This is a genomic window from Kitasatospora sp. NPDC022785, assembly GCF_055561295.1.
The window spans coordinates 1-115343 of sequence record NZ_JBVHHB010000013.1; the positions used below are offsets into that span (position 1 = coordinate 1).

72 protein-coding genes and 4 pseudogenes (1 of these 76 running past the window's edge) are annotated in these 115343 nt (G+C 72.9%); 40 read left to right on the plus strand and 36 right to left on the minus strand.

From position 1 onward, the window contains the following. The first annotated feature begins 2310 nt into the window (after positions 1–2310). Positions 2311–9669 carry a LamG-like jellyroll fold domain-containing protein gene (locus tag ACZ3YO_RS21305; protein ID WP_465571443.1) on the plus strand — a complete coding sequence of 2453 codons (7359 nt, stop codon included), beginning with the start codon at positions 2311–2313 and terminating at the stop codon, positions 9667–9669. A 90-nt stretch (positions 9670–9759) separates the two neighbouring features. After that, a pseudogene (locus ACZ3YO_RS21310) lies at positions 9760–9945 on the plus strand (IS5/IS1182 family transposase); the annotation flags it as partial. Positions 9946–10265: 320 nt separating this feature from the next. On the opposite strand, the gene ACZ3YO_RS21315 reads toward ACZ3YO_RS21310, so the two are convergent. Next, positions 10266–11252 carry a TauD/TfdA family dioxygenase gene (locus tag ACZ3YO_RS21315; RefSeq protein WP_465547597.1) on the minus strand — a complete coding sequence of 329 codons (987 nt, stop codon included), beginning with the start codon at positions 11250–11252 and terminating at the stop codon, positions 10266–10268. Beyond that, positions 11252–18565: an amino acid adenylation domain-containing protein gene (locus tag ACZ3YO_RS21320; RefSeq protein ID WP_465571447.1), complete on the minus strand. Its 7314-nt coding sequence runs from the start codon at positions 18563–18565 to the stop codon at positions 11252–11254. The genes ACZ3YO_RS21315 and ACZ3YO_RS21320 overlap by 1 nt, the downstream gene beginning before the upstream one ends. Positions 18566–18747: 182 nt before the next feature. Between ACZ3YO_RS21320 and ACZ3YO_RS21325 the strand changes: the two genes are divergently transcribed. Then, entirely contained in the window at positions 18748–19998 is a 1251-nt protein-coding gene (locus ACZ3YO_RS21325) for an MFS transporter (RefSeq protein ID WP_465547599.1), read from the plus strand. A gap of 78 nt (positions 19999–20076) precedes the next feature. Here ACZ3YO_RS21325 and ACZ3YO_RS21330 read toward each other — a convergent pair whose 3' ends face one another. From ACZ3YO_RS21330 to ACZ3YO_RS21350, 5 genes are all read right to left on the minus strand, one after another. After that, positions 20077–26523, minus strand: a complete 6447-nt coding sequence (locus ACZ3YO_RS21330; protein ID WP_465571450.1) for an amino acid adenylation domain-containing protein — start codon at positions 26521–26523, stop codon at positions 20077–20079. Next, on the minus strand, positions 26510–27556 hold the full coding sequence (locus tag ACZ3YO_RS21335; RefSeq protein ID WP_465571453.1) for a TauD/TfdA family dioxygenase: 1047 nt from the start codon (positions 27554–27556) through the stop codon (positions 26510–26512). The genes ACZ3YO_RS21330 and ACZ3YO_RS21335 overlap by 14 nt, the downstream gene beginning before the upstream one ends. A gap of 228 nt (positions 27557–27784) precedes the next feature. Then, a complete protein-coding gene (locus ACZ3YO_RS21340) occupies positions 27785–31108 on the minus strand; it encodes an amino acid adenylation domain-containing protein (RefSeq protein ID WP_465571455.1) in 3324 nt (1107 codons plus the stop codon). After that, positions 31105–32958: an amino acid adenylation domain-containing protein gene (locus ACZ3YO_RS21345; protein WP_465571458.1), complete on the minus strand. Its 1854-nt coding sequence runs from the start codon at positions 32956–32958 to the stop codon at positions 31105–31107. Before ACZ3YO_RS21345 ends, ACZ3YO_RS21340 begins: the two co-directional genes overlap by 4 nt. Continuing rightward, on the minus strand, positions 32955–33176 hold the full coding sequence (locus ACZ3YO_RS21350) for an MbtH family protein (RefSeq protein WP_396320196.1): 222 nt from the start codon (positions 33174–33176) through the stop codon (positions 32955–32957). Before ACZ3YO_RS21350 ends, ACZ3YO_RS21345 begins: the two co-directional genes overlap by 4 nt. A gap of 490 nt (positions 33177–33666) precedes the next feature. Here ACZ3YO_RS21350 and ACZ3YO_RS21355 point away from each other — a divergent pair, with 490 nt between their 5' ends. The 3 genes from ACZ3YO_RS21355 (at position 33667) to ACZ3YO_RS21365 (ending at position 39881) form a co-directional block, all read left to right on the plus strand. Continuing rightward, positions 33667–36618, plus strand: a complete 2952-nt coding sequence (locus ACZ3YO_RS21355; protein WP_465571461.1) for a type 2 lanthipeptide synthetase LanM family protein — start codon at positions 33667–33669, stop codon at positions 36616–36618. Between the two features lie 42 nt (positions 36619–36660). Next, on the plus strand, positions 36661–36864 hold the full coding sequence (locus tag ACZ3YO_RS21360; protein WP_465571463.1) for a hypothetical protein: 204 nt from the start codon (positions 36661–36663) through the stop codon (positions 36862–36864). 110 nt (positions 36865–36974) lie between these two features. After that, positions 36975–39881, plus strand: coding sequence for a helix-turn-helix transcriptional regulator (locus ACZ3YO_RS21365; protein ID WP_465571465.1), 2907 nt, complete (start codon positions 36975–36977; stop codon positions 39879–39881). 73 nt (positions 39882–39954) lie between these two features. Here the strand turns inward: ACZ3YO_RS21365 and sbnB are convergent, their stop codons facing one another. Genes sbnB through ACZ3YO_RS21380 form a run of 3 tightly spaced genes read right to left on the minus strand, consistent with a single transcriptional unit; the run spans position 39955 to position 42123 of the window. Further along, on the minus strand, positions 39955–40968 hold the full coding sequence (gene sbnB, locus ACZ3YO_RS21370; RefSeq protein WP_465571467.1) for a 2,3-diaminopropionate biosynthesis protein SbnB: 1014 nt from the start codon (positions 40966–40968) through the stop codon (positions 39955–39957). Next, complete coding sequence (gene sbnA / locus ACZ3YO_RS21375; protein ID WP_465571468.1) at positions 40962–41975, minus strand: 2,3-diaminopropionate biosynthesis protein SbnA; 1014 nt, start codon at positions 41973–41975, stop codon at positions 40962–40964. Before sbnA ends, sbnB begins: the two co-directional genes overlap by 7 nt. Then, the gene (locus tag ACZ3YO_RS21380; protein ID WP_465571471.1) at positions 41968–42123 is read right to left on the minus strand and encodes a hypothetical protein; all 156 of its coding nucleotides are present in this window, start codon (positions 42121–42123) and stop codon (positions 41968–41970) included. Before ACZ3YO_RS21380 ends, sbnA begins: the two co-directional genes overlap by 8 nt. Positions 42124–42505: 382 nt before the next feature. Between ACZ3YO_RS21380 and ACZ3YO_RS21385 the strand changes: the two genes are divergently transcribed. After that, the gene (locus ACZ3YO_RS21385) at positions 42506–42673 is read left to right on the plus strand and encodes a hypothetical protein (protein ID WP_465571474.1); all 168 of its coding nucleotides are present in this window, start codon (positions 42506–42508) and stop codon (positions 42671–42673) included. Between the two features lie 122 nt (positions 42674–42795). Here ACZ3YO_RS21385 and ACZ3YO_RS21390 read toward each other — a convergent pair whose 3' ends face one another. The 4 genes from ACZ3YO_RS21390 to ACZ3YO_RS21405 all read right to left on the minus strand — a co-directional run bounded on the left by ACZ3YO_RS21390 (position 42796) and on the right by ACZ3YO_RS21405 (position 46549). Beyond that, complete coding sequence (locus ACZ3YO_RS21390; RefSeq protein WP_465571477.1) at positions 42796–43749, minus strand: ornithine carbamoyltransferase; 954 nt, start codon at positions 43747–43749, stop codon at positions 42796–42798. Between the two features lie 34 nt (positions 43750–43783). Beyond that, a complete protein-coding gene (gene ectB / locus ACZ3YO_RS21395) occupies positions 43784–45085 on the minus strand; it encodes a diaminobutyrate--2-oxoglutarate transaminase (RefSeq protein ID WP_465571480.1) in 1302 nt (433 codons plus the stop codon). 208 nt (positions 45086–45293) lie between these two features. Further along, entirely contained in the window at positions 45294–45884 is a 591-nt protein-coding gene (locus ACZ3YO_RS21400) for a helix-turn-helix transcriptional regulator (protein WP_465571483.1), read from the minus strand. 44 nt (positions 45885–45928) lie between these two features. Beyond that, on the minus strand, positions 45929–46549 hold the full coding sequence (locus ACZ3YO_RS21405) for a response regulator transcription factor (RefSeq protein WP_465571485.1): 621 nt from the start codon (positions 46547–46549) through the stop codon (positions 45929–45931). 740 nt (positions 46550–47289) lie between these two features. On the opposite strand from ACZ3YO_RS21405, the gene ACZ3YO_RS21410 reads away from it, so the two are divergent. Further along, a complete protein-coding gene (locus ACZ3YO_RS21410; RefSeq protein WP_465571488.1) occupies positions 47290–48615 on the plus strand; it encodes a DUF6271 family protein in 1326 nt (441 codons plus the stop codon). A 165-nt stretch (positions 48616–48780) separates the two neighbouring features. Here the strand turns inward: ACZ3YO_RS21410 and ACZ3YO_RS21415 are convergent, their stop codons facing one another. Further along, positions 48781–50268, minus strand: a complete 1488-nt coding sequence (locus ACZ3YO_RS21415; protein ID WP_465571491.1) for an alpha/beta hydrolase family protein — start codon at positions 50266–50268, stop codon at positions 48781–48783. A 454-nt stretch (positions 50269–50722) separates the two neighbouring features. Here ACZ3YO_RS21415 and ACZ3YO_RS21420 point away from each other — a divergent pair, with 454 nt between their 5' ends. From ACZ3YO_RS21420 to ACZ3YO_RS21450, 7 genes are all read left to right on the plus strand, one after another. Then, positions 50723–51883 carry a sensor histidine kinase gene (locus ACZ3YO_RS21420; RefSeq protein ID WP_465571494.1) on the plus strand — a complete coding sequence of 387 codons (1161 nt, stop codon included), beginning with the start codon at positions 50723–50725 and terminating at the stop codon, positions 51881–51883. Then, positions 51880–52542, plus strand: a complete 663-nt coding sequence (locus tag ACZ3YO_RS21425) for a response regulator (protein WP_465571497.1) — start codon at positions 51880–51882, stop codon at positions 52540–52542. The genes ACZ3YO_RS21420 and ACZ3YO_RS21425 overlap by 4 nt, the downstream gene beginning before the upstream one ends. Before the next feature lie 217 nt (positions 52543–52759). Next, positions 52760–53851 (plus strand): cytochrome P450, encoded by a 1092-nt coding sequence (locus ACZ3YO_RS21430; protein ID WP_465571500.1) that lies wholly within the window; start codon positions 52760–52762, stop codon positions 53849–53851. A 426-nt stretch (positions 53852–54277) separates the two neighbouring features. Next, on the plus strand, positions 54278–54685 hold the full coding sequence (locus tag ACZ3YO_RS21435; protein WP_465571503.1) for a hypothetical protein: 408 nt from the start codon (positions 54278–54280) through the stop codon (positions 54683–54685). 445 nt (positions 54686–55130) lie between these two features. After that, the gene (locus ACZ3YO_RS21440; RefSeq protein ID WP_465571506.1) at positions 55131–55457 is read left to right on the plus strand and encodes a MazG-like family protein; all 327 of its coding nucleotides are present in this window, start codon (positions 55131–55133) and stop codon (positions 55455–55457) included. A gap of 83 nt (positions 55458–55540) precedes the next feature. Beyond that, positions 55541–56632 carry an NUDIX domain-containing protein gene (locus ACZ3YO_RS21445; protein ID WP_465571509.1) on the plus strand — a complete coding sequence of 364 codons (1092 nt, stop codon included), beginning with the start codon at positions 55541–55543 and terminating at the stop codon, positions 56630–56632. 246 nt (positions 56633–56878) lie between these two features. Beyond that, the gene (locus ACZ3YO_RS21450) at positions 56879–58195 is read left to right on the plus strand and encodes a helix-turn-helix transcriptional regulator (RefSeq protein ID WP_465571511.1); all 1317 of its coding nucleotides are present in this window, start codon (positions 56879–56881) and stop codon (positions 58193–58195) included. 417 nt (positions 58196–58612) lie between these two features. Here the strand turns inward: ACZ3YO_RS21450 and ACZ3YO_RS21455 are convergent, their stop codons facing one another. Next, positions 58613–58768 (minus strand): hypothetical protein, encoded by a 156-nt coding sequence (locus ACZ3YO_RS21455; protein WP_465571514.1) that lies wholly within the window; start codon positions 58766–58768, stop codon positions 58613–58615. 369 nt (positions 58769–59137) lie between these two features. Here ACZ3YO_RS21455 and ACZ3YO_RS21460 point away from each other — a divergent pair, with 369 nt between their 5' ends. The 3 genes from ACZ3YO_RS21460 to ACZ3YO_RS21470 all read left to right on the plus strand — a co-directional run bounded on the left by ACZ3YO_RS21460 (position 59138) and on the right by ACZ3YO_RS21470 (position 67084). Further along, positions 59138–59533 (plus strand): hypothetical protein, encoded by a 396-nt coding sequence (locus ACZ3YO_RS21460; RefSeq protein WP_465571517.1) that lies wholly within the window; start codon positions 59138–59140, stop codon positions 59531–59533. Continuing rightward, positions 59530–64671, plus strand: coding sequence for a tetratricopeptide repeat protein (locus tag ACZ3YO_RS21465; protein ID WP_465571520.1), 5142 nt, complete (start codon positions 59530–59532; stop codon positions 64669–64671). The genes ACZ3YO_RS21460 and ACZ3YO_RS21465 overlap by 4 nt, the downstream gene beginning before the upstream one ends. A 277-nt stretch (positions 64672–64948) precedes the next feature. Further along, positions 64949–67084 (plus strand): SpoIIE family protein phosphatase, encoded by a 2136-nt coding sequence (locus tag ACZ3YO_RS21470; RefSeq protein WP_465571522.1) that lies wholly within the window; start codon positions 64949–64951, stop codon positions 67082–67084. A 15-nt stretch (positions 67085–67099) separates the two neighbouring features. Here the strand turns inward: ACZ3YO_RS21470 and ACZ3YO_RS21475 are convergent, their stop codons facing one another. The 4 genes and pseudogenes from ACZ3YO_RS21475 to ACZ3YO_RS21490 form a co-directional block, all read right to left on the minus strand. Then, positions 67100–67747 carry a beta-galactosidase gene (locus ACZ3YO_RS21475; RefSeq protein WP_465571525.1) on the minus strand — a complete coding sequence of 216 codons (648 nt, stop codon included), beginning with the start codon at positions 67745–67747 and terminating at the stop codon, positions 67100–67102. A 120-nt stretch (positions 67748–67867) separates the two neighbouring features. Further along, the gene (locus tag ACZ3YO_RS21480; RefSeq protein WP_465571528.1) at positions 67868–68506 is read right to left on the minus strand and encodes an Rv1733c family protein; all 639 of its coding nucleotides are present in this window, start codon (positions 68504–68506) and stop codon (positions 67868–67870) included. Between the two features lie 97 nt (positions 68507–68603). After that, positions 68604–69053, minus strand: coding sequence for a pyridoxamine 5'-phosphate oxidase family protein (locus ACZ3YO_RS21485; protein WP_465571743.1), 450 nt, complete (start codon positions 69051–69053; stop codon positions 68604–68606). 346 nt (positions 69054–69399) lie between these two features. Next, positions 69400–69606 (minus strand): annotated as a pseudogene (locus tag ACZ3YO_RS21490) (DUF1918 domain-containing protein); the annotation flags it as partial. A 358-nt stretch (positions 69607–69964) separates the two neighbouring features. Between ACZ3YO_RS21490 and ACZ3YO_RS21495 the strand changes: the two are divergent. Continuing rightward, positions 69965–70966 carry a zinc-dependent alcohol dehydrogenase family protein gene (locus ACZ3YO_RS21495; RefSeq protein WP_465571745.1) on the plus strand — a complete coding sequence of 334 codons (1002 nt, stop codon included), beginning with the start codon at positions 69965–69967 and terminating at the stop codon, positions 70964–70966. Between the two features lie 71 nt (positions 70967–71037). Here ACZ3YO_RS21495 and ACZ3YO_RS21500 read toward each other — a convergent pair whose 3' ends face one another. The 5 genes from ACZ3YO_RS21500 to ACZ3YO_RS21520 form a co-directional block, all read right to left on the minus strand. Next, positions 71038–72777 (minus strand): GAF domain-containing sensor histidine kinase, encoded by a 1740-nt coding sequence (locus ACZ3YO_RS21500; RefSeq protein ID WP_465571531.1) that lies wholly within the window; start codon positions 72775–72777, stop codon positions 71038–71040. Between the two features lie 255 nt (positions 72778–73032). Next, positions 73033–73704 carry a DUF4389 domain-containing protein gene (locus ACZ3YO_RS21505; protein ID WP_465571534.1) on the minus strand — a complete coding sequence of 224 codons (672 nt, stop codon included), beginning with the start codon at positions 73702–73704 and terminating at the stop codon, positions 73033–73035. Positions 73705–73886: 182 nt separating this feature from the next. Beyond that, the gene (locus tag ACZ3YO_RS21510; protein WP_465571537.1) at positions 73887–74888 is read right to left on the minus strand and encodes an Acg family FMN-binding oxidoreductase; all 1002 of its coding nucleotides are present in this window, start codon (positions 74886–74888) and stop codon (positions 73887–73889) included. A 24-nt stretch (positions 74889–74912) separates the two neighbouring features. Next, entirely contained in the window at positions 74913–75194 is a 282-nt protein-coding gene (locus ACZ3YO_RS21515) for an SHOCT domain-containing protein (protein WP_465571539.1), read from the minus strand. Positions 75195–75297: 103 nt separating this feature from the next. Continuing rightward, positions 75298–75996 (minus strand): response regulator, encoded by a 699-nt coding sequence (locus ACZ3YO_RS21520; protein WP_465571541.1) that lies wholly within the window; start codon positions 75994–75996, stop codon positions 75298–75300. A gap of 390 nt (positions 75997–76386) precedes the next feature. Here ACZ3YO_RS21520 and ACZ3YO_RS21525 point away from each other — a divergent pair, with 390 nt between their 5' ends. The 5 genes and pseudogenes from ACZ3YO_RS21525 (at position 76387) to ACZ3YO_RS21545 (ending at position 80105) form a co-directional block, all read left to right on the plus strand. After that, complete coding sequence (locus ACZ3YO_RS21525; RefSeq protein ID WP_465547655.1) at positions 76387–76668, plus strand: dsRBD fold-containing protein; 282 nt, start codon at positions 76387–76389, stop codon at positions 76666–76668. Between the two features lie 69 nt (positions 76669–76737). Then, positions 76738–77754 carry an Acg family FMN-binding oxidoreductase gene (locus ACZ3YO_RS21530; RefSeq protein ID WP_465571544.1) on the plus strand — a complete coding sequence of 339 codons (1017 nt, stop codon included), beginning with the start codon at positions 76738–76740 and terminating at the stop codon, positions 77752–77754. Positions 77755–77897: 143 nt separating this feature from the next. Then, positions 77898–78344 carry a universal stress protein gene (locus ACZ3YO_RS21535; protein WP_465571748.1) on the plus strand — a complete coding sequence of 149 codons (447 nt, stop codon included), beginning with the start codon at positions 77898–77900 and terminating at the stop codon, positions 78342–78344. 50 nt (positions 78345–78394) lie between these two features. After that, positions 78395–78551 (plus strand): annotated as a pseudogene (locus tag ACZ3YO_RS21540) (phosphoketolase family protein); the annotation flags it as partial. 219 nt (positions 78552–78770) lie between these two features. Beyond that, the gene (locus ACZ3YO_RS21545; RefSeq protein WP_465571546.1) at positions 78771–80105 is read left to right on the plus strand and encodes a PP2C family protein-serine/threonine phosphatase; all 1335 of its coding nucleotides are present in this window, start codon (positions 78771–78773) and stop codon (positions 80103–80105) included. A 118-nt stretch (positions 80106–80223) separates the two neighbouring features. Here ACZ3YO_RS21545 and ACZ3YO_RS21550 read toward each other — a convergent pair whose 3' ends face one another. Further along, entirely contained in the window at positions 80224–81195 is a 972-nt protein-coding gene (locus tag ACZ3YO_RS21550) for a LysR family transcriptional regulator (RefSeq protein ID WP_465571549.1), read from the minus strand. Positions 81196–81293: 98 nt separating this feature from the next. Here ACZ3YO_RS21550 and ACZ3YO_RS21555 point away from each other — a divergent pair, with 98 nt between their 5' ends. The 8 genes and pseudogenes from ACZ3YO_RS21555 to ACZ3YO_RS21590 all read left to right on the plus strand — a co-directional run bounded on the left by ACZ3YO_RS21555 (position 81294) and on the right by ACZ3YO_RS21590 (position 90415). Continuing rightward, positions 81294–82979 carry an ABC transporter substrate-binding protein gene (locus tag ACZ3YO_RS21555; RefSeq protein WP_465571552.1) on the plus strand — a complete coding sequence of 562 codons (1686 nt, stop codon included), beginning with the start codon at positions 81294–81296 and terminating at the stop codon, positions 82977–82979. Next, complete coding sequence (locus ACZ3YO_RS21560) at positions 82976–83857, plus strand: ABC transporter permease (RefSeq protein WP_465571555.1); 882 nt, start codon at positions 82976–82978, stop codon at positions 83855–83857. Before ACZ3YO_RS21555 ends, ACZ3YO_RS21560 begins: the two co-directional genes overlap by 4 nt. After that, on the plus strand, positions 83854–84846 hold the full coding sequence (locus ACZ3YO_RS21565; RefSeq protein WP_465547662.1) for an ABC transporter permease: 993 nt from the start codon (positions 83854–83856) through the stop codon (positions 84844–84846). Before ACZ3YO_RS21560 ends, ACZ3YO_RS21565 begins: the two co-directional genes overlap by 4 nt. Continuing rightward, positions 84843–85634 (plus strand): annotated as a pseudogene (locus tag ACZ3YO_RS21570) (ABC transporter ATP-binding protein); the annotation flags it as partial. The gene ACZ3YO_RS21565 and the pseudogene ACZ3YO_RS21570, both read left to right, overlap by 4 nt. Positions 85635–85654: 20 nt before the next feature. Beyond that, positions 85655–86623, plus strand: a complete 969-nt coding sequence (locus tag ACZ3YO_RS21575) for an ABC transporter ATP-binding protein (RefSeq protein WP_465571559.1) — start codon at positions 85655–85657, stop codon at positions 86621–86623. Then, the gene (locus tag ACZ3YO_RS21580; RefSeq protein WP_465571751.1) at positions 86623–87900 is read left to right on the plus strand and encodes an alpha/beta fold hydrolase; all 1278 of its coding nucleotides are present in this window, start codon (positions 86623–86625) and stop codon (positions 87898–87900) included. The genes ACZ3YO_RS21575 and ACZ3YO_RS21580 overlap by 1 nt, the downstream gene beginning before the upstream one ends. A 22-nt stretch (positions 87901–87922) precedes the next feature. Continuing rightward, complete coding sequence (locus ACZ3YO_RS21585) at positions 87923–89113, plus strand: M6 family metalloprotease domain-containing protein (protein WP_465571562.1); 1191 nt, start codon at positions 87923–87925, stop codon at positions 89111–89113. A 114-nt stretch (positions 89114–89227) separates the two neighbouring features. Next, entirely contained in the window at positions 89228–90415 is a 1188-nt protein-coding gene (locus ACZ3YO_RS21590; protein ID WP_465571564.1) for a M6 family metalloprotease domain-containing protein, read from the plus strand. Here the strand turns inward: ACZ3YO_RS21590 and ACZ3YO_RS21595 are convergent. The 8 genes from ACZ3YO_RS21595 to ACZ3YO_RS21630 all read right to left on the minus strand — a co-directional run bounded on the left by ACZ3YO_RS21595 (position 90382) and on the right by ACZ3YO_RS21630 (position 99768). Next, the gene (locus ACZ3YO_RS21595; protein ID WP_465571567.1) at positions 90382–91233 is read right to left on the minus strand and encodes an RNA polymerase sigma factor; all 852 of its coding nucleotides are present in this window, start codon (positions 91231–91233) and stop codon (positions 90382–90384) included. The genes ACZ3YO_RS21590 and ACZ3YO_RS21595 overlap by 34 nt on opposite strands. 758 nt (positions 91234–91991) lie before the next feature. Beyond that, on the minus strand, positions 91992–92519 hold the full coding sequence (locus ACZ3YO_RS21600; protein ID WP_465571569.1) for a hypothetical protein: 528 nt from the start codon (positions 92517–92519) through the stop codon (positions 91992–91994). Then, on the minus strand, positions 92516–93562 hold the full coding sequence (locus tag ACZ3YO_RS21605) for an SCO0930 family lipoprotein (RefSeq protein WP_465571571.1): 1047 nt from the start codon (positions 93560–93562) through the stop codon (positions 92516–92518). The genes ACZ3YO_RS21600 and ACZ3YO_RS21605 overlap by 4 nt, the downstream gene beginning before the upstream one ends. Before the next feature lie 217 nt (positions 93563–93779). Further along, the gene (locus ACZ3YO_RS21610; protein ID WP_465571574.1) at positions 93780–95222 is read right to left on the minus strand and encodes an NADH-ubiquinone oxidoreductase-F iron-sulfur binding region domain-containing protein; all 1443 of its coding nucleotides are present in this window, start codon (positions 95220–95222) and stop codon (positions 93780–93782) included. Further along, on the minus strand, positions 95219–96154 hold the full coding sequence (locus ACZ3YO_RS21615) for a hypothetical protein (RefSeq protein ID WP_465571577.1): 936 nt from the start codon (positions 96152–96154) through the stop codon (positions 95219–95221). Before ACZ3YO_RS21615 ends, ACZ3YO_RS21610 begins: the two co-directional genes overlap by 4 nt. Before the next feature lie 221 nt (positions 96155–96375). After that, complete coding sequence (locus ACZ3YO_RS21620) at positions 96376–97770, minus strand: DUF1996 domain-containing protein (RefSeq protein WP_465571580.1); 1395 nt, start codon at positions 97768–97770, stop codon at positions 96376–96378. 71 nt (positions 97771–97841) lie between these two features. Then, complete coding sequence (locus ACZ3YO_RS21625; protein ID WP_465571583.1) at positions 97842–98576, minus strand: DUF4142 domain-containing protein; 735 nt, start codon at positions 98574–98576, stop codon at positions 97842–97844. A 373-nt stretch (positions 98577–98949) separates the two neighbouring features. Further along, the gene (locus ACZ3YO_RS21630; RefSeq protein ID WP_465571585.1) at positions 98950–99768 is read right to left on the minus strand and encodes a helix-turn-helix domain-containing protein; all 819 of its coding nucleotides are present in this window, start codon (positions 99766–99768) and stop codon (positions 98950–98952) included. A gap of 836 nt (positions 99769–100604) precedes the next feature. Between ACZ3YO_RS21630 and ACZ3YO_RS21635 the strand changes: the two genes are divergently transcribed. The 7 genes from ACZ3YO_RS21635 (at position 100605) to ACZ3YO_RS21665 (ending at position 110646) form a co-directional block, all read left to right on the plus strand. Next, positions 100605–101534 (plus strand): LysR family transcriptional regulator, encoded by a 930-nt coding sequence (locus tag ACZ3YO_RS21635; protein ID WP_465571588.1) that lies wholly within the window; start codon positions 100605–100607, stop codon positions 101532–101534. Between the two features lie 459 nt (positions 101535–101993). Continuing rightward, a complete protein-coding gene (locus ACZ3YO_RS21640; RefSeq protein ID WP_465571591.1) occupies positions 101994–103511 on the plus strand; it encodes a DUF8189 domain-containing protein in 1518 nt (505 codons plus the stop codon). A gap of 11 nt (positions 103512–103522) precedes the next feature. Next, entirely contained in the window at positions 103523–104992 is a 1470-nt protein-coding gene (locus ACZ3YO_RS21645; protein WP_465571593.1) for a DUF8189 domain-containing protein, read from the plus strand. 30 nt (positions 104993–105022) lie between these two features. Next, positions 105023–107071 (plus strand): DUF8189 domain-containing protein, encoded by a 2049-nt coding sequence (locus ACZ3YO_RS21650; RefSeq protein ID WP_465571596.1) that lies wholly within the window; start codon positions 105023–105025, stop codon positions 107069–107071. A gap of 145 nt (positions 107072–107216) precedes the next feature. Next, positions 107217–107984 (plus strand): serine/threonine protein kinase, encoded by a 768-nt coding sequence (locus ACZ3YO_RS21655; RefSeq protein WP_405358860.1) that lies wholly within the window; start codon positions 107217–107219, stop codon positions 107982–107984. A 12-nt stretch (positions 107985–107996) separates the two neighbouring features. Further along, positions 107997–109379 (plus strand): serine/threonine-protein kinase, encoded by a 1383-nt coding sequence (locus ACZ3YO_RS21660; RefSeq protein WP_465571598.1) that lies wholly within the window; start codon positions 107997–107999, stop codon positions 109377–109379. A 196-nt stretch (positions 109380–109575) separates the two neighbouring features. Next, the gene (locus ACZ3YO_RS21665) at positions 109576–110646 is read left to right on the plus strand and encodes an AfsR/SARP family transcriptional regulator (RefSeq protein WP_465571601.1); all 1071 of its coding nucleotides are present in this window, start codon (positions 109576–109578) and stop codon (positions 110644–110646) included. Between the two features lie 213 nt (positions 110647–110859). Here the strand turns inward: ACZ3YO_RS21665 and ACZ3YO_RS21670 are convergent, their stop codons facing one another. Then, a complete protein-coding gene (locus ACZ3YO_RS21670) occupies positions 110860–111528 on the minus strand; it encodes a cutinase family protein (RefSeq protein WP_465571603.1) in 669 nt (222 codons plus the stop codon). Positions 111529–111758: 230 nt separating this feature from the next. Beyond that, positions 111759–112433, minus strand: coding sequence for a LuxR C-terminal-related transcriptional regulator (locus ACZ3YO_RS21675; protein ID WP_465571606.1), 675 nt, complete (start codon positions 112431–112433; stop codon positions 111759–111761). Positions 112434–112609: 176 nt separating this feature from the next. Between ACZ3YO_RS21675 and ACZ3YO_RS21680 the strand changes: the two genes are divergently transcribed. Continuing rightward, a protein-coding gene (locus ACZ3YO_RS21680) for a cytochrome P450 (RefSeq protein ID WP_465571609.1) crosses the window boundary here: on the plus strand, positions 112610–115343 show its 5' portion. It continues 398 nt past the right edge of the window; 2734 of the gene's 3132 nt are visible here — the first part of the coding sequence; its start codon is at positions 112610–112612; the stop codon falls past the right edge of the window.

The following is a 115343-nucleotide window of genomic DNA, read 5'->3' on the forward strand; positions in this document are numbered from 1 at the left end:
CAGACCATGACCATCGACCCCTGCAACCTCCAACTCCTCTACCAGGGCAAGTCCCCCAACGCCACCGGCCCCTACGACCAACTCCCCTGGCGCCCCGCCCTCCTCACCCTCCAACACTGACCGAGACAAGACCGCACCACCGGCCAGGCCGGGCCGACACGGCCACCGGGACGCCCGCGCGAAGGCGCGGGTGCCCCGGCGGCCGCACTCCGACCCGAGCCCGACCGTCAGACGGCGGCTGGGTGTCGTCCATCCACGTCGTGTCGGAGCTGCCCGCGTAGCTCAAGGTCACTTTCGTGTGGACATGGGCGTACTGCAGGGCGGCTGCCACCAGTCCGCGTGGCTGGCGGACGATGAAGTACGGATGACTTCGTGTGGTCATTGAGTACCCCATTGTCAGCGCCGTGTTCGCGACGCTGACAGCAGGGCGTGTTGCATTCCGGCGGCGCCGATGTGATGCAGTTCGCTGTCGCCGGTGTACGAGGTGAGGTGCAGAGCTACGTGGGTGAATGGCTCTGTCGCTGATCTTGTGACGGAGGGGGTCTGACTCGGGGAACATGCGGATCCGAAGCCGGAACGTAGCTGCCCGTCACCGCCGCATCAATGGCCCGCCCGCCACCCCTGTCCCCCACCAGGAATCGGGCATAACCTGGTTACATCCGGTGCGCACCGGCTCCCACGCACAGCGAGCCGACGAGAAGAACGGACCCCGGGCCCGACGCCCGGCCGGGTTTCTGGTGCCGTTGGGCGACAGGCCATACGCCGCTCCTCACGCGGGCCATGCACCGGATTCTTCAGACAAGTGGCCAGTCCGTCGACACGAGCAACGGTGATCGATTCCACCGCTCACGGCACCGTGTTCCCCGAGCACGCCCCCGCGGCATCGCCGAAGGAAACAGCATGTCCATGAAACGCAGAACCGCCGCCGCAGCAGCGGTGGCCGTAGCCGTACTCGGCATGGGAGGCACCGCAGCCGCCAGCCTCACCAGCGCCACCCACACCACCGTCGCCGCCCCGGGCCCGCATCCGCTCCCGCCGGCCTCACCTCCCCACTACCCTGACCAAGCACCGCAACCAGGCCCGACACCCGGTCCCATAAACCGGGGCCACAACGGTCAGGGATAGCGGCCCACACAGAACGAGGCAACAGCCCTCGGCTCTAGAGAGAGGCTGGGCCCGCATCCACATTCCGGGCCGAGGGGTTGTGCGACGCTTCCCCTGCATGCAGCTGTGCGTGGGCGCCGGCTCGGTTCCCGTACGTGGCTGGGCACGCGATTCATCCGTACCTGCCTCTGCATCTCGGGTTCGCCGGCAACAGCGGCTGACGTGCTGCGTGGGGTGCCTGGCCGCTTGTGTCGGTGTCAACTGCAGGATCCGATGGTGGTGCCGCGGGCTGTTGGGAGTCGGATGACGCGGGGCCGCTTCGGATCGTCGTCGGAGGCTCTCGGCCGCGGGTAGCCGGTGGACAGGCGTCCTTCCTCGGGTAGATGGGGGCCGTAGAGCCACAACGTGCGGACTGCGGCGAGCATGTCGATCTTCCGGCCCTCTTTGCGTGAAAGGCCGAGGACATGTGCGCGATAGGCGTCCAGGTCCTCCGCAGAAAGAAGGTCTTGAAGGGGCGTTGGGGGGTGTTCGGGTAGCGGGCCCAGATCAGCACGAGTCCTTCGTCCTCGCGCGCCCCGCCAGGATGGAATTGAGCGGCAGGCCAGGTGGCTACCGTGCCGAGGTTCTCCTGCGTCAACGCGGTCAGTAGCAGGGAGAACGCGGTCGCCTCCGCCCGCGTCAGGCAAAGACGCTGGGCCAGGACACGAAAGCCGCCTGCGCGTACTACCGCGCGGGTGTGGCAGCCCGAAAGCGCTCGAGGCAGCTCCCCGGTGCGGTCGAAGATGTCGAGGAGCGAGCCGACCTCCGTCTGGTGCAGGCTCAGGCTCGGGTCGTCGGCACGCCAGCGGGCCGGCAACGCACAGTGCCCGTCCGGGACAAGCTATGACGGAGAAACCGACGGTCAGGGCCATCGCCGCGCATGAGGCGGGGTCGCGGCACGGTCAACCCCTTTCGCCCGCCTCTCCAGCTCCCCGACCCGCGCCGGTCTGGAGGCGGCGCCCAGCCCCGACGACCGGAACGCGGTGTCCCGGCCACCAGCCGCACCGTTCAAGTCGGTTGTGAAGAGAGTAAGTTCAACCGGACCTCTCCGCCGAAGCTCCGATGCCAGACTTGCCGACGCCTCGTCAGGGGTGCGCGGCACATTCGTCGCCGCTCCGGGACGGGGGACGGGCCGGAGCAGGCGTCCATGCTCGTGGGAGGGGAACAGTGGCACCTCAGGAATCCCTGCTCAAAATCTACGGAGACCGGTCGTACCGGCACGTGACGATGGCCCGGCATCAGGGCACGACCATCGCGTTCGCGATGGACGCGGCGCGCCGGATCGTCTACTCCGTGCTCGACCTGTCCGGCCAGCAGACCAAGGGGGAGATCGACTCCGCATACTGGAGCGAGGACCCCGCCGAACTCGCCTTCCCCCGTGAGCTGGCCGAGGTGGGGTACGCCGTCGTCGGGGCGACGGCGATGCCCACGGTCAAGCGCGGCGGGGCCGAGGCGGGCCCCGATGACCGGCCGACGGCCGGTGAGACCGACTCCTTCCTTTCCAGCACCGCCCGGCTGACGGCGGACGCGCCGTTCCACGTGGTCTCCGACGGCACCTACCTGGTGGTGCTGCGGCAGTCGATCGGCGCGACGCACACCGACGCGGTGCACAAGCTGACCGGCGGCGGCTGCTCGGGGGACGCCACCCGCGGCGACTACGTGCTCAGCGGGGCGAAGAAGGTGCCGCTGGTGCGCGACACCCTGCTGGTCGACCGGTTCCTGCTGGTGGACGGCAAGCTCAAGCCGGTCCTGGAGGTGCGCTTCAAGCGCAGCCGGCACGCCACCCGCCCCGAGTCGGCCAAGGACAGCCTGGGCACCGAGGACATGGAGGGCCGCCCGTTCCACGAGCCGACCCAGGAGCTGTCCTTCGTCCGGAACCTGACCCGCGGCCGGTTCGCCGCCGTGCTGGTGCCCACCGCGGTCAGCAACGTGCAGCGCTGGCAGCTGTTCGCCCACAACGACGCCACCGGGCGGGTCGACTGCTTCAACGTCGAGCAGGGCGCCCAGGGCCTGTTCAACACCCTCGGCACCCGCTTCTACACCAGCCCGGATCCGCTCTACCGGGACTCGGTGTTCGAACGCAGCCCGGGCACCTGTCCGTTCACCGGGCGCGAGCTGGTCCCGGTCACGGGCAGCGAGGGGCACGCGGAGACGGCGCTGCGGCTGACCGGTACCGACCCCTGCGTCGACCTGGGCGATCCGGCGGCGCTGCGCTTCGGCGGCAAGGCGTACTCGATCGAGGCCTGGGTGAAGCCGAGCTCGAACGACGGCCCGGTGCTCGGCCGGGGCGGCGAGTACCAGCTGAGCGTGGACACCACCGGCGCGGTGAAGCTCACCCACACCGGGGCGCCCGCCCCGCTCACCTCCACCGAGACCGTCCCCGCGGACACGTACACCCACATCGCCGCCACCTTCGACGGCACCACCGCGCAGCTGTACGTCAACGGCCGGCCCGCCGGCAGCGGGGCGCTGCCATTCACCCCGGCCACCGGCGGGAACACCCTGGTCGGCAAGGCCGACGCCGGCGACCACTTCGACGGGGACCTCGACGAGCTGCGGATCTGGAACCGGGTGCGCTCCCGAACCGAGCTCACCGAGAACATGAACCACCGGCTGATCGGCAACGAGCCGGGCCTGGCGGCCTACTATCGCTTCGACGAGGGCAGCGGCACCACCGCCTACGACCAGACGGACAACGCCCTGCACGGCACGCTCAGTGCCGACGCGCAGTGGACCGGCTCGGACGCCCCGGTCGGCGACCACCCCGGGGTGCGGCGCGACAGCTTCACCCTCAAGGGGCGCACGGTCGAGTCCGGCATGTCGGCCGTGCTCTACCACCAGCAGGAGAACGTCGTCGCCGGCTACCGCCCCGACCCGAAGCCCGCCAAACGGCAGGCCCGGGTGCTGCTGGCCTTCGCTTCCAAGGACGGCCAGGACCCGTACATGGCGACCCTTGACTTCGCCGTGGGCCGCGACGGCCGGCTGGCCCAGGCGCCGGACGTGCTGGACCCGGCGGTGCTGAAACGGCCGGTGAAGGGCCAGGACTCCGAGCAGATCAGCGTCCTGCAGCAGACGGTCAAGCGGCTGGAGCCCGAGATCGCCGACCTTCAGCTGAAGATCACCCAGCTGGCCGGCGCGGCCGCCAAGGCGACCGAGTACCAGGCGGAGTACGACCGCGAGCGGCCGCGGTTCGAGGACCTGGAGCGGCGCTACCTCGCCGAGAAGGACCAGGTGAGCGCCTACGACTTCAACCTGGGACTCAAGACCGAGCGGGTGGCGGCGAGCGGCTACCGGTGGCGCTGGCTGTTCGCCAGCAGCAACCGGGGGAACAACGGCATCGTGGTCTTCGTCGAGGACAAGCCGAGCGACCCGTCCACGAGGAAGCCGGTCTGGCGACTGGAGCCCGTCGGCCAGAGCCAGGACGGCCGGCCCTGCTACTGGGTGGTCAGCGACAACACGGCCAGGCAGGACCTGCACGTCGCCGGCGACTCCACTGCGGAGCTCGCCCAGCTCGACGCGGCCAACCGCGACCCGGCGAACCAGGCCGCGCAGTTCATGCTGATCACCGGCAGCAACGACGTCACCGCCACCCGCGAGGTCCGCCTCGTCAACCGCAAGAGCCGGCTGGCGATCGGCTCGCCCTCCACGGTCCAGTTCGCGCACGGGTACCAGTCGAACGAGTGCCTCACCGCGGACTCGGGCCTGTTCCTCCTGGTGAACCTCGGCCTGCGGTCGGGGCTGGACAAGCAGTACGGCCCCGCCAAGACGGCGATGGACGAGCTGCGCCGCAAGCTCGCGGAGGCGCTCACCGCCCAGCAGCGCACCGCCGAGCTGCAGCTCAGGTTCACCGCCCGGCAGGCCGACCTCCAGGCCGCTCAGAGCCAGTTGGCCGCGCTGTCGAGCGCCCTGCAGGGCGACGACGACCTGACCCTGGCCATGCCGCTGATCTCGGTGGACGCCACCGGCCTGAGCCTGTCCGGCAGCCTGCTCGAGTTCGCCCGGGGCACCGACCGACCGGCCCTGCTGGACAGCGGCACCGGCAACCTCGTGCTGTACTTCCGCGGGATCGACGAGCAGTTCTTCGCCGTGTACTACGACACCGCCGTCCTCCGCGGCACCCGGACGCTGGTCGGCGACGGCGGCACGCTCGCCTTCCTCGCCCGCGACCCGGCCCTCGCCCTGGACCCGTGCACGATCGAGATCAGCGACGGCGACGCGCCCGGCCGCTGCGACCTGACCGTCACCGTCGGCACCGACACCGAGACCTGGAAGTCCCTGCCGCGCAAGGCCGAGCTGATGGCTGCCGCGCTGGCCGGGAGCCCCGGCCGCCCGGTGCCACTGGGCACGGTCGCCCGGGTGGCGGGCAGCACGGTGGAGTTCACCGCCACCACCACCGTCGCCGTCCCGGCCCGCGCCCACCTGCTCATCGGCAGTACCAACCACGCCACGTCCGCCGACGCCCCGATCGGCGCCAAGAGCCTCACCCTCACCCCGGCGACCACCGCGATCAAGCCCGGCGACAAGGTCAGCCTCGTCGCCTACGACTGGGGGCGGGCGCAGTCAAGCCGGCCCGGCGTCCTGCTGTCCGCCGGGTCCCGGCTGATCGGACTGACCACCGGCGGGGTCGACTCCGTGCCCAACGGCACGGCCAAGGCCTCCGTCACCGGCCGCGGCTGCCGCTGGCGGGCCGAAATGCCCGGCCGCGCCTTCCTCTTCGACGGCAAGGAGCAGTACCTGACGCTGCCCGCCGCCCAGCACCAGGCCCTCACCCCCAGCGGTGACCTGAGCCTGGAGGCGTGGGTCAACCCCGAGGCCGGGCAGGGCCGGCTCGTCCACGGCAGGACTGACGGGGCGTCCTACTCGCTGGCGCTCGGTGCCGCCGGGCTCCCGGTGTGGCAGTTCCTCGGCAACTCCAAGGTCGAACTGACCGGCTCGCTCGACCTGTCGAACCGCGACTTCACCATCGAACTGTGGGCCAAGCGGGACAACGCCCGCAGCGTCCGGGAGCCACTGCTGACCCACGGCCTCCAGGAGGGCGGCCAGCAGGACCGGACGCTGCACCTGCACTTCGAGCCGGACAACACCTTCGGTTTCGCTCTGTTCGGCGACGACCTGACCACCACTCAGGCCTACTCCGACCTGGAGTGGCACCACTGGGCCGCGGTGTACAAAAACGCCACCCGGGAGCAGATCCTGTACCGGGACGGCGTCGAGGTCGCCCGGCGCACCGCCACCGGAGCCTATGCCGGCAACGGCCCGCTGGTCCTGGGCCACCAGCAGTTCACCGGATCCCACCTCTACGGCCAGATCGACGAGGTCCGCGTCTTCGGGCGGGTCCGCACCCCGGAGGAGATCACCGCCCAGCGCTACCAGCGGCTGTCCGGCCTGGAGCCCGGCCTGCTGGGCCACTGGAACTTCGAGGGCTCCAACGACACGGCCTCCCCGATCAAGGGTTACCAGGTGGTCGCGCGGGTCGGCGGCCAGGTGGTGCGTTCGGCCGAGCGCTTCCCGTGCAACGAGTGGGGGCACGTCGCCGCGACCTTCGCCCAGTCCTGGGCGGTGCGCCTGGACGGCGGCGAGGGCCTGTCGGTGGCCTCGCAGGACTCGCTGAACATCCTGGAGGACCTCACCATCGAGGCGTTCGTCCAGGTAGAACAGCTGGGCAAGCCCGTGGTCCTGGTCGCCAAGGGAGCGGCGATCGACGGCGGCCGTGACGGCGTCCCGTACCAGCTGGGCATCCGGGCCGACGGCCGGGTGGAGTTCGCCTTCGCCGACGCCGACGGCAAGGCCAGCCGGTACACCACCGGCCAGGCCGTCAAGCCCGGCACCTTCCACCGGCTCACCGTGGTGCGCGAGCGCCTCAGCCCGGAGGTCCGCACCACCGCGACGCTGACCGAGAGCAGCCCGCCGGTGCAGCAGATCCGCCTCTACTTCGACGGCGTGTCGGCCGGCACCACTCTGTACAGCGGCCCCGGTCCGCAGTCCAACACCAGCCCGCTGGAGATGGGCCGGGGACTGCGCGGCGTCCTGTGCGAGGTGCGGCTGTGGAACACCGCGCGCGCCGCCCCCCAGCTCGGACTGCCGGTCGGGCCGCGCGACAAGGGCCTGCTGGCCTGCTGGCCCTTCAACGAGAACACCGGCAACGTCACCCACGACGTCGGCGGCTCCTTCCCGGCGAAGCTACGCGGCGCCCGCTGGACCCGCGACCCCGACCCCAGGGCCAGCGCCCTGCGGCTCTACCGCAACGGCGAGCCGCTGTCCGAGGGCCCGGTGACCGCCCGGGACAGCGACGCCTGGGGCGACGCCCAACTCACTCTGGGCGGGCGCCTGGTGGGCGGCAAGCCGACGGAGCTGCTGACCGGCACCCTGGAGGAGGTGCGGATCTGGCGCACCGTCCGCACCCGGGAGCAGATCTCCGACAACCTGTTCACCCGCCTGCGCGGCGACAAGCAGGACCTGCTCGGCTACTGGCCGTTCGACCGGGACTCCACCGCCGCCGGCGCCGCCTCGGTGCGCGACGAAGGCCTGCGCGGCAACAACCTGGACTTCTCCCCGAAGCGGCCGCGCATCCTGCTCTCCACCGCGCCCATCTCCGCCGACACGGCCCAGGTCCGCTCGGCCCTCGCCGACGTGCGCACCCCCTTCCACAGCACTGTCGCCGGCGCCCCCGGCGCCACCGAGTACGCCGACCTCCAGTACGACGCCCGGGGCCAGGCGCTCGGCGTGCTCAAGCGCTGCTACGGCTTCGTCCGCGACGGCCGCTGGCACCTGATCGCCGGCTACAAGGTGGGCGACCTGGTCACCGAGTGGGTCGGCCAGGCCCAGTTCGACCCGCAGCTCATGGGCTACATCGAGGGCGCCCCGCCGGTGCCCTCGGAGAACCTCACCGACAAGGCCGACGGCTACGCCGCCGCCTCCTCGGTGGAGTTCGGCGAGGCCGAGCAGGTGGTGCAGAGCCTGTCCTCCAGCCGGACCCGGAGCGTCAACACCGCCTTCAACTTCTCCTTCGGCGGCGAGACCGACGCCGGCACCATGACTGTCACCGCGCCACTCGGCGTCGGCACCGCGACCCCCGCGGCCAACTTCCAGCTGAAGCTCGCCGCGACGGGCAGCCTCGAGTACTCCAACACCTGGAGCGAGGACACCAAGATCAGCCAGGGCAGGAACACCGCCCGAAAGACGAAGCTCGCGCTGAGCGGCTACGTCGAGGACCCCGCCAAGGTGCTCAACTCCGCCGTCGGCCGCCGCTACGTGCCCACCAACACGGGCATGGCGCTGGTCCAGTCGCAGACCGCCGACGTCTTCGCGCTGCGCCTGGCGCACACCGGCGCCCTGGTCGCGTACCGGATGATGCCCAACCCCGACATCCCGCCGGACTGGAACGTCATCCATTTCCCGATCAACCCCCGCTACACCAAGCAGGGCACCCTGGACGGCACGGTCGGCTTCAACGACAACGGCAAGGTCCTCGACCCCGACTACCCGACGGCCAAGGACTACGGCGAGTACAGCTACTTCAAGCCGCGGGACGCCTACGCGCTCAAGCGCCGCATCACCCGCGACCAGCAGCGACTGCAGGCCTACTACGAGTCGATCTCCACCGAGGTCGGCCACGACACCAGCAACGACCAGGCCAAGGAACAGGCCAGGACGGCCCTGCGCTCGATGGGCGTATCCGTCGGCCCGGACGGCCGCCGCAGCACCGCCGGCAGCAAGACCGCCACCGGTTTCTCGCACCGGGACCTGGTCAACACCTACGTGTGGACGGCCCAGGGCGGCTTCTTCGCCGAGACCACCGAGGCCACCGACGCCGTCAGCGAGACCACCTCCGGCTCCTACACCCACAGCAGCAAGGTCGGCGGCTCCTTCGACTTCAGCTTCGGCGTCCTCGGCATCGGCTTCACCGCCCACCTGGACGCCTCCAGGGGCGGCGGCTTCAGCGTCACCCGGGCCAAGAGCAGGGACACCTCCCGCAGCTTCGGCCTCGACGTCCAGTGCGCGCCATCCGGGGACCTCCAGCGCCGGGACAAGGACGGCAAGCCCGTCTACGACGCGGCCGGCAAGCCCGTCCTGGTGCCGGGCAAGGTGGACGCCTACCGCTTCCTCAGCTTCTACCTCGGCGAGAACAGCGCCAACTTCGACGACTTCTACCACAAGGTCGTCGACCCGGTCTGGCTGTCGAACAGCGACGCCCCCGACGCCGCGGCCCTGCGGCAGACCCGCCAGAACTCCGCCAAGCCCCCGTGCTGGCGCGTCCTGCACCGGGTCACCTACGTCAGCCGGGTGCTCGCGCCCGTCCCGCCGCCCACCGCGCCGCCGCTGGAGAAGGCGATGCGCGCCGAGAACATCGACAGCAACTACGAGCTGATCAAGCGCCTCGAACCCTACGTCCGCCCCGCCGCCACCAGCAGCGCCGGCCTGGCCGCCGCCACCCGCGACGCGCTCGCCACCCAGCTGCCCGAACTCGTCCCCCACGCCCCCGAGATCATCGACTACCTCACCCGCTACTTCGGAATAGAGAACTGACACCCGCCCGGCCCTCCGGCAACACCGGAGGGCCGGGCACCCTCCCTGACGCAGGGCGAGGTGACCGACCGGAGTCGGCCCCCTCGGATCGGTGGCCGAGGTGGCCGGCCGACCGGGTCCGACACGACGGGCTACCGCCACCGCGACGAAGTCGAGCGGACCGGCAAGCGGGCCAAGGACGTCCAAGCCGTCGCCACGCGCCGCGACAAGAGGACGTACGTCTTCCATGGGACGGTCACCGTGGCCCCGATCCGCCTGCGGCTCCGCCCGGCGTGAAACGCCCCGCTCAGAGGTCGGTCACACCGGATAGTGGCGACGAACTTCGCTGAGTACGCGCTCGTCGACAGCCTTACGCCTCACCACGAGCACGCGTGCACGTCCGGTCAGGGGTCGGCCTTCTCAGAGGTAGGCCTTCTGGAAGTCGGCCTGCGCGAACGCCTCACCACGGCCGGCTCCGGACGCCGCGGCGCCCGGCGGGACGCCGCGGTCCGCGAAGCTCCGCAGGTCCCGCGCGGCGGGGACGGGCGCGCCCGTCGCCGCCGGTGGCCGTGAGCGAGGTGCGCACCCCGTACACGATCGCCTGCAGTTGTCGGCCGCTAACCGAGCAGCACATGGCCGTCGCCCGGCCGGTGGGAGAGCGAGCGGCGCAGGTCGCGTGCCGCGAACGAGCGCTGCAGCCAGCGGTCCCGCCCGTCGTAGCGCGGGGTGAACTCGGTCCGGCCGTGCGCGGTCACCGAGTTGTCGACGATGGCCAGGTCGCCGGGGACGAGGTGGTGGGTGAGCGCGTGGCGGCCGAACAGGGACTGCAACGCGCGCAGGGCGGCTGCGGCCCGTTCGGTCAGCGGCTCGGTCGCCGCGAAGTCGACCACCATGTCCGGGTCGTCCGGCGCGCCGCTGAGCACCGCGTGCGGCTGCGGCTGTGTCGTCCCCGCCCCGAAGGACGGTGGCGGGCTGGTGACGAACTCGGGTCTGAACAGCACCGCGCGGTGGTCCTCACCGAGCAGCCGGTGGACCTGGCGGATGCACACGGTCCGGAGCCCGGCCACCCGTTCGTGGTCGGCCCGCAGGCACAGCAGCAGCACGTAGTCCGGCCGGTACGGGTGGAAGGCGTTCTCGGTGTGGAAGTCCAGCAGCACCGAGCCCTCATTGCCCTGGAACTCCTCGTTGCCCGGCACCGGCACGACGTCCTGCACCATCGCGCCGGACTTCTCCGGGCGGAACGCGATGGGGTCGCCCAGCGCACTGGTGACGAGCATCAGCGCGCCGGCCGGGATGGTCGCCTCCCGCTGGACGGAGCCGCTGACCATCGGCGTGTCGGGCAGCAGCTCCTGGTCCACCGGCAGGCCGCGGACGAGCAGCGCCCCGGTGGGTCCGGAGTCGCGCCGGAAGGCCGAGAGGGACCTGCGCAGCGCCAACGGCAGTTCGTGCCACCGTCGACCGGCCTCGCGCAGCCACCGGACGTCGTCGACGCGCCCGTCGGCCACCGGCAGCAGAGCCGCGGCGACCGCCTCCAGGGCCGGTGCGACGCCCGGGTCCAGCGCCACCACGCCCAGCTGCGAGTCGGCCGTGAGTATGGTCGGCATCACTTCACATCCCTCTTGCTCGCCGTGGTGTCGCTCTCGAACAGGCTGGTCAGCAGCTCGGCCACGTCCGCGACGTGGGGCGCGCGCAGGACACCGAGGTGGTTGCCGCTCACCCGGTGGACCTCGATCCCCTCGGTGGCCAGTTCGGCCCACCGTGCGGTGAAGTCCGTGAAGCTCACCCCGACCGCGACCTCGTGCTCGCCGGCGGCCAGTTCGTCGCCGGCCAGCAGGTGCAGCCGGGCGGGGACGGGCGTGTGGCGGTAGTCGAGCCGGGTCTGCAGCAGTTCCCGCCAGACCCGGACCCGGGAGGGCCAGAACTGGTCCCCGGGCACCGGCGGGTCCACCTCACCCTCGTCGATGATCTTGGTGAGGACGGTCACCGCCTCCTGCTGGAGTTCGCCGATCCGCTCCCCGCTCGCCTCGGCGAGCTCGGCGAGCACCGCCTCGGCGTACTGGAACCTGCGCACGAAGTCGTGCATGTTCTCCCGCTCGTAGGTGTCCAGAGCGGGATCGAGCAGCATGAAGGTGACGTCCTCGCCGGCTGCCCGCAGCCGCCTGACCATCTCACTGGTGATCTGGCTTCCCCCGCACCAGCCGAGCAGCCGGTACGGCCCGGTCGGGGCGATCCGCCGCAGTTCGGCCAGGTTGAGCTCGGCGATCTGCTCGACGCTCTCCGGGGCGGGGCACGGCCGGGTCAGCCCGGGCCACTCGAACGCGGCCACCGGCTGGTCGGCCGGGAGGTGCTCGGCGAGTTCGGCGAACCAGTGCGCACTGCCCGGGTGGATGCAGAACAACGGCGGCTTGGTGCCTGCCCGGCGCAGCCACACGATCGAGTCCGCGGCCTGCGAGCCGGACGGGGTGTCGGCCCTCGCGTCCGTCACCGCGACGGCCAGTTCGGCCACCGTCCGGTGCCGGTAGAAGTCCTGGAAGGACAGCCGGTAGCCGTGCTCGGCACGGAGTTTGACGATCACCCGCATCACGGTCATGGAGTGGCCGCCGAGTTCGGCGAAGCTGTCGTCGATACCGACCTCGGCCACTCCCAGGGCCTCGGCCCAGGCCCTGGCCAGGATGTTCTCCACAGCCGTGCGCGGCGCCCGGTAGGGCCTGGTGGTCGTGGCCTCGTCGATCCGCGGCAGCGCGGCCAGGTCCACCTTGCCGCTCGGGGTCATCGGCAGGTTGTCGAGCACCAGGTACCTGGACGGCACCAGGTGGGCCGGCAGGATCCGGGCCAGCCGGTCGCGCAGCGCGACCGGGTCGAGCTCGGTCCCGTCGGCCGGCACCAGATAGGCGGCCAGCTCCCGCTCGTGGCTCGGCGTCGTGTGCACGCGCACGGCCACCTCGCGCAGGTCGGCCTCCCGGCGCAGCGCGGCCTCGACCTCGCCCGGCTCGATGCGGAAGCCGCGGATCTTCACCTGGTGGTCGACGCGGCCGGCGAACTCCAGCACTCCGTCGGCACGGTAGCGGGCCAGGTCCCCGGTGCGGTAGAGCCGCCCGCCGGGCACCTCGGCGTAGGGATCGGGCACGAAGCGCTCGGCGGTCAGGCCCGGCCGCTCCACGTAGCCGCGGGCCAGTTGCGCGCCACCGATGTACAACTCGCCCACCACGCCCACCGGTACCAGCTCCATCGTCCGGTCGAGCACCCGCATCGTGGTGTTGGAGAACGGCCGGCCGATCGGCAGCACGCCCGCTTCGAGGTCGGCCGCGGTGCCTTCGAGGTGGGAGCAGCCGACCGTGGTCTCGGTCGGACCGTACTCGTTGTCCACCACGGTGTCCGGCGCGAACTCGGCCCAGCGGGAGACCTTCTCCCGGGTCAGCTCCTCGCCGCCGGCGATCAGCCGGCCCGCCGCGGTGCGCAGGCCCTGGGGTGACAGCGACTGGTTGAGCAGGGCGAGGTGGGAGGGGGTCAGCTTGAGGATGCCGAACCCGCCCTGCTCCAGCGCCGCGACCAGGGCGTCGATCCCGGGCGTGCCGTCGTCCTCGACGAGCGTGACCGGTTGGCCGGACAGCAGGGCGGGGAACAGGGAGGTGACCGGCAGGTCGAAGGCCATCGAGGAGTACAGCGGTGCGCCCGTGCCGCCCAGCGGGGTGTAGCCGCCCAGGCACCAGCAGACGTAGTTGACCACGTTGCGGTGCTCGATCATCACGCCCTTCGGCGTGCCGGTCGAGCCCGAGGTGTAGATGACGTAGGCGAGCGTGTCCGGTGTGGCGGTCCGCTCGAGGTTCTCCGGCGACTGGTCGGCGACCGCCGTGTCGGCGTCGACCAGGTACCGCTCGGCCGGGCAGTCGGCGAGCAGGCCGGTCAGCTCGCTCTGGGTGACGACCACCCGGGCGTCGGTGTCGGCGACCAGGGTGGCCTGCCGCTGCGCCGGGTGGGCCGGATCGAGCGGGAGGTAGGCGGCGCCGGCCTTGAGCACGGCGAGCAGCGCGACCACCAGCTCCGGTCCCCGCCGCAGCAGCACGCCGACCCGGGACTCCTGGCCGATGCCGAGCGAACGCAGGCGCCTGGCCAGGCGGTTGGCCCTGGCGTTGAGTTCGGCGTAGCCGACGGTCGTGCCGTCGGCGCACCGCAGCGCGGTCGCCTGCGGGGTGCGGGAGACCTGCTGCTCGAACAGCTCGTGCAGGCACAGCTCGGGGTAGGCGGTGTCGGGGCCGGCGGCGAAGGAGAGCAGCAGGGACCTCTCGCGCTCGTCCACGGCACTGTGGCGGGAGTCGCCGGCCGGGTCGGCGGCCATGCTCTCCAGGACCGTGCGGTACAGCCCGGCCAGCCGTTGCCCGTTGGCGCGGCTGATCCGCTCGGGCCGACCGGAGACGTACAGCACGCCGGGGAAGGTCCACACGTCCAGCCCGAACTCGTTCGGGCTGACGTCCACGACCTTCGCGGACTCGATCGGCCGGGTGTCCAGGACGTGGAAGTCCAGGTAGGTGAAGGCGATGTCGACCAGCGGCGTGCCGCCGCCCCACTCGCGCTGCATCTCCGGCAGCGGGAACCGGCGGTGCGGCCAGGCCGCCACCTCGGCGGCGAAGACCTGGCCGACCAGCTCGGTCCAGTTCGACCCGGTCAGCTCGACCCCCAGCGGCAGGGTGTTCAGGTGCATGCCGCGGACCAGGTCGCCGCCGTCGGTCTCCAGCCGCCCGTTGCAGACCAGGCCGGTGTGGAAGCGGTCGCTGCCGCTGAGCACGCTGAGCACCTTCAGGTGCGCGGCGAACAGCACGCTCTTGAGCGGGGCCCCGGCGGCGGCCGCCAGCCGGCGCAGGCCGGGCTCCAGATCCTCGAACAGCACCGTTGTCTGGTACGGCGCCTCCCCGGCGTCCGGGGCGGCGGCCCAGGCGACCGGCAGCTCGACCCGGTCGAATCGGGAGACCTGGTCGCGCCAGAACGCGCGGTCCTCGGCGGACTCCAGCGAGCGCTTCTCCAGGGCGATGTGGTCGGCGAAGCGCACGGTGTGCGTTCCGGGAGCGGCCGCCTCGCGGCCGGCCCGCAGCGCCCGGTAGTCCGTCATCAGCTCATCGAGCAGCGAGTGGTGGCTCCAGCCGTCGAGGATGGCGTGGCACTCGATGAAGGAGAAGGTCCAGCGGTCCTCGGCCGTCTGGTGCACGTGGAAGCTGAGCATCGGCGCCCGGCCGAGGTCGAAGGGGCTGCGCCGGGTGTCCGCGGTGAACCGCCGCAGCGTCTGCTCGGCCTCCTCGGCGCCGAGCGTGCGGAGGTCGTCGTAGCCGACCTCGATGGTGCCCTCGGCGTGCACCAGCTGCAGCGGCTCGGAAAAGCCGGTGAGATCGAAGCTGGTGCGCAGGATCTCGTGCCGGCCGGCCAGCAGCCGCGCCGCCTCGCGCATCGCGGGCAGCGAGAACGGCGCGTCGTCGAGGAACGGGAACAGCGTGATGTTGTGGTACGGGCTGTCGTCCTGGTCCGAGACCATCTGGTAGGCCATGGCCGCCTGCACCATGGACATCGGGTAGGCGTCCGCCAGGCCGGCCGGCAGCTTCGCCCGGTCCTGCGGCCTCAGCAGGGCGAACGGCTCGACCCGCTGCTCCTCCACGCCGGCGGCGTCCGCTGCCGTCGCCTGCGCGCTCGCCGACTGCGCGAACCGGGCGAGGGCGGCGACGCTCTGGTACACCAGCAGGTTCTGCACGGTCAGTTCGACCCCTCGCCGGCGCAGCGCTCCGACCACGCGGATGGCGCGGATCGAGTCGCCGCCCAAGGCAAAGAAGTTGTCCTGCGCGCCGACCCGTTCGAGCCCGAGCACCTCGGCCCAGGTCTCCGCGACGGTCCGCTCGACCGGGGTCCGGGGCGCGACGTACTCCTCGTCGGCCTGGGCCCGGTGCGCGTCCGGATCGGGCAGCGCCCGGCGGTCGGTCTTTCCATTGGCCGTCACCGGCAGCGTGTCCAGCGGGACGAAGACCGCGGGGACCATGTAGGCCGGCAGGACCCGGCCGAGGTCCTCGCGCAGCCGGGCCACGTCGATCCGGCGGCCGGCCCCGGCCGTCAGGTAGGCGACCAGCCGCGCCTCGCGTTCGCCGCTGCGCCGGTGAGCGAGCACCACGCTCTTGTCGACGTCCGGGAGCCGGCCGAGGGCCGCCTCGATCTCGCCCGGCTCGATCCGGTGCCCGCGGATCTTGACCTGGTCGTCGGCCCGGCCGAGGAACTCGAGGTCGCCGCCCGGCCCGAAGCGCGCCACGTCGCCGGTGCGGTACATGCGCGCCCCCGGCTGCGTCGTGTACGGGTCCGGGCCGAATCGCTCCGCGGTCAGCGCCGGGCGGCCGAGGTAGCCGCGGGCCAGCCCGGGGCCGGAGACGAAGACCTGGCCGGGCATGCCGGCCGGCACCAGGTTGAGGTCGTCGTCCAGCAGGTAGACGCGCAGATCGCGCAGCGGCCGGCCGATCGGGCTCGGGCGCGTCCCGGCCGCCTCGGCCGCGTGCAGCGGGCGGTACGTCACGTGCACGGTGGTCTCGGTGATCCCGTACATGTTCACCAGGACCGGGCCGCTGTCGCCGAACCGGGCGAACCACGGCTCCAGCTCGGCCACGTCGAGGGCCTCGCCGCCGAAGACCACGGTCCGCAGCGCCAGGGCGTCCGGCCGCAGCCCGGCCTCGGCCACCGCCTCGCCCAGCACCCGGAAGGCCGAGGGCGTCTGGTTGAGGACGGTGACGCGTTCGGCGACCAGCAGCTCGAGGAAGTCCTGCGGGGAGCGGGAGACGGCGAACGGCACCACGACGGCCCGGCCGCCGTGCAGCAACGCCCCCCACAGCTCCCAGACCGAGAAGTCGAACGCGTAGGAGTGGAAGAGCGTCCACACGTCGGTGGGGCCGAAGCCGAAGTCGGCCTCGCAGGACCGTAGCAGCCGCAGCACGTTGGCGTGGGTCACCGGCACGCCCTTCGGCCTGCCGGTGGAGCCCGAGGTGTAGATGACGTAGGCCACGTTGTCCGCACCCGCACCCGCGGCGGGGGCGGGGGCGGTGTCCGGCCAGTCGCCCGCCGGGGCGTCGGGCGACACCGTGGCGACCGCGTCGCCGGCCGGCTCCCGGCTGACCACGACGGACACCTCGGAGTCGGCCAGGATGTAGGCCAGTCGCTCGGCCGGCTGTCCCGGGTCGAGCGGCAGGTAGCCGGCCCCGGACTTGAGCACGCCGAGCAGAGCCACCACCAGGTCGAGGCCGCGCTCCAGGCGGACGCCGACCAGCTGGTCCGTCCGCACGCCCAGCGAGCGCAGCCGGTGGGCCAGCCGGTTGCTCCTGGCGTCGAGCTCGGCGTAGGTCAGGTCGGCGCCGTCGCAGCTCACCGCGACCGCGTCGGGGGTGCGCTCGGCCCAGCTCCGGAACACCTCGGGGATGCTCTGCCGGACCGGCTCGGTGGAGCCGGTCCCGGCCCAGTCGGTGAGCAACTGCTCGCGCTCGGGAGCGGTCAGCAGCTCCAAGCGGCTCACCGCGTGCTCCGGCGCGGCCACGGCGCCCTCCAGCAGCCGCAGGTAGTGGCCGGCCATCCGCTGGATCGTCGCCGGGTCGAACAGCGCGGTGGCGTACTCCAGATGGCCCGCCATCGAGCCGTCCGGCCGCCGGACCAGGCCGAGACTGAGGTCGAACTTCGCGGTTTCCCAGTCGACCGGCCGCTGCTCGCCGCCCAGACCGGTGGGCGACCCGGCCGGCTCGGCGTCGACCAGTTGGAAGGTCACCTGCACCAGCGGGGTGCGGGAGGCGTCCCGTTCCGGCGCGAACTCCTGGACCAGCAGCTCGAACGGGGTGTCCTGGTGCTCGAAGCCGCTCAGCACGTCCTCGCGCACCCGGGCGAGCAGCTCCACGAAGGACGGGTCGCCGGACAGATCGGTGCGCTGGACCACCGTGTTGACGAACAGGCCGATCAACTCGTGCGTGTCGGGGTGGTTGCGCCCGGCCACCGGGGTGCCGACCGCCACGTCGCTCTGCCGGCAGTACCGGCCGAGCAGCAGCTGGAAGGCGGCCAGTGTGACCATGTACGGCGTCGCGCCGTGCTCCCGGCCCAGCCGGACCAGGGCCTCGGCGAGCGTCTTCGGCAGCTCGAAGGAGACCTCGGCGCCGGCGGCGTCGCGCACCGGCCCGCGCGGCCGGTCGGTCGGCAGGCGGAGCGGCTCCAGGCCGGACAACTTCGAGCGCCAGTAGCCGAGTTGCTCGGCGAGTCGGGGGCCGGAGAGCCGTTCGCGCTGCCAGGCGGCGAAGTCCGCGTACTGCACCCGCAGCGGGGGCAGCGGGGAGGGCAGACCGGCCGCGAAAGCCGAGTACAGCCGGTCCAGTTCGGACAGCAGGACCGACTCCGACCAACCGTCGGAGGCGATGTGGTGCAGGGTCAGCAGCAGAGCGCACTCGTCGTCGGCCAGGCGGACCAGCAGCGCCCGGATCGGCTGCTCGCCGGCCAGGTCGAACGGCCGCTCGCCGGCCTCGGCCACCAGCTCGGCGAACCGCTGCTCGGCGGCGTCCCGGTCGCTGCCGGACAGGTCGACCCGGGTGTAGGCGACGGCGCCGGGCGCGTCGATCACCTGCAGCGGCTCGTCGTCCACCGTCACGTACCGGGTGCGCAGCACCTCGTGCCTGGCGGCGATCTCGTCCAGCGCACGCCGCAGTGCCGCCTCGTCCAGTGGGCCGGGCAGTCTGAGCTGCAACGCCATCAGATATTCGGTGCCGCCCGGCTGGATCTGGTCGAGCACCCACAGGCGGCGCTGCGCGAACGACGGCGGCAACTCGCCGTCTCGGCACACCGTGGCGATCTCGTCGCTGTGCTTCGCCTTCGTCAGGCCGCGCAGGCGCCGCTGCAGCAACTCAGCGCGGGCAGTGGAGCTCGTGCTCATCTGGGCCTTCCTGTGTTTGCGGTGGTCAACCAGGAACTGGGGGGTGGGCTGGGCCTCAGCCTGCCGGGTCGGCGGTCGGCGTCGGCAGAGTCACTACGGCACACTTCGCACGGCTGTGACTGCGCGCGTGACTGCCGGTCCTTCTCTGCTCCCGGCCGTTCGCGCCCGCGCAGCATCGGCGCATGACAAAAAAGGTGCAACCGCTGCGGCACAACCGGGACTTCCTGCTGCTCTGGCAGGGCGCGGTGGTGTCCGAACTCGGTTCGAACGCGACGACGGTCGCCTATCCGCTGCTGGTCCTCTACCTCACCGGCTCGCCCGCCAGCGCCGGGTTTACCGGGTTCGTCGCGCTCCTGCCGCAGTTGCTGTTCCAGCTCCCGGCCGGCGCGCTGGTCGACCGGTGGAACCGGCGACGGGTGATGATCTGGTGCGACGTCCTGCGCGGCCTGGCCATCGGCAGCCTGGCCCTGGCCCTGGCCGCCGACCGGCTGGTGCTGGCGCACGTGCTGGTCGTCGGGTTCATCGAGGGCACGCTCACGGTGTGCTTCGGGATCGCCGAGGCGGCGGCCGTGACCACCCTGGTGGACCCCTCGCAGTACGCGCTCGCGCTCGCCCGCAACGAGGCGCGCACCCGGGGAGCCGTTGTGTTCGGCCAGCCGCTCGGCGGTCTGCTGTTCGGGCTCGGCAGGGCGATCCCGTTCCTCTTCGACGCGGTCAGCTACGCGGTGTCGCTGACCACGCTGCTGATGATCAGGAAGGACTTCCGGGCCGAGCCGGCCGACCGGCCGGGTCGGCTGACCACGGAGCTCGCCGCCGGGATCTCCTGGCTGTGGCGCCAGCCCTTCCTGCGCGTGACCACCCTGCTGGTCGCGGGCAGCAACCTGCTGTTCCAGGCGCTGTTCCTGACCGTCATCGTGATCGCCCGCGCCGACGGCGGCTCGTCGGGCGCGGTCGGTGTGATGTTCGGCGTGGCCGCGGTCGGCGGGGTGCTCGGTTCGCTGGCCGCGCCCGCGCTGGAGCGCCGGCTGTCGATGAGGACCGTGGTGATCGGGGCGAACTGGGCGTGGGCGCTGGTGGTCCCGGTGCTGCTGGTGGTGCACGACCCCTATCTGATCGGGGCGGTGTACGCGCTGATGTGCTTCGTCGGCCCGGTGTGGAACGTGGTGGTGGTGGCCTACCAGCTCGCAGTGACGCCGGATCGCATTCTGGGCCGGGTGCAGGGCGCGGCACGCATGATCGCCTTCGGAGCCATCCCGCTCGGCTCGCTGGTCGGCGGTCTGCTGCTGCGCTGGATCAGTGCCGGTGCCACGGTGGCGGTGCTGTCCTGCTGGATGCTCTTTCTCGCGGTCGCCGCGAGCGTCAGCCCCGCGATCCGCAAGGCACCGAGCCTGGCCGAGCTGCACGCGCCGGAGCCCGTGGCGGCGGCCGGCTGAACCACCGTGCGATGCCCCGCTCGTCATCGTTGACGAGCGGGGCTCAACGCGGTCCGGCGCGGGGTCAGGCGGTCCCGGTCATCGCGCACCCTCCTCGGAGAGCAGCCCGGCGACCTCGTCGTCGGTCAGCTCGGCGATGTCGTCCTCGACGGCCTTGGACACCGCCTGCGCGAGGGCGGCCACGGTGGTGGCCTCGAACAGGCGGCGCAGCGGGAGCTCGACCGCGAACGCCGTCCGGATCCCCGCCAGGACCCGGGTGGCCAGCAGCGAGTTGCCGCCGAGGGCGAAGAAGTCGTCCAGCACCCCGATCCGCTCCACCCCGAGCAGCTCGCTCCAGATGCCGGCCAGCGCCTCCTCGACGGGGTCGCCGGGCGCCTGGTACTCCCGCCCGCCGGCCGCCCCGGCCGACACCGGATCCGGCAGCGCCTTGCGGTCGACCTTGCCGCTCGGCGTCAGCGGCAGGTCCACCAGCGTCACCCACAGCGACGGGATCATGTACTCCGGCAGCAACTCCCGAAGGTGAGAGCGGAGTTCGCCGATGCTCGGTACGGTGTCGCCGGGTCGGGCCACCAGGTAGGCAGCCAGCCGGCGGTCCCCGGGCAGTGGTTCGGCGGCGATGACGACCGCCTCCTGCACCGCGGGGTGTGCGGCCAGCGCCGCCTCGATCTCACCGAGCTCGATCCGCAGCCCGCGCACCTTGACCTGACGGTCGATCCGCCCGAGGAACTCGATGGCGCCGTCCGGCCGTCGGCGGACCAGGTCACCGGTGCGGTAGAGCCGCTCCCCCGGTTCGACGGCCAGCGGGTCCGGCACGAAGCGATCGGCGGTCAGGGCGGCCCGGCGGTGGTAGCCACGGGCCAGCCGCGCCCCGCCCAGGCAGAGTTCGCCGGCGATCCCGACCGGCACCGGCCGCAGGTCGGCATCCAAGACGTGGGCCCGGGTGCCGGCGACCGGCCGTCCGATCGGCAGGGCGGCGGACTGCTGCCCGGGCGGCCGGGTGTCGCTCACCGGGTGCAGCAGGCAGGTGACGGTCGCCTCGGTCGGCCCGTAGTTGCACAGGAACCGTCCGGGCAGGCCGCTGTCCGCCCAGCGCTCGGCGTCGGCCACGGTGACCACGTCGCTGCCGACGTTCATCAGCTTCAGCGAGGTCAACCGGCCGAGCTCGGGTGACTCCAGCATCGCCCGGTAGTAGGCGGGGGTTATCTCGACGATCGTCACTTCGTGCTCGGCCAGTCGGGCCGGCAGTTCGGCGGGCGTCCAGAAGACCGGGTCGCCGACCACGACGGTCGCGCCGGCCACCAGGGTGGCCGCGATCTGGTCCATGGCGACGTCGAAGGTGAGGGCCGACAGCAGGACCACCCGCTCGCCCGGCGCGATGCCGTAGGCGTCCGCGATCACCCGGCAGTGCTGGGCGTAGGACCGGTGCTCGATCATCACCCCCTTGGGACGGCCGGTGGAGCCCGAGGTGTAGATGACATAGGCGAGGTTGCCGGGACCGGCCTGCGCGGGCAGGTCGGCCGAGGAGCCCTGCCCCGCGGCCGCCTCCTCCTTGTCCAGCACCAGCAGCCGCCCACCGCCGCCGCCGAGCCGGTCGGCGAACTCGGTGGAGGTGACCACGACCTCGGCGCCGGCGTCGGCGAGCATGAATTCCAGGCGCTGCGCCGGATGCCTCGGGTCGAAGGGGACGTAGACCCCGCCCGCCTTGAGCACCGCCAGCAGCACCACGACCGCCTCAGGGCTGCGCTCCAGGCACGAGCCGACGACGGTCTCCGGTCCGACCCCCAGCGCGCGCAGCCGGCGGGCGAACCGGTTCGCCCGCGCGTTCAGCTCCGCGTAGCTGATCCGCTGGTCCCCGAAGACCACCGCGATCGCGTCCGGCGTCTGCCGGACCTGGTGCTCGATCAGCTGGGGCACGCACAGCCCGTGCTGCTCGGCGGGGTCGAGCGCGGCCAGCCGGTCCCCGTCCGGGTCGGGCCAGACGGTGAGCAGGTCGTGCCGCTCGGGGGCGGTGAGCATCGCGAGGGCGCTCAGCCGTGCGTCCGGGGCATCCACGATGCTGCGCAGCAGGGTCAGGTAGTGTCCGGCCAGCCGCTCGACGGTGGCCCGGTCGAACAGCGCCGTGGCGTACTCGAACCAGCAGCGCAGCCGCCCGTCGCCGTGCTGGGTGACGCTCACCGTCAGGTCGAACTTGGCCACGGCCGGGCCGGTCTCGATGCTCTCCACAGCCGCCCCGCCGAGCGCGGTCAGGTCGCCCTCCTGGTGCTGGAGCTCGAACATGACCTGGAACAGCGGGTTGCGCGAGAGGTCGCGGTCCGGCTTCAGCGCGTCGACCAGGTGCTCGAACGGCACGTCCTGGTGGCTGAACGCCTCCGCGGACACCCGGTGCACCTGCTCGAGGAACTCGCCGAACACCGGGTCGCCCGCCAGATCGGTGCGGATCACCAGGCTGTTGGTGAAGAAGCCGACCAGCTCCTCGGTCTCCGGCCTGGTCCGCCCGGCCACCGGGGTGCCGACCGCGACGTCGTCGAGACCGGTGTAGCGGCCGAGCAGCACCTGGAACGCGGCCAGCATCAGCACGAACGGTGTCACACCGCGCCGGCGTGCCAGCTCCGCGACCTCCCGGCCCAGCGCCTGCGGCAGTTCGACGTCGAACAGGTCGCCGCGTGCGTCGCGGACGGCGGAGCGCAGCCGGTCGGTCGGCAGCGCCAGCGGCTCCAGTCCGGCCAGCCGCTCACGCCAGTAGTCGAGCTGCCCGGCCGTCTCGCCGGCGGACTGCTGACCCCGCTGCCAGGCGGCGAAGTCCGCGTACTGGACGGCTTGCGGGCGAAGCGGTGACGGCTCGCCGGCGGCGAGCGCGCGGTAGGCCTGGTCCAGGTCGCGCAGATAGGGGCCCATCGACCAGGCGTCGCAAGCGATGTGGTGCAGGGTCAGCACCACCAGGTGCTCCTCGGGCCCGGTCCGGACCACCGTGACCCGCAGCGGCCACTCGGCCGCCAGGTCGAAGGCCCGGCCGGCGGCCTGGGCCAGCAGTCGCAGCGCCCGCTCCTCGGGCTGCGGCGTACCGCTGAGGTCGACCAGCTCGAAGGGGACCGGTCCCGCAGGGTCGATCACCTGCCGCGGCTTGCCGTCGTCGGCGAGGTAGCGGGTCCGCAGCACCTCGTGCCGAGCGACGGTGGCGTCCACCGCCAGCCGCAGCGCCTCGGCGTCCAACGGGCCGCGCAGGCGCAGCGCCAGCGGGACGAGGTACTCGTCGCTCCCTGGCTCCAGCTGGTCGAGGAACCACATGCGCTGCTGGCCGAAGGAGAGCGGCAGCTCCCCGGTGCGCGGCACCGGCCGCACGCCCGGCCCGTCACCCTCGGAGCGGGCGGCGTCGATCCGGGCGGCCAGCGCGGCGACGGTGCGGGCGCTGAACAGCTCGCCGACCGTCAGCTTGATGCCGAAGTCCCGGCGCAGCCGCAGGACCAGCCGGATGGCCACCAGGGAGTGGCCGCCGAGCGCGAAGAAGTCGTCCTCGGCGCCGACTTGCCGCACTTCGAGGACCTCGGCCATCAGCGCGGCGACTGCGGCCTCCGCCGGGGTGCGCGGGGCGGTCCACCGCCCGCCCGCCGGTCGGTCCCGCTCCTCGGGTGAGGGCAGCCGCTGCCGGTCCACCTTGCCGCTGGGGGTCAGCGGCATCGTGTCCAGGAGCACCACGACCGAGGGCACCATCGCCTCCGGCAGCCGGGCCGCGAGGTGGGCGCGGATCTCGTCCGTTCCGGCCGGCTCGCCGTCCTCGTCGCCGTCCGCGAGTACGACGTAGGCGAGCAGTTCGAGGTCGCCCGCCGTCGAGCGGCGGGTGGTCACCGCGGCGGCGGTGACCGAGGGGTGCGCGGTCAGCACGGCCTCGATCTCACCCGGTTCGATCCGCACCCCGCGCACCTTGACCTGCTCGTCGACGCGGGCGACGAACTCCAGCGCGCCGTCCTCGCGGCGGCGCACCAGGTCGCCGGTGCGGTACCAACGTTCGCCGGGTCCGGCCGCGAACGGGTTGGGGGCGAACCGCTCGGCGGTCAGCGCGCCCTGGCCCAGGTATCCGCGCGCCAGGCCGATCCCGCCCACGCACAGCTCGCCGGGGACGCCGACCGGCACCAGGGCGTCGTCGCGGTCCACCACATAGGTCCGGACACCGGTCAGCGGGTGGCCGATCGGCACGATGCCGTCGCCCCCGCCGCCCTCGTAGCGCCAGGCGGTGGAGTCGATGGCGCACTCGGTGGGGCCGTAGGTGTTGAACACCTCGACGTCGACCACCGCGCGCAGCCGCTCGCAGAGTTCAGCCGGCAGCGGCTCGCCGGCCGAGCACACCAGCCGCAGCGAGGCGCAGCCGGCCAGTTCGGGCTCGGCCAGCAGCAGCCGCAGCACCGAGGGCACCAACTGCAGGACGGTGACGCCGTGTTCGGCGACCGCCCGGATCATCACGGTCGGGTCCCGGTGTGCCTCCTGGGGGGCCATCACCACCGTGGCGCCGCAGACCAGCGGCGAGAGGAACTCCCACATCGCCGCGTCGAAGCCGATCGTGGTCTTCTGCAGTAGCCGGTCGCCGGCGCCGAGCCCGTACCGTTCGACCGACCAGAGCACCCGGTTGCGGATCGCGGTATGCGGAATCAGCACCCCCTTGGGCCGGCCCGTCGAGCCGGAGGTGTACATCACGTAGGCCCCGTCGGTGTCCTGGACGGAGGGCAGTTCGGCGTCGGGGGCCGGGGCGTCGCCCGTCAGCCAGGCGTCGTCCGGCGTCACCACCCGCAGGTCGGCCGGCAGCCGCTCCCGCAGCGACTCCTCGGTCAGCACGACCTCGACGTCGGCGTCAGCGACCATGTACGCCAGCCGGTCGACGGGGTACTCGGGCGCCAGCGGGACGTACACGCCGCCCGCCGTCAGCACCGCGAGCAGCGCCGTGACCAGGTCCGTGCCGCGGTGCAGCGCCACCCCGACCGGCGTCTCACGGGTGACCCCCCGGGTGCGCAGGTGGAGCGCCAGGCGCCGTACTCGGTCCGCGAGTTCGGCGTAGCCGAGCTCCTGGTCCCCGGCCACCACCGCCACCGCGTCCGGGGTCGCCCGGGCCTGGGCGCGGAAGAGCTCGGGGAGCGAGAGTTCCGGCGACGCGGCGTCGGTGCGGTTCCACTCCTCGAACTGCCCCAGCTCGGCCTCGGCGAGGAGTTCCAGCCGGTGTACGGGGGCGTCCGGCCGGTCGGCGATGTCGCCCAGCAGCCGCAGCAGGTGCTCGGCCATCCGGGCGATCCGGGGGAGCTTGAACAGGGAGGTCGGGTAGATCAGCCGGCCGTTCACCGAGCCGTCGGGGCGCTCGGTGAGGTGCAGGGAGAGGTCGAAGGCGGAACTGGGAGTCGCCGTTTCGTCCGCGGTGACCTCGAGCCCCGTCAGCTGGAACGGTTGCGGCGCGACGGTGTGCAGGGCGAAGCCCACCTGGAACACCGGGTTGCGGGAGAGGTCCCGCTCCGGCGCGAGGTCGGCGACCACCCGCTCGAACGGCACGTCCAGGTGCTCGTGGGCGTCCAGGACCGTCTCGCGGACCTGCGCCAGCAGAGTGGTGAAGGACGGACCGCCGGACAGGTCCGCGCGCAGCACCACGGTGTTGAGGAACATGCCGATCAGCTGTTCGAGAGCGGCCGGCTCGCGCCGGGACACCGATACCCCGACGGCCACGTCCTGCTGCCCCGAGTGGCGGGCCAGCAGCACCTGGAAGGCGGCCAGGTAGACCATGAAGGGCGTCGCGCCGCGGTGCCGGCCGAGCTCGGCCAGGCGCAGGGCCAGCTCGCGCGGCACGGTGAAGGTCAGGTCGGCCCCGGTCGACACCCACTGGTCCGGTCGCCGGTGGTCGGTGGAGAGTTCCAGCGGTTCCAGTCCGGCCAGCCGCGCGCGCCAGTAGGAGCGCTGGCGCTCGATCACCTCGCCGGCCGCCTCCCAACGGTCGCGCTCCCACTGGGCGAAGTCCGCGTACTGCAGCGTCGACGGCTCCAGCCGGGACGGCCGGTCCGAGCAGAACGCCTCGTACAAGTCCTGCAGTTCGCGGGCGAGCACGGACCAGGACCAGCCGTCGAAGGCGATGTGGTGGACGGTGACCAGCAGGGCCGCGTCGTCCGGCCCGAGCTGCACCAGCGTCAGCCGCCAGGGTGCCTGTGTGCGCAGGTCGATCGGGGTCGTCAGTTCGGCGTGGCCCAGCTCGCGCAGGCGCGCGTCCCGGTCGGCGGCCGGCAGCTCGCGCAGGTCGACCGGGCGCGGCTCCACCGGCGCGTGTTCGTCGACGATCTGGACCCCGGCGCCGTCCACGGTGCCGTAGCGGGTGCGCAGAATCTCGTGCCGCGCGGAGATCTGCGAGAGCGCGGCCGACAGCGCGCGGGGGTCCAGCGGGCCGCGCAGCCGCAGCGTCTGGTTCGACAGGTACTCGGTCGAGGCGCCGGACCGGAGTTGGTCGACGAACCAGAGCTGCTCCTGGGCGAAGGACAGGGAGTATCCCGCCTCATCGGTTCCCATCGGAGGCCTCCCCGAGCGCGTCGGAGCGGTGGCCGCCCCCGGCCGCAGCCGACCAGGGCTCGGCCATGGCCACCGCGATCTTGCGTGGACCGGTGAACGGCTCACGTCCGTGGGCCGCCAGCATGTTGTCCACCACCAGCACGTCGCCGAGCTGCCAGTCGAAGCGGCGCTGCTCGGCGCGGTAGCACGCGCGCAGGTGCGCCACGACCTCGTCGGGGATGGGCGCGCCGTCGCCGTAGTAGGTGTTGGTCGGCAGATCCTCCTCGTCGTACATCTCCCGCAGCCCGGCGCACACGTCGGCGGCCAGCGTGCTCACGTGGAAGAAGGCGAGGTGGTTGAACCAGACGGTCTCGCCGGTGACCGGGTGCCGGTGCACTGCCTGGCGCCGGGCGAGGGTGCGCAGGCCGTTCTCGCCGGTCCACTGCGGCTCGATGCCGTTGCGGGCGCAGTACCGCTTCACCTCGGCACGGTCGTCGGTGTTGAACGCCTGCTGCCAGGGCACCCCGAAGCCGTCGGTGAAGTTGCGCACGACCATCCAGCCGCGGGCGGCGAACTCCTCGCGCACCGCGGGGTCGATCGACCGGTGGATGCGGCGGGTGTCGGCGAGCGGCGTCGCGCCGCGCGTGTCCGGCGGGCGCACGCAGGAAAAGAACAGCGTGAGCGGCCAGTCGGCCTGGTAGGAGTTCTCGTTGTGCAGGAAGATCTCCTCGGCGGGTGGGTAGTCCGTGGAGGTGTACACCTGCCCCTTGATCGTGCTGCGGGGCGAGGAGCGTTCGGCATAGGCCAGCGGTTCCCCGGACACCGCCCGGACCACGCCCGCGAACCCGTCCACCCCGCCGACCTCGAATCCGCGCAGCAGGACCGCCCCGTGCTCCAGGAGCCGTCGGCGGATCAGCGGACGGGCGGCGGGCAGGACGTCGGCCACCGGTGTGCCCGGCGCGTCCGCCGCCAGGACGAACGGGAGCGCGGACTGCGCGGTGGGCTCCCGTTGGTGATCCGCGGGGACGGACGGGGCGGATGGATGCGCGGTCATCGGATACCTCCATGGAGATCCCTGGCCTCGGCCGAGGGAGGAGACGGATCCCTGCGGAACGGGGCAGGGAGAGGTGGTCCACGGGCAGGTCGGGCCGCGTGGTGGCGGCGTCGACGAAGGCGGTGAACGCCGTGGTCGGCTCGCGTGGAGGACGACCGCGCAGACCGAACCGGCAGGCGGTTGCGCGCGGATGCCGTCCAGCGCGCTGACCACCGCCCGTCGGGTGTCCTACCGGCGCAGCCGGCGGGTGCCCGGCAGGGGGAGCGCGACCGTAGCGGACAGCTCGGGGTAGCCGGGCAGCGCGGCGGCCAGTTCGGCCACCGTCGAATGGTCGAAGAGCGCCCGTACCGGTACCTCCCGGCCGGTCGTCCCGCGCAGCCGCAGGGTGATCCGGCTGGCCAGCAGGGAGTGACCGCCGAGGTCGAAGAAGTTGTCGTGCGCGCCGACCCGTTCGACTCCGAGGACCTCACGCCAAGCGCTCGCCACCGTCCGCTCGCCTTCGCCGCGGGGCTCGACGAACTCCTGTGCCCCGCCGTCCGGTTCGACCAGCGGCAGCAGCCGCCGGTCGAGCTTGCCGTTCGGGGTCAGCGGGAGCCCCGCAAGGGTGGCCCAGGCGCTGGGGACCATGTGGTCGGGCAGCAGACGGCGCATCCAGGCTCGCAGGTCGGCGGGATCCGGGACGGCGTCGGGGTCGGCGGGCACGAGGTGGGCGGTGAGCCGCTCCTGGCCGGGATCGCCCTGGACGGCGGCCGCGGCGTCGGCGACCAGTGGGTGCTCCCGCAACGCGGTCTCGACCTCGCCGAGTTCGATCCGGTGCCCGTGCAGCTTGACCTGGTGGTCGCTGCGGCCCAGGTAGGTGACGGTGCCGTCGGGGTTGCGCCGGGCCAGGTCCCCGGTGAGGTAGAGCCGACGGCCGGGGTGGCGGGGGTCGGGGTCGGGAACGAAGCGCTCGGCGGTCAGCGCGGGGCGTCCCAGGTAACCGCGGGCCAGCTGGACGCCGGCCAGGGCGAGCTGACCCGGGACGTTCAGCGGTTGCGGCGCGAAGTCGCGGTCCAGCACGTGGACCCGGGTGTTGGCGACCGGGGTGCCGATGGTGACGTGCTCGCCGGGCGGGCACGCGGTGGCCGTGACGTCGATGGAGGCCTCGGTCGGGCCGTAGAGGTTGTGCAGCTGGACGCGGCCGGTGGCGGGGTGCCGGTGGAAGGCGGCGGCGAGGTCGTCGGGCAGCGCCTCGCCGCTGCACAGCACCAGGCGCAAGGGCTCCAGCGGGGTGCCGGGGGGCAGCGCGGTCAGGAACGCCCGGAGCATGGCGGGGACGAAGTGCAGGGCGGTGATCTCGTGACGGCTGATGGTCCGGGCGAGGTACTCGGGGTCGCCATGGCCGTCGGGCCGGGCGACGACCAGGGTCGCGCCGGTCGTCAGCGGCCAGAACAGCTCCCAGACGGAGACGTCGAAGCTGTACGGCGTCTTGTGCAGGACGCGGTCGGTGCCGGTGAGCCCGTAGGTGTCCTGCATCCAGCGCAGCCGGTTCACGATGCCCTGGTGGGGGGTGACCACGGCCTTGGGCCGGCCGGTCGAGCCCGAGGTGTAGATGACGTAGGCCGGGTGCAGCGGGTCCACCCGGGTAGTCGCCCCGGCCCCCGCGGGGGTCTCCGCGGTGGCGGCCTCCTCGTCGACCAGCAGGACCCGGGCCCGGTGCGGCGGCAGGGTCGCGGCGAGCTCGGCGGTACTCAGCACCACCGGGGCCGCGGAGTCGTCCAGCATGTAGCCCAGGCGCTGGGCGGGGTAGCCGGGATCCAGCGGCAGGTAGGCGCCACCCGCCTTGAGGACGGCCAGCAGCGCCACCGGCAGCTCCAGGCCGCGGTGCAGGCAGACGGCCACCACGGTCTCCGGCCCCACCCCGGCGGCCCGCAGCCGCCGCGCCAGCTGCTCGGCACGGGCATCCAACTCGCGGTATTCGAGCTGCTGTTCCTCGAACCGCACGGCCACGGCCGCCGGGGTGCGGGCGGCCTGCCGCGCGACCAGGGCGTGCAGCACGTCGCCCTGCGGGTACGCCACCGAGGTCTCGTTCCACCCCTCCAGCAGGCCGCGCTCGCGCGGCGAGAGCAGCGAAGTCCCCGTCACGACGGCCTTCGGATCGCGGGCGACCACGCCCAGCAGCGTGGTGAAGTGCTCGGCCAGCACCGCCATGCTCTCCCGCTCGAAGAGCTCCGTGGCGTACTCGACCACGCCTGACAGCGAACCGTCGGACTGCTGGGTGAGTTGCAGCATCAGGTCGAACTTGGCGCTGTGCCAGGGCGTCGTCAGCGCAGTGGCCCGCACCCCGGCCCCACTGAACTCCGCGGCGGTGTCCGAGTCGTGCAGAGAGAACATGGTCTGGAACAGCGGGTTGCGGGACAGGTCGCGCGCAGGCGCCAGCTCGTCCACCAGCCGCTCGAACGGCACGTCCTGGTGCGCGTACGCCCCCAGTGCCGTCTCCCGGACCCGGCCGACGACCTCCTCGAAGGTCGGCTCGCCGGACAGGTCGGTACGCAGCACCAGGGTGTTGACGAAGAAGCCCAGCAGGTCCCGTACTTCGGCCCGGGCGCGGCCGGCGACCGGGGTGCCCACGGTGACGTCGGTGCGGCCTGCGTGCTGGGACAGCAGCAGCTGGAACGCGGCCAGCAGCACCATGAACGGTGTCGCGCCCCGGGACCGCCCCCAGGCGATCAGCGGCTCGGCGATCTCGGCCGGCACGGTGAACGACAGGGTGGCGCCGGCCGGGTCGAAGGCCGCCGGTCGGGGCCGGTCGGTGGCCAGCTCCAGCGCAGTCGATCCAGCCAACTTCTCCCGCCAGTAATCCAGTTGGCCGGAGAGTGCGGTGCCGGAGTGCGCCTCGCGCTGCCATGCCGCGAAGTCCGCGTACTGCACCGGGAGTTCCGGCAGCGGATCGGCCCGGCCATCGGCGAACGCCGGGTAGAGCACGCCGAGTTCGGCGGCCAGAACGCCGATGGACCAGCCGTCGAAGGCGATGTGGTGCACCATCAGGACCAGCGCGTGGTGCTCCGCGGTGAACCGGACCAGCCGGACCCGCAGCGGGCCCCGGCCGCCGAGGTCGAACGGCGTGCGGGCCTGGCGCTCCACGAGTTCGTCCAGCCGGGTTGCCCGGGCGTCGGCGGGAAGCTCGCCGAGGTTCACCATCTCGAAGTCCAACTCGTCTTCGGGAAGCACGAGTTGACTCACCTCGTCGCCGACCGCCAGATAGCGGGTGCGCAGCACCTCGTGCCGCGCCACGACCTGCGCCAGCGCGGCGCGCAACGCCGCCACGTCCAGCGGTCCGCGCAGCTCCCACCCGACCGGCACCACGTACTCGGTGGTGCCTGGGCGCAGGCTCTCCACCAGCCAGATCCGCTGCTGGGCGGACGACAGCGGCAGCGGCCGGTCCCGCGGCACCCGGGGGATGGTGTCGGAGGTCCGGGCGCTGCGGCCGCCCGCGCGCAGCAGGCTCTCGAGCAGGGCCTGCCGCTGGTCGGTGGGGCTTGCCGAAGCGGGACCGGTCAGGGGTGTGCTCATCCCTCACGCTCCTGAGACAACATGGACTCCACCTCTGTGTCGGACAGCTGCGCGACATGCTCGGCGATCGCGCGATGGACCTCCTCGGTGAGCAACGCGACGGTGGGTGCGCTGAACACCACGTTCACGGGGAGGTCGACGGGGAACCGCTCCTGGAGCAGCACGGCGGCCTGGGTGGCCAGCAGGGAGTTTCCGCCCAGCCCGAAGAAGTCGTCGTGCACGCCGATCGCGGCCACCTTGAGCAGTTCGGTCCAGACCTCGGCGACGGCCTGCTCGAGGGGTGTGCGCGGGGCGAGCCCCGGGCCGTCACCGCCGGCCACCGGCGCCGGGAGCGCCGAGCGGTCCAGCTTGCCGTTGGGCGTCAGCGGGAACTCCGTCAGCCGCACCCAGGCGGTGGGGACCAGGAAGTCCGGCAACCGTTCGCGCAGATAGTCCTGCAGCTGCCCGTCGGCCGCCGGGCCGAGGGTGTCCGACAGCACGTAGCCGACCAGTTGCTTGTCCCCGTTCGGGGTCGTCCGGACGGCGGCCGCGGCCCCTCGCACTTCGGGGTGATTGCCCAACACGACCTCGATCTCGCCGAGTTCCACGCGGTGGCCGAGGATCTTGACCTGCTGGTCGCGCCGGCCGAGGTAGTGCAGCACGCCGTCGGCGTCCCGGCTGGCCAGGTCCCCGGTCCGGTACAGCCGGGCACCGGGCGCGGTGCCGAACGGGTCGGGGACGAAGCGCTCGGCGGTGAGGGCAGGCCGGCCGAGGTAGCCGCGGGCGACCCCCGGGCCGCCGATCAGCAGCTCCCCGGCCACCCCGGCCGGCGTCTCCTGGTACGCCTCGTCCACCACGTACGTGTCGGTGCGGACGATGCCGCCGCCGATGGGGATGTTCCCACGGGTCTCGGCGACGGTGACGCCGCGCCGGGCGCAGCTGAACGTCGTGCACTCGGTCGGCCCGTAGGCGTTGACGACCTCCACGCCCAACTCGAGCACCGTCCGCACCTCGGCGGGCGGTGGCGTGTCGCCGCCCACCAGCACCTGGCGCACCCCCGCCAGCGCACCGGGACGGGTGCGCACCACGTGCTGGAACAGCCCGGCGGCCATGAACAGCACGGTGACACCGTGGCGCCGCACCGCCTGCTCGATCGAGGCCGCGGTCGGCACGCCCTGCGGGAGCACGGCCACCCTGGCGCCGTTGCACAGCGCGCCCCACAGCTCGAAGGTCGAGGCGTCGAAGGACAGCGGGGCGAGCATCAGCATCACCTGCCCCGGGTCGAGGTCCGCGTAGTCGGCCTCGTGGACCAGCCGCATGATGTTGCGATGGGTGACCTCGACCCCCTTGGGGCGGCCCGTGGACCCGGAGGTGTACATCACGTACGCCAGGTCGTCGGGCCGGGCCCCGGCCGCCGGCGTACTGGTGGGCAGCTCGGACGCGGCCGACCAGTCCCGGTCCATCAGGACGGTGTCCAGGCCCGGGGCGCCGGCGAACCGGTCGGCGAACTCCGGCTGGACCAGCAGCAACCGGGTGCCGGAGTCGGCGAGCATGAACTCCAACCGCTCGGCCGGGTAGTCCGGGTCCAGCGGCAGGTAGTGGCCGCCCGCCTTGAGCACGCCCAGCAGCGCGACCAGCACCTCCAGGTCCCGTTGCGCGCACACTGCCACCGCGACGCCGGGCCGCACGCCGCGCCCGCGCAACAGGTGGGCCACCTGGCCGGCCCTGGCGTCCAGCTCGGCGTAGGTCAGCCGCCGGCCGCCGCACTCCAGGGCTACGGCCTCCGGCGCGTCGTTCGCCCGCTCCGCGAACCGATCGTGCGCGCACTGCCCGGGCAGCGGCGGCGCGGCGCGGCCAGCCTGGGTGCTCATGCGGGCCGGCTCTCCTGCTCCATGCGCCGGCGCAGGCTGAGCGGACGCATGTCCGTCCAGATCGAGTCGATGTGGTCCAGGCACGCCTGCCGGGTACCCTCGGTGCCCTCCCGGTGCCAACCCAGCGGGACCTCCCGGTCCGCGAGCCAGATCGAGTACTGCTCCTCGTCGTTCCGGACCACGAGATAGGTGCGCCCGTCGGTGTCCTCGTCAGCCATTCCGCTCTCCTCCCGCTCGGCCGGCGCCTGTCTTCCGGCGCCCTGGTGAAAGCCTGTCTCGCAGCGGTCCGGCCGCCATAGGGAAGAACCGGCCGAGGATCACGCAGTCGGGCTGCGGCAAGGACTGCCAGTCCTTCTCTACTACGCACCGTCACCGGCGCAGCATGCTGCCCGCATGCCGACTCGGCGACGGATGCCGTGCGGCCGGCCACTGAGCGCGGGTGGTCAACGGAAGTCAGGAGGCGCTCGGGCCGCGAAGGCGCAGAGGGCCGTGAGTGCCACCTGGACCTCCCGTCCGATCTTGGCGTAGTGCCCGGGCGGGCTGCCGTAGTCGGGGTGGAATCCGGACTCCTCCTCGTGCCCGGCACCGATGCCGGCGCCTCCGGGGACGAGGTGCGCCGGATACCCTCAACGCCGTCCCCCGGTAGGGTAATTCCGGCTGGTTCCCGTCTCTTGCGCCGCCACCGGGCGGACTGACAGGCTCTGCGCCGTGATCGGTGACAGTACGCTCGCAGCAGGGGAGGAGACCGCCTCGTCCCGATGGTCGCCGACCCTCGCGCCGGCGCAGTCCCCGGGCCCGCAGCAGCTCGACCCGGCCGAGTTCGTCGAGGCTGCTCTCGCCGCCGCACCCGGCGACGCGGTCCTGCCGTCCGGGCCGCTGCCCGGGACGGCCGGCTTCGCCGTCGTGCTCGCGCCGTTCGCCGGCCTGGCCGGGCGGCGGCTGCTCGCCGCGCTCGACCCGGCGGTCGGCCTGTCGGCCGAACTACCGCAGATTGTGGCGGAGTTCACCGCGAGGACGGCCGCCGCACTGGGCGGTCTGGCGGCCCGCGCGCTGGTGCTGGAGCTCCGGGTGGCCAGGGTGGAGGGGCGACTGGCGGGCGCGACCCCGCCGGCCAGGTTCCGCGACTTCGTCGCCACCACCGGCACCCGGGGCGGCCTGGCCCGGTTGTTCGCCGAGTACCCGGTGCTGGCCCTGCTGGTCGGCCGTTCCTGCGTGAACGCCGTCGCGGCCATGGCCGAACTGCTCACCCGGTACACCGCCGACCGCACCGAACTGGTCGCCCGGCTGCTGGCCGGACGCGACCCGGGGCCCTTGGCCGCCGTGGACCGGACCACCGGTGACGCGCACCGGGGCGGCCGACGGGTCGCCGTACTGGGCTTCGCCGACGGCAGCCGGCTCGTCTACAAGCCCCGCCCGCTCGCGGCCGACCACCACTTCGGCGAACTGGTCGACTGGTTCAACTCCCGCCCCGGGACGCCCGGGTTGCGCACGCCCGCCCTGCTGACCCGTCCGGGATACGGCTGGTCGGAGTTCATCGAGGCCGGACCCTGCGCCTCCCCGGCCGAACTGGACCGGTTCTACCGGCGCCAGGGCGCGCTACTCGCCATCGCCCACGTCCTCGACCTCACCGACCTGCACCACGAGAACCTGATCGCCTGCGGCGACCACCCGGTGCCGGTGGACGTCGAGACGCTCTTCCACCCGCCCTCGCCCGAGGACCCCGCCGCCGCCGACCCGGCGGGCCGTGCGCTGGACGAGTCCGTCCAGCGGACCGGCCTGTTGCCCCAACTGATGCTCGGGGACGAGGCCGCGCTCGACCTCTCCGGCCTCGGAGGCGGCACCGACCACCGCTCGCCGCTGGAGGCGATCGGCTGGGAGGCCGCCGGCACCGACGAGATGCGGCTGGTGCGCCGGCCCGGCTCGGTCCCCGCCGGCGACAACCGCCCCCGGCTGGACGGCGCCGAAGCCGAGCCCGCCGCCCACGCCGAGGCACTGGTGGCCGGCTTCCGCGCCGGCTACCACGCGATCCTGACGGACCGGCAGAAGCTGGCCGGCCTGCTGCGCCGCTTCGCCGACGACGAGGTCCGCGTGGTCACCCGGGCGACCCAGGTCTACGCGACGGTCCTCGTCGAGGCCACCCACCCCGACGTGCTGCGGGAGCCGGCCGACCGGGAGGCGCTGCTGCGGCTGCTCGGTACGGACGCGGTGGACGACCGGGGCTGGCCGGGACTGCTCGGCCACGAGGTCGCCGAACTGGGGGAAGGCGACGTGCCGGTGTTCACGGCGCGGCCGGGCCGCGTCGACCTGTGGAGCGGTACCGGCGCCCGCATCCCCGGCGCCCTCGACCGGCCCGGACTGGCCCGGGTGACGGACCGCCTCGCCGCGATGGACGAGGCCGACCTCGCCGGACAGGAGCGGATCATCCGGGCGTCGCTGGCCTGCCGTGCCGCGAAAGCGGCCCATCCCGCCGCCGTGCCCGGCCCGCGCGCCGCCGAGCCGGGCGAACCGCCCGCTCCGGGGCGGCTGCTCGGCGCCGCCCGGGAGCTCGGCGACCTGCTGGTCGGGCGGGCCCACCGGGGGCGGGGGCGGGCGAACTGGCTGGGCGTGGAACCGCTCGGCGATCGGTACCGCAGGCTGGGGCCCTGCGGTGCCGACCTGGGGCACGGGTACACGGGCGTCGCGCTGTTCCTCGCCCAACTGGCCGCGGTCACCGGCGCGGACCGCTACGCCGGGACGGCGCTGGCCGCTCTGCAGCCGGTGCCGGAGCTGCTCGAACGGCTCGCCGCGCTCCCGGACGAGGACCTCGCCGCGGTCGGCTCGGGCGGCTTCACCGGGCTCGGCGGCATCCTGTACGCACTCACCGGCGTGGCAGCCGCCCTGGACGACGCCGGGGTGCGCGCCCTGATCGATCCGGCGGCCGCCCTGACCGTCCGGGCCGCCGGGGTCGAGCAGCCGACCGGTGTGCTCGACGGCACGGCGGGCGGCCTGGTCGCGCTGCTGGCCGCGCACCGCGTGAGTCCGTCGGCCGAGCTCCGGCGCGGCGCGGATGCCTGCGCCGACCGGCTCGCCGCCGCGCCCGTCCCGGCGGCGCCGGGCTTCGCCACCGGCGCCGCCGGGGTGGGCTGGGCGCTGCTCGGCTTCGCCGCCGCCGGGGGCGGCGAGCGGTACCGCCGGACGGGACTGGCCGCGCTGCGTTCGGCCGTGGCCGCGCTGCCGTCCGCCGGGGTGGACCTCTCCTGGTGCACGGGCTCGGCCGGGGTGGCGCTGGCGGTCGCCGACCGGGCCGAGGCGGTGGCGGACCCCGGGCTCGCCGAGACCGTCGCCGAGGTGGTCGGACGTCTCGCCGGCACCGGACCGTTGCCTGATCACAGCCTGTGTCACGGCGACTGGGGCGCACTGGAGTTGCTGCACCGGACGCCTGACCGTTCGGCACTGCGGGACCGGGCCGCCGCTGCGGCCCGGCGCGGCCCCCGCCGCGCCGCCCGGGCCGGGACCGCGTCGCCCGGACTGCTCACCGGCCTGGCCGGCCGCGGCCACGGCCTGCTGCGGCTCGGCTTCGCCGACCGCGTCCCGTCGGCCCTGCTGCTGCGGGAGCCGACCCCTGAACCGCCGTCGGCCCGACTCGTGTCCCGGGCCGCGGTCACCTCCGAGACCATCTGACGCCGACCTCCGAGATCGTCTGCAGTGGAAAGGAAACCGTTCATGAACACCACCGACCTCCTACCGCGCCGGAAGCAGCCCACCAGCGGATTCGGCGCCACCGGCGACCACCCGGCGGGTGAGATCCGGCTGCGGAGCGGCGGCGGACTCGGCCGTCGGTCCCGGCTGCTGCGCGAGGCCTCGGCGTTCCGCAGCACCAGTCAGTGGACCACCATCAGCCAGCCGGTCACCGACGAGCACAACTGACCGTTTCGAGGTGGTTCCGGCCGGTCGCCCGGCGGGCGCGTGCAAGGAGCGTGGTTATCTTCCTTTAGAGATCACTATTCATCACAAGTCCTGCACAGTAGCCTGCGAACGTGCGCAACACTTCCCCGACGACCATCGGCCGTGAGATCGAACTCGGCCTGCTCCGGAGCGCCCTGGCCGATCTTCAGCACAACGCGGGCCACGCGGTCTTCCTCTCGGGGGAGGCGGGGATCGGCAAGTCCCGGCTGGCGGGGGACTGTGCCGGGCGGGCCGAGTCGCTGGGCCTGCCCGTGCTGCGCGGCCGCGGCAGCCCGACCAGTGCCGGGATCCCCTACCGCCCGCTCATCGAGGCGTTGAACTCTCGCTTCCGGGTCGTCGGTGTCCCCGACGACCCGGAGCTGGAGCCCTACCGTCCGGCCCTGGGCCGGGTGATCCCGGAGTGGCGGCACACCGCCGTGCCCGGCTACCCCGAGAGCGCGGTCGAGCTGGCCGAGGCGATGCTGCGGCTGCTGGTCGTCATCGGCCGGGACGGCGGCTGCCTGCTCGTCCTGGAGGACCTGCACGAGGCCGACTCGGACACCATCGCCGTGGTGGACTACCTGGTCGACAACCTGGCGGGACTGCCGGTCCTCCTGGTGGCCACGCTGCGGCCCGAACCGGGGACCGCCCTGGAGCTGGCCCGGGGCGGCGAGCGCCGCCGGGTCGCCTCGGTGGCCGTCCTGGAGCCGCTCGGCATGTCCCAGATCGGCGCGCTCGCCGCCGGCTGCCTGGAGCTGCGGGCCGAGCAGGTGCCCGCCGCCGTGGTCGACCGGCTGAACACCTTCAGCAACGGGATCCCCTACCTCGTCGAGGAGTTGCTCGCCGAGATGGTCACCTCCGGGGCGCTGCGCCAGGACGGCGGCGACTGGCGGGTCACCGGTGACCTGGCGGCCGCCGTTCCGGCCAACGTGGTCAGCGGCCTGCGCCACCGGCTGGAGCAGCTCGATCCACAGGTGCGCGACCTGCTGCTGCTGGCCGCCACCCTCGGCACCGGCTTCTCGCTCGGCACGCTCAAGCTGATCACCGGCCACGGCACGCGGCTGCTGCTCGACCACCTGGCCGCGGCGGCCGCCTCGGGCTTCGTCGTCCCCGATCCCACCGCCGTCGACCAGTACGCCTTCCGGCACGCGCTCACGGCGGAGGCCCTGCTCGCCGGGCTGCCTCCGGCCGAGCGGGCCGTGATCGCCCTCCGGGCGGCCGAGGCGATCCTGGCGGCCGACCCGGCACTCTCCGACGAGCACTGCCAGCTGGTCGCGCACCTGCGGCAGTTGGGCGGCGACGGGCCGGGAGCGGCGCTGCTCTACGCCGAGGCGGGCCGCCGCACGCTCGCCGCGGGAGCCTCGACCACCGCCGTGCAACTGCTGGAGCGGGCCCATGAGCTGGCTGCGGCGACCGACCGCACCGACGTCGTCGAGTCGCTGGTCTACGCGCTGGCCGAGGCCGGGCAGCTGGACCGGGTGTTCACCCTGGCCGAGTCGTTACCGGATGCCGGGGCCGACGCGCTGGACATCGAGCGTCGCGTCGCCCTGCACACCAGGCTCGCCTGGGTGGCCGTGATCGCCGAGCGCGCCGCCGACACCCTGGCGCAGATCGCCGCGGCCCGTGCGCAGCTCGACGGCTCCGGGGATCCCCGCCAGACCGCCGCCCTCGACGTGGTCGAGGGCCACCTGGCGCTGCTGCCCGGCCACGGCGGGGCGACGGCGCAGACCGAGCGGCTGGCCCGCGAGGCGGCCGAGGTCGCCGAGCGCGAGAAGCTCCCCGTGGTGGCCTGCCAGGCGTGGCAGTTGCTGGCCCTGTTGGCCCGCGAACGCGGCTTCGACGAGGCGGACGCGTGCCTGGAGCGGATGCTCGCCGTCGCGGAGGCGCACACCCTGCCGGTCTGGCGGGTGGAGGCACTGCTGCGGCTCGGCGGGAACGCCTTCATGCGCACCGGTGACGCGCGTCGGATCCGGGAGGCCAGGGACGCCGCCCGCGACCTGGGGGCCCTCATCCTCGCCCAGCACGCGGAAGGCCTGCTGGCCATGGACGCCCTGCAGCGCGCCGACTTCCCGGCCGCCCGGGAGATCATCGACCGCTGCCTGGAGCCGAGTGCCAGGATGCGCAACCTCGGCATCCACCGCTACCTGCTGCTGGTGGCGGCAGCCCTCGCCGCCCACCAGGGCCGGCGGCGCCAGATGGAGCGGGAACTGCTCCGCTTCGAGCGCGCCGACGACTCCGCTTCCTTCCTCACGCCGGTCGTGCACGGCCTGTGCCGGGCCTTCTGCGCTCTCCTGGAGGAGAACCGCGCCCAGGCACTGGCCGAACTGGCCGCCGCGGCCGCCTGGGAGGACCGGCACCCCAACGTGTTCTACCTCAGCGGACGACACGGCCTCGGTCCGTTGCTCGCCGTCCTGGAGGGCACCGCCGACCGCGCGGCGTACGCGACGGTCCTGGCGGCACCGGCCTCCGCGCTGGCGTGGAACCGGCAGTTCCTCCTGCTCGCCGACGCCGTCCTGCTCGGACGCGAGGGCCGCGGCGGCGAGGCCGTCGCACGGGTGGAGGTGGCGGTGCAGGCGGCCCGGGGGTTCCCGACTGCCCGGCACCTCGGGCTGCGCCTGGTCGCCGAGGCGGCCCTCGCCGACGGCTGGGGAGATCCCGTCGGCTGGCTGCGCACTGCCGAGGAGCACTTCCACGAGGCCGGCGTCCGTTCCGTCGCCGGTGCCTGCCGATCGCTGATCCGGCAGGCGGGCGTGTCGGTCGCACAGCGGCGCACCGGGCGGGAGTTGATCCCCGAGGCGCTGCGGGCGAGCGGGGTGACGCCACGTCAGTACGACGTGTTCGTCATGCTCGTGGAGCGCCTCGGGAACCAGGACATCGCCCAGCGGCTGTCGATATCGCCCCGCACGGTGGAGAAGCACATCGCCGGCCTGCTCCACAAGACCGGCAGTGCGGGCCGCGCGGAGCTGTGCCGCCTCGCCAGGGAGCTGTGCGGGGACTGACCGGCCCGCGGTGCCCGGTCTCCGGAGGTTCCGCGGGGGCGGGGTCTCCCTCGCCCCCGCGGACCTGCCGCTCCTACGCCCCGGGGGCGAGGAAGTCCGGGACATGGGTGCCGAGGCCCTGCTCCTGTGCCCGGTGGTGGACCAGGTCGGCGACGGCCAGGTCGAGGACGCCCAGGCCGAAGGGCGAGAAGACCGTGAGCGCCTTGGGGTCGCGGTGGCAGCGGCCGGCGGTGAGGACGGCACCGATGGAGTCGGCGATGAAGTCGCGGTGACCGGCCTGCTGTTCGGCCAGGTGCAACGAGGTGGCCTCGCGGCACACGTGGTCGCCGTCGTCGACGACGTTGACGCTGGACAGGATGGTCTCCGGGGTGAGGTCGCGCAGGGACAGGTGGAGCAGCAGTGTCCCGGGCCGGCAGGGGGAGGGGTCCAGGTGCGGGGTGGACGCGGTGGTGGCGAGGGAGACCAGCGGGTGGGCCGCCAGGGCGTCCTCGATCCGCTCGGCGGTGGCGGTCTTGAGCCCGGGCAGCCGGGCCGCGCACCGCTCGGCGAAGGCCTTCGCGCGGGCCGGGTCGAGATCGAACAGGGTGACCTCGGCCAGGTCGGGCAGCAGGGCGCGCAGGAAGGTGAGCACCTCGAAGTTGATCACGCCGCAGCCGATCAGCGTGACGCCGGTCTGCGGCTCCCGCGGCGCGAGCGTCACGGCAGCGAGCGCGGCGGAGGCCGCGGTGCGCCGGGCGGAGATCACCGAGCCCTCCAGCAGCACCTCGGGGTGGCCGGTGCGCATCGAGTTGAGGATGACGGCCGCCGAGGCGCGTTCCAGCCCGGAGGCCGGGTTGCCCGGGAAGGACGAGATCCACTTGATACCGGCGACCGGCTTCCGGTCCCCGGTGTCCCCGGTGTCCCCGAGGTAGGCGGGCAGGGCGATGATCCGGTTGCGGGCCTCCTCGGGGAACCGCAGGAAGAGCGAGTGCGGAACGGCGGTCCGGCCGGCCGTGTGCAGCCGGTAGGCCCGGCTCACCGCCTCGACCACCTGGTGCTCCGCACCGTCCAGGACCTGCCGTACGTCTCGGGCTGTCAGGATCAGCATGCTGTCACCTCGGCCACCGGACTGTTCTCCCTCCACAGGTGGGAGACGTCGCCGAAGTGCGACGTCACCCAGTCGTCGTTGTAGATCGTGTCGAGGTAGCGTTCGCCCCGGTCGGGGAGGATCACGGCGCAGGTCGCGCCGGGCCGGATCCGCTCGCTCATCCGCCGGACCGCGGCGAGCACCGCACCCGACGAGCCGCCGGCGAGGATCGCCTCACGGTTCGCCAGCCGCCGGCAGCTGACCACGCAGTCCAGATCGCTGACGTGCACCACTTCGTCCGCGAGGCCGTCCTGGTGGAGCGCCGGCCGGACGGCGGCGCCGTGACCGGGGATGAGCCGGGGTGCCGGCCTTCGCCCGAAGATGACGCTGCCCTCGGCGTCGACGGCCACGAGCGTGACCGGGAGCTGCTGCTCCCGCGCGTACTCGGCGCAGCCGCGCAGTGTTCCGCACGAACTGGTCGCGCAGAACAGGTAGTCCAGGCTGCCGGGAACGGCCTCGCAGATCTCCCGCATCGTCGCGTGGTGCGAGCGCGGGTTGAGCGGGTTCGAGTACTGGTCCGGCCAGTAGGCGTGCTCGGTCCCGGCGAGGATCTCGCGCACCCGCCGGATCCGCACCGGCAGGTACTCGCCGGTGACCGGGTCGGTCCGGGTGACCACCTCGACCTCGGCGCCCAGCGCCCGCATGACGGCGATGTTCTGGCGGTTGGCGCGGGGGTCCACCACGCAGATGAAGCGGATCCCGAAGTATCCGCAGACCTGGGCGAGCCCGATGCCCAGGTTGCCCGAGCTGGACTCGACGACGACCGACCGTCCGGGAAGCAGCCGGCCGGACCGGATGCCCTCGCGCAACAGCTCCAGCGCGGAGCGGTCCTTGATGGAGCCGCCCGGGTTGTGCGCCTCCAGCTTGGCGAAGAGGCGGAAGCGGCCGGCCGGGTCGATCCTGGTCAGCTCGACCAGCGGCGTCCGGCCCACGGTCTGGAGCACGCCGGCCGGAACGGTGTCAGACATGCGCATGGGCCCCGCCGGTGAGACCGGCACCACGGGTGCCATCGGTCCGCCGGTCGAGTGGCGGTTCGCGGTCGGGGAGCCGGATCGCATGCTGCTCCTCGTCGTCGACGACCTGGTACGTGCAGGTGTCGGTGGCTTCCTCGTCCACAACGGCCCTCCTGGCTCCGGGTTTGACACTGCGACGGGGCGAGCCTGCCGGGCGCCGGGGAACGGCGGCAAGAGACAAACGGGCAGCAGGAACAGCATGCGCGCCCTGCCGCCGTGTCCTTGGCGGCCGGTGGATGTCACCGGCGAGGGCGTTCGGGCGTTCGGGCGTCAGGCGTTCGGGGCGGACTCGGCGGCGCGGCGAGGGAGCGGGCGGAGCGCGCCGAGGAGGACCGTCCAGGCGGTCAGGACCCACCCCTTCCGGGCGGGCCGGCTCAAGGTGTGGCGCGAGCCCGCCCCGGCCACCCTCGGCCACCGGCACCGGCCCCACTCCGGGGCGGCTGCACCGGCCGGCCGGCGACGAACTCGCGGGCGGCGGGCACGACGTGGCCTCCGGGCAGCCCTTCCAGGACCACCTGGCGCGCCGGACCGAGCCGACCGCCGGCGGTCCGGAGGTCCACCGGGTCGGCGGCGACCACCTCGGGGTGCTGCAGCCGCCGCACGTCGCGGGGCTCGCCGAGGTCCTCGACCGGCTGACGGCGCAGACGGACTGATGGCCGGACCGAGAGGTCGGCTCCCCGCGGCCCGGTCCGCCGGTGGTCGTACCGCGCCGTCCGCGGACAGGCCGAACCGGCCGCCCTCCCGGGGCTTCGGGAGACGGCCCGTTCGGCCGGGCTCACTCCTGGCCGGCTCCGGCCGGGTCGGTGCCGACGCACCACTCCAGCACCGCGCGGGCGCTGTGGTACTTGTTCTCGGCCTGCTCGAAGGCGATCGAGGCGGGCCCGTCGAGCACCTCGGCGGTCACCTCGTCGCCGCGGTGCGCGGGCAGGTCGTGCATGAACAGCGCATCGGGAGTGGCGTCCATGACGGCCTTGTCCACCCGGAACGGCTCGAAGGCGATCCGCCAGTCGGGGTCGGGCTTCGTCGTGCCGGTGGTCTGCCATCGGGTGGTGTAGACCACGTCGACCTGGGGCAGGTCGGCCATGTCGTGCCGCTGCTCCACCAGCGCGCCGCTGCCCGCCGCGTACTCGGCGGCCCGGTCGAGGTAGCGCTGTTCGACCCCGTACCCGCCCGGAGTTCGCAGGTGCAGCTCCGTCCCGGGGTAACGGGACAGCGCCAACGTCAGCGCCGATGCGGTGTTGTTGCCCTCGCCGACATAGAGCACCCGCAGACCCTCGATCCGCCCGAACCGGCCGAGCAGCGTGGTGAGGTCGGTGAGCGCCTGGGTGGGGTGCTCGGCGGCGCTCATCGCGTTGATGACGGCCATCCGCCGTTGGGCGGCGAAGGCCCGCAGCTCGGCCTCGCTGCCAACGGTCCTGGCCACCAGGACGTCGAGCATCCGGGACAGCACCGCGGCGGTGTCCTCGACGGTTTCCCCGGTGTTCTCCTGCAGGTCGTCGGGGCCGTAAGAAATCAACCGGCCGCCCAGACGCAGCGTTCCGGCCGCGAAGGCGGTGCGGGTGCGGGTGGAGGTCTTGCGGAACAGGACGCCCACGACAGCGTCGTGCAGCGGGCGGGCGTCCTCGCAGCGACCGGCCGCGAAGTCGGCGCCCCGCTGCACGATGCGGTGCATCTCCTCGAAGCCGAGGTCGTCGATCGAGATCAGGTGGCGGTGTTGCGGACGGGACATTCCGTCCTCCTTTCTTGGCGGTACGTCAGGTCCGTCAGATCGTTCGCAGGCCCTGCAGCAGCACGTCGAGGCCGCGGTCGAGGAGCGCGAGGTCGACGGTCAGCGGTGGCAGCAGCTTGACCACCTCGTCGTCGCGGCCGCAGAGTTCGACGATCAGCCCCTGCTCGAAGGCGTGGCGCTGCAGCCGGTCGGCGCGCAGCGGGCCACCGGAGGCGCCGAGGTCGATGCCGAGCGCCATCCCGCATCCGCGCGTCACCAGGTCCTGCCCCAGCTCGTCCAGTTCGCCGCAGAACCGGTCCAGGCGTTCGATCGCGGCGGCGAGGTGGGTGTGGAAGGAGTCCTGTCGCCACAGCTCGCAGGCCGCGGTGGCGGCGACGAAGGCCAGTTGGTTGCCGCGGAAGGTCCCGGTGTGCTCACCGGGCTCCCAGGCGTCCAGCTCCCGCTTGAAGAGCACCATCGACAGCGGAAGCCCGTAGCCGCTGAGCGACTTGGACAGCGTCACCACGTCCGGGACGATCCCGGCGTGTTCGAAGCAGAAGAACCGGCCGGAGCGGCCGCAGCCCGACTGGATCTCGTCGAGGATCAGCAGGATCCCGTGCCGCTCTGTGAGTTCGCGCAGATCCCGCAGCCACGCGCTGCTCGCCGGGTAGACACCGCCCTCCATCTGCATCGGCTCGAGGATCACCGCGGCCGGCAGGTCGACGCCCGAGGACCGGTCGGCGAGCATCCGCTCCAGGTATCCGATCGAGTCGAACGGGCCCTGCGGACCGTCCTCGTAGGGGATGAACGTGACGTCCTGCCCGCTGACCCCGCCCGCCCGGCGGGCCCGGCGGCTGCCGGTCACCGCGAGCGAGCCGCGCGACATGCCGTGGTACGCGCCGGTGAACGCGACCACGCCGGTGCGGCCGGTGTGCTTGCGGGCGAGCTTGAGCGCGGCCTCCACGGCGTCGGTCCCGGTCGGGCCGGTGAACTGCGCCTTGTAGTCCAGCCCGCGGGGCCGCAGCACGGTGTCGGCGAAGGCGGTCAGGAACTCCCGCTTGGCCACGGTGTACATGTCCAGGCCGTGCGCGATGCCGTCGGCGGCGAGGTACCCGGCGACCCGGGCCTTGATGAAGTCGTTGTTGTGCCCGTAGTTGAGTGTCCCCGCGCCGCAGAAGAAGTCGGTGAACGTCCGGCCGTCCTCGGCGTGCAGCTCGACACCCTTGGCCCGCTCGAAGACGGCCGGGAACTTGCGGCAGTACAGCCGGACCTCCGACTCCAGCTCCTCGAAGATCTTGAACTCGTGCTCCGGCAAAGACTCCTGGCCGGTGTTCGGGGTGTCCTCGGCGATGTCCATCGGGTCCTCTCGGCAGGGATCGAACCCGCGGGGGACCGCTCGGGGCGGGCGTCCGCGGGTGGAGGGAGGGCGGCCATGCCCGCCGGACGGACATGGGCAGGAGCAGCGTGCCGCCGGACCGCGGCACGGCGCCAGGGAACGAGTGGCAGGCTCGGCGCCGCGGCGCTGCGCGTTTGTCCCGGTCCGGCGTCCCGGGGCGGCCGGCCGGTCAGATCAACCCGGTCCGCACGGCGTGGGCCACCGCGTGGGACCTGTTGTGCACCTGCAGCTGGCCCATCAGCTCGTAGATCACGTTCTTGACGGTGTGCTTGGAGCAGGACAGCGTCCGGGCGATCGCCTCGTTGCCGTGCCCGTCCGCCATCAGCCGCAACACCTCGATCTGGCGGTCCGTCAGCGGCGGGGTGCCCGCGCGCCGGCCGGTGCCGGCCGGCTCCGGCGACCCGTTGAGCAGGCAGGCCAGCACCGGGTGGGAGAGCCGGCCCTCGCCGCGGTGGGCCGAGTGGACGGCCGCCGCCAGTCGCGTCGGCGTCGCCTCGGCGGAGAGCAGCATGGCCCGCGCGCCCGCCTTCAGCGCCCGCAGCACACCGTGCCGGGACAGCACGTCGGCCACCACCACCAACAGCCGCTCGCCGCTGCCCGGAAGGGCGGGCCGGCAGGCTTCGATCGCGCCCTCCACGGTGTCGCCGACGGCCACCAGCACGTCCCGCGACGACGGCTCCGGCGCACGGACCGGACGGAGCCCCGCGACCGTCAGCTTGGCCTCCACCGCCGCTCGCGCCACCGCGTCGCTCGACCGCACCCGCACCCTGGGTCCCGCGGCGGGGAGGGCCGCCGTCGCCGCGGTCACAGCAGACCCGCCCGCAGTGCGAACGCCACCGCGTGTGCGCGGTTGCGCAGTCGGAACCGCCGGGTCACGTCGTACACGACGGTGGTCACGGTGCGGGACGAGTAGCACAGTTCACGCGCGATCTCCTCGGTCTCCCGGCCGTCGGCGACCAGCCGCAGGACCGCCTGCTCCCGCTCCGACAGCTCCCACCCGGCCGGCGCCGCCACCCCGCCCGAGCGGCGGGTGCCGCCCCCGTGCTCGAGGAGCCCGTCCAGCAGGTCCGGCGGGAGCGTGCAGTCGCCCGCGGCGGCCGCCACGACGGTCCACGCCAGCCGCTCCACGGTGGCCTCGGAGCGGCGCAGCAGTCCTCGGGTGCCGGCCGCGAACGCCTGGACCGCGTCGCCGGCCGCGAGCTCCGTCGCGACCAGCACGATCTCCCGGCGCTGGTCCGCCTCCCGGGACGCCCGCACCGTGTCCATCACCTGCGGGGTCACCCGGTCCACCATGATGACCGTGACCTGTGCCGGCTCCCCGGGCGGCGCCACCGCGATGTCGCCGTGGTGCTGCAGACTGGTCCGCGCACCGGCCTCCAGCACCGGGTCCTGCGCGACGATGCTGACTCTCACCGGTTCGCCCATCGGCTCCTCCTGGGGATCTGGCCCGTACCCGACAGGAAGAGATCATCGACCGGTGAGCGCCCGGCGGGCATCGGGTGAGGGCCCCCAGATTTCCCGACCCGGCCGCGGGCCGGACCGGCACCGACCTGCGCGGCCGCTCGCACACGACCCTCGCCGCCCGCCCGGCGCCGCCCACCGTGCGTACCGTCCCGCGCCGCACAGCCGTGGAGCGAACCGCCGTGCGCCCGTCGGGGCGCGCCGGGAGACATGCGGGAAACATGGGGGCGATGCCCCCATGACGGGACGGGGCCGTCCGTCGACGGTCCCGGCCCGTGTCCGGGTACCGGCCCGGCCGGATCGGCGGTGTCCGGTATCGGAGCCCGAAGGTCCGGATACCGGTCCGGCGCGGACCTCGTGGACGCGGGAAGCGCGGACCGCATCCTCGGAACCCGCCCGGCGAGCCCGCCGAAGTCCGTGCGAGGGCAGGCGCGCCTGCCCGATCGGGCAGTGTCGGCATGCGCCGCCCGATCCCCGAAAGCATCCCGTTGACACCGAAGTTGGTCTAGTCCACCGTGGTGAAACGAGGTCGTCCACATGAGTCCTGCGGAGCCCCGCGATCCGGTACTGACACCGCTCGGGACTCACCGACGCCCTCAACTCGACTACTTCACCGCGGTTTTGAGCGAGTCCATGCGGCATTGCCATGGCTTGATCCTCGGACGGGCACATGGATCTGACGATCAGACGGAGAATCCCACACCATGCAACGAGTCTGCCTCGCCCTGCCCACCATGCGTCCCTGCCCGGGCACTATCGTGGACCTCGCCGAGGAGGCGGCCTACGCCGTCGCGAACTTCGGGGTCGAGGTGCACCTCCTCGTCCTCGACACCACCGACGCCGCCGAATTCGCGCAGAACGCGGATGCCGTGGCCTCACTGGCCCCCACTCCCGGCGTGTTCGTCCATCACCTCGGCGAGGCGCAGCAGCGGGAGTTCCTGCGCCGGGTGGCCGAGCGCTCCGGCGCCCCCGACCCCGAGCTGCTGCTCGACCTGATGCTCCCGCGGGCCGTCGCGTACGGTTCCTGCGTCAACCGGCTCTTCCTGGGCGCGGCCGCCCTGGGCTGCACCTCGGCGCACCTGCGCAACGACGACGCCGACTTCCAGGTCATCGACGGTCGGAAGGTCTTCCCGATCCACCAGGAGCTGCTCTCGATCGGCCGGCCGGCCGGCGAAGCGGTGGCCGGCGTGTCCCGCTCCGAGCTCGACCCGGCCGACGCGGACAAGCCGGTGATGCTGGTCAGTGGCTCCTTCATCGGCGAACTCAACGTGGACATCGGCGAGATCCACGAGATGGACCCGGCCGTCTACCGCGACCTGGTGCGTCTGTGGACCCCGCCGGTGTGGTCGGAGGAGGACAGGGACGCGATGGTGGACGTCTCCTTCAAGGGCGCCGGCTCCGAGCCGTTCACCACCGACCACTCCGTCGTCGGCGTGCCCGACATCTGGGACGTCTACATGTGCAACATCGCCCTGGACCACCGGGCCTACGAGGTGCTGCCGCTGCTGCCCTCGATCGAGACCATCGGCAGCGACTACGCCCTGCTGCACGCCATGGTCCACGCCCGGCTGCCCGGCGTCGTCCACAACCGCCACATCGTCAACTACTACACGCCCGAACGTCGCATCGGCGCCGGCTTCCTCTCCTACCAGATGCGGTTCGTCAAGTTCCTGCTCTCGATGCTGTACCTGTACCCGGTCTACGGCGGGATGATCGACCTCGGCCGCGGGATGCTGGACGAGCGGCACGGGCTGAAGGTCGAGCCGATCCTCGACCTGGTTCGGGGCAGCGTCGACTGGGACCGGGCCGGGAACGAGCACTGCCTGGACGTCCTGGACCGCTCCTACCGCAAGCTGGGCGGCAAGTACGCCGAACTCGCGGACGTGGTGGCCGGGAAGCGGCAGCAGCTCCTGGACGAGGCGCAGGAGGACGCAGGGCGCTGGGCGGTCCTGGTGGAGGCCTGGGCGGGGATGGTGGCCGCCGCCCGCGCAGAGGGCCTCCGCCCCGGCGTGGACGGGGCGGCCGGGTGAGCGAGGACTTCCTGATGCGGCGGCTGGCCGACGACGACCGGGACGCCGGGTCGCGCCGGAACACGACGCCTACGCGGCCGACGGCCTGTCGGATGGCCGGGAGACACTGCGGTCCCGTGCTCTCGGCTCGCCGGAGACCTGTCGTGCCGGAGCAGCGCGGCACGGTCAGCTGTTGTCCGGGTGGTAGACGCTGAGGTCGCCGTAGGCGGCCAGGACGCCGGCCAGGTCGCCGGGTTTGCCTTGGAGAACGGCGTCCAGGAAGGCGAGAGTGGCTGCGGCGACGACGCGCGGGCTCTCGGTGCGGCCCAGGGAGCCGACGATCGAGGGCACGGGCGGCAGGTACAGGGGGCCGTCCATGAAAGTGAGATGTGCGGCGCCGGGGATGGTGAGCCGGTAGCTCGTCGCGGCGCCGGACTCGAGCACCTCGGTGAGGCGGGGTATGTAGCGCGGGTCCGTTCCCGGGGTGATGGCCTGGGTGAGCGCGAGCGTCGGCTGGCCGAGGGAGGGCGAGGTGGGGCCGTGGGGGTAGCCGTCCAGATCGATGACGGCGTCGAACCGGCGGTCCTGCCGGGCTGCCTGCAGGGCGGCAGCGCCACCCATGGAGTGGCCGGCCACCGCGACCCGGCCGGTGTCCAGGCGTCCGGTCAGCGGGCCGGCGATCTCACCTCGGTCCAGGCTTTCCAGCCGGGTGAGGACGAAGCCGAGGTCGGCGGCTCGAACCGCTGTCCAGCCGGCCGCCAGCTCGTCGTCCTTGTCCGGGTCGCCGGTGGAGGCGGTCTCGGTGTCGATGGTCCGGCCGTCGGCGAGGACGACGGCGGCGGAGTCGTACGGGTGGTCGAGGGCGGCGACCACGTAGCCGTGGCTGGCCAGTTCCTCCGCCCAGGCGGTGTTCTGGGTGCGCACTCCGCCCGACCCGGGAGAGAACAGCACGACGGGGAACCGTCCCCCCTTGCTGTCCACCGGGGCGTCGACGACCGCATGGGTGCGGGCACGCGGAACACCGTCGACCAGGAAGCCGGGCAGGCCGACTCCGCGGGCGAGGGCGTCGGAGACGGTGCGCGCCTCCTGCTCCGTGCGTCCGAGGTACTGGGCCCGCTGCGCGCCTGCGGGGCTCTTCTGGGCGGGGTACCAGAGCTGGACCACGACGGTGCGCCGGTCGTCCGGATCGGCGGTGAAGGTCTCGGGGCGGCGTGGGTCGGTCCACTGCACCACGCGGGTGCCGACCGCGAAGTCGCCCGACGGTTCGGGGAACACGGGCACGGGAAAGGCCCAGGCGGCCACCGGGCCCGTGGCGATCATGCCGATGCAGGCCACCGATCCCGGCAACGCCAGCCACCAGCGGGCCCGCCACGCCGGCCGGCCGGCACGGCGTCGCAGCAGGGGGGCCAAGGCGAACGGCAACGCGAAGGCGGCGCCTGCCAGTACCGGCAGCATCTGCCAGCGGATCCCCGCCACACTCAGCGCGATCGCGGACAGCAGGAGAACCGCCCCGGCCGCAGTCGTGACGCGTGGGCGGGCGGCGGGGGGAAGCCAGCGCGCCACCACCAGCGCGACGGCAGCCGGCACGGCAAGAAATTCCAGAGGGGACATGGACAGTCCCGCGATGATCTCGGTCACCCGGCCATACTCGGCGCCGGGGATGCGCTGCCACATCGATCCCGGGTCGCCATCGTGTGCAACCGGGGTCGCAATCCGTGGCAGGTCCCTGTGCAACCGGGGTCGCAATCGAGCACGCCGGATCAGCGGCCGCCCTACGACCACGGGAGGTAGCGGGACTCCTCCTGCGGTCGTATCGCGGCACGGTGCCATCAGCCGGTGGACTCATGTGCTTCGCGGGCCCGCGGCCTACCGTGACAGGGCTGCGGTACGTGCCGGGCAGCGCGGAGGCGTACGTGCCCCGTAAGCGACCGGGGCGCGGCTGTACGCGGTGGTGGCCCCGGCCGGGGCCGCCATGACGCTGAACCGACAGGGACGTGCGATGACCGAGGCGGCCGCGGAACCCGGCAGTGCCCACCGGGCACGCCACCGGGACCGGGACCGGTGGGCGAGGACGGCCTTACGGCTGACGAGGTACGCCGGCCTGGCCTCCGCGCGAGCGGCGCGACCGGTGAGGGCCGCCCGGCGCTGGGGCCTCCGGCTGCCGCCCACGGTGTGGGACTCGCTGTTGCCGGCGCTGCTCCTCCTCAACGTCGTGACCACACGCGCGCCGCAAGAGCTGCCGGCGGCCGTGGCCCTCACCGCCGCCCTTGCGCTGCCCCTGGTGTGGCGGCGCCGGGCCCCGCTCACGGTGTTCGGCGCCGTGGCAGCCGCGGCCTTCGGCCAGTGGCTGATGGACGTCCAACTGCCGGCGGACATCGCCTTGCTGGTGGCTCTCTACACGGCGGCCGCGAACTCGGGCCGGCGCGGCACGCTCGTCGCCGGTGCCGTCGTGGAGGCAGGGGTCCTGCTGGCCTGTCTGCGCTGGACGACGGAAGGAGCATTCCTGACCCCGTTCGTCGCGGTCACCGCGATGGTCGTCGCCGCCGCCGTCCTGGGTGTGAATGTGCGGACCACGCGCGCCTACCTCGGGGCCCTGGAGGAACGGGCCGCCCGCCTGGAGCAACAGCAGGACCAGCAGGCGCGACTGGCCGCCGCCGAGGAAAGGACGCGCATCACCCGGGAGATGCACGACATCGTCACCCACAACCTGTCCGTCATGGTCGCGCTCACCGACGCCGCCGTCTACGCGCAGCACCGGTCACCCGACAAGGCCACCACCGCGATGCTCCAGGTCGCCGAGACGGGCCGGCAGGCCCTGACCGACATGCGGCGCTCGTTGGGCATCCTGCGGACCGACGAACCGGACGCGGAGCGCCACCCGTTGCCCGGCATCGCACAACTGGAGACCCTCGCCGACCAGATGTGCGCTGCCGGGCTGCCGACCCGCCTCGAGGTCCACGGCGGCCACACCCACATACCCGCCACCGCACAACTCACCGTCTACCGCCTGGTACAGGAAGCCTTGACCAACGCCCTCAAACACACACCCACCGGCACCCGCGCGAAGGTCCGGATACGGTGCTCAACCGAGTCCGTCACCGTGGACGTCACCGACGGCGGCCCCTGCCCACCACTTCCCGGCGCCACACCATCCGGCCACGGCATCCCCGGCATGCGCGAGCGCTCGGCCGCCTACGGGGGGAAGTTGCAGGCCGGCCCCCTTCCGGGCGGCGGCTGGAGAGTCCGTACCCGCCTCTCCCTCGGCGGCGGCGGAGCGGGGTCCGCATGACGATCCGCATCCTGATCGCCGACGACGAAGCGCTGCTCCGCATGGCCTTCAGCACGGTCCTGGAGGCCCAGCCCGACATGGCACCGGTCGGCGAAGCCGCGGACGGCATCCAGGCCGTACGCCTCGCCCGGGAGCTGCGCCCCGATGTCGTCCTCATGGACGTCCGGATGCCCGGGACCGACGGGATCGAGGCGACCCGACAGGTCATCGGGGTCTCCCCGCAGAGCAGGGTGCTGATCCTCACCACCTTCGACCTGGACGAATACGCCTTCGCCGGACTCAACGCCGGAGCCTCGGGCTTCCTGCTGAAGAACACCAGGCCCGAGGAGCTGCTCACCGCGATACGCAGCGTCGCCGCGGGCGACGCGGTGGTCTCCCCGCGGATCACCCGCCGCCTGCTGGAGCACCTGCGCCCGCACATCCCCGACGGCAGCAGCGCCGACCGCGACGACCGGCTGAGCCGGCTCAGCGCCCGTGAACGCGAGGTGCTCGTCCAGGTGGGCTGCGGCCTGTCCAACACCGAGATCGCGGCCACCCTGTATCTCGCGGAGGCGACCGTGAAGTCCCATCTGGGGCGAATCCTGCAAAAGCTCGAACTCCGCGACCGGATACAGGCCGTGGTCTTCGCCTACGAAAGCCGCCTCATCCACCCGGCCTGACCCCGCCGGAGACCTCGCGGCTCTCCTCCGCCCGGTGCGCCACATCCGCGCCGACCCGGCAGCAGGCGACCGGCGAGTCCGCCCGCGCGGGGGGCCTCCGCGCCGAGGCGCGCTGTGGCTACGCTCGGTCTCTCAGCACTACACGACCGATGACATCGTCCGCACCGCCGTGGCCGCCCAGCGGCAGACGGCATGTGTAGCGGCATAGGGACCGACCATGACCTCCTCCCCCTTCGCCGACCCGGCGTTCCACTCCGACCGCTACCCCACCTACGCCGCCCTGCGCGCGGCCTCTCCCGTCCTGCAAGTGTCGTTGGACGGCGGTGCCACCACCGCGACGGTCGTCACCGGCTACGACGAGGCCCGGCAGGCATTCACCGCCCCGCTGTCGAAGGACACCGGCGCGTACTTCGCCGACCGACCGCCCCTCCGGTCCCTGCATCCAGCCGTCGCACGCACCATGCTCGCAACCGATCCACCAGAGCACACCCGGCTCCGGCAGCTGGTGACCAAGGCGTTCACGCCGGCCCGGGTCGACGGTCTGCGCCCCTACATCCGTTCGCTCGCCGAGCAGCTCGTGGGGATGTGGGAGCCCGGCACCGAGGTCGACCTCGTCGAGGAGCTGGCCGGCCCCCTGCCGGTCACCGTCATCTGCCAGCTCCTGGGAGTTCCCCCGGTCGACCGTCCCTCGATCCGCTCCTGGTCGACCGACTTGTTCGCCACCGGCGACCACCAGCGGATCGACGCTGCGTCCCACGCCGTGGCCGGCTACATGTCGGAGCTGATCAGCATCAAGCGCACGCGCCCGGACCGCTCGCTGCTCTCCGACCTGATCGCAGTCCACGACGAGGACGCCGACCGGCTCAGCGAGGACGAGCTGCTCTCCCTCGCCGTGCTGCTACTGGTCGCCGGCCACGAGACCACCACCGCGGCGATCGGCAACGCCGTGCTGGCGCTGCTCCGGCACCCGGCCGAGCTGGAGCACCTGCACGCCAACCCGCACTGCATCCGGACCGCCGTCGACGAGCTGCTCCGGTACGACTCCGCGGTCAGCATCGCCACGTGGCGGTGGGCACCCGACGAGGTGGATCTCAGCGGCACCGCGGTGCCCGCCGGCAGTCCGGTCTTCGGCCACGGGATCCACCGCTGCCTCGGCGCACCGCTGGCCCACGCGGAGGTCGAGATCGTGCTCGGCGTCCTCCTGGAGCGCTTCCCCCGTCTGCAACTGACGTCCCCTGCCGACCGGCTCGTCTGGCGGCAGTCCCGGCTGGTCCGCGGCCTCGTCGCCCTGCCGGTGAGCCTCTGCTGACTCCGCGTGGCGGTCCGGGTGGCGCTTGCGGCCAGCTCACCGGAACCGGGGCGGCAAACGGGCGGGCACGCCCGGCACAGCAGATCTGGATCAAGCGCGCCCTGAGCCGCGACGTCCTCCGGACGGCGGCCGTGGGCCATCTCGTCGACAATGGCCGGCCGATTCCCGCAACTTTCCCTCCCCTTTTTCCGGCGGACGGATTTTGCACGGCGAACCATATACGGATGCGATTGACGTCCGATATACACGGCGTTCACGCGACACCTGGAACACGAGATCAGGGCGAGTCCACGCCACATCACCGCGTCATTTTGGACGTCTGCCAACTCTCCTGACACCCTGCCCGGAAAAGGACCGCACTATGGGGTGCGGGAACTCCCCGCAATCACCTCACCCTGTCCGATGCGACCACTGGAGAAAGCCGTCATGCGATCAGCCGTCCGCACGAAATTCACCCGATTCCTGGCCGTCCCCGCCCTTGCCACGGCTGGTGCGATCCTCGCGACCGCGCCCGCGCACGCCGCGACCATCTCGATAGGCGTCAACGGCGCGACCGTCGCGGATGCCGGCCGGACGCTGAACGTCTCCGTGACCTACCGGTGCCTCACGGACTTCCAGTGGGCCGCCATCACCGTGCAGGCCGCACAATCCACCGTGTCCGGTCGGGGCTCGGTCCACGTCCCCTGCACCGGCGCTCTGGCGACCGCGACCGTTCCGGTGAGCAGCACCGCACCCGATGGCGCGTGGACCAGGTCCGCGGTGAACCTTTCGGTGTACATCGCCGACGGCGAGCTCAATCGCACCAGGACCACGGCCACGGTCGTCGCCAACTGACCGTGAACCAATGACCCGGCCAGCCCGACACCGTACCGGGTTGACCGGCTCGGGTTCGAGGGCCTGCAGTCCCGCGCCGCAGCAGGCGGCGCGCGAGCTGCCGGCCCACGCCGAGGTGTGAACTGCCCCCGTTCGCATGTCCCGGGAGACAGCGCGGGCTCCGCACCGGCGCCGAAGACCGGATCCGCGCTGCGCTCACCCGCAGCAGGCACGTCGTCATCTGCAACGTCCGCACGCAGGACACCCGATCGACGCCGGCCGGGCCTCGCCGACGCGGTGACCGTGGCCGTGCTCGAAAACACCTGGCCGGCGCCCGGCGACAGCGCGGCGACCGGGGCCCGCGAACTCCCGGCATCCGGCATCCGGCGGAAATCGAAAAGACCCGGGCTCGCCGGGAACCGCCCGGCTTGATCGACCCATTCGAACAGGGGCAGGATCCTCACTCATGGAAGAGACCTGGAAGATCGTCAACTCCCTTGCAACAAAGCTTGATTCACACTTCGACCGCAGCGACGAGCAGCGGTGGACCGTGCAGGCGCTGAAGCTCCAGGAGGAAGCCGGAGAGGTCGCCGAGGCCGTCATCGGGGCACTCGGCGCCAACCCCCGCAAGGGTCACTCGCACGACTGGGACGACGTGCGCAAGGAGACCTGCGACGTGGCCCTGTCCGCCCTGGTGATGCTCACCCGGATGGGCGGCGACGCCCGCAGGTTCTTCGAAGAGCACATCCGCTCGGTCGCCGCCCGCGACACGAAGGACGGCACCGCGGCCTGAGCGCCCAAGTGCAGGTCGTCGGCACGGGTTCGCGCTGCCGACGGCCGCCCAGGGACCGACGAGCCGCCCGAGGACCGAGCCGGGTGAGCCGCCGGAGGCCGACCTGCGGCGGCCGGCCTCCGGCGGACCCGGTCGTCCTGTCGCCGGACCACGACGGCCACCAGTGGGCCGACGCGGACCGGCTTCCGCCGACCGGCGAGGGCCGGCGCACGGTGATCGAGTGGCTCACCGGCCGGCTGACCCTCTCCGGCTGGAGGCCGGTCGGCGGCTACCTCACCACCATCGCCCGCCCCAGCGCCTACGGCTGCTTCCTGGTCACCGACCCGTACGGGCGCGTCCTCGGGATGCGGTCCACCATCGACCCGGGCGTGTGGAACTTCCCCGGCGGCAACGTCGAGCACGGCGAGACACCGTTCACCACCGCCCTGCGCGAGGCGCAGGAGGAACTGGGCCTCGGCCTCGCCGCGGAGAACCCCGAGGTCATCGCCCGACAGCGCCTGGTCGCCGTCATCCACGAGCAGGCCGGCACCGAGTACCCCGTCCCCGTCTGCGGCTACGTCTTCGACGGCGGCGTCCTCACCGAGGAGCAGCAGGCCCGGATCCGCCTCGATCCCACCGAGCACACGTGGCGGTTCGAGACCGCCCACGACTGGCGCGCCCACATGAACCCGGACCGCTACCGGCGACTCCTGCAGATCCTGCGCGCCCACCGCTCCGGCCAGGCGCTCTACCTCGAACGACCCGGTCCGGTGGACGACTTCGAGGGCGTCATGGTCCTCGTCACCGACCCGGCGGGGCGACTGCTGCTGCACCACCGCGACGACAAGCCCGGTATCGCCTGGCCAGGCTACTGGACCCCGATCGGCGGATGGCGGGAGGCCGACGAGACACCCGAGGAGACCGCGGCCCGGGAGGTCCGCGCGGAAGCCGGGGTCGAGATCAGCCGGATCCGGCTGGTGCCGGGCCCGCAGCACGACCTCGTCTCCCCGCTCACCCGCGTCCTGCACGCCGTCTGGGACGGCCCCGAGGACGACCTGCGGCTCGGTGACGAGGTCCTGGCCGTACGCATGGTCCCCTTCGCCCAGGTGCTCGGCCTCAAGGTCCCGCCCTACATGCACCACTACCTGCCGCTGCTCTCCGCAGCGGCCGACCAGCCCACCGGGAGGACCTCGTGACCCGTTCCGAGCTGGTAGGTGTGCAGGTCCGTCCAGGTGGTCTTCGCGTGCCTGGTGTCCGAGGCCGATGACCGCCGCGCGTCGTTTCATGGGCTGACTCCTTCCGCTTCGCGAGGGAACTTGTCGATGCGTGTCGAGTACAGCGCCAACTCCGCTTTCCTGGAAAGGCATTGTCTGTAGTCCCGGGGTTGTCCCGCGCTCGCGCGCAGTAGGCTGCCTGTCACTGTCGATGATGGAATTGGCCCCGTGGACGACCCGATCCGGCACCCCCTCGCCTACGCCCGCGAACTGCGCGGGTGGTCACAGAGCGACCTCGTCGTGTTCCTCGACCGGGCCGCCCGCAAGCACGGGCTCCGCTCCGGCGCGGACAAGACGGCCGTCAGCCGGTGGGAGAACTGGCGTAAGCAGCCGAACCTGGACTCCCAGATCCTGATCGCGGAAGCCTTCGACGTTCCGATCGCCGGCATGGAGCTGTTCGGGTGGCCCGATTGGCTGCCCGGTCGCGAGGTTCCGCTGCCACTGGGATCGGCGTACACCGTCCAAGCACTTCGAGATGCACAGAGAGCCGCCATGGACCGCCGCAGCTTCATGACCTTCAGCGCCGTCTCGCTGGCCGGCCTCGCCGCCCAGTGGGCCACGATCGAGCCCGATCGCCTGACTTCCGCCCTCGACGGCAGGACGGCCGTGGACCCCGGGCTCGTGGACTGGCTGGAGGAAACCAGCGCGAAGCTGACGACGCTGCCCACCGAACAGCGCCAGCACACGATCAAGCTGATGGACGCTCATCTCGCCACCGTCACCGACCTGATCGAGGGCGGCGGCCACGCCGAGCCCGTCGCCAAGCGGCTGCACCTCCTGGCCGCGTCACTGGCCACCACCTGCGGCTGGCACCGCTTCGACCAGGGCAAGCACTTCGCTGCGGGAAAGCTCTGGGCGGGGGCCTTGCAAGCCGCCAACGCCGCAGGCGACCGCGACTTCGGCGCCGGTGTGCTCTCCGACTTCGCCTACCAGTCGAACTGGATCGGCCAACCGAACGTCTCGGTGGACCAGCTCGGCCACGCACTGTCCGGTACCAAGCACCCCACCGCCCGGTCGCTGCTGTTCCTCCGGCGGGCCAGGGCCTACGCCGCGCTCGGCGAACGCTCCGCGTGCTACCGCGACCTGTCCGACGCCGAGACTGCACTGTCGACGCGGGCCAGCGACCCCGCGCCAGGCTGGTGCGCGTGGATGAGCCCCGCGGACCTCGCGGTCGACTCCGGCCAGTGCCTGCTCGATCTCGGCCGGGCCGACGAGGCGCACGTCAGGATCGCCGAGGGCCTGGCCCTCCTGCCCACGGCCCGGGACAAGACGCGTGGCATCTTCCTGACCTACCAGGCCAAGGGCTTCCTGCAATCCAACGACGTCGAGCAGGCTCTCGCCGTCACCACCGAATCCCTCGATCTGGCCACCCGCATCGGCGCCGAGCGGTGCGTCAGCCTGGTCCGCGAACTTGCGCCGGCGTTCAAGCCGTACCGCCAGGTTGACGGCGTCGCCGATCTCATCGAGCGCGTCCGGGCTGCGTGACGGATACTCAGATCAGAGTCGCGGTAACCAGCGACCGCAGAGGATCCGAGCTGCCGTCGCCAGGAGGCTGCCAAGCGCCAGTCTGCGAAGCCCGGCCCCATGCGGGTCGCGGGGACCGGGCTTCGCGCCGCTATCAGCGAGAAGTGCTGGATGTGCTCGCAGGAGCGCACGTCTTGGGGGTGGCGTCGTGGTGGTGTCCGGCGAGCCAGAGCCCGGCGAGGAGTCCTGCGATCGCCAGGACCTTGTGCCGGTTCTGCTTCCACCATGACGGTGATCCGGCTGCCATGAAGCGCAGTTGCGTGTACTCAGGATGCTCGCGGGGCGGTGTGTCCTTGAACAATCCCATCTCTGGTGAACCTCCTCTCCCCCTTGGGAGGTTCATGACCATACGGCGCCCTCTGCCTTGATCGCAGACATTTAATCCCGCCTCACCGTCCCCGACTGGCCGGTCCGGACGGGTAGCCGGGCCACACCGGCGGCGGCGCCGGGTTCCGCCTTGGCCTGCTCCAGTTCGAGCGACAGGCCGGCGATGATCCGGCGCATCACCTCGGACCTCGACCGGCTGGCCGGCATGACCGCGCCCGCTCCGACCCGACGACGCCCGACCGGCCGCTGCGCAGCGCGGCGGGCCTCTACGAGCTGTCGGCGTGTTGAGTCCTGCCTGGGCGATCCAACGTCGGCGGACGCCATCCGGGGGGCCAGGTGGATGCCGCCGACATCCGAAGCCATTCCCGCCACAGCTGTCCCGACGGACAGTCAGAATCCCTTCGCCGAAAGGCCATCGTCGAGGCATGATGGACGGGAACGCGATGCTGGCGGCGGTCCGGATCGGGGCGCCGTGGAGGAACGAGCCGGAGGCTTCTGGTGTCCGACCCAGTGACGGCCCTTGCGATGACCGGTGCGACGACCCTTGTCGCGGCGATGGCCACCAGTACTTGGCAGATGGCCAGAACCAGGGCCGTCGCGTTGTTCCGGCGCCGGGGTGACTCCGAGCAGAACGTCGAGGCGCAGCTGGAGCGCAGCCTGGCCCGTGTGGAGAGGGCGGAAGCGGCAGAGGCCGTCCGCGAGGCGGAGGTCGCCCGGTGGCGGGACGACCTTGTCGACCTGCTGCGCGACCGTCCTGACACCGAGAGCGGTCTCAGGGATTTGATCCAAGAGGTCCAGCCGTTACTCCCGGCGGTCCGGCACCAGTGGGTGCAGCACGTCGTCGCGCGCGACGGCGGCTCGGCGTACGGTGCGCTCGGCCCCGGCAGCACCGTCAACGTCCACTACCACCCCGGGGTTGTGAGTCCGCCGCCCGCACCGCCTCAGGGAACGGCGGTGGACCACAGCCGATGAAGCCTTCGCCCCCGGGATCCGGGCATCCGGGGGAACCCGCGGACGCGCGGCAGACGGTGCGGGCGGACAACGGTTTCGCCTACGGTGCGATCGGTGCGGACATCCATGTCTTCGGCGACGGTGTTCCGTTGTACCTCCTGGAGAACTGGCATCCGCCGGAACCGGTGGACCCGGAATTCCTGCGGGAGCTGCCCAGCCGTATGCTCAATGCCCGCTTCGCCGTCGTCGGCTTCACCGGGCGCGAAGCGGAACTCGCCGACCTGTGCCGGTGGCGTGAGACAGGGCCGCGAATGGCTGTGCGGTGGCTGCATGCTCCCGGAGGCCAAGGCAAGACCCGCTTGGCGTCCGAGTTCGCGCGGGACTCGCTCGACCATGGCTGGAAGGTCGTCACGGCCACGCACGGTCCGGGCACCGTCTATCCGCCTCCGGGAAGCCAGGATCTGGGTCTTGACGGCATGTGCGGTCTACTGCTGCTCGTGGACTACGCCGACCGGTGGCCGCTGACGCATCTGACCTGGCTGTTGAGCAACGCCGTGCTCCATCGGCCGACGGTGCGCACACGTGTCCTGATGCTGGCCCGCAGTGCCGATCTGTGGCCCGCCTTACGGGGCGCGCTCGCCAACTATCAGACGGCCGTCTCGGCCCACGTCCTGCCCTCTCTGCCGGACGGCGGTGGCGAGTCGGACCGACGTGCCGAGATGTTCGCCGCGGCCCGCGACAGCTTCGCCGCCCGATACGCCATCCCGGCTTCCGGCATCTCCTTACCGGGCTTTCTGGACCAGCCGGAGTTCGGACTGACCTTGGCGGTGCACATGGCCGCCCTTGTTGCGGTCGACGCCCGGGACAGCGGTCATCGCCCGCCCAGCGATGCCGCGGGACTGACGGTCTACCTCCTGGACCGCGAACACCTGCACTGGCAGCGGTTGTACGGCGACGCCACCCATGAACTCGATCCCACAGGGCGGACGTTCCGCACTCCTCCCGAGGTGATGAATCGAACGGTGTTCGCCGCTGCCCTCACAGGCCCGCTGGACCGGCCCACCGGCACCGCAGTGCTCCAGGAGCCGCCGCTCCGGACGGCCTCCCAGGGCATCACCGCCGAGCAGATCATCACCGATCATGCCGCCTGTTACCCACCGGCCCGGCCTCTCTCACAGACGGTGTTGGAACCTCTCTACCCCGACCGCCTCGCGGAGGACTTCCTCGCGCTGACCTTCCCCGGTCATCCGGTGGATTATCCGGCGCAGGGGTGGGCCGGACCGGTCGCCACCGTGCTGCTGAACCGCGAAGGGAACGCCGCTCCCGCTCCGTGGGTGCCCCGCGCGGTCACGTTCCTCACCGCTGCGGCGGAGCGTTGGCCCCACCTCGGTCCCGGGTATCTGTATCCCCTGCTGGAGGAGGATCCGGGGCTCGCCGTCGCCGCCGGCGGCGCGGCTCTCACGGCACTCGCCGCTCTCGACGGCATCAGGCCCGAACTGCTGGAAGCCGTCGAAGAGCACTTCCCCGGACATCGGCATGTCGACCTCGACACGGGAATCGCCGCGGTCGCCAGGCGCCTTGCGCAGCACCGTCTCGCAGGATCCCAGGACCCGGCGAGCCGGGTCGACGTCCTGATCGGTCTCAGCCTGCGCCTGTCCAACGCGGGGTGGCGAGAGGAAGCCCTGTCCGCGGCAGAGGAAGCGACCGCCCTGTCCCGGCACCTTGCCGAGACCCAAGGCCGCTCCACCCCCGATCCCGGCTACCTCAGGACGTCCGCCGTTCATGCGGCGAGACTGGCAAGCGCACTGCGGAACCTCGGTACGAGCTTGTCACGGCTCGGGCGGCGTGAGGAAGCACTGACCGCGACCCAGGAGGCCGTGGAACTCCTCCGGGTTTTGGCGCCGCTGGACCCCGACGACTTCGAGCCGGCTCTGGCCGAGGTCCTGAGCAACCTCAACGCGCATCTGGCGTGGGCCGGACGGCCTGAGGAGGGACTGGCCGCGGCCGAGGAGGCCGTCACGGTGCACAGACTCCTGGTGGACGGCAATCCCGACGCGGACGGCAAGGGTCTGGCTGGTGCTCTGGGCAACCTCGCCGCCGGGCTGGCCGACGTCGCCCGGCATGAGGACGCCCTGACCGCCACCCGGGAGGCGGTTGCCCTGTGGCGCCGCCTGGCGTCCGGCAACGCGCCGGCCTACGAACCGGATCTCGCGGCTTCTCTGAACAACCTCGCGATCGGTCTGGAGGAGACGGGGCGCCCGGCGGAAGCCCTCGCGGTGGCGCGGGAGGCCACGGCACTGCAACGCCGGCTGGCCGAAGTCAACCCGACGGCCCACCGTCGGAACCTTCCTTCAGCGCTTGTCACGCTCGGGTTCGCTCTGGTGGCGACCGGTTGCAGCCATGAGGCAGTGTCCGTGGCAGAGGAGGCCGTGGCCCTCGCGCGGCGCCTCGTCGAGGAAGAGCCCGACGCCCTCACAGAGGCCCTCGTCAACTCGATGAGCTTCATGAGCCTGGCGTTGAACGCGGCGAATCGTTTCCAGGAGGCCGTGACAGCGGCCGAGGAGGCCGTGGCGGTGCGCCGGCGAATGGTTGCGGAACGTCCCGCGGCCAATGCCGCGCCACTCGCCGATGTGTTGGTCCGTCTCGCCGAGTGGCTAGGGACGGTGCATCGCCACCGGGAGGCGGTACGAGCGGCCGAGGAGGCCGTGACTGTCGGACGGCGCCTGGCCGCCACCAATCCGCCGGCTCATGCGGCGAGGCTCGCCAACGCACTGGTCACCCTCAGCAGCAGTCTGCTCAACGCCGGGGACCAGCCGCAGGACGTCACCGCCGCAGCAGAGGAGGCGGTAGCGCTGCTACGGCCTTCGCTCTCCACCGACCCGATGTCCATCGGGAAACTCGCCGCCGCGCTGCTCACTTCCGCGAATGCCCTCACATTCGCCGGAAACCCGCGAGAGGCCATCGCACGGGCCGAGGAAGCGGTCGGCATCCTGAGTCGACTGGCCGCATCCGATCCGGCCGTCTACGCCACCACCCTGGCGGGAGCACTGCGCGACCTGGCGACCTGTGCGGCCCAGGCACACGAGTGGGAGAAGGCACTCTGCTCCGCCGAGGAAGCCGTTTCCTTGTACCGACAGCACGCCCCGGCGGCACCAGGTCATGAACTGGACCTGGCAGCCGCCCTGCGCGAGCTGAGCACCGCCTGTCTGAACGTCGGGTCCCAAGGCCGGGCACTCGTCTTGGTCGAGGAAGCCGTCGCCCTGCTGCGGCGCCTCGCCGAGCCGGAGCCGGCGGCGGTTGCCCCCCGTCTCGCCGGAGTGCTGATCAGCCAGCTGGGCTCCGCATTGACCGCTATGGGCCGACATGAGGAGGCCCTCGCGGCGACCGAGGAGGGCGTCACGATCCTTCGTTGGCTGTCGGAGGCCGATGAGGAGGCGCACCGTCCGGCTCTTGGCATCGCCTTGTACAACCTGAGCAACGACCTGGCGGCGACGGGACGGCTGCAGGAGTCCCTGGCGGCATGCGAGGACAGCGTGCTGCTTCTCTCGCAATTGGTCGAAACCAATCCGGTCATCCATGAGCCCGACCTGGCCAACGCGCTGAACAACCTCAGCAACAGGCTGGCGGAGCAAGGCCGGGACCGGGACGCCCTGTCCGCGGCCGAAGGAGCGGTACTGCTCTACCGAAAGGTCGCCGAGAGGGGCTCGCCGTATCACCAGCAGCGCCTCGCGATCACCCTGTACAACTTCGGCCTGCGCCTGTCCCACGCGGGGCAGCAGGAGAAATCCCTGACCACGTCCATGGAGAGTCTGGCGCTGCTCAGGCGGCTGGCTGAGGACGCCCCGGAGACGAACGAACCCCATCTGGCCATGGTGCTGCTGCGGCTCGGCACACTCTTGTCAGAGCTCGGACAATCCGAGGCATCGCTGCGCCTGACGCAGGAATCAGTGCTGATATACCGCCATCTGGCCCAGCAGGATCCCGCCACGCATCTCGAATCCCTCGCCATCGCGCTCAACAACCTCGGCGCCGACCTCCTCGAATTGGGAAACGCGCAGGACGCCGTCACGGAGACACAACTGGCCGCGCAGATCTTCCGCCGGCTGGCGGGCAGCGACCCGGCCGGTTTCGGTCCCGTGCTCAGTGCCACGCTGCACGGCCTAGCCGCACGGTTGTGGGCGGCGGGACGGCCTGCGGACGCGCTGAGCGTGACCGTCGAGGCGAGCGCATTGAGGCGGCGGCTGGTGGCAGGCGACCCGGCCGGCGAGGCGGACCTCGCCGACAACCTGCAGATTCTCGCCACGAAGCTGGCTGAGCTCAAACGCCGCGACGAAGCCTCGGCGATCGCCGAAGAGGCCGCGGACCTGCTGGAGAAGCTGGCCCGCTACGATCCCGTCACCTACGAACCGGACCTGGCCGGGGCTCTGCACCTGCTCGGCGACTGTCGTCGCAAAGCAGGCGAACGGGGTGCGGCCCGCGACGCCTTCGGGCAGGCGGTGGCAATCCGTCGACGTCTCGCGCGGTCCGATCCGGCGAAGTACCAGCCTGTGCTGGCCTTCTCGCTGCATGACCTGGGAGCGATATCGGCCGTCGTCGGGGACCTGGAGAGGGCCCGGGCCGATCTGGGGGAGGCGGTGGCAATCCGCCGGGGACTCGCCAACTTCCATCCAGCGGGCCATGAACCTGACCTCGCCTTTTCGCTGGCCGCCCTGGGAGGTGTCCTGGGGACGCTGGAGAGGTTCGACGAAGCCTTGGCAGTCGCGGACGAAGCGGTGGCCGTGCGGCAACGGCTCGCCGAGGAGGACGCGGCGTACTTCGAGGACGCGCTTGCCGGGCTCTTGTCCGCTCTCGGTTTCAATCTGGCCAGGGCGCGTCCGGGGCAGTGTGCGCGCGCCCTCGCGATCACAGAGGAGGCGGTGTCCGCGTACAGGCGCCTGGCGGAACAACACCCTTCGGCCTATCTGCCCGACCTGGCCCAGACGCTGCACGACCTCGGCAATCTCTTCTGGCAGATGCGGCAACCCGACAAGGCCGCAGTGGTGACAGGGGAAGCGGTCGCCATCTGGCGCCGCCTGAATGACTCGGGGCAGAAGTCCGAGCGCCGGCTTGCCGCGGCACTCCGCGACCTCGCAACCTTCCGTGACCGGATGAAAGGCTAGTACTGCAGCGGTGGGAAACACAGGCAGTCGATAACAGCCCGGCTGTGCTCCCGGTCCGTCCGGTCAAGGAGGCCTGAACCACGGCTCGCGCGTCGATGCCGAGCCGGCGGCTCGTGGATAGACTGACCAGGCGTTCCAGGAACGGACCCGGCGCGGGCAGCGGAGCATTCGGCGCCCCGTTGTCGCACGTGCACGCCACTCCCCGTGACCGTACGGCGGCGGCGAGCCTGTCGCGGATGATCCGGCAGCGGGCCATCGATCGGACGGGAGCCCTGCCATGGCGAACACGTCCAGGTCTCCGGGCGGCTACGACCCCGAGATCACCCGCCCCGTGTCCGCCCGTGCTGCCTCGCCTTCGTCGGGCTCCCCCGGTGACGCCGAGCCGACCGCGGCCAACGACCGGCTGGCGCTCAACGGCATGGGCAGCTTCGACTGGGACCTCGACCGGGGCACCTACCACCTCGACGACGTGGGCCTGGAAGTGTTCGACCTACGGGCCGACGAGTTCGACGGAGTGCCCGCGTCACTCTCCGCCAGGGTGCTGCCGACGGACAGCGAGCGGCTCGACGAGGCCGTGTCGCTCGCGCTACGGGAGGGACACCTGACCTTCGCGTCCTACTTCCGCCTGGTCTGCCGCGACGGAACGCTGCGCTGGGCCCACACGCAGGGGCGCATCCTGCGAGACCCGCAGGCGCACCCATACCGCATCGTCGGCATCGTCCGCAACGCCGAGGAGGAGCTGGCCCACGCCGAGGGGATGCGGACGCTCGCCGCCGACCGGCGCCGCCAGACCGACTCCGTGCGCGCCACCACCGAAGCCCTCGCCCGCGCCGTCACCGTCCGCGACGTGACCAATGTGCTGACCGACAGCGAAGGGCTGCGACGCTTCGGGGCGGACGGGCTCGCCCTCGGGCTGGTGGACGGGGGCGTCATGCGCCTCGTCGCCGTGACCGAGCAGCCGTCGGCGGAGCTCAGGGCCCAGGACGACCTGTCGCTGACCCACCTGGGGGACGGGCTGCCGCTGTCCGAGGCCGTGCTCACCCGGCGCGCGCGCTTCGTCAGCACCAGGGAGGAGCTCACCACCCGCTACCCCCGCCTTCTGCCCTACGCCGAGGAGATGGGGATCGAGGCGGCGGCCTTCCTGCCCCTGGCCGCCCAGGCCCGCGCCCTCGGCGCGCTGGGCCTGTTCTACCGGGACAGGCACCACTTCAGCACCGAGGACCGGAACATCTGCATCGCGCTCAGCAGCGCCGTCGCGCAGTCCCTGCAACGCGCCATGCTCTTCGACCAGGAACGCGAATTCGCGACCACGCTCCAGACCACCATGCTGCCGCGCCGCATCCCCGAGATCAGCGGCGGCGCGGTGGCCGTCCGCTACCGCGCCGGCCGCAGCGGACGCGAGGTGGGCGGGGACTGGTACGACGTCATCCCTCTGCCGGGCCGGCGGGTGGGTCTCGTGGTCGGCGACGTGGAGGGGCATGACAGCCACGCCGCCGCCATCATGGGCCAGTTGAGGATCGCCCTGCGGGCCTACGCCACCGAGGGGCACACTCCCGCCACGGTCATGGCCCGCGCGTCCAGGTTCCTCGCCGATCTCGACACCGAGCGGTCCGCGACCTGCATCTACGTCGACGCCGACCTGGAGACCGGAACACTGCGCCTCGTTCGGGCCGGCCACCTCGAACCACTCGTGCGGCACAGCACCGGCCGTACCAGCTGGGCCAGCGTCCGCGGTGGCCTGCCGCTCGGCGTGGCGACGGTGTTCGGCCAGGACGGCTACCCCGAGACCCGTCTCGACCTCAACCCCGCGGACACCCTGCTTCTGTGCACCGACGGCATGGTCGAACACCCCGGCCAGGACATCGCGGACGGCATCGAAGCCCTCGCCGCCGCCATGCGCGCCGGCCCGCTCGACACCGAGGCGCTCGCCGAGCACCTCTGCGCCGGCCACCCTAACCGCCTCGACAGCAGCGACGACATGGCGCTCCTGCTGCTGCACCGCGCGGCCGTGTCCGGCACCCACGCCACCCGGCAGATGACCCAGCACGTCCACCAGGCCGATCCGGAAGGGCTGGCGGAGACCCGGGCCATGCTCCGGCAGGCTCTGGCCGCGTGGGGTGCGGCCGACCTCCAGTCCGACATCGAGCTCACCGCGGACGAACTGATCACCAACGCCCTGGTCCACACCGACGGGGGCGCACTGCTCACCATAGAACTACGGGCTGGGACCGCCCCCTGCATCCGCCTGGAGATCCGGGACCGCTCCAGCGTCCTGCCGCGCCGCCGGACCCCCGGCGAGACCGCCACCTCCGGCCGCGGCCTGCTGCTGGTGGAGGCCCTCACGGGGAGCTGGGGCGTGGAGCCACTCGGCAGCGGCAAGAACGTCTGGTGCGAATTCCCGCTGGCGTGTTGACGATCCGACGGCAGTTCACGTGTCCGGCCCCTCCTCGATGCACGGGGCTGCTCCGGGAATGCCCCTCGACCTGCGGAAGCTCCCGTGTGCGCACGGCCCGGGCGGCGGCTCGATGCCCCGTGTGCGCAGGCCGTCCTTCAGGTGCGCCAGGTAGGCGGCGTCGTTGCCGTAGCTGCCGTACTCGTTCTCGACCTGGACGGCGACGACCGGGCCGCCGCGCGAGGCCTGGAGCTCGGCGAGGACGGGGATCAGTTGGTCGAACCGCTGGTCCACGGCGGCCAGGTAGGCGGGGTCGGCGGTGCGCAGCCGCATCGACTCGTCGGCGAGCGGCCAGGCAGGGAGCCCACCGAGGTCCCATTCCGCGCAGATGTAGGGGCCGGGGCGGGCGATCACGTCCAGGCCGAGCGCGTCGGCCTCGCGGATGAAGGCGGCGACGTCGTGCCAGCCGTCGAAGCGGGCCGGGCCGGGGGCCGGCTGGTGGAAGTTCCAGGCGATGTACAGCTCGACGGTGTTGCAGCCCGTGGCCTGCAGGCGTTGCAGCCGGTCGCGCCAGAGCTCGGGGTGGATGCGGAAGTAGTGCACGGCGGCGGAGATGACGCGGTGTTCCCGGCCGTCGCGCAGGAAGCGAGGGCCGTCGACGGGCAGCGCTGGTCGCTCGTTCATGGGTGTGGTTGCTTTCGGTCGTCGTCGGTGTGCGGCGCCGGGCACCGCCTGGGGTGGCCGCGCCCGGCGCCGTCCGGTCACTGGGGTGTGACGGAAGGTCTCAGCGGAAGGTCAGGGTCGTCACGGGCGACCGCGAGGGTGGCCGGACCACTCGGGTTCGACGCCCTCCCACTCCGTTTCCCAAGCTGCGGTCGCCTTCCTGTCGATCCTGCGGCACCCGAGCGCGTAGCCCGCGAGGGCGGCGCCCGACAGCCCGGCCATGGCACCGGTCCCGATCAGGACGGCTGTCGTGGCGATCTCCGTTCCCGGCCGGGTCGGGGATGCCGGCCGCCCCTGGTCATCGACCCAGACGGCGACCGCTGTTCCCACGCCGGCGTCCGCACCGACCTCAACCGGCCCACTGCCGCGCACCGCTGCCGGGAACTGCCAGACCGCCTGCGCGTGGTATCCCCCCGCCCCGGTGAGTGCACCGGGCTCGTCCGGTACCGCCGCTGCGACGGTGGTCGCGGTGGTCCGGTGGCGGTGCAGTCCCTCGTCCCGTGCCTGACGCTGGTCGGCCCGCAGAACGAGGAGGGCCGTCAGCAGCGCGCAGGCGAGGGAGACCACCAAGGCGACCATGAGGGCCAGGAAGAGGCGGCTGCGTTGAACGTCGTCGTGACGGCTCAGCGGGTTCGAATCGCGGCCTGCTGCTCTCCGGACGTGTCGTCGGAGGGTGGTCCTGGTGGCGTGCCCTGCGGCTCTGGGATGTCCGGGTGCCATGGTGGCTCCTCCTCGCCGGGGACTGTCAGGGGACGACGGGCCTGCCCCCGCCTCCTGGTGGCCGGGGCGAGCGTGTGCCCCGGTGGTGCCGGTCGGGTCAGGGTCCGAACCTTTGGCCGGTCACGAGTTCCGGGTGGATGGTCAAGTAGCCCCTGGCCGGTTGGTGTCCCCACCGGCGGGGGCCCCGGTGGTGCAGGTCCGCGACCATGACCGGGTCGGTCACCAGGTGGGAGCGGCCGACGATGAGCACGGTCCACCCTCGAAGCGTCTGCTCGTCGAAGTGGTCGGCCTGGAATCCGACCACCTCTCCGTCCATCACGTCTGCCCGCCAGCTCGCGGGTACGGGGATGACCAGCTCGCCAAGCCCGTCCAGGGTGAAACAGGACGGAGTGACGGCGGGCATCGCATCATCGGTGTGGATGAGACGCCCGATCGCGGTCTGCCGGAGCAGGTCCAGGCTCTGTGCCCGCGTGCACTCGCCGGCTCCGTCGCCATCCGCCGATCGGGTCTCCGGGATACCGCCATGCGGGCTGTCAGAGTGAACCATCGGGTCCACCTCCGAGGGCCTCAGCCGCGGGTCCACGGGCAGAAGCCTCGCTGTCACCGGGGAGCTCAAGCCCCTCGGACCGACCTCTCCAGCCGGCCGGGAAGTGACCTGTCGCGAGTGCACCGGATCCTGTCGGCCCCGGGGGCAGGCCACCGAGGGAGTTCCTGCACATGGCGCCGACCTCCTCCGGTGAGTTCATGGCGGGTGTTCCCGCCCACTGGCCAGCGTGCGCGTCTCCGTCGCCTCGCCACGGGGGCCACTCGGGCCGCAGGGTGTGCCGAACGGCCCCATTGCACCGTCAGCCGGTGCCGCCTCGACCGGACGGACCGGTGGCATCGGCCGGCCCCGGCCGGGGGCGCCGAGGGTGCTCGAAGTGGTGGACATGGGCGCCGGGCCCCGGAAACACCAGGGTGACCTGGCCGGTGTCCGACCAGCGGACGTCGTAGGGCGGGGTCCCGTCCTCGTGGTGCAGGGCGACCACCTCACCGTCACGGCGGGGGGCGCCCGCAGTCCGGGCGTCGATGATCAGCCGATCCCCCACTGCCGCTTTCATGCTGGCCTCCTGTCTGCCCGTGTCTGCCCGGGCGCCCGGCAACACAGGCCCGGAGTGCGGCCTCCGGGCGAACCGGGTCCGGCCGGATCCGCAGGGCATCCACGAAGCCCCGGCCGCCCGACTTGCCGGACACGGCCCGGCTGCCTCCACCGTCCTCCGCGGCGTGCCGCCGGGCCTTGGGGCTTTCAGACCCGATCGAGGGCCGTTCGGCCCTGATCCGCCGGGGCCCGGTGCGGCGGACGATGGGATGAGTGGTGAGTCTCGCGCCGTGCCGGCCGTCATGGTGGGTTCACCCGACCCGGCGGAGGGCGCGGGGAAGGAGCCGAAGATGCCATCGTCCGACGGCGGCCCGATCCGCATGGTGGCCTGGGTGGTGGACCGTCCGGGCCCGATGGCTTCGGGTCCGCTGAGACGGGTGGAGCGGACGGCTCCGGAGCCGGGGCCGTGGGAGCTGCTGATCGAGGTGTCCGCCTGCGGTGTGTGCCGGACGGACCTCCACCTCGCCGAGGGCGACCTCCGGCCTCGTACGCCGCGGTGCACGCCGGGCCACGAAATCGTCGGCCGTGTCGTTCGCGGCGGCCCCGAAGTGCAGGGCTTCTCGCCCGGTGACCGGGTGGGCGTGGCCTGGCTGGCGCGGGCCTGCGGCGAGTGCCGCTACTGCCGGGCCGGCCGGGAGAACCTCTGCCCCCGCTCCCGCTACACGGGATGGGACATCCACGGCGGCTACGCCCGGTACACGGTGGTCGACGCCCGCTTCGCCTACCGGCTGCCGGAGGGGCCGCCCGACGAGGAACTGGCGCCACTGCTGTGTGCCGGGATCATCGGCTATCGAGCTCTGGCGCGGGCCGAGCTGCCGTCCGGAGGCCGGCTGGGGATCTACGGGTTCGGGGCGTCCGCCCATCTGACCGCGCAGCTCGCCCTCGCCAGGGGCGCCGTGGTACACGTCCTGACACGGGCCGAGGAGGCCCGGCGGCTGGCGTCGGAGCTGGGCGCGGCCTCCGTCGGCGGCGCGTACGAGTCCCCGCCGGAACCGCTGGATGCGGCGATCCTCTTCGCGCCGGTCGGCGACCTGGTGCCGGTGGCGCTGTCCGCCCTGGACCGCGGTGGAACGCTGGCGGTGGCCGGAATCCACCTCACCGACATCCCGGCGCTCGACTACCAGCGGCATCTCTTCCAGGAACGGACCCTTCGCAGTGTCACCGCCAACACCCGCGAGGACGGCCAGGCCTATCTGACGGAGGCCGCGCTCCACCGTCCGGTCGTCCACGTGCAGCGGTACGCCATGGACCGTGCCGATCAGGCACTGGCGGACCTGGCAGCCGATCGGGTCACCGGCGCCGCCGTCCTGCTCGCGGACTGACAGTGGGTGAGAGCCCAGGTCTGGCATCGTGTGGGGCTCGACGCCGCCGACCGCACCGAACACTGGGCGGATCAGCTCGATGGCGTCCGGCTTTCCGGCGACGGAAGCGGCACCCGCCACACCAGCCGGGTCCCGCCGTCGGGGCCCGCACCGGCCAGGAAGCTCCCGCCGAGGCGCTGCGCCCGCTCCGCGAGGTTGGCGAGCCCGCTGCGCGGTCCGCCCGACGCGAGGCCGACACCGTCGTCGGTGACCGTCAGGTTCAGCTCGCCGTCCGCTCTCAGGTCCACCTCGACCCTGTGGGCGCCCGAGTGACGGACGGTGTTCGACAGGGCCTCCTCCAGGACGGCGACCAGCTCGTCGGCGACCGGTGGGGGCACCCGGAGATCCAGCAGGCCGTCCATCCTCAATCCGGGAGCGAAGCCGAGGCCGGCGGCGGCCCGGTCGACCGCGGCGAGCACCCTGCCGCGCAGCCCGCGGGCGGCGGGCCCCCGCTCCCTCGCCCGCAGTCCGAAAATGCTGGAGCGGATCGTCCGCACCGTTTCGTCGAGGTCGTCGATGGCGCGCAGCACCCGCTCCGACGCCTCGGGGTGCTCGATGAAGCGGATCGCGCCCTGCAGGGTCATCCCGGTGGCGAAGAGTCTCTGGATCGCCAGGTCGTGCAGGTCCCGGGCGATCCGGTCGCGCTCCTCCAGCAGCGCGACCTGTTCGGAGTCCCGGCGGCGCTCGGCCAACTCCATCGCCACGGCGGCCTGCCCCGCGAAACCCGCCAGCGGGGTGGACTCCTCCGCCTCGAAGGCGGGTTTGCCCGTGGCCCGGGCCAGCATCAGCACACCGCGGACACCTCCTGCCGTCGTGCCGATGGGTACGGCCACCGCCGGCCCGAGCCCGGCCCATCGGGGCGGCCCGGCCGTGATCCTCGGGTCGTTCTGCACGTCGGGGGTGGTGACCAGCCCGCCGGTCTCGACGGCGGCGCCCACGAAGGACCCCTTTCTCGGCAGGACGAGTCCCCGGTGCGCGTCGGCGTCCAGTCCGACGGCGACCCGCACCTCGAGGCTGCGGTCGTCAGGAAGGGGCAGCGCCACGACGGTCAGGTCCGCGCCGGCGATGTCGGCCGCCCGCGCGATCAGCAGGTCGAGCACCTCCTGCTGCGAGCCGCCCGCCAGCAGGCTGTTGGTGACCTCCGCGTTCGCCGCCAGCCAGCGCTCGCGCAGCCTCGCGCGCGTGTACAGCTGGGCGTTGTCGATCGCCACACCGGCCGCCACCGCCAGGGTCGCGAGGACGGATTCGTCCTCGGCGTCGAACTGCGCTCCGCCGCGTTTTTCGGTCAGGTAGAGGTTGCCGTAGACCTTGTCGCGGACTCGGATCGGCACCCCCAGAAAGCTGTGCATCGGCGGATGGTGCTCCGGCACACCGTACGAGGTCGGATGCTCGGAGATCTCTGCCAGGCGCAGCGGCTCGGGATGACGGATCAGCTCGCCCAGGAGGCCGTGCCCGCGCGGGAACGGTCCGATGCGCTCGATCTGCTCCCGGTCGATGCCGACGGGGATGAACTGCGACAGCCGCTGGTCCTCACCGATGACGCCCAGCGCCCCGTACTGCGCGTCCACGAGAGTGACCGCGGCCTCCACGATGTGCCGGAGCACCTGGCTGAGGTCGAGGCCACGGCCGACGACGAGGACCGCTTCCAGGAGACTGTGGATCCGGTTCCTGGTGCCGTACGCGGTGTCCAGACGCGACTGCAAGGCACTCAGGAGCTCGTCGAGTCTCGGCTGCGCGGAGCCGGTGGGGCCCGGCTCCGGGGATGAGCCCACCGCATCGCTCCGTTCGCAGGTGTCACGGCTTCCGCTGCCCCCGGGTCCAAGGCTAGAGCGGGCGCTCCGGGCTGTCCCTCCGACCTGATGCCCCCGGGTGGTGACCCCCGGGGCATGCCGAACCAGGTGGAACGACTCAGCCGGCGGGTGTGGCCTGCGCGGCGCTTCGATCGCGTGCTCGGGCGGGCTGCCGCGGATCCGACCGGAGACGCGGTCACGAGGGTGTCCGATCCCGGCCGGTACGGTGGCCGACCGTCACCGTGGCCCCGCCGTGTCGGGAATGCCGGGTTCGGAGCCGCCCTGGTCGAGGCGGAACGGCGGGTAGTCGTCGGTCATCAGTGCGGCGTAGGCGGCCACCCTCAGCACCCAGCGGTCCAGGCCGACGACGAGATCGAAGATCCCGAGCGGGTAGCGGCCGGTCACGGCCAGGGCGACCCCGGCGAACAACACCAGCAGACCCACGAGCCCCCCGCCGACCCAGCTCTCCCGGCTTCCGCCTCCCCCGACGAAGATCGCCACGAGCGCGTACTGCGGCAGTGCCAGCAGCCACCACTTGACCAGCACCAGGCCGCGCGACAACTGGTCGGGGTAGGCGATGTCCAGGCGCGCGGGGTAGTCCGGCTCCTCGGCCAGGCTGAACGGCGGGTACCGGTCGGTGCCCAGTGCCCCGTACGCGTAGTAGGACACGCGCCACGACCACCGCAGCACGCCGAGGTTGAAGTCGAAGACCGGGCGCGGGTAGCGGCCGGTGAAGAGGATCGCGAAGAAGGCGACCACGCTGAGGAGGACGAAGACGATCCAGAGGAAGAACAGGACGATCCAGTGCGGGATCGCCAGGATCCACTTCACCAGCCACAACCAGCGTGACAGTGGCAGGTCGAGCCGCGCATCGACGCGCACCGGCCGGCCGGTTGCCGAGAGGGTCATGCGGATCATCTCCTTCGGATGCCGCCGGAATCATGGCTGTCATGACGGTCCTGCGACTCGCAGCGCCCTCCGGCGGCGCAGGGCCCGGCGGTGCGGGGCGTTTCGCCCACCGGATCCGGACCGGTGAGCTCGTGGAGCGCGGAGGAGTCGCCCTCCGCCGGGTGGCTCGTCCGCAGACCCGCTCACGGCCGGCCGGGGCCACGGTCTTCGGGGTCCAGGACGTCGGAAACGGCAAGGCGGGGAGTTGGCGCGCCTTCCGGCCCGTAGCCGAGGCGGATCAGCACCTGCGCGTGGCCCGGGCCCTCCTGCGGGTCGCGGGCGACCCAGCGCAGCTCCGGCCATTCCATGGCCTGGTGCAGCAGTGACGACCGGACCTGGTGCAGGGTCGCGACCAGCAGCACGTGCTCCAGCGCGATGCCGGCGCGGAGCCAGTCCACCGGCGCGTCGCCTCGGGTGGCGAGTACGGCGATGCACGGCTCCGTCTCGAACGGAGCCGGCGGCAGGGGTTCAACGGGGTGGATGGCGGAGAAGTCCCGCATCGGCATCCGCCCGGCACTGTCCTGTGGACCGAGCGCGGCGAAGGGAATCCCGTACGCGGGAGCATCGGACCCCTGGATCCAGCTCCGGCTCTCCGCACTGCGGTCGGGATCCGTGGTGTTGCGGCGCTCGGCCTCAGCGGTCAGCTGGAGCAGCCGGCTCCGCTCCTCACCGGCCGGGAAGCGCAGCAGTGCTTCCTCCGCCAGCGCCGTCTCGGCGAGTTGACCGAGCACCGCAGCAGGGATCGGCGGCCCGGTGAACGGGGTCCGGACCGTGTGCCGTCGCCAGATCGCGCCGTAGAGTTCCGTCGTACTGGCGAGATGGGCGCGGGAGAGCTCGTTCAGCTCGATCGCGGCCAGGAGGCCGGGTTCGGCGGAGTCGGGCAACAGCCGGACCAGCGGCGCCCAGCCCATCCGGCGGGCGGCGATGCGGAGGTTGAGGATCGCGGCTCCCACGGAGATGTGCAGTGCACGCTCGTCCGGGTCCGTGACCGGGAGCGAGCGTTCCCGGAGCGCGCGTACCTGGAGCGTCGAGGTGTCCGGGTCCAGCCGGAAGTGCCAGGGCTGGGTGTTGTGGATGGACGGTGCGGCGACCGCGGCGGAGAGCAGGTTCTCCAGCGCGGCGGCGTCGAGGGCCAACGTGTCCATGGCGTTCTCCCTGGTTCGGCGGGTTCAGCCGGATACCGGCCCGCCGGGGCCTGATCTCAGGGTGTCGAGGCGGTGGCGGTACTCGTCGGCGTCGATCTCGCCCCTGGCGAAGCGCTCGGCGAGCAGTTGTTCCGGCGACATCGGCGCGGCCGCTTGCCCGTCGGGCGGGCCTTGCCGGGGCAGGTGGCCGAGGTGACGGGTCAGGGCGACCGCGACGACGACCAGCAGTCCCAGGAAAAGCAGGACGCCGATGGCCATGAAGCCGAAGCCCCAACCACCCATGTCATGGTCGTTCCAGTACCTCATCGCAGGCTCCCGGTCGTGAGGGCGAGGCTGTTGCCTCACTCCCCACGGTGCGCCCGAACACGGGAACCTGGCTTGGGCCGACCGGCTCAACATGCCCGACCGATCAGGGTCGGTGCGGCCGGGTCGGGTGCTGCCCGTTGTCGGCGTGGGCGGCGATCACGGCTGCCTGGAGCCGGCGTTCGACGCCGAGTTTGGCGAGCAGCCGCGACACGTGGTTCTTCACGGTCTTCTCGGCGAGGTAGAGCTCCTGGCCGATCTCCCGGTTGGTCTTCCCCTCCCCCACCAGTGCCAGGATCTCCCGCTCGCGCGGGGTCAACTGGGACAGAGCGGCCTCGGAGTCGGACTCGTCGGGGTGGCGCAGGCTCTCCATCAGCTTGCGGGTGGTGGCCGGATCCAGCATCGACTGCCCCGACGCCACCGTACGCACCGCGGCGACCAGGTCGGCGCCCTTGACCTGCTTGAGCACGTATCCGGCGGCACCGGCCATGATCGCGTCCAGCAGGGCCTCGTCGTCGTCGAAGGAGGTCAGCATCAGGCACACCAGCTCGGGCATCCGGTCGCGCAGCTCCCGGCAGACGGTCACCCCGTCGCCGTCCGGCAGCCGCACGTCCAGCACCGCGACGTGGGGCCTCAGGGCGGGCACCCGGGCCAGCGCCTGCGCGCAGGTACCGCCCTCACCGACGACCTCGATGTCGGGTTCGGCCTCCAGCAGGTCCCGCACCCCGCGCCGCACCACCTCGTGGTCGTCCAGCAGGAACACCCGCAGGGGCTGCCCGGGCTCGCGGGCCTCGGTCTCGTCCATCGATCGTCTCCTGAACCGGACGGCGGACACCTGCCTCGATTGTCCCCGCGGCCCGGTCCTGCCGCAGAGGACACCGGGGACGTACGCATCCGAGTGCTCGCCGAGGTGGCCCGATGGGCCCGTCCGCCGGTGAAGTCCTCCGGACGCTCAGCGGGGGCGGGGATCACCGGACCGGGGCACTCGGCCGCCGCCCCGGGGCCGCTCGGCCCTGCCACCCCCGTGTGAAACCCGATGAAAGCGTCGGCACGTACGCGTCCGGGCCGTACGGCGGGTGTTCGGGGCCGGTGGGCCCAAGCCTCGGGCACCTCGCTCGGAGCAGGATGGAAGCGAGATCCGGAACCAGCAGGCGGGTGCCGTGGCCCGGAGTGCGACCGAAGGGACGTGGTGGTCATGACCACCAGCAGCAGCACCGAGCAGCACCGGACGAAGCAGTGGACGCTGCATCTGCAACTGTTCGAGGAGGGCGACGTCACCCGGGTGCACGCCGTTCTCGACACCGGCGACAACACGCTCCGCAGCAGCGCCACCGCACGGCGCAGCCCGGGCGACCCACTCGTCCCCGAGGTCGGTGACGAGTTCGCCGCCGGGCGCGCCTTGGTCGATCTCGGCCACCAGTTGCTGCGCGCGGGAACGGCCGACGCCGCAGCGTTCGACCCGGCCCTTCGCCCGTGACACCTCGTCTGACACCGCGTCGGCCCTCCACGAGTGACGTGTGAGAGCCGGAACAGGGAGCTGTTCACCATGACCGAGCAAGCCATGACCCCGGATCAGCTGCGTTTTCTGGTCTCCGCGGCAGGCGCAGCGCCGTCTCTGCACAACAGCCAGCCGTGGCGCTTCGCGCCCATGCCCGACTCACTCGGTCTGCAGGTGTACACCGACCCGGATCGCAGGGTGCCGCTCACCGACCCGGACGGCCGGGCCCTGCACATCTCGGTCGGCGCGGCCCTGTTCAATCTGCGGGTCGCCGCGCTCCGGCTGGGCCGCGCCCCGGAGGTGCGGCTGCTCCCCGAAGGCGCCGAGCCGAACCTGGTGGCCACGGTCCGCCTCGCCCGGCCCGCCCCCTCATCGCCCCCGTACGGAACGGACCTCTTCGAGGCCATCGGGCTGCGCCACTCCAGCCGCCAACCGTTCGCCAACCGCGACGTGCCCGAGGCGGTCCTCGGAGAGCTGACCGCGGCGGCTCTCGACGAAGGAGCGGTGCTGTCCCCCCTGGAGGAGGCCGCCGTACGCCGGGTCCTCGCCCTGACCGGCGACGCCGAACGCCGCACCGGCACCGACCTGGCACGGATGGCGGAGACCCGCAGCTGGCTGCGGTTGGAGGCACCTGCCGCGGACGGGATCCCTGCCGCGGCACTGGGCCCGCAGGATCACGACGCCCGCGTGCCCATGCGCGGCTTCACCGGACGCACGCAGCCCGGGGAGCCGTCTCAGCGCTTCGAGGCACTGCCCCAGCTGGCCACCCTCACCACCCACGGCGACCAGCCGGCCGACTGGCTCCGCGCAGGGCAGGCCCTGCAACGTGTCTGGCTGCTGGCGACCAGCCACGGCCTGCGCGCCTCGGTCCTGCACCAGGCCGTCGAGTGGCCCGACACCCGCTGGGGTCTGCGCGACCCCGCCGAAGGCATCGGCCATGTCCAGCTCGTCCTGCGCCTCGGCTACGGCCCGCCCGGACCCGCGACCCCGCGTCGGCCGGTCGACGAGATCCTCGACCTGACGGGCTACGGTGCCGCCGTTGCGCGAGACGAGTCGTCATGCTGACACACCACACGGTCCGGGACGTGATGAGCCGAGATGTGGTCCGCATCGCGCCGGCGTGCGGATTCCGCGACATCATCGAACTGCTCCCGGCGAGTTCGACATCACCGCCGGCCCGGCGGAAGTCTCGAACCAGGAGGCCCCTCATGGGACCCACGTCTGAAAGAGCACACCACATCATCGTCGGCGTCGACGGCTCGCCCTCGTCTCGCGCTGCTCTTCGTTGGGCCCTCGGACAGGCTCGGTTGGAAGGTGTTTCGATCGAGGCGTTCTCGGCCTGGGACTACCCGCCGCTGAGCGGTTGGGGCCTGACGATCCCGGGGCCGGAGATCGAAGAAGCGGCGCGCCTGGCGCTGGCCGAGACCGTGAAGGCGGAGCAGGACGCGGTACAGCCTGCGGTCGAGGTCCGGCAGCGCACCGAGTACGGACACCCCGCGGATGTGCTGGTGCAGGCCGCCCACGGAGCGCACCTTCTGGTCGTGGGGAGCAGGGGCCTGGGCGGTTTCACCGGCACCCTGCTCGGCTCCGTGAGCCGGCACTGTGTCGAGCACGCGCCCTGCCCCGTGGTGGTCGTGCGCAGCACCGACGCCTGAACGCCGCGCAGCAGTGAGTTCACGGCCCTCGCGACGACCGGATCCGTGGACTCCGCGAGCACCTGCCGGAACTGGCCGTCCGGGTCGTCAACGTGGTCGACATCGCGTGCCTGATGCCCGCCGAGGAACACCCGCACGGGATGCCCGACCGGGATGCCCGACCGGGATTTCGACGCGCTCTTCACCCGCGAAAAGCCGGTGATCTTCACCGACCAATGAGGACCGGCGGCGCTGGTCGCAGTCGCGGTCGGCGACGGGTCTGCCTACGGTTGGAGACAGGACGCGCCGGTGCGTCCGGCTTCCGGTTGCGCAACGCGTCGAAGGTACGGTCGTCCAGCAGGGGAATCGAAGGTGGGCCGGGTGTATCCGGAGGATGGTTCCGGGCGGGCGGACGTTCCCGACCGCAGCCACCGAATCGATGACGAGATGGACCGGATCGTCGGACGGCTACGGGACCTCGCCCATACCCAGCGCCGTTTCCAGGACCTGCTGGACGCCGTGATGGCGGTCGGCCGGGAACTGGACCTGCCGGTCGTGCTCCGGCGGGTGATCACCACCGCGATGGGCCTGGTCGACGCGCGTTACGGCGCACTCGGCGTGCTCAGCGAGGACGGCGAGCACCTGGAGGAGTTCATCCCCGTGGGGCTGAGCGAGCGGCAGGTCGCAGCGCTGGCCGGCGTCGCCCTTCCACACGGGCGCGGGCTCCTCGGGCACCTCATCGACCACCCCGAACCACTGCGTGTCGCGGACATCGGCGCCCACCCGGACGCGGTGGGCTTCCCGCCGGGCCACCCGCCGATGCGGACACTGCTCGGGGTGGCGGTCACCGGCCGTGGACGGGTCTACGGCAACCTCTACCTCTGCGAGCGGCGCGACGGACAGCCCTTCGACGGCCACGACCAGGACATCGTGGTGGCGCTCGCCGGCGCGGCCGGCCTCGCCATCGAGAACGCCCGCCTCTACCGGCAGGTCCGCGCCAACGCCGAGTACTTCCAGCGTCTCCTGCTTCCCCGCCTCGCCGATGTGGCGCCGTTCTCGGTGTCCGCGATCTATCGCCCCGCCACGGCCCCGGACCACGTCGGCGGCGACTGGTACGACGCCCTCATGCTCCCCGACGGCGCCTGCGCCCTGGTCATCGGCGACGTCGTCGGACACGACCTGAAGGCCGCCGCCACCATGGCCCAGACCCGCAACATGCTGCGGGCCCTCCTCTACGACCGCCGCACCCCGCCCAGCGCCGTCCTGGCACAGCTCGACCGCACCCTCCAGGCGATCACCGACAACCCGATCACCACCGTCTGCCTCGCCCGCATCGAACCCGCCGAGGACGGCTGGACGCTCCACTGGAGCAGCGCCGGACACCTGCCGCCACTCCTGATCGGCCCCGACGGCACCGCCCGCTACCTGCACGCCGACCCCGGCCTGCCCCTCGGCGTCGACCCGGACGTGCCCCGGCCCGACCACAAGCGCCCCCTGCCCGGCGACTCCACCCTCGTGCTCTTCACGGACGGCCTGGTCGAGCACCCCCACCGCCCCCTGGAGGCCGGCCTCACCGCCCTTGCCCAGGTCGCCGCCGCCCACGCCGGCCTGCCCCTCGCGGACCTGTGCCGGACCCTGGCCGACGCCCACCTCGGCGACGGCCGCGACGACCTCGCCGTCCTCACCCTGCGCACCCCGCCCGACCCACGCCCACCGGGAAGACCCCCGGGACACGTCCCTCGGGCCGGCGACACACTCCCGGCCCCGGGAACGGCAGTCTGACCTGACCGGCACGGAGGGAGTTCCGTCGCGTTGCCGGTGCCGACGGGCCTGTCCGTGCCACCACGAGCACCACCACCACGCAGCGCCCGTCACCCGCGGTGTCCGGCCTCGGCCGAGGTCAGCCCGTGGCCGCCGGCGTGCACCGGTCCCCCGCGGCGCGGAGCCACCGCTGGTAGGCCGAGCTGCGCCCGGCCGCGACCCGGTGGGCCGCGCGCGCGTGCTCGACGAGCACCGCGTCCAGGGCGGCCGGCCGACCCTCCTGGTGCCAGGCGATCAGGTGCCGGTACCAGAGCGGGTCGCCGACGATGGGCCGCACGGCGATGCCCGGCACCTCCTCGAAGGTGGCCTGGCACAGGCTCACCGCGTGCCCGGTGCGGACCAGTTCGAGCAGCAGCCGCCCCTCCGCCTCGTGGACGGTGCGCATCCGGTGGCCGGTCGCGTGGAAGGTGGTGGACCAGTACTCACGGACCCGGTCGTCGTCCGGGCGCGGTGCGACCCAGTCCTCGTCCTCCAGTTCGCCCAGGTGGACCTCCGGCCGGGCGGCGAGGCGGTGGCCGGCCGGCAGGGCGACGAACACGGGCTCGGTGACCACCGGCCGCAGGACCACACCCGGCGGCGCGGGCAGCTCGTAGCCGGGGCAGTCGCCGACCACGGCGGCGTCGAGGCGCCCGTGCGCGAGGTCGTCGATCAGGGGAACGGACGAGCCCTGGGCGCGGGAGGCGATCCGCGCCTCGGGGTGGTGGGTGCGCAGCGCGGTGATCAGTCCGCCGAGCAGCGGGGCGTTGACGGACCCGAGCCGGAAGCGGGGTGTCGGGCTGCCGGTGCGGGCGGCCAGGGTGGAGGCGTTCAGCAGTTCGTCGACGGTGGGGAGGACGGCGCGGGCGCGGGTGAGCACGGTCTCGCCGAAGGCGGTCGGGACGACGCCGGTGGGTCGGCGGTCGAACAGTGTGCCGCCCAACATGCTCTCGATCCGGCGTAGTTGGGCGCTGAGGCCCGGCTGGGTGAGCCGGAGCGAGGCGGCGGCCCGGGTGAGGCTGCCGCTCTCGGCGATGGCGCAGATCATCCGTAGATGCCGTATCTCGAGCTCCATAAGCGGATGTTATGGGCAGCTGAGAGCTCCCGGAAGGGGCCGGGGAGGCTCAATCTTGTCCCACATGTGAAATGTCATATCGCATAGAAGAGGGACAAATGAGGATACGAAGAGCCGCATGCGCCCTGACCGCGGCCCTCGGACTGCTGTCGGCGGCCGCCTGTGGCGGGCCGGACGCCAGCGGCCCGGCCGCGGACGCCGTCCCGGCGCCGGGCGGGACCCTGCACGTCCTGTCCAGCATCGACCTGGAGCACCTGGACCCGGCCCGCGCCTACGTCACCTCCACCCAGGACGTGGGCCGGCTGCTCTACCGGACGCTCACCACGTTCGCCCCCGCCCCCGGGCAGGCCGGCGGGCAGATCGTCCCGGACCTGGCCACCGACACCGGTCACCCCACCGACGGCGCGCGGACCTGGACGTTCACCCTCAAGGAGGGCGTGAAGTTCGAGGACGGCCGGCCCGTCACCAGCAAGGACGTCAAGTACGGCGTGGAGCGTACCTTCGCCGCCGAGCTGCCCGAGGGCCCGCCGTACGCGCGGCTCTGGCTGGCGGGCGGCGAGACGTACAAGGGGCCGTACAAGGACCCGGCCGGGCTCGCGTCGATCGAGACCCCGGACGAGCGGACCATCGTCTTCCGGCTCAACCGTCCGGTGGCCGACTTCGGTTCCGCCGTGTCACTGCCGATGTTCGCCCCGGTGCCGCAGGACAAGGACACCGGCGTGGCCTACGACAACCGCCCGTTCTCCTCCGGCCCCTACCGGATCGACGGCTTCGAGCCCAAGAAGCGGCTCACCCTGGTCCGCAACCCCGCGTGGGACCGGGCCACCGACAGCGTCCGCAAGGGACTGCCGGACAAGGTCGTCGTCGACCTCAACCTCGACCCGGCCGTGGTCGACCAGCGGCTGATCGCCGGTCAGGGCGAGGACGCCGACGCCGTCGCCATGGAGCCGATCGGTCCGGCCTCGGTCGGACGGGTGATGAACGACCCGCAGCTGAAGAAGCGCCTGGTCACCGGCGAGTCCATCAACACCCGCTTCCTCGGCATCAACACCAGGCACCGGCCGCTGGACGACGTCCGGGTGCGGCAGGCCATCGCCTACGCGCTCGACAAGGACGCCCTGCGCACCACCCGCGGCGGCCCGATCGCGGGCGACCTCGCCACCACCCTGCTGCCCCCCACCCTGCCCGACGCGGCCCCCGAGGACCCGTACCCGAGCAAGGACGGCAAGGGCGACCCGGAGAAGGCCAAGGCCCTGCTCGCCGAGGCCGGTCACGCCTCCGGCCTTGAGCTCACCCTCGACACCCCGGCCACCACCGGCGGCAAGGCACAGGGCGAGGCGGTGCAGGCCTCGCTCGCCCGGGCCGGCATCACCGTGAAGATCAACGAGATCAGCTCCTCGGCCTTCTACAGCACGGTCGGCAGCCCCGCCCGGCAGCACGACCTGGTGATCGACGGCTGGACGCCGGACTGGCCGGGCGCCTCCACCTACCTGCCGATCCTGTTCGACGGCCGGCTGATCACCCCCGAGGGCAACAACAACCGCGCCCAGTACGACTCCCCCGACGTCGACGCCCGGCTGGACGAGATCGCGGCCGCGGGCGACCCGGCCGCCGCGCGGAGCGCGTACGGCGAGCTCGCCAAACGCATCATGCGGGACGCCCCCGTCGTGCCGTTCCTCTGGGACCGGGCCGCCGTGCTGGTCGGGCCGAACGTGACCGGCGCGTACGGGCACACCGCCTTCGTCGGCCGGCTCGACCTCGTCTCGCTGGGGTTGCGGAAGTGACCGTCCTGCGAAAGCTGTTGGCCCAGCGCTCGGCGGCGCTCGCGCTGACCGCGGTTGCCCTGCTGGTGCTCACCGCACTCGCCGCCCCGCTGATCACCTGGCTGGCCGGCAGCTCCCCGACGGCCTTCCACGGCGAGGCGGTGGACCCGGCGCTCGGCGGACTGCCACGCGGGGCCGCGGGCGGGATCAGCGCCGAGCACTGGCTCGGCGTGGAGCCCGTCAACGGCCGGGACGTGCTCGCCCGGGTGGTGTACGGCGCGCGGGTCTCCCTGCTGATCGCCGTCCTGGCCACCACCGTGTCCCTGCTCCTCGGCACCGCGCTCGGCCTGCTCGCCGGCTTCCTCGGCGGTTGGACCGACACCGTCATCGGCCGGCTGATGGACCTGCTGATGTCCTTCCCCAGCCTGATCTTCATGATCGCGCTGATCTCCGCCGCGCCCGGCGCCGACCGCCGGCTGCTGCTGGTCGTGGTGCTCGGGTTCTTCGGCTGGCCGTACGTCGGGCGGATCGTGCGCGGGCAGGCGATGGTGCTCGCCCGTGGCGAGTTCGTGGCGGCGGCCCGGGTGCTCGGCGCGTCCCGGCGGACCCTGCTGCTGCGCGAGGTGCTGCCCAACCTGACCGGACCGGTGCTGGTGGTGGCGACGATGTCGATCCCGGCCTGCGTCGCCACCGAGGCCGGCCTGTCCTTCCTCGGCGTGGGCGTACAACCGCCGACGCCCTCGTGGGGGCAGATGATCGCCACCGCCGTGCCCTGGTACGCCGCCGACCCGGCCTACTTCCTCATCCCCGGCGTCCTCCTGTTCGTCACCGTGCTCGCGTTCAACGTGCTGGGCGACGCCGTGCGCGACACGCTCGACCCCCGGAGCAAACCACGATGATCCTCTACCTGCTGCGAAGACTGGCCGTCACCGCACTCGTCCTGCTGGTGATCTGTGCCGTCACCTTCGCGATCTTCTACCTGATGCCCGCCGATCCGGCCCAGGGCGCCTGCGGCAAGGCCTGCAGCCCGGAACGGCTCGCCGGGATCCGCGCCACCCTCGGCCTGGACCGCTCCCCGCTCGCCCAGTTCGGGGACTACCTCGCCGGCATCGTCTCCGGCCGCACGTACGGCACCGGCGCGCAGGCCGCCCAGTGCCCGTTCCCCTGTCTGGGCTTCAGCTTCCAGACGAACCAGCCGGTGTGGGAGATGCTGACCGGCCGGCTGCCCGTCAGCATCTCGATCGCCGTCGGCGCGGCCCTGCTGTGGCTGGCCGTCGGCGTGACGGCGGGCGTGGTGTCCGCGCTGCGGCGCGGCAGCCTCTGGGACCGCGCCGCGATGACGGCCGCCCTCGGCGGGGTCTCGCTGCCGGTCTACTTCACCGCGCTGGTGCTCCAGTACCTGCTGGTGGTCCGGCTGAACGTGCTGCCCTACCCGACGGCCATCCCCCTCACCGAGGACCCGGCCGGCTGGGCTCAGTCGATGGTGATGCCCTGGATCACCCTGGCCATGCTCTACGCCGGCGTGTACGCCCGGGTCACCCGCAGCGAGATGCTGGAGAGCCTCGGCCAGAACTACGTCCGCACCGCACGCGCCAAGGGCCTGGCCGAGGTCACCGTGGTACGCCGGCACGCGCTGCGGCCCGCGCTGATGCCGATCGTGACGATCTTCGGCATGGACCTCGGCGCCCTGCTCGGCGGTGCGCTCATCACCGAGTCGGTGTTCGGCCTGCCCGGCGTCGGCAAGCTCGCCGCCGACGCCATCGCGGGCGCCGACCAGCCGGTGATCCTCGGTGTGACGCTGTTCGCCGCCGGATTCGTGGTGCTCGCCAACCTGATGGTGGACCTCGTCTACGCCGTGCTCGACCCGAGAGTGAGGGCCGTCGGATGACTCTCCTCACCGTACGAGACCTGACGGTCGACTTCGCCTCCGGCGTCCGGGCCGTCGACGGACTCGACCTCGACCTCGCGGCCGGGCAGGTGCTGGGTGTGGTCGGGGAGTCCGGCAGCGGCAAGTCCGTCACCAGCCTCGCCATGCTGGGGCTGCTGCCCCGCGATGCCCGGGTCGGCGGCGAGATCCGCTTCGACGGGCACGAGTTGACGGGCATGGACCAGCGTTCCCTGCGCCGCCTGCGCGGCAACCGGATCGCCATGGTCTTCCAGGACCCGCTGTCCTGCCTCAACCCGTACTACCCGGTGGCCTTCCAGATCGCCGAGGCCTACCGGGCCCACCACCGGGCCGGACGGAAGGCTGCCCACCGGGTCGCCGTCCGGATGCTGGAGCGGGTCGGCATCCCCGAGCCCGAACGGCGCGCCCGCTCCTATCCGCACGAGTTCTCCGGCGGGATGCGCCAGCGGGTGATGATCGCGATGGCGCTGTGCCTGGAGCCGGACCTGCTGATCGCCGACGAGCCGACCACCGCGCTCGACGTCACCGTCCAGGCCCAGATCCTCGACCTGCTGCGCGAGCTCCGGCAGGAGGCCGGTACCGCCATCATGCTGATCACCCACGACATGGGCGTGGTCGCCGGGCTCGCCGACCGGGTCGTCGTGATGCACGACGGCCGCGCGGTCGAGCGCGGCACCGTCCACGACGTCTTCCACCGCCCGCAGCAGCCCTACACCCGCGGCCTGCTCGCCTGCGTGCCCCGCATCGACGGGCCGCTGCCCCACCGGCTGCCCACCCTTTCGGAGACGGCATGACAGCGCTGCTCGAAACCCGCGACCTCGTCAAGCGCTTCCCGGTCCGCCACGGACTCACCCGGCGCCTGGCCGGACACGTCACCGCCGTGGACGGCGTCTCGCTGCGGGTGGATCCGGGCGAGACCCTCGGCCTGGTCGGCGAGTCCGGCTGCGGCAAGTCCACCGTGGCCCGCCTGCTCACCCGCCTGGAGGAGCCGACCTCCGGAACCGTCCGCTTCGCCGGCCGGGACCTCGCCGACCTGGACGAGGCCGGCCTGCGCCCCGTCCGCCGTGAGCTCCAGATGGTCTTCCAGGACCCGTTCTCCTCGCTCAACCCCCGGCAGACCGTCCGCCGGATCCTCGCCTCGCCCTTCGCCTACCAGGGACTGGAGCCCGACGAGCCGGTGGAACGGCTGCTGGAGCGGGTCGGCCTCAAGCCCGAGCACGCCGACCGGCACCCGCACGAGTTCTCCGGCGGCCAGGCCCAACGCATCGGCATCGCCCGTGCGTTGGCGCTTCGGCCGAAGCTGGTGGTGTGCGACGAGCCGGTCTCCGCCCTCGACGTCTCGGTGCAGGCCCAGATCCTCAACCTGCTCAAGGACCTCCAGGACGAGTTCGGCCTCGCCTACCTCTTCATCGCCCACGACCTCGGCGCCGTACGGCAGATCAGCACCCGCATCGCCGTGATGTACCTCGCCGCCGTCGTCGAGACCACCGACCGCGACACCCTGTTCGCCGCCCCGGCGCACCCCTACACCCGCGCCCTGCTCTCCGCCGTGCCCCTGCCCGACCCGGACGCCGAACGCGGCCGCGAGCGGATCACGCTGCGCGGCGACCTGCCCAGCCCGCTGAACCCGCCCAGCGGATGCCGCTTCCGCACCCGCTGCCCGAAGGCCGACGACCGCTGCACCGCCGAGCGACCCGCCCTGCGGGAGATCGCACCCGGCCACGAAGTCGCCTGTCACCACCCGGAGTTGCCACAGTGATCCTGACCAGACACCGCCTGCCCGGGCTAGCGGTGACCGACCACGTCTTCGCCGTCCCGCTCGACCACGCCGACCCCGGCGGCGCAACCATCGAGATCTTCGCCCGGGAGCTCGCCGACCCGGTCCGCGCCCCGGACCAACTGCCCTGGCTGCTCTACCTCCAGGGCGGTCCGGGAGGGAAGTCACCGCGCCCGGTGAACACCGGCGGGTGGCTCGACCACGCCCTCAAGACCCACCGGGTACTGCTGCTCGACCAGCGTGGCACCGGCCGCTCGACCCCCGTCACCGCCCGCGCGGCGGCCGGCCTCGGCCCGGCCCGGCGCCTGGCCGACCACCTGGCGCTACACCGGGCCGACTCGATCGTCGCCGACGCGGAACTGATCAGACGTCAACTCTGCGGCGACGAACCGTGGGAGACGCTCGGTCAGAGCTACGGCGGCTTCGTCACCCTCAGCTACCTCTCCCTCGCGCCGGCGGGCCTGCGCGCCTGCTACATCACGGGCGGCCTGCCGGGCCTCAACAGCACCGCCGACGACGTGTACGCCGCCACCTATCCCCGGGTCCGCGAGCGGGTCACCTCCCACTACCTCCGCCACCCCGGCGACCGCGCGCTGCTCCGGCACCTCGCCGACCTGCTCGACCGCCACCCGGTCCACCTCCCGGACGGCGACCGGCTCACCGTGCGCCGCCTGCGCACCCTCGGCCTCATGCTCGGCATGGGCGACGGCTCCGCCCGCCTGCACTGGCTGCTCGACGAGGCCCTCGGCGCCGACGGCGCACCCACCGCGACCTTCCTCCAGCAGGTCATGCAGCTGACCTCCTTCACCGACAACCCGCTCTTCGCCGTCCTCCAGGAGTCCATCTACGGCCGCGGCGGTACCGCCACAGGCTGGGCCGCCGAACGCGCCCTGGCCGCCCACCCCGCGTTCGCCGAGGATGCCGACCCGCTCATGCTCACCGGCGAGATGATCTACCCCTGGATGTTCCGGGAGATCTCCGGCCTGCGCCCGTTCGCCGAGGCCGCCGACCTGCTCGCCGCACGCACCGACTGGCCCGAGCTGTACGACCCGGCCCGGCTCGCCGGCAACCCGGTCCCGGTGGCCGCCGCCGTCTACCACGACGACATGTACGTGGATGCCGGCCTGTCCCTGCGGACCGCCCGCGCGGTCGGCGGCCTGCGCGTCTGGGTCACCAACGAGTGGGAGCACGACGGTGTCACCGCCTCCGGAGGGCGGGTCCTCGCCCGTCTGATGGACCTGGCCTCCGGCCGGGCCTGAGCAAACCCCCGATGGGAGAACCGTGTTGAACCCCCGCCTTCTCGCCGGTGCCCTGGCGCTGGCCCTCCCGCTGGTCGCCGCCGCGTCCCCCTCCGCCGGCGCGTCCGGCGCCGGCGCGTCCGGCCCCCCCGCTCCCGCCGCCGCCTGCGCGCTGCCCGGCCGGACCGGCTGGACGGACGAGGGCCACGGCACCGACGCCACCCAGTTCCTGCAGCCGCTGGGCACCAAACGCGTCCTGATGCTCTTCGTCGACTTCCCCGACGCCCCGGCCACCGGCGAACTCGCCGACTACTACCACCGACTCGCCCCGGCCGCCGACTGGATGCGGCAGGACTCCGACGGCCGCACCCGGCTCGCCATCACCCCGCTCAACCGCTGGCTCCACCTGCCGCAGGACTCCGGCTCCTACGGCTTCCAGCGCGGCATCAGCTTCGAACAGCACGAGGCGTACGTGCGCCAGGCCGTCGAGGCCGCCGGCCCGGACGTCGACTTCTCCCGGTACGACCTGCTCTACATCGTCCCGACCAGATCGGCCTCCGCCATCACCTTCTCGCCCACCTACCTGTACGACCCGGCCACCCCCGGCATCGTGGCGGGCGGCACGCGGATCAAATGGGCGGTCACCCTCGGCCAGGACATGTACCGCTGGGGCCCCAAGGTCGCCGCCCACGAGACCTCGCACACCTTCGGCCTGCCCGACCTGTACGCCTTCGACGGCACCGACGCCCACCGCTACGTCGGCGGCTGGGACGTGATGGGGCTCATCTCGGGCCCGGCGCCGCAGCATCTCGGCTGGGAACGTTGGAAGTTGGGGTGGATCGACGACCGTCAGGTCGCCTGCCTGCCCACCACCGGCAGCCGTACGGTCCAGCTGCGGGCGATCGAACGCCCCGGCGGCACCAAGATCGCGGTGATCCGCACCGGCGAGACCACCGCGTACGTCGCCGAGTCGCGCCGCGCCGTCGGCGGCGACGCGTCCGCGTGCTCGTCCGGCGTGCTGGTCTACCAGGTCGACACCTCCGTCCAGACCGGCTACGGCCCGATCCGTGTGGTCAACGGCAACCCCGCCGCCACCCCGCCCGAGGGCTGCACACCGCTCGACATGGCCGCCTTCCAACCCGGCCAGTCCTTCACCGACCCCGCCACCGGCGTCCGGATCGAGGTCCGGCACCGGGGCCCGCAGACCGACACCATCACGGTCGGCAAGGCGTAGGCGCCCCGGCACCACCCCACGAACTCGCGCCGGTGGCCGCCGGGCAACCCCCACGGCCGGGCGGCCACCGGCGCGACCCCACCCCCACCGACCTCTCCCCCAGGAGGCATCCCCGTGCACGCCACCCGACTCGCCCGGCCGCTCGCCGCCGTGCTGACCGCACTCGGCGCGCTGGTCCTGCTCGTCGCCCCCACCGGTCGCGCCGCCGCCGCGGCCGTCGCACCGGCCTCGTCCTGCGCACTGGCCGGAACCACCGGCTGGACCGACGAGGGCCACGGCACCGACCGCGTCCGCTTCCAGCAGCCGCTCGGCACCAAGCGCGTGCTCACCCTCTTCGTCGACTTCCCCGACGCCCCCGCCGACGGCCCCACACAGCCCTACACCGCCCAGCTCACCCCCGCCGCCGACTGGATGTGGCAGGCCTCCTACGGCCGCACCTGGCTGGCCATCAGCCCGCTGGACCGCTGGCTGCGCATGCCGCAGCCCTCCACCTCGTACGGCTTCCAGCGCGGCATCAGCTTCAAGCAGCACGAGGCGTACGTGCGGGACGCGGTCCGGGCCGCCGCGCCGTACACCGACTTCTCACGGTACGACCTGGTGTACGTCGTCCCGCCGAAGTCCGCCACGGCGATCAGCTTCACGCCCACCTACGTCTACGACCCCACCACCGCGGGTGTGACCGCGGGTGGCACCCGCATCAAGTGGGCGGTGACCTTCGGTCAGGACATGTGGTACTGGGGACCGAAGATCGCCGACCACGAGACCGGCCACACCTTCGGCCTGCCCGACCTCTACGCCTTCACCGGCACCGACCAGCACGCCTACGTCGGCGGCTGGGACCTGATGGGCAAGATCGGCGGCCGGGCACCGCAGTACCTGGGCTGGGAGCTGTGGAAGCTGGGCTGGATCGACGACAGCCAGATCGCCTGCCTCCCCGGCACCGGCTGGACCACCGTCGATCTCACCGCGGTGGAGTACGTCGGCGGCACCAAGATCGGGGTGATCCGCACCAGTGCCACCACCGCGTACGTCGTCGAGTCCCGCCGGGCCGCCTACACCGACCCGGACCCCTGCTCGACCGGCGTGCTGGTCTACCGCGTCGACACCTCCGTCCGGACCGGCGACGGCCCGGTCCGGGTGATCAACGGCAACCCGGGCGCCACGCCGCCGCCGGGGTGCAGCCCGCTCGACATGGCGGCCCACCGCCCGGGCCAGAGCTTCACCGACTGGTCCGCCCGCGTCCAGATCTCCGTCCGCCAGGGCGGCGACTACGGGGACACCGTCCAGATCAGCAGTTGGTGATCCCCCGCGCGGCCGGCAGGGCCCGGGACCGTCGACACCGCCGCCCCCGCGCGGTGGTCGGCGCGCACGGCCTCCCCCGCCCCCCGGACGCAGCCCTCGCAGTTCTCCAGGCGCCGGGCCGGTTCGGGGCCGCGCCGACGGCGGGGGCGCCGGATGGCCTCGGCCAACCGGGCGGTGAAGTGGCGGCACGCCGGCTCGACCGCCTCGTCCACGTCCTCGCGCAGGTAGGCCTCGCGCAGTCCCTCGCGGGCCCGCGCGGCGAGCGAGCGCACGCCGCTCGGTGTCATCCCCATCCGTTCCGCGACGGCGGCCGCCGACTCCCCCTCCACGACGGTGAGCCACAGGAGCGCCTGCCACCGCTCGGGAAGGGAGCGGTAGGCCTTGGCGACCAGGGCGTTCTCCTCGGTGGCGAGCAGCGCGGCCTCGGTCTCCGCGTCCCCGGCGAGGTGTTCGGCCCAGGTCTCGAAGTCCTCCGGCAGCAGCACGCGACGGGTGAATTGCCGGCTCCACTCCATCGCGGTGCGGCGGACGCAGGCCATCAGGTACGGGCGCCAGGCGTGGCGCGGTCCGTGACCACGGGCCACCGACATGTACGTACGGGCGTAGGCCTCGGCGGCGAGGTCCTGTGCGGTCTGCGGGTCACGGCAATAGCCGCGCGCGTAGGCCAGCACCGCGCCGTGGTGGCGGGTGAAGACCTCGGCCATCACTTCTCCGACACGGGAGGCGTCGGTGGCGGTCGCGGCGGGAAGGACCGCGGAGAGCTCGACGTCGCTCAAGGTGCTCAGACCCGGTCCGTAGTCCTCGGAACGCACGGTCACTGTGGCCTCCTCAGGTCTGGTTGCCCCGTGACGGGCAGGTCGCGCGAACCAGGGGTACGGCGGCTGCACGGGGCCGGGGGAATCGGGCGTTGCTCGGTTGTCTGCGAGGCGGGGCAGGCGCGGCGCTGCACCTGGCGGCTCTTGGGTGGACGGGTGCGGGGGCGCCCGGTCGCGGGGGGCGTGACGTCTGTTGTTGCCCTCGGCCTGCCCGGGCTGGACGACACCGGTGACGCACGGCTGCCGTGCCGTCGGGAGGCGGTGGAGGGTGGTCCACAGCACACCAGCCGGACGGCGGTTCGGGCAATCGTCTCCGTGCCCGCCACCCGCCCGCCCATTCCCAAACCGAATAGCGGGCGGCGCCGGTCGGGCCGTACGCGCGGGCGCCGGTTCGCTCGGCGGCCCGCGTCTGCGCAGACCCCGCTGTCCCGTCGGTCCCGGGCTCACCTCCGGCGCCGCGGGCGTAACAGAAATGCCGATTCGGGTTTGGTATGTTCCGAATCGGTAGCGCGGCACAACCGATGACACCGTGGCGGACGAGCGGCACCCGCCCGCGGTACCCGTCACACCACCAGGAGGCCCTCCAGGAGGGCGTGTTCGGCTCGCCGTCGTCAACGCGACGGGTGCGGACACGCACGCTGTCGGACAGCCCCCTGTCGAACTGCCACGGCGGTGGCGACGCCACGGAGACTCCCGCGGGCATGGGCCCGCAGGAGTCTCCGTGGCGTCGCCACCGCCGGATCGGTCAAACGCTCACCGGGTCAGCCGGCCCCGGACGGATCGTGGCCGGTGCCATCGGCCTGGTCGGCAGGGTCGGCAGGGTTGCCGTGATCGCCGTGCCCGGTGTGGTCGGCGCCGCCCGTGATCACCCCGCCGAGCTTCGCGTGCACGAGGTCCGCCGTGGTGTCGGACAGGACGACCACCCACCGGTCACCCACCAGGTACGACCCTCCGTACGCCTCGGCCTCCGACGTCCAGGCCGTCTGGGCCCCGGAGGTCGGGAAGGTGGCGATCCAGACCTCGTCGTCGCCGAGGGTGCACAGCCCCTGGCGGAGGTCGGTGGTGTCGGCCGTGATGTCGGCCGCACAGCCGATCCGCCGGGCCAGGTCCTCCACCGAGGCCCGCGCGGCGTCGGCCGACGCCCGCGGAGGGGCGAGCAACCCTCCTGGACCGCCGACCAGTTCGACGACACCCAGGACGAGCAGGACGGTCAGCGCGAGCCACTGGAAGGTACGACGGACGGTCCTCCGCGGCCGGACGGCCGCCACGGTGGAGTCCCCCGCGGTCACTTGCCGGTCACCGGCTTCCCGGCGGGGTTGATGGCCGACCACAGGTTGTCCTTGCCGTTCCCGTTGGCATCACCGGGGGCGTTGTCGCCCGCGTAGGTGTAGACGGGCTTGCAGTTGACGGACAGCTGCCACGTCCCGTCGGCGCGCTGCATCTTGCCGATCAGCTTCGGGTCGACGCCCTTGACCTGGCTCGGGTCGACGGCGGGCGCCGGCTTCCAGGTCATCGCGCACTGGCCCTCGCAGAGCGAACGCATCGGCCAGGACGGGTCCTTGGCGTACTGGTACAGCGTCATGCCGTTCGCGTCCACCACGATCGAACCGAGCTGCGGGTTGGAGGTCACCGAGACCTGGGCCCCGCCCGGGGCGGGCTGCGCCGGCTGGGGCTTCGGCGCCGCGCCGGTCGGCGTCTCCGACGGATAGGCCGACGCACCGGCGGCCGCGGCGGCCGCCTTCTTGCCGTCGGGCGCCACGGCGAACCAGGTGCCGCCGACGCCCTGCCCCTTGGTGTCGCCGGGCGCGGTGTCCTGCGCGTAGCGGTAGACCGGCCAGCCGCCCAGCGTCAGCTGCTTCGACCCGTCGGCCCGCGTGACCTCGCCGACCGCGCCTGCCTCGATCCCGCTCCCCGTGGTCGTGCCCTCCTTGGCGACCGGCGGCCAGGTCTTGGCACAGCCGTCGTTGCAGTTGGACATCGGGGGCTTGGCCATGTCCTTGTCGAACCGGTAGAGGGTGAAGCCCTGGCCGTCGGTGACCACCGTGCCGAGCGCGGCGTCGTTGCGCACGGTCAGGGCGCCCCCGGTCTGGCCCCCGCCCGCCGACGCCCCGCTGGGCCGGCCGCCGGCGGACGGCGATGCGCCGCCACTGCCGTAGGAGTCGTACGAGCCGTAGGATCCGCCGCCGGCCGGCGCGGCGTCCTGCGCGCCCACCAGCTGGCCCGACCCGGACGGCGTCTTGGCGCTGCTGCTCATGTTGCCCCACAGGGCCATCACCACGAGCCCGACCAGCAGCAGGCAGAGCCCGGCCAGTCCGTATCGCTTCGTCAACATGTTTCTTGCCTTTCCATCGGTGGAATCTGGCCTTCCGTGGATGTGCGCGTCCCCGGTGGTCCGGTCCGGCGTCGAACGCCGGTCCGCGGACACGGGACGTGGGTTTCAGGGTCGATGGCCCTCCGGAATCTCTCGATCGGCCCGCCGCCGCGACGAGCGCCCCGGGCCGCACGGGCGGCGCTCGGGAGGGGGCGGCAGTGCCGGAGTCGCGCCGGCCTCACTGGATCCGCAGCGCGAGGGCGGGACAACGGTCGACGGCCCGTGCCGCCTGGGAGAGCAGCCTCGCGGGTACGGGCATCACGCCCGCGGCGGGGAACCCGTCCGCCCCCAGCCGGATGACGTCGGGCAGGACGCCGGTGCACAGGCCGTGGGCCTCGCAGAGCGTCCAGTCGACCACGATGGTGCCGGCGCTCTCCACCTCCGGCAGGGGCAGGACTCCCTGCGACGGCCGCCCGCACCCTCCCTGGTAGGAGTGCGCGGCCAGGTCGTCGTCGAACACGGCCAGGGACGAAGCCACGAAACGGGCGGCGGCGTCGGGGTGGCTGCACGCGCCCCGCCCGGTGACCGCGCGCATCCCGGCCTGTACCCGGTCCAGTGCGCGCCGGCCACCGCCGCGCACCAGGTCCTCGAGGGCCGCGGTCAGGTCGGGGAGCCCCAGGTAGCAGGGCCCGCACTGGCCGGCCGTCTCGTCCGCCATCCAGCGGGAGATCCTGACGACCTCCCACAGCGGACAGGTCGTCTCCGGCAGCGGCAGGACGGCCCCGGCGCCCAGCGCTCCGCCGAGGCGCTGGAAGGACTGGCGGGACACCACGGCCGCGCGGGCGGCCTCGGGGGTGAGCCACTTCCCGTGGTAGCCGCCGACCAGGACCCCCTGTCCGACGTCCAGGCCGCACGCCGCCAGGACGGCCTCCAGCGGCACTCCGGTGGGGGTCTCCACCACGGTCGAGCCGGCGATCGTGAGCAGCACCGTGCCGGGTTCCTCCGGGGTGCCGATCTCCCGGTAGGGCAGCGCACCCCACCGGGCCGCCACGGCGAGCTGGGCGTACGTCTCGGCGTTGGACAGCAGCGTGGGGGCTCCCCCGACACCGCTGTCGCTGGTGCGCACGCCGCCTCCCCGGGGCAGGGCGATCCCGTTGGTGATGCCACGGGCGAGGGCGCTCCCCTCGCCTGTGACGAACCGTTCGGGCAGCCGCACCACCGTCACCGGCGGCTTCACCGACCGTCGTTCGGCCAGCGCTCGGCGCAGCGACTCCTCGGTGTCGGTCCGCGTGACGCCGATCGCGACCTGTTCCGCGCCGATCGCGGCGGCCGCGATCAGCGCACCGTCCACCACGAGGTGCGGGGTACGCAGGAGCAGCGTGGTGTCCTTCAGGCAACTCGGTTCTCCTTCCGTTCCGTTGACGACCACGACCGGCCTGGTGCGGCGCCGGGCGACCGCCTTGCCGACCGCCCTGAGCTTCCGGGCGAAGGGGAATCCGGCGCCTCCCCGGCCGCGTAGGTCCACGTTCTCGGCCAGCTCGGCCAACTCCTCGGCACGCAGCGCCGGCAGCTGGCCGTGGACCACGAGGTGGGATCGGTAGTCGACCCGCTCCAGGCTCTCCAGGCCGGCGAACAGGACCGGCCGTCCGAACCAGATGACGGGTGGGGGGAAGCCGCTCACCCGTCCTGCCGCCGACGTCCGAGTCCGATGCCGGCCAGCCCCGGTCCGGCAGCCACGCCCCGGCCCACGGTCAGGCCCGGTCCGGCAGCCACGGCCTGCCCCACGGCCGGCCCCGGCCCGGCAGCCATGGTCTGCCCCGCGGCCACCGGAACGCGCGGGACGGCGGACTCGGGGGCCGTGGCCACCGACACGCGCGGGACGGTGACGCCGGGGTCGCCGGCCTCCGGCGGAAGGGGCCGGACGGGGGCCTGGCGCGGGCCGGAACGGTCCTGGAGGCCCAGCCTGAGCGTGAGCGCGACGATCACACCCACGACGGCCACGCCGTACAGCAGCACCACCCAGGAGGGCGCGAGCCGACCCGATTGCAGCCCGTGGACCAGGCCCGCGCCCCACGCCGGGTACGAGCAGAGGTGGATGACCCTCCACCGGCGCGCGTCGCCCGAGCGGGCGAGCCTCCCGCGGGCCGCCCCGGCGAGCGCCACCGCGGGGAAGAGGTAGCCGGCGACGGTCCCCAGTCCGAGGACCAGCGGTCGGGCCGGGTCGGCGAACGGCACGAGGGCCGCGAGCCCGCCGATCTGTCCCACGATCAGCTTCATCCAGACGTGCAGGGCCAGGAAGACGACGCCGGCGACGCCCATCGCACGGTGGACGGTCTGCGCGACCAGCCGGTGGACCGGCCTCAGGATCAGCCGGTCGGTCGCCGCCAGCCCCCACAGGACCGCGGAGGTGAACGAGACGAGCGCGAGCACCCCGACGGCGTACGTCAGGTACGACTGCAGTCTGGGGTCGACCACGATGGCCGTCACGCCCAGGCCCGCCGCCAGCGGCGGCAGGAGCGACCACGGGCTCGGCCGCCTGCGACCGCCCTCCGCGGGCTGGTCGCCCTCGGCCGCCGCGCGCGCCCGGCCGGCCCGCTCGGCGCCCCGTGGCACCGGGCCGAACCGCCGTGACCGCCGCCTCTGCCCTCTCACCATTGCTGAGCCCTCCGGCCTCGTCCTGAACCTGCTGTCGAATCCGATGTCGGGATCCCGGCGCCGGCGGCGCGGGGATCGCGTCCGCTCCCCCGCCCCGGGCCGGGCCCGCCCGTTGCTCTCCGGGAGCCGGCCCCACGAGGTCCGGGCCCGCAGGGCGGTGCGGCCCCGGAGGGGGCGGGTCACCCGCAGCGACGCCCCTGGTTGATGCAGCCGACCATCTGGTCCAGCAGGCCCTTGTTCATGTTGTTGATGAAGTCACCGTGGTCGGTGATCGGGTTGTGCAGCTGCTCGGGGAAGCTGTCGACGGCGTACCGGACCCCGGCCGGCACGTCGTAGGCGACGCGCTCGACCAGTCGGGGAATCGCCTTGAAGTTCTTCGGGCACGCGCCCGAGGCGTTGGAGAAGGCGGTGTGGGTCCGGTGGTTGGCACTGTCGATGTTCCTGCCGTCCCAGCAGTCCGGGAACTTCAGCGTCCGGACGACCCTGCTCCCCTGCGGGCAGATCGGGTACTTGTCGACGACCTGGCGGTTCTCGAACCCGGTGCAGCTCCACGACGCCCGGACGTTCGCCGGCCCGTTGGTGAAGGCCTTGGCGTCACCGGTGATGATGCGCAGGAACCGGGCCATCGGCTGGACGGGGTTCCCGGTGCCGGAGGTGTACGTGATGTCCGCCTCGGCCGGGATGAGGATCCGTCCCACGTTCCGGTCCCGGCCGCCGCCGGGGGCCTTGGCGTCCTTCTCATTGGTGCCGTCGAAGACCCGCAGGACGGGCCAGTAGTACGCCGACTGGTCCCCGTTCGAGCAGGTGGTTCCCGCGGCGGCGAGCTTGGCGTTGGACGAGAACGCGTCCGTGGCCACGTTCCCCACGTAGTCGTGCATGTGGTGCGCCCCGTTGCTCACGCCGGGGGCGACGATCACGTTGTCGGGGTTGAGATGGCGGTTCTCGTTGCGCCCGCACCGGGACGTGAAGGAGCCGGTGGCCGGCCCCTTCCGGGCGGGCGCCGGGACGTTCGGGGAGACGCTGCGGATGTCGACGAACCCGCGTCTGGGGAGGGACTTCGCCTGCGCGGCCGCCCTGGTCTGGGCGACGGTCCCGCCCTCACCGTCCGCGCTGTACCCCTTGGCCGAGTCCTCGACCACCAGATCGTGCCTGATCACGCACCGCGCCATCCCCGAGAGGTCCTGGGGCAGGCCGGCGTCCGGGCCCGCGCTGCCCGACAGCTTCTTCAGGGTCTCCGCGCGCTTGTCGGCGAGGTCGCCCAGCACGCGGTCCTCGGTGTCGCCCGAGCCGGGCGCGGACAGCCGGTTGTACGCGTCCGCCACCTGGACGTCGAGCTCGGCGAGGTTCTTGTCCACCGCGTCCTGGGACGCCTCCGGCACGTCGTTCAGGGCCACCCCGGCGTCGGCGCAGGCGACGGTACCGACCTGCGGGGACGCCGCCGACGGCTCGCTCCAGGGGCGCTGGCCGGCGAAGGCCACCGCCGCGACCGTCCCCACCGCGCCGGTACCCAGGATCCCCGCCAACAGCAGGGCACCGGCCCTTCTCCTCGACGCACCACGTTTACGGGACTTCATGTTCGTCACACTCCTCGGACGTGATCAGGCCTGCCGGGCAGGCCGCGGACAGCCTTCCTCCGGGTGGTCGTCTAGCGGGTCGGTCCGGCGGGCGCCGGAGGGCGGCTCGCGGACGGCGCGCCCGAACCGGTCGGCAGCGGGGTGAGCTTGTCGAAATCGACGAGCCGGGTGTCCTCCAGGACGTTCATGTGGTCGAGCACCGTGTTGTTGGCCGTGTTCGCCAGGTCCCGGATCGTGGAGTTCTGGGTACCGGCGCGCACCTGGGCCACGACCGCGAACACCTGCCCGTGGGCGCTGCGCAGGATGTTCGCGAAGAGTTCCTCGAACTCCCCGCCCTGCGCGGCGTCCAGCTGCTTGAGCCAGCCCTGCTGCTGTGCCGACGGCTCGCTGGGGACGTTCAGGTTCAGGGTCCGGGCGGCGGTCAACACCGCCTGGTCGAGGTCGGTGTGACCCTGGACCAGGTGCTGGCCGGCCACCTTGACCTCGGGGCTGGTGCTCTTCGCGAGGGCCATCCGGCCCGCCGGGATCTCCCACAGCCCGGCCAGCCGCACCCGCTTGACGAAGTCACGGTCGACGGCGGTGAGCGGCCCGGTGGGTGTCTGCACGACTCCTTGGTCGTCGCTCACCGGGGCGCTGCGATAGGCACCGGCCGACTTCGCCACCGGGTACACCAGCGCCGCCGCGGTGAGGATCATCGCGACGATGATCAGCACGGTGGCGAACGACCTCGGAAGGCGGCTCACCAGGGGGAGTCCGTAGGCGGCCGCGGCCGTTCCCGCTGGGCGCTTCTTCCTCAACGATGACATGGGGCTCTTCCTCCCTTGCACCCGGAGGATCAGGGCCGCGCGGAACCCACGGGAACCGGTCCGGGTGGGCCTCGGTGGTCCGCGCGGTGATGACCCACGCGCAGCGGTCCACGGACGGCGCGGCCGACGAGGGGATGACGCGGCAGCACGGGGACGGCTGCCACGAGGGGACGGCCCGGCTCCGAACGCGCGGCGCCGCCCTGAGAGGGACCGGGAGCGGGACCACCGACGGGACGGGACCACGGACGGCATCGCCGGCCGCATCACCGGCAGGTGCGGTCCGCCCCCGTGAGGGCGAGGACGGTCCCGGTGGCGGGCGCCCCGGGTGTCGTGCGTTGCCGGCGCGGGATCGGACGGCGCCGGCGGGCGGGCTTCAGCGTCCCTTCGTCCGGACGTCCCGCTGGGGTCCGGACGTCTGCAGCAGGGACAGCATCCCGGCTCTTCGGCGCAGCCGCGCGTACTCGGACGCCATGACCTGGATCTTCAACGCGAGCAGGAGCTCGAACCTGGCCCGGGGGTCGCGCAGACCGCTGCCGAAGACCTTCTCCAGGTTGCGCAGCCGGTTCCGGACGGCCTGCGGGTGGATGCGGAGCAGGCGGGCGGCCGGGAGCGTGCCGCCGCCCTCCAGCCAGGCGAGCAGCGTCTCCTCCGTCCACTCCCGCTGCTGCGGTGTCATGCCGGCCAGGCGTCCGAGCCACTTGGCCGAGAGGTGGCCCGCCAGCAGCGGGTCCTGGAACAGCATGAGCGTCGCCAGGTTGTCCTCGACGAAGTGGATCCCGCCGGAGGCTCCCTGCGGCACCATCGTCAGCAGCTTGCGGGCCCAGCCGAGCGACACCACCGCGTCCTCGACCGGCACCACCGGGCCCACCACCGCGGTCCGGCCCTCCAGCCAGAGGGCGAGCACCCGGGGCATGCCCGGCAGCGGGTCGGGAATCAGCAGGTGGGACAGGGTTCCCTTGGTGCCGGCGGCGACCTCCGTTCCGGAGAGGCCCGGCGGCGGCGCCCCCGGCAACGAGTACAGCGCCACCGCCTGGACCGTGGTCGGCTCGCCGCGCCGCACCCGGCCGCTGTGGGGGCCCTGGCCGGTGCCGGGCCGTCCCGCCGTGCCGTCGCGGGCCGTCGCGCCGTTGCGGCCCTTCCCGCCGTTCCGACCCGCCGTGCCGTCGCGGCCGGCGGCGCCTCCACGGTTCACCGCATCCCCGTGGCTCACCGTGTCGCCGTGACCGGCGCGCCGGTGTTGCACCGGTTCCCGGCGGCCGACGGCCCCCGGCAGGGCGAGATCACTCACCGCGCCCCCTTTCCCACGACGCCGAGACTCCCGCCGCCGGAACCTCCCGGGAGCCCGCCGACCCGGACGGCCCGGGCCGAACGCGGCCCGACGCGCGGCGACCCGGTGGCCGCCGCTGCGCCCGTGACCCTTTCCAGTACGAAGAGTTCGTACGGAGTCGGCACCGGCGACCTGCTGCCGGAGCATGCTTCCCGCATGGCGGCACCCCTCTCTCTCGAAACCCTCCGGCCCCAACCGGGCCGGACACGTTTAGAGATGGGCCGCAGAAGGTTTCGTCCCGCCGCGTTATCGATCCGTTATCTTCCACACGGCACCCGACACCCCGCACCCACCGCCGGAAGCGCACGCCACAAGGGCCGCAAGTGCACACACCAATGACTCGAAGGCCGCACGGAAAACAGCACTTGACACCACATCGACCCCACGAATCCCTCACAGCCGTACCCGGCCGGGCACTGCCGTCCCTTTTCGAGCACACCTGACACACCATCACCTCAGTGCGGTCGCAACCCGATTGACTCCGGTCAGCGGAGATCACCGCTGGATCACGGAGCGCCGCACTGCGCCCCGGAATCGACGAACGCCGGTCCGGCGCCAACCGATTGTGCCGACCGAACAGGTATTCTCCCGGCTACTTGTAGGCTGTGGCCCCCACCAGGGCATGACAGGAACTGCGGCAGCCTGTCCCGCGGCCCTCAGGCCCGAAATGCCCTGCACCACATCCACGCGATCGGGGCCTTATGCGACTCAATCTGAACCAACTGGCGATCTTCGCGAAGGTCATCGAATGTGGTGGGTTCTCCGCGGCGGCCCAGGTGCTGTTCCTGAGCCAGTCCTCGGTCTCCAAACAGGTGCAGAACCTGGAGACGTCCCTGCGAACCGTCCTGGTCGACCGCTCGGGCCCGAAGATCCGTCCCACCCCGGCAGGCCGGGTCCTGCTCGCCCAGACCAAGGAGATGCTGGCGCTGGCCAACCACGCCGTCGGCGCGGTCCAGGCGGCCGCGCGCTGGCCGATCGAGCGCCTGGTGGTCGGCAGCACGAGCACGGTCGGCGACTACCTGCTGCCGGCGGTGATGCGGGAGCTGCGACGCCGCGAACCCGACGGGCTGTTCACCGTGGTCGTCAACGGCCCCGACTGCCTGGCCGACGCGCTCGAACAGGGCCGGATCGGCGTCGGCGTGGCCGACGGCCCGCTCCCCCCGGGTCGCTACGAGTCGGAGCTGCTCGCCAGCGACGACATGGTGCTGATCTGCGCGTCCGACCACCCGCGGGCCGGGCAGGAGGTCACGCCGGCCGAGCTGTCCACCGAGTCCTTCCTCCTCCTCGAACCGGGTTCCCAGACCCGACGACAGCTACTGGAGCTCCTGCACACCTGGGACCTCGTCGGCGCGCGCACCCTCGACCTCTGGGGAATGGAGAGCATCCGGGAGGCCGTCCGCATCGGCCTCGGCGTCAGCCTGGTCCCTCGACGCTCCGTCCGCTTCGAGCTCCTCCACGGCGTCCTCGCCGAACTCCGCGCCTGCCCCGGCCCGACCCCCCGCACCGTCACCGCCAACTGGACCCTCGCCCGCCCCCTCTCCACCTACGAGGAACTCCTGCTCTCCCTCCTCCACGACGTGGCCGGCACTCCCACCACCCCCCGTCGCCCCGCCGAACTCATCACCGACTGACCCCCCACCGCCCCCCGCCCCACCGCCCGCGGCTGCGCGCCCGGCCCGACGGACCCGCGAACAGCCGCAGCCGCAGCCGCAGCCGCGAGGGTGGAGCTACAGGTGCCGGCGGCAGTGGAGTCGGTGTTCAGCCGGGTGCTCTCAGCCAGGTGCTCGATGCGGCCGCCCCCGCCCCCGGCCGGTGCCCGGGCAGCCCCGCTCCGAAGGACAACAGTCTCGGTGGCCGGTCCGCTCCTGTCAGTCCGTATGGTTCCGGGTTCTGCGCCGCGCGCCGTGTGGCTACCGTCCCAACCGCCCGACACCCGGCGGTCCGGAACGGCCGCCGTCACGCGTCCCTCAGGAGGTCACGTTGACCGCGCACCACCCCACCCGTAGGAGCATCCTCAAGCGGCCCGCCATGATGCGGCCCGACGTCGACGGCGTCATCGACCGCCCGCGCACGGCGTGAGGGGCGCCCCGGTGTTCCCCTCCTCCTCCCGCCGCGCCGCCCGCCGCGCCTCGCGCCTGGCCCTGGCCGCGCTCACCCTGCTGCTGCCGGTCACCGTGCCGTCCGCCCCCGCCGCGGCCGCCGGGTTCACGGCGTCCTGCCCGGCCGGCGGTTACATCTCCCAGGGCTACACCCCGGAGCACAACGGCATCGACATCGCCAACGACTACGGCTCCCCGATCTACGCGGTCGGCGACGGCGAGGTGCTGGTCTCCGGCCCGGCGCAGGGCTACGGCCAGTGGATCCGCATCCTGCACCCGGACGGGACCATCACCGAGTACGGGCACATGCGCGAGCGGGACGTGGCCACCGGCGACCATGTGACGGCCGGTCAACTGATCGCGCAGATGGGCAGCGAGGGCACCTCCAGCGGACCGCACCTGCACCTGCGGGTCTGGGCCGACCCGGACGCGACCGTGCGCACCGACCCGATCCCCTACCTCGCGGAGCGCGGCATCACCATGCCCTGCACTCCGGGAACCGGCCCCCACCCCGCCCCGCTGGTGTACCCGGCGCAGTCCGGCCGGGTGGTGTCCGCGCGTTCGGCGGACGGCCGGCTGGAGGTGTTCGCCGCCGGCGCGAACGGCGTCTCGCACGCCTGGCAGACCGCCGTGAGCGGCGCCTGGTCGGACTGGGAGACCCTCGGCGGCCCCGGCGGCGCGAAGCTGGCCATCGGCCCGAACGCCGACGGCCGCCTCGAAATGTTCGCCCTCAACGGCAACACCTTCCAGCACCGCTACCAACTCCAGCCCTCCGGCGCCTGGTCGAACTGGGAGACCTTCGGCGGCGGCGGCCACGACATCGCCGTCGGCTCCAACCAGGACGGCCGCCTCGAAGTCTTCGCCTCCGGCCCCGCCGGCCTCTTCCACAAGTACCAGACCGCCCCCAACAGCGGCTGGGCCGAATGGGAGCCCACCGGCGGCGGACCCACCGACAGCGAGATCGGACTCGGCAAGGCCCCCGACGGCCGCCTCGAAGTCTTCGCCCTCAACAACGGCACCTTCCAACACCAGTGGCAGACCGCCGTCAACGGCGCCTGGTCCGCATGGGAGACCTTCGGCGGCGGCGGCCACGACCTCACCGTCGACCACAACCAGGACGGCCGCCTCGAAGTCTTCGCCTCCGGCCCCGCCGGCGTCTTCCACAAGTACCAGACCAGCCCGACCACCTGGTCCGACTGGGAAGCCGCCGCCGGCCCCGCCGACTCCCAGCTCACCAGCCAGCCGACCGCGGACGGCCGCGTCGAGGTGTTCGCCATCAACGGCAGCACCGCACAGCACACCTGGCAGACCAACCTGAACGCCCCGTACGGCCCGTGGGACACCTTCGGCGGCGCCGGCACCGAGATCGTCGCGGCGGCCAACGCCGACGGCCGGATCGAGGTGTTCGCCACCAGCAGCGCCGGCGTCCACCACAAGTGGCAGACCGGATTCTCCACCTGGTCCGACTGGGCCTGGCTCAACACCACCGCCGGACCCGCCGTCAGTTGAGGAGCCGTCACATGACCAGCACGCAAAGCGCCCGCCGGGCGCCCTACCGGGTCCTGCTGTCCGCACTCGTCTCGCTCGGCGTGGCGTCGGGCCTGATGACCGGCGCCACGCCCGCGCCGGCCGCCACCGGCAGCGATCTGTGCGCCGAGGTCGGCTACAACGCGGGTTTCCGCGGCGACGCCCTGGTGACCGCGATCGCCGTCGGCCTCGCCGAGTCCAGCTGCAACCCGCTGGCCTCCAACGTCCAGAACAACACGCCGCCGTCCACCGACCGCGGCCTGTGGGAGATCAACAGCTACTGGCACCCCGAGGTCACCGACGCCTGCGCCTACGACGCCCAGTGCAACGCCGACGCGGCCTACCGCATCTCCGGCGGCGGCACCGACTGGCAGCCCTGGTCCACCTACAACCAGGGCGCGCACCTGCGGTACATGGGCGAGGCGCGGGCCGCCGCGGACCGGCTCGGCAACCACGACCCCGGACCGGCGCCGCTGGTGTACCCGGCGCAGTCCGGCCGGGTGGTGTCCGCGCGTTCGGCGGACGGCCGGCTGGAGGTGTTCGCCGCCGGCGCGAACGGCGTCTCGCACGCCTGGCAGACCGCCGTGAGCGGCGCCTGGTCGGACTGGGAGACCCTCGGCGGCCCCGGCGGCGCGAAGCTGGCCATCGGCCCGAACGCCGACGGCCGCCTCGAAATGTTCGCCATCAACGGCAACACCTTCCAGCACCGCTACCAACTCCAGCCCTCCGGCGCCTGGTCGAACTGGGAGACCTTCGGCGGCGGCGGCCACGACATCGCCGTCGGCTCCAACCAGGACGGCCGCCTCGAAGTCTTCGCCTCCGGCCCCGCCGGCCTCTTCCACAAGTACCAGACCGCCCCCAACAGCGGCTGGGCCGAATGGGAGCCCACCGGCGGCGGACCCACCGACAGCGAGATCGGACTCGGCAAGGCCCCCGACGGCCGCCTCGAAGTCTTCGCCCTCAACAACGGCACCTTCCAACACCAGTGGCAGACCGCCGTCAACGGCGCCTGGTCCGCATGGGAGACCTTCGGCGGCGGAGGCCACGACCTCACCGTCGACCACAACCAGGACGGCCGCCTCGAAGTCTTCGCCTCCGGCCCCGCCGGCGTCTTCCACAAGTACCAGACCAGCCCGACCACCTGGTCCGACTGGGAAGCCGCCGCCGGCCCCGCCGACTCCCAGCTCACCAGTGAGCGCGCGCCTGACGGACGGGTGGAGGTGTTCGCCATCAACGGCAGCACCGCGCAGCACGCCTGGCAGACCGGCGTCAACGCCCCGTACGGCCCGTGGGACACCTTCGGCGGCGCCGGCACCGAGATCGTCGCGGCGGCCAACGCCGACGGCCGGATCGAGGTGTTCGCCACCAGCAGCGCCGGCGTCCACCACCGGTGGCAGACCGGGTTCTCCACCTGGTCCGACTGGGCCTGGCTCAACACCACCGCCGGACCCGCCGTCCCCTGACCACACCGGTAGCCCTCCTGGAGCAGAACCATGTCCCCGATCAGCAGGCGCGGCCTGCTGCGGACGGCCGGAGCGGGAGCACTCGTGCTCCCGCTCGCGGGCCGTACCGCCACCCCGGCGTCCGCCGCCGGCACCGGCACCGGCACGCCCCACCTGTGGGTCGGCGCCGGCCCGTTCGGCCAGGTCCACGACCCGTCCACCACGCGCCGCCGCTACTTCAACGACCACACGCTGATCCGGGCCGGCGGGCGCTGGCACCTGTTCAGCATCGTCGGCGACAGTGCGCCGCCCGGGCAGGCCCCCGACAGTTCGGCCGAGGTCGCGCTCGCGCACGCCTCGGCGCCGGACCCGTCCGGGCCGTGGACCGGCCACCCGGACGCGCTGAGCGTCGACACCTCCTACTTCGGGGAGGAGCACCTGTGGGCCCCGCACGTCGTCGAGTCGGGCGGCGTCCACTGGATGTTCTACGCGGCGGGCGGGCGCGCCGGGGCGGCGATCAACGCCGCCACCTCCACCGACCTGTTCACCTGGACCAGGCTGCCGTCCGGGCCGCTGTTCCGGGGGAACGCCGCCCGCGACCCGATGGTGCTGCGGATCGGCGCCGAGTGGGTGATGTACTACACCGAGCTGTCCGCCGTCGACGGCCGGCACCAGGTCTGCTACCGGCGCTCCACCGACCTGCTGACCTGGGGCGTTCCCGGCGTCTCCTTCACCGACGCGGCCACCTCCGCGGACGGCGTCTCCGTCACCGAGTCGCCCTTCGTGGTGGCCCGGGACGGCTGGTACCACCTCTTCATCGGACCGCGGAACGGTTACGAGGGCACCGACGTCCTCGCCTCCCGGGACCCGTTCCGCTTCACCCTCGACGGCTACGCCGGCCATGTGCCGGGCCACGCGGTGGAGGTGGTCACCGACGGGCAGCAGTGGTGGGCGAGCGCCGCCGGCTGGTTCCGGCACGGCCTGTACCTGGCCCCGCTGAGCTGGCAGTCCACCCCGCCGCCCTGGCAGAGCCCGGACAACCCGGTCGCCTCCCCGGACGCACAGGGCCGGCTGAACGTGTTCGCCCTCGACGCGGCCGACCGGTCGATGCTGCGCCGGGTCCAGCTCGACCCGGAGGCCGACACCTGGTCGGACTGGGAGGAGTTCGGCGGCCCGGCCGGCGCGGTGCCCGTGCTGGGGCGCAACGCCGACGGCCGGCTGGAGGTGTTCTCGCTCGCCCCCGGCGGCTCCGGCCTGGACCACCGGGTCCAGCGGACGGACGGCACCTGGTCGGACTGGGAGGTGTTCGGGGGCCCGGCCGGCGCCGCCCCGGCCGTCGCCCGCAACGCCGACGGCCGCCTGGAGGTCTTCGCGCTCGGCCCGGGGGGCACCCTGATCGCCCGTCGCCGCCAGTGGTCGCCCGGCTCGCTCACCTGGGAGGCCTGGGACGCGGGCTTCAGCGGCCCGGTGGGCGCGCCACCGGTCGTCGCCGCCAACGCCGACGGCCGGTTGGAGGTGTTCGTGCTCGCGCCCGGCGGCGCGGAGCTGCTGCACCGCTGGCAGACCTCACCCGGCGGCGCCTGGTCCGCCTGGGAGCACTTCGGCACGCCGGCCGGCGCCGCGCCGCGGGTGGCCCGCGACGGCACCGGGCGGCTGAACGTCACCGCGATCGCCCCGTCCGGCACGGCGGCCTTCCACCGCCGCCAGTCGGTGCCCAGCGGGGGCTGGGACGACTGGCGCCCGCTGCTGGGCTGGTCCACCGCCTCACCGCTGGCGGCCCCCGGCGCGGACGGCCGGCTGGAGGCGCTCACCCTCGCCCCCGGCGGCGACCGGCTCGCCCACCGCTGGCAGTCGGCGCCCGGCGGAGCCTGGGCACCGGACGACGTGCTCGGCGAGGACTTCGGCGAACCGGGACTGCTGCTCGCCGCGCCGCCCTCCGCCGCGGCCGACCCCACCGGGCGCCTGCACGTCTTCGCGGTGGCCGAGGACGGCCGGCTGCGCACCCGCGTCCAGGAGCGGCCCGGCGGCGGCTGGCGGCCGTGGGCCGCCTTCGGCGACCGCCCGGTGGCACCGCTGCGCTCGGGGGCGCCGATGCCCTGACGGCCCGTCCGCCCGCTCGCCCCCATTCCCCGTCAAGTGGCCTGCGCCACCATACGGTTTATTGTCATGCGCAAAGAGGTAACGTTCGTCCGTCTGGCAACGGTCGGCAGGCGAAACGGGGAGCGGTGCGCGGGACGGAGGAACGGTGAGCGGGATTCTCGTCCACCTGCCGGAGGGGAACGGCGACGACGCGGTGACCTTGCGGCTCGGTCCGGGAGAGCGGGCGCGCTTCGGCCGCGGCTCCGCCGGCACGCCGGTGGAGCTCCGGATCGGCGACGAGACGGTCTCCCGGCTCGCCGGCGAGATCCACGCGACCGACGACCACTGGCAGTTGAGCAACCTCAGCAACACCCACGCCTACCTGGTGGAGAACCCGGAGGGCGCCGGCGAGTACCTGCGGGTGCCGCCGCGGCGGATCGGCGCGCCGATTCCGTTCGAGTTCGCCCGGGTGGTGCTGCCCTCGCGGCGTGAGACGCCGCTGTCCTTCCAGGTGTTCGCGCCCGACCACGTCTACCTGGACCCGCACGCCCGCGGCGGCGGCTCCTGGGAGAGCCGCACCATGACGGCGTACTCGCTGGACGAGACCGCCACCTACTTCCTGGTCCTGGTCGCGCTCTGCGAACCGTGGCTGCGCGACCGCTCCCCCGCCGCCGTGCCCACCACCCCCCAGGTGGTCGCGCGGCTGCGCGGCCACCCCGCCTGCGCCCGGCTCACCGCGCGCGCGGTCAGCTCGCACCTCGACTACCTCGCCGACGAGAAGCTCCGCATCGACATGCCCGACGGCGCGGGCCGCGCGGACCGCCGCAGCGGCAAACGCGAGGCCGTCGTGGGGCTCGCCCTGAAGTTCGGCATCGTCCGCGAGGAGCACCTCGCGCTCCTGCCGCGCCCCGAAGCCGCCGAGGCCGGACGGTAGGGAGGGGCGCCGATGGTGCACGACCTGGCCTTCGGCGGGGACGGCGAGGAGCTGCTGCCGCCCGGCCACCGGGTCGGCGAGTGGACCGTCACCGGGCCCATCGGCGAAGGCGGCTGGGCGACCGTCTATGCCGCCCGCCGGGCCGGGGACACCGCCGGTCCGGACGGCCCGGACGGCGCAGGCGGTCCGGCGGGCCCGGACGGCGCAGGCGGTGTGGACGGCACGGTCGCCCTCAAGGTGCTGCCGACCGCCGGGCTCGCCCCCCGCCAGGCCCGCCAGGTCGCCGAAGCCGCCCGCCGCGAAGCCGAGTTGGCCCGCACCGCCCCGCACCCCCGGCTGGTCCGCCTGCTCGACACCCTCTCCCTGGCCGCCCCCGACCACCCCGCGCTCGACGGCGCGATCGTCCTGGTCATGGAACGCGCCCGGTGCACCCTGCGCGACCTGCTCGCCACCGGTGTCGACGAGGCCCAGGGCGGCCGGATCATCGCCGGCATCTGCGAGGGCCTGGCCCACCTGCACCGCTCCGGCTGGGCCCACACCGACCTCAAGCCCGAGAACGTCCTCATCGGCCGGGACGGTGAGGTCCGCCTCTCCGACTTCGGCCTCGCCATCGAACTCACCGGGACCCACGGCCACTCCGCCCCGATGGGCACCCCCGACTACCTCCCGCCGGAACGCTGGAGGGAACCGCTCGGCGAACACGGCGTCAAGGTCCGGACCACCGCCGACATCTGGGCGCTCGGCATCGTGATCCACGAGGTGTTCGCCGCCGGTGTCCCGCCCTTCCCCGGCGCCACCCCCGCCGCCCGCAGCGCGGCCGCCCAGCAGTACGCCGAAGGCCGCGCCGCCCTGCGCCTCTCCCCCGACGTCCCCCCGTTCTGGCGCGCCCTCGTCGCCGACTGCCTCGCCCCGACCCACGCCGCCCGCGCCCCGCACACCGCCGAAAGCCTGCTCGCCCGCATCCGCGCGCGCCGGCCCGGCCGCCGCCACCGCGGCCCACGACCGCGCACCGCCCTGCTCGCCCTCGCCACCTGCGCCACGGCCGCCGCCACCGCTCTCTGGCCGAACCCCGGCCCGGCCGCGCACCCCGCCCGCATCCGGGTCTTCAACGCCGAACGCGGCTGCCAGGACCGCACCGACCGCGACCCGCAGTGCAGCCTCGGCCTCGCCGTCGACCCCCTGCGCCCCTACACCGCCGAGAACGTCATCCCCACGCGCGTCTGGCACAACGACACCCTCGACGCCGACTGCCAACTCCCCACCGGTCTCCCCGTCATCGACGAAGAGGACCGCGCCTCCACCCTCTGGTACCGCATCCACCTTCCCGGCCCCGTCACCGCCTGGCTCCCGGCCGTCCGCACCAGGGACCGCCCCACCCTCCTCCACTGCCCCTGACCACCGCCGGGAGCCCCGGGGCGGACCGGAGCCGGCGGGCCTGTCCGGGGCGAGGAGGTGATCACCCGCGTGCGCCGGTCCACCGGGGACCGTCGCGCGCGCTCCTCCGGATCGTTCCGGATTCCCCGCCCCGCACGGCCGCTACTACCTTGTCGACGGCCGCCGGACCGGCCGGCCCGGAATGCAGGGAGCAGCGATGCCGACGACCGCCACCACCAGCCGGCCGAGCGCCGCCGTTCTCGGGCACCAGGAACGCAGGGTGCTCCACGCGGTCGGCTGCGGCCTGAAGGACGACGAGATCGCCGCCGCCCTCGCCATCCCCGAGGACGCCGTGGCCGGACACCTCGCGCGGATCCTGGTGAAGCTCGGGCTGCGCGACCGGGCCGCCGCCATCGTGCACGCCTTCGACTGCGGAGTGATCGCCCCGGGCTGCGGCCCCCGCACGCAGGTGGTGGGACCGGTCCTGCGGAGCGCCGCCGGCCGGGCGGCCGGGCCGAGGGTGCGGATCTCCGTACTCGGACCGGTGCGGGCATGGCAGGACGGGCGCGCCCTGGACCTGGGGCACCTGCGCCAGCAGGCCGTCCTGGCGGCGCTGGCGCTGCGCGGGGGTCGGACGGTCAGCCAGCAGGAACTGCTCGACGGGGTGTGGGGGTTGGAGGCGCCCGTCACGAACGTGGTGCCGGTCCACATCTACCGGCTGCGCAAGACCCTGCGCTTCGGGGACAGCCCGGACTCGGTGATCGAGCACGACCGGTGTGGCTACCGTCTGGTCGCCGGCGCGGCCGAAGTGGACCTGGCGCGTATGGAGGACCTGGCCACCGACGCCGGGACGGCCCATCGGGCGGGCGACCCGGCCGAGGCGGTCCGCCTCTGTTCCCAGGCGCTGGACCTCTTCCGCGGGGAGGTCCTGGCCGGCGTGCCCGGCCCGCTCGCCGAGCTGGAGCGGGTGCGGCTCGCCGAGCGCAGGATCACCGTCGCACAGCGGAAGTCGGAGTGGCAGCTGCACCTGGGCCGCTACTCCGAGGCGATCGCCGGGCTGTTCGCCCTGTCCGCGGAGCACCCCCTGAACGAGCAGGTGGCCGCGATGCTGATGCGTGCGCTGTACCGCGGCGGCCGGCAGGCCGACGCCCTGGCCGTGTTCGACCGCACCCGCCGCCGTCTGGCCGACGACCTGGGGGTTCCGCCGAGTCGGATGCTGCGGCAGACGTGCCGGATGATTCTGCGCGGGGACGAGGCCGGCCTCGGCCTCACCGGAGCCACGCCGTGACCGGGCCGGCTCCGGCCGCTCGGGGCGCCCGGCCGGAGCCGCCCGGTGACCGGCCGGACGGGCGGGGCGGTCCGTCCGGCCGGCCGCGGCGCACTCTCACATCGTCCCCGGCCGGCACCGGCCGATCACCACCTGTCCGTGGACGGATGCTCCCGGCCACGGACGGGTGGTGAAGGGATGCGGCCACGGGCCCGGCCGACGGGCGTCCCGTGACTACCAGGGGTACCAGGCGCCGTTGTACCACTGCTCGTTGGCGCTGTCGTTGTGGTGATCCATGTTGAAGTCTTCGGGGTAGTTCTTGACGTGGTTGTTCGGGTAGGTCCAGATGCCCGCGGACTCGTCGCAGACGTAGTCCCAGTGGCAGATCGTCTTGACGGGCACGTTGCCGAAGAACCTGTCGGCACCGGCGAGCGGGGCGCCGATGATGCCGCCGAACGGCACGGCTCCGCCGTTGGCACCGGGAGGGCCCTGGCGCTTGGGGTCAGCGACGAGGATGGCGTTGACGTTGTCGAACGTCTGCCAGTTCTCGGTGACCCAGGTGTGCACCACCCCGGCTCCCAGGGAGTACCCGGCCATCTTGACGTGCTGGCCCGGACACACCGCGCGTTGGTCCCGGACCAGCCGGTTCAGCTCGTTGACGCCGGCCCGCGCGCTCGCACCGTTGGGGATCTGGGTGGGATACCCGACGTGCTGCTGGATGTTGCCGTAGAAGCCGTCGTTGTTCCACGAGCTGCCGGTGCCCCCGACGACGATCGTGTAGGTACCCTCGCACGGAGCGGCCACGCGTGCGGCGGCCCCCTGTGCCGTGGCTCCCTGAGCCGCCGTGAGCCCGATCGTCAACAGGAGTCCGGCTGACGCGGCCGCGATCCTTCGTGCTCGCATTCGATCCTCCTCATGCAGGTGGCCTGCGCGTCTGCTCCGATGCGGTACGCGGTCGGCCGAGGTCACCGGACCACCGTGGCAGCGGTCGATGACATCCCGATGACGTCCGCCGTCCGGGCCGGCCCCCGGCCCCGGCCCCCCGGCCGCCGCGTTCACCGCAGCCGGGCTACGGTCACCGGGCTCACCGCAACCGGAGCCGGCCGCGAGGACGGGCGCGGGGGCAGGGCAGGTCAGCGGGCCGGCTCCGGCGGCCAGGCGCCGGCCGCCAGGACGCCGGTGGCGTAGGCGCGGGCCACCAGCGCGGTGCGGTTGGGCAGGTGCCACCGCCGGCTGAGCCGGGCGAGGTGGTAGTTGACGCCGTCCGGGGTGAGGCCGATCTCCTTGGCGATCTGGGTGGTGGTGGCGCCCCGGGCGGCTGCGGCGAGGATCCGGGCCTCGACCGGGCTGACCTCGGGGCGGGCGCCGGCCGGCGGGGTGACGGGCCGGCCGGCGGGTTCGTCCAGCCGGCGGAGGGAGAGCAGCAGGTTCGGGGTCTCCTCCGGGGCGTCGCTGACCAGGTCGACGGTCATCTCGCCGTGCCGTTCGGTGCCGTCGACGGCCGACCAGGAGACCCGGGCCGGGTACCGCGAGCGGCGGTGCAGCCGGACGGCCTCGGTGAGCGCCTGCAGGGTGGCACTGTCCCGGAGGGCGAAGAACTCGAGGATCTTGCGGTTCCGCAACTGCCCCGGCAGCAGACCGAATTCGGCGGCCAGGGCGCGGTTGACGATCAGGATCCGGCCGCCGAACTCGCACACCGCGATGGGCATCGGCACGTGGTCCAGCAGGCGCAGGGCCCGGTTGCGCCAGATCACCGCAGGATCCTGCCGGCTGTCCGCCGGCGGACCGCAGCCGTCGGTCGGTCGCATGTGCAGCTCTCCTTACCGTGGCAGCGGATGGTGCATCAGATCCGACGGTTCGTGGGCAAGCCTCCGGATGGTGCTGCTACTACACAATCATGTAGTGATCGGTCGTGGGCATCCTCCGCGGCGGGCCCAGAGTGGAAGGCGGCCAGAACGTTCCTGACACGGAAGGCGATTCACCGATGACCGAGACCTTGACCGAGACCATGAACGTCCCCCTGGTGGACATCTCGTCGGCGCCTCCCGTCGCCGCTCCCGTCCTGCGGACCATGGAGCTGGCCAGACAGCACGGCCCCGCCTTCGTCCAGCGGCTGCACGGACTCGACACCCTGATCGTCGGCAGCCTGGACCTGGTCACCGAGCTGGCCGACGAGGAGCGCTTCACCAAGTCGGTCGGTCCGGCGCTGGAGAACGTCCGCGAGTTCACCGGGGACGGCCTGTTCACCGCGTACAACGAGGAGCCGAACTGGGCCAGGGCGCACGACATCCTGGTGCCCGCCTTCGCGCTCGGCTCGATGCACACCTACCACCCGGTGATGCTGCGGGTGGCCCGTCGGCTGATCGACTCCTGGGACCGCCGGGCGGCCGCCGGGCTGACGGTGGACGTGCCCGGCGACATGACCCGGATGACGCTGGACACCATCGGGCTGGCCGGGTTCGGCTTCGACTTCGGCTCCTTCGAACGGGACGAGCCGCACCCGTTCGTGGAGGCGATGGTGCGCTGTCTGGAGTGGGCGATGACCAGGCTCACCCGCTCACCGGACCTCGACCACGGCGAACGCGACGCGGCGTTCCGGCTGGACGCCGGCTACCTGGCCTCGGTGGTGGACGAGGTGATCGCCGCCCGCGCCGGGGGCGGCGACCAGGGCCCGGCCGAGGACCTGCTCGGTCTGATGCTGGGCGCGGTGCACCCCGCCGACGGCACCCGGCTGGACACCGGGAACATCCGCAACCAGGTGATCACCTTCCTGATCGCCGGTCACGAGACCACCTCGGGCGCACTGTCCTTCGCGCTGTACTACCTCGTCAAGCACCCGTCCGTGCTCCGGCAGGTCCAGCAGGAGGTGGACGCGCTCTGGGGCGACCAGGCCTCTCCGGAGCCTTCGTACGAGGACGTCGGACGGCTGCGGTACACCCGCCAGGTGCTCAACGAGGCGCTGCGGCTGTGGCCGACGGCGCCCGCCTTCAGCCGGGAGGCGCGGGAGGACACCCTGCTCGGCGGCCGGATCCCGGTCCGCGCCGGGGAGCCCGTCCTGGTGGCGACCACCATGCTGCACCGCGACGCCGCCTGGGGCGACAACCCGGAGCTGTTCGACCCCTCCAGGTTCGACCCCGAGCCGGAGGCGGCCCGCTCGCCGCACGCCTTCAAGCCCTTCGGCACCGGCGAACGCGCCTGTATCGGCCGGCAGTTCGCGCTGCACGAGGCCACCATGCTGCTGGCGATGCTGGTCCACCGCTACCGGCTGATCGACCACGCGGACTACCGGCTGACCATCAAGCAGACGCTCACCATCAAGCCCGACGACTTCACCCTCGCCCTCGCGCCGCGCACGCCCGCTCCCCCGGCGGCCGTCCCGGACGCGCCGGCCGCCCACAGCGCCGGGGAGCTGCCCGGGCGGGTCCGCCACGGGACCGGGCTGCTGCTCCTGCACGGTTCCAACTACGGCGCCTGCCGGGAGTTCACCCGGCAGCTGGCGGAGGCGGCCGCCGAACTCGGCTGCGACACCGCGATCGCCCCGCTCGACGCGTACGCGGGCGGGCTGCCCACCGACCGTCCGGTGGTGATCACGGCCGCCTCGTACAACGGGCAGCCGACGGACGACGCGGCCGCCTTCGTCGGCCGCCTCCTGGAGGCGGCCGACCACGAGGCCGACGGGGTCGAGTACGCGGTGCTCGGCATCGGCGACCGGACGTACGCGGCCACCTACCAGCGCGTCCCGGCCCTGATCGACGACCGGCTCGCCGCCCTCGGCGGCGCCCGGCTGCTCGGCCGCGGCGAGGCCGACGTCTCCGGTGACCTGGCCGGTACGGTGCGGGCCTTCACCACGGCGCTGCGCACGGTCCTCCTGGAGCGGTACGGGGACGCCGGCGCTCCCGCCGTGCGGCCGAAGGAGGCGGCGTACACGGTGACCGAGGTGGCCGGTGGCCCGCTGGACGCCCTGGCCGCCCGGCACGACATGGCCGAGCTGACCGTGACCGCGGTCGGCAGCCTCACCGACCCCGCCTATCACCGGGTGAAGCGCCTGGTCCGGCTGGCCCTGCCCGCGGGCGTCGGCCACCGGACGGCCGACCACCTCACCGTGCTCCCGGCCAATGACCCGGCCCTGGTCGAGCGCGCGGCCAAGCTGCTGGGCGCCGATCCGGAGACCGTGCTCAACATCGTGGCGCACCGGCGCACCGGTCTCGCCGTGGACCGGCCGCTGACCATCCGCGAACTGCTCACGCACCACGTCGAGTTGCAGGACCGTCCGACGGCCGGCCAGCGCGCCGAACTGGCCGCACTCAACCCGTGCCCGCCCGAGCGGGCGGCCCTGCGGGGCGTGTCCGACGACGACCCTCGCACGCTGCTGGACCTGGTCGAGGACCACCCGGCCCTGCGGGAGAGCCTGACCTGGCCGGTGCTGCTGGAGCTGCTGCCGCCGATCAGGCCCCGGCACTACTCGATCTCCTCGTCGCCCTCCGGCACCGGCGAGGTCGAGCTGATGGTCTCCGTGCTCAGCGCCCCCGCCCGCTCGGGCCGGGGCACCTTCCGGGGCACCGGCTCCGGCTACCTCGGCCGGGTGGCCGTCGGGGACACCGTGCTGGCGCGGGTCCAGCCGTGCCGGGAGGTCTTCCGGATCGGCCACCGGACGCCGGTGATCATGGTGGCGGCCGGCACCGGTCTGGCACCCTTCCGTGGCGCCGTCGCCGACCGCC

Bases quoted from the DNA above. Each gene is read 5' to 3' on its own strand.
- ACZ3YO_RS21315 (WP_465547597.1), bottom strand. From the start codon at position 11,252: ATGCCGACCATACTCACGGCCGACTCGCAGCTGGGCGTGGTGGCGCTG.
- ACZ3YO_RS21320 (WP_465571447.1), bottom strand. From the start codon at position 18,565: ATGAGCACGAGCTCCACTGCCCGCGCTGAGTTGCTGCAGCGGCGCCTG.
- ACZ3YO_RS21325 (WP_465547599.1), top strand. From the start codon at position 18,748: ATGACAAAAAAGGTGCAACCGCTGCGGCACAACCGGGACTTCCTGCTG.
- ACZ3YO_RS21330 (WP_465571450.1), bottom strand. From the start codon at position 26,523: ATGGGAACCGATGAGGCGGGATACTCCCTGTCCTTCGCCCAGGAGCAG.
- ACZ3YO_RS21335 (WP_465571453.1), bottom strand. From the start codon at position 27,556: ATGACCGCGCATCCATCCGCCCCGTCCGTCCCCGCGGATCACCAACGG.
- ACZ3YO_RS21340 (WP_465571455.1), bottom strand. From the start codon at position 31,108: ATGAGCACACCCCTGACCGGTCCCGCTTCGGCAAGCCCCACCGACCAG.
- ACZ3YO_RS21345 (WP_465571458.1), bottom strand. From the start codon at position 32,958: ATGAGCACCCAGGCTGGCCGCGCCGCGCCGCCGCTGCCCGGGCAGTGC.
- ACZ3YO_RS21350 (WP_396320196.1), bottom strand. From the start codon at position 33,176: ATGGCTGACGAGGACACCGACGGGCGCACCTATCTCGTGGTCCGGAAC.
- ACZ3YO_RS21360 (WP_465571463.1), top strand. From the start codon at position 36,661: ATGAACACCACCGACCTCCTACCGCGCCGGAAGCAGCCCACCAGCGGA.
- sbnB (WP_465571467.1), bottom strand. From the start codon at position 40,968: ATGCTGATCCTGACAGCCCGAGACGTACGGCAGGTCCTGGACGGTGCG.
- sbnA (WP_465571468.1), bottom strand. From the start codon at position 41,975: ATGTCTGACACCGTTCCGGCCGGCGTGCTCCAGACCGTGGGCCGGACG.
- ACZ3YO_RS21390 (WP_465571477.1), bottom strand. From the start codon at position 43,749: ATGTCCCGTCCGCAACACCGCCACCTGATCTCGATCGACGACCTCGGC.
- ectB (WP_465571480.1), bottom strand. From the start codon at position 45,085: ATGGACATCGCCGAGGACACCCCGAACACCGGCCAGGAGTCTTTGCCG.
- ACZ3YO_RS21405 (WP_465571485.1), bottom strand. From the start codon at position 46,549: ATGGGCGAACCGGTGAGAGTCAGCATCGTCGCGCAGGACCCGGTGCTG.
- ACZ3YO_RS21410 (WP_465571488.1), top strand. From the start codon at position 47,290: ATGCAACGAGTCTGCCTCGCCCTGCCCACCATGCGTCCCTGCCCGGGC.
- ACZ3YO_RS21415 (WP_465571491.1), bottom strand. From the start codon at position 50,268: ATGTGGCAGCGCATCCCCGGCGCCGAGTATGGCCGGGTGACCGAGATC.
- ACZ3YO_RS21425 (WP_465571497.1), top strand. From the start codon at position 51,880: ATGACGATCCGCATCCTGATCGCCGACGACGAAGCGCTGCTCCGCATG.
- ACZ3YO_RS21430 (WP_465571500.1), top strand. From the start codon at position 52,760: ATGACCTCCTCCCCCTTCGCCGACCCGGCGTTCCACTCCGACCGCTAC.
- ACZ3YO_RS21435 (WP_465571503.1), top strand. From the start codon at position 54,278: ATGCGATCAGCCGTCCGCACGAAATTCACCCGATTCCTGGCCGTCCCC.
- ACZ3YO_RS21440 (WP_465571506.1), top strand. From the start codon at position 55,131: ATGGAAGAGACCTGGAAGATCGTCAACTCCCTTGCAACAAAGCTTGAT.
- ACZ3YO_RS21455 (WP_465571514.1), bottom strand. From the start codon at position 58,768: ATGCCGGCCAGCCGGTCGAGGTCCGAGGTGATGCGCCGGATCATCGCC.
- ACZ3YO_RS21460 (WP_465571517.1), top strand. From the start codon at position 59,138: ATGGCCAGAACCAGGGCCGTCGCGTTGTTCCGGCGCCGGGGTGACTCC.
- ACZ3YO_RS21465 (WP_465571520.1), top strand. From the start codon at position 59,530: ATGAAGCCTTCGCCCCCGGGATCCGGGCATCCGGGGGAACCCGCGGAC.
- ACZ3YO_RS21470 (WP_465571522.1), top strand. From the start codon at position 64,949: ATGGCGAACACGTCCAGGTCTCCGGGCGGCTACGACCCCGAGATCACC.
- ACZ3YO_RS21475 (WP_465571525.1), bottom strand. From the start codon at position 67,747: ATGAACGAGCGACCAGCGCTGCCCGTCGACGGCCCTCGCTTCCTGCGC.
- ACZ3YO_RS21480 (WP_465571528.1), bottom strand. From the start codon at position 68,506: ATGGCACCCGGACATCCCAGAGCCGCAGGGCACGCCACCAGGACCACC.
- ACZ3YO_RS21485 (WP_465571743.1), bottom strand. From the start codon at position 69,053: ATGGTTCACTCTGACAGCCCGCATGGCGGTATCCCGGAGACCCGATCG.
- ACZ3YO_RS21495 (WP_465571745.1), top strand. From the start codon at position 69,965: ATGGTGGCCTGGGTGGTGGACCGTCCGGGCCCGATGGCTTCGGGTCCG.
- ACZ3YO_RS21505 (WP_465571534.1), bottom strand. From the start codon at position 73,704: ATGACCCTCTCGGCAACCGGCCGGCCGGTGCGCGTCGATGCGCGGCTC.
- ACZ3YO_RS21510 (WP_465571537.1), bottom strand. From the start codon at position 74,888: ATGGACACGTTGGCCCTCGACGCCGCCGCGCTGGAGAACCTGCTCTCC.
- ACZ3YO_RS21515 (WP_465571539.1), bottom strand. From the start codon at position 75,194: ATGAGGTACTGGAACGACCATGACATGGGTGGTTGGGGCTTCGGCTTC.
- ACZ3YO_RS21520 (WP_465571541.1), bottom strand. From the start codon at position 75,996: ATGGACGAGACCGAGGCCCGCGAGCCCGGGCAGCCCCTGCGGGTGTTC.
- ACZ3YO_RS21525 (WP_465547655.1), top strand. From the start codon at position 76,387: ATGACCACCAGCAGCAGCACCGAGCAGCACCGGACGAAGCAGTGGACG.
- ACZ3YO_RS21530 (WP_465571544.1), top strand. From the start codon at position 76,738: ATGACCGAGCAAGCCATGACCCCGGATCAGCTGCGTTTTCTGGTCTCC.
- ACZ3YO_RS21535 (WP_465571748.1), top strand. From the start codon at position 77,898: ATGGGACCCACGTCTGAAAGAGCACACCACATCATCGTCGGCGTCGAC.
- ACZ3YO_RS21545 (WP_465571546.1), top strand. From the start codon at position 78,771: ATGGACCGGATCGTCGGACGGCTACGGGACCTCGCCCATACCCAGCGC.
- ACZ3YO_RS21550 (WP_465571549.1), bottom strand. From the start codon at position 81,195: ATGGAGCTCGAGATACGGCATCTACGGATGATCTGCGCCATCGCCGAG.
- ACZ3YO_RS21555 (WP_465571552.1), top strand. From the start codon at position 81,294: ATGAGGATACGAAGAGCCGCATGCGCCCTGACCGCGGCCCTCGGACTG.
- ACZ3YO_RS21565 (WP_465547662.1), top strand. From the start codon at position 83,854: ATGATCCTCTACCTGCTGCGAAGACTGGCCGTCACCGCACTCGTCCTG.
- ACZ3YO_RS21575 (WP_465571559.1), top strand. From the start codon at position 85,655: ATGACAGCGCTGCTCGAAACCCGCGACCTCGTCAAGCGCTTCCCGGTC.
- ACZ3YO_RS21605 (WP_465571571.1), bottom strand. From the start codon at position 93,562: ATGTTGACGAAGCGATACGGACTGGCCGGGCTCTGCCTGCTGCTGGTC.
- ACZ3YO_RS21620 (WP_465571580.1), bottom strand. From the start codon at position 97,770: ATGAAGTCCCGTAAACGTGGTGCGTCGAGGAGAAGGGCCGGTGCCCTG.
- ACZ3YO_RS21625 (WP_465571583.1), bottom strand. From the start codon at position 98,576: ATGTCATCGTTGAGGAAGAAGCGCCCAGCGGGAACGGCCGCGGCCGCC.
- ACZ3YO_RS21635 (WP_465571588.1), top strand. From the start codon at position 100,605: ATGCGACTCAATCTGAACCAACTGGCGATCTTCGCGAAGGTCATCGAA.
- ACZ3YO_RS21645 (WP_465571593.1), top strand. From the start codon at position 103,523: ATGACCAGCACGCAAAGCGCCCGCCGGGCGCCCTACCGGGTCCTGCTG.
- ACZ3YO_RS21650 (WP_465571596.1), top strand. From the start codon at position 105,023: ATGTCCCCGATCAGCAGGCGCGGCCTGCTGCGGACGGCCGGAGCGGGA.
- ACZ3YO_RS21660 (WP_465571598.1), top strand. From the start codon at position 107,997: ATGGTGCACGACCTGGCCTTCGGCGGGGACGGCGAGGAGCTGCTGCCG.
- ACZ3YO_RS21665 (WP_465571601.1), top strand. From the start codon at position 109,576: ATGCCGACGACCGCCACCACCAGCCGGCCGAGCGCCGCCGTTCTCGGG.
- ACZ3YO_RS21670 (WP_465571603.1), bottom strand. From the start codon at position 111,528: ATGCGAGCACGAAGGATCGCGGCCGCGTCAGCCGGACTCCTGTTGACG.
- ACZ3YO_RS21675 (WP_465571606.1), bottom strand. From the start codon at position 112,433: ATGCGACCGACCGACGGCTGCGGTCCGCCGGCGGACAGCCGGCAGGAT.